Consider the following 108,450-nt stretch of genomic DNA (forward strand, 5'->3'; position numbering starts at 1 on the left):
AATGGGGCTGATTTCTCGATAGCCTAACCTCTGCAGCTTCCCTTTTAAATCCCTTTGGTAAATATTGTCTCCAGGTTGAAGAACCTCCAGATCTGAATAAATACGGGAAGGTAAATCCCACCGCTTTTTATTGAATTCCTCTGTCAGGAGTTCATCTAAATACCATTCGTACCAGAAAATTAAGAGAACCTCGGAAATAGCGATAACACCTAGGATACAGGACCCTACGAATAGGGGTCTACGCTGGTGAAAGAAGTAACCCATTCCTCAACCTTACCCTTTAGTTTTTGGTTCTCAGGAGGGATAAATTTTTTCAACCTGAAAGGTAACAAACCTCTACTGAGGGATTGGTTTAGGGAGTAGAGGATTCTTTATTTTTACCTCCCTGAACCTGAGAGCTTTACCCCTCGGCCGGACCCGCTGCAGGGGGACCCTGCCAGATCATCCCATCCTTTAAGGACCCTCTTCGTGGTAAATTAGTATTTCTTTGTACCTAATTTACAATCTTTGCACTTAAAATTCCAGAATATGTAGAAGATACAGTTAAAAATTTCAACCCCTGCAATCAGGTAAAGAGAAATGAAGTGACGGATACATGGGATGAGGAAACTGGAGGAACATCAACTCAGGGAGTGATGATTCCATTTTTAAATTGAGGTACTAAATCATAGAGATCTATTTGAGAACAGAATTTTAAATCCTCGCCTAAACCGATATCTATAAGGCCCTGACCTCCTCGGGTACGTCGAAATAATCCCAACAGGTCGGTTTGATAACTTCGGTAGAGAATCTCGGCAGCTTCAGCCGCCTCGCTTTTTTTTAGCTTTTCAGAAACCAGCCGATCTAATTTGTGGACCAACCCCCCTGCACAGACTAAATCTTCCAAAGAAAAATTTCCCTCTGTCCCGGCACAGGCAATAAGTACCTCTCCCGGTTGAAGTGCTCCCTTTTGTATTTGGGCAGCCAGTCGCCCGGCGACGGCAGTCAGGTTAATAAAGGCGCAAATCAACACTTCCCCGGCCATTTCTACCATCTTAAGCACCCGGGTTCCGTTGGTTGTCGTTAACAAAATCTTTTTTCCCCGGACCGTTTCAGAATTATATTCCCTTGGAGAGTTTCCAAGGTGAAATCCCGCTACTTTTCTGCCGCTCCGTTCTCCTCCGATAATCCAGGGAGAATCTGATTCCTGAAATTTCTGAAAAGCTTCTTCGGGAGTCAATACTGGAAGGATCAGTAACGATCCGTTTTGCAAGGCAGTGATGATGGTAGTGGTAGCCCGTAGTACATCTATTGCTACCGCCGTTTTACCTTCAAGCTTTTTGTGAGTCAGCTCTTCGGGAATTATCGCAATATCCAGATTCACTTTCATTGGTGAAGACGATTTCCATGGAATCCGTTCTACAGGTAAAGAAGTTATACCAACTGATTCTATTGATTTTTATATAATAACTAACCTCCCGACCTCCTTCCCCATGTAGGGGAAGGGGAAACCGGTCGTCGCCAGACCCCTGGGTTCTCCCCTTTTCCCTTCATTTGAAAAAATACCCTTAAAAGGGGACAAGGAGGCGTCTAAACCCCAGGTTTAATCCTTAACTTGATACCTACGGGACTGTTCCTACAGTTGAGGCGATGTTTCAATGTAGAATTTTAGGATTCTTATAAAGTCCTTCGGTAGGGGGAAGGTTTGAAACCTGCCCCTGTTTCATGAAACGCAAATTGACATGGCTTTACCTGATGGATACCGGTAAAGCTATTTCCTCTGTATAAGCCGGGTTGGCTTCGGTAGTTACCTCTTCTTTTTGGTTGAACACCTTAAGGAGTTGATAAGTGGTCGAACGCTCGGCCGGGATCCTTCCCAGGTCCCAGATCAATCGTCGCATCTCCTCTGGAGCCAGATACTCTCCGGTTGTTGCTCCGGCTGCTTTAGAAATATTCTCTTCCATTAAAGTGCCACTGAAATCGTTGGCGCCTGCATTTAAGCATAACTGGGCGAGTTTAATCCCCAGTTTAACCCAGGAAACCTGAATGTTTTTAATATATCCGTTCAGCATTATTCTGGAGACTGCATGCATTCTGAGTTCTTCGAGCCCGGTGGGTCCGGGTCTGGATCCATCTTTACGATACAGAAAAGTATTTTCGTGAACAAATCCCAGGGGTACGAACTCGGTAAAACCATGGGTTTCTTTTTGAATAGAACGGATCAAGGCCAGATGGTTCGCAATATGCCACGGCTTTTCCACATGTCCATACATAATGGTAGCCGTAGAAGGAATTCCCAACTTATGAGCGGTCGTAATAATTTTAACCCACATGGCGACTTTAAGTCGGTTCTGAGATAGGATCCTGCGAACCTCATCATCCAGGATCTCGGCGGCTGTACCCGGAATGGTTCCCAGTCCGGCTTCCTTGAGCATGAGTAAATACTCCTCCAGGCTAAGCCCGGTCCGTTCGACTCCATGAAGGATCTCCATGGGAGAATAGGCATGGATGTGGATCTGCGGGGCTTTCTTCTTAACCAGACGTAAAATGTCCCGATACAGATAACCATCCATATTTCGGGGTAATCCTCCCTGGATACAAACCTCCGTAGCACCCCGTCTTACGGCATCTTCTACCTTGGCTTCGATTTCTTCGGGAGTCCGCATGTAAGCGTCTTCTTGATCGGGTCTCCGCTTAAATCCACAAAATTTACACCCTACATAACAGATATTGGTGAAATTGATATTTCGGTTTACAACATAGGTGACAATATTTCCAACGGCCCGCCGCCGAAGCTCATCGGCCACCAGAACCAGCGCTGTTAATTCGAAATCTCGAACTTCCAACAGCTTGATGCATTCTTCAACGGAAATTTCTTTGTCCTCCAGGGCTTTATCCAAAATCCTGGCAATAGACGGATCCATCATGTTCAAGAAACGATCCAGAAGACCGGTTAAATGAGGTATATCCGTAGCTGTTATCATGGTCCCTATAAAACGTAAGTGATACCTTTTTCCGGTTAATAAGGAGGTTTTTTTACTCCTTCCCGCGGTCAGAATCTCAAGGTCATCTGAAGTTAAAGACTTAAACCTTGAGGTTCATCAGGAAATAAGCTAAACCAGAATATTTCCAGGTAAAAGGTATAACCCTTCACCACAAAGGTTATAACGAAAGAAGAGTGGTAAATTTTTACGTTTTATGTTTTACGTTTTTCAACAGATTATCCCTTGTAAGTAACCACTTAAGATTTAGGTCATCGAGGAGCTCCAGTCAAGAAAAAACTCTTCTCTGAACTCCCCTGAGAGCCTTGACAAACCTTAAATTTCATCCTAAGGTACTGGATATGAAGGATCGAACGGTAACATATTCTCCATCTATAACCATTACAGTTACCCATGATTGTCCCAAACACTGTCTGTATTGTGGATTTCGAACGGATCGGGAGGGATTGATTTCCTGGGAGAATATTCAAGCTACGCTGAACAATGCCCATCGGTTTGGTGCCACGGAAATCCTCATTATGTCCGGAGAAGAAGTGGAAAAGTTCCCTCACATTCGAGCCCAGTTAAAGGAGCGGGGGTATAAGACTTTTGTAGATTTTGTTTATTCTGTTTGTGAGACTGTTCTGGAAAATGGATTCCTTCCCCATACCAACATCGGTATTATGACCTATGAGGAGCTTGCCCGGTTACGGGAAGTTAACGCCTCTATGGGTCTTATGTTGGAGAACGTAGATCCCTGGGTAGCCCGGAAAGTACAACCTCAAAAAAACCTTCGGGACCGGATTCGAACCCTGGAAGATGCTGGCCGACTCAAGATTCCTTACACCAGTGGTATTCTCATCGGAATGGGAGAATCGGTAGAGAGCCGATTCGAATCTTTGCGAATCCTTGCCGACTTGCATAAACAATACGGCCATCTTCAAGAGATTATCATTCAGAATTATGTCCCTAACCGGGGTTCACGGCTTCGCCCGTATCCCCTCTCTTTAGGGGAATATAAGGAACTTATTGCCTATTCTAAGGAGATCATGCCAGAGGTAGCCGTACAGATCCCACCGAATTTAAATCCTTACTGGTTAGACTTAATCGAGGTCGGGGCGGAAGATCTGGGAGGGATTTCTCCAGAAGGGGATCACGTTAACATAGATAACCCTTGGGACCAGATAACCTTCTATGAGGAAGCCTTAACCCAGAGGGGATATCGCCTCTCCAAACGACTCCCGGTCTATGCGAAGTACTATCAGACGGTTTTGTCCTTCCCTGGAAAGATTGGAAAGTATTTGAAGGCTTTTATAAATAATGAAGTTCAGGCTGGTTGATTTAATTTTTACCGATACCGATTAAATGAGATGTTACAAGGAGGAGGGTTCCTGGTTCAAGGTTCAGGATGCTGAGTTCAGTGAACTTCGCCATTGTTCCCGTTAAGTGTTTATCCCATGCCAAGGAGCGATTAGCTTCTCTTCTTTCGCCTGCCGAAAGGCAATCTCTGGCCTTTGCCATGCTAAAAGATGTTTTAGCGGCTCTCACCCGTTCCGGAGAACTCCAGCACGTCGTGGTTGTCAGTAGCGATCTTACCGTGTGGGAAGTAGCCCGGAATTTCGGTGCTTTGATTATTAAAGAGCTATCCCAGGAAAATGAAAGTGCCTCGGTGGAGGCGGCAACGAAAATCTGTATAAGCTGGGGGGCTTCCACAGTATTGATTGTACCTTCCGATATTCCCCTTATAACCCCTGAAGATGTGGATTTTCTTATCAAGAAAAGCCGGCAAGGACTTCAACCCTGCTTACCGATTAAAGAGGATGAGCCTGGGGCGGATTCCCCCTTTGTAATTCTCGTACCTTCTTGGGATCACAAGGGAACCAACGCCTTCTTGCGAAGACCTCCGGATGTTATCCCTTCCAGCTTTGGTTATGACAGCCTTCGGATTCATATTGCCGAGGCCGAGAGACAGAAGATCCCCTATCAAATTTACGAATTACCCAGAATTGCCTTGGATATTGATTCTCCTGAGGATCTCAAGTTATTTCTCTCTGTCGAGAGTCTGACCCATACCTACCGACAGCTTGTGAAATCGGAAATACCCCATCGTCTTCGGCTTTAGTTCTGGCTGAAGGGTATGGAATTATTTTTGAATGGAAACCGCACAAAACTTGAATTCTGGAATTTTTCCATAGGGATCCAACACGTCATTGGTTAAAACATTGGCAGCCGCCTCTTTAAAATGAAAGGGAATGAAGACATTTCCTGGAGATACGCGTGTAGAAGCCCGGACCTTCAAGATAATAGTTCCCCGGCGAGAGGAAACTTTAACCTTCTCTCCGTCTTGAATCCCCAGCCTGTCCAAATCTATGGGATTCACATCCACATAGGGTTCTGGAGAGATTTCATCCAGAGCCTTGGAACGACGGGTCATGGTTCCTGTATGCCAGTGTTGGAGGACACGACCTGTATTCAGGACAAAGGGATAGTCGGCGTCGGGTAATTCTTTAGCTGGAGCAAATTCAACTGGAATGAATTTACCTCGGCCACTGGGGAAGGTTTCGGTAAACAAAACCGAGGTGCCCGGATCCTCCGGGGTCCTAGAAGGCCAGAGAATTCCACCTTTGGTCAGGCGCTCATAATTCAATCCAGCATAGCTGGGGGTCAGGGAGGCTATCTCCTGGAAGATTTCTTCGGCGGAAGTATAGTTCATGGGATAGCCCATACGAGTAGAAAGGTCCGCGATAATCTGCCAGTCTATACGAGCCTGTCCGGGAGAGTCTATAGCCTTTCGGGCCAGTTGAACGCGCCGATCCGTGTTGGTATAGGTCCCCTCCTTTTCGGCAAAACTGGATCCGGGTAGAATCACATCGGCAAATTCAGCGGTTTCAGTTAAGAAAATGTCTTGAACCACAAGGAACTCTAGAGAGGCCAGACACTTTTTAACTTTATTGATATTAGGATCGCTGAGGAAGGGATTTTCCCCCATCATATACATCCCTTTGATGGTTCCCTTCAAGATTTCGTTCATGATCTCCACCACGGTTAAACCCGGCTCAGGATCCAGAGGAACCCCCCAGGCCGATTCAAATTTTTTCTTTACGGCCGGATCATTCACTTTTTGATAATCGGTATAGACAAAGGGGATAAGGCCTACATCGGAGGCGCCCTGAACGTTGTTCTGGCCTCTCAGGGGATGAAGACCGGTCCCGGGCCTGCCAATATGTCCGGTTACCAGGGCTAAGTTGACTAAATTCCTTGCGTTATCGGTCCCTGTAGAATGTTGGGAAATTCCCATTCCCCAGAAAATCATGCTTCGTTCTGCAGTTGCATAGAGGCGAGCAATCTTTCTAACCAAATCTGCGGATACCCCGGTCAATTTCTCTACTAATTCAGGTGGGTAAGCGGTAACCGTTTCCCGAAGTTTTTCAAAGCCTTCTGTCCGTTCCTGAACGAATTTCTCGTTGACCAGACCTTCCTGGATAATTACATGTAAAAATCCATTGAGGAGGGCCACATCGGTTCCAGGTTTGAATTGAATAAAATAATCGGCATGTCGGGCTAAGTCCACATAACGTGGGTCGATTACGATAAGGGTGGTTCCCTTTTTGGCAGCCTGTTTGATAAAGGTAGCAGCAACCGGATGGTTTTCTACCGGATTGGCTCCGATCACGAGGGCAACCTGGGCCTGTAAAACATCAGCAAAAATGTTGGAAACGGCCCCACTTCCGATGGTTTCCATAAGGGCTGCTACAGAAGAAGCATGGCAAAGGCGGGTACAGTGATCCACATTATTTGTCCCAAATACAGCCCGAATAAGTTTCTGGAAGAGGTAATTATCTTCATTGGAACACTTGGCAGAACCGAATCCGGCCAGAGCCTTTGATCCATAGTGTTTTTTAATCCATAGAAATTTTGAAGCTGCCAGCTCCAAGGCTTCTTCCCAAGTAGCTTCCCGAAAAGCTTCCCGTGGGGAGTATTCGGAGCTGTTGGATTTATCCAAATTCAATTGTTTAGGATATTCCGGTCTACGGATAAGCGGCACGGTTAACCGCTCGGGATGATTAATATAATCAAAACCGTAGCGACCTTTCACACAAAGACGTCCCCGATTGGCCGGTCCATCGGGTCTCCCGGTAACTCGTACGATGGTATGATCGGCCACATGATAGGTAATACTACAACCGACTCCACAATAGGGGCACAGGGAGTGGACAGGTCGGGTATTTTTAAAATCGGTTAGGGAAGTCAAGGGCTTATCGGTCAAAGCACCGGTTGGACAATAGGCCATACACTCTCCGCAGGAAACGCAAGAAGATTTCCCCATGGGCTGATCCATATCAAAGGAGATTTTGGTATGAATTCCTTTATACGCCCTACCAATCACCTCATTAACCTGAAGATCGGAGCAAGCCCGAAGGCAACGATCACATAAAATACAGGCGTCGTGATCTACGGCAATAACCGGGGAGGATAAATCGAGAGAGGGGTAGGGCCGTAAGAAGGTATTCCTTTTACTCCCACCCTCCCCGACTCCCATACTCTCATCCTTCCCTACTCCTATTCCCCCATTCTTTCTCGCAAACCGGGATCCCTGAATCCCATAGGCTGTGGCCAGTCTTTCTAATTCACAATCTCCGGTCTGTTCTTGCTTTTTGCAGGGAGTTGGATGGTCTGTCAAAAGAAGTTCTGTCAGCATACGCCGGGATCGCTGAACGCGAGGAGAATGGGTTTGAATAACCATGTCCTTCTCTACCTGTCGAATACAGGCCGGAACCAGAACACGGGATCCTTTCACCTCTACCACACAAATCCGACAGACCGCAATCGGATTTAAGTTTGGATGATGGCAAAGAACCGGAATATCTATACCGATGGATTGAGCCGCCTCAAAAATAGTAGTACCCGGTTGAACCGAGAGGGGACGGTCGTCGATAGCTATTGGGATAAGATTCATTTATCGGGAATAAAAGAATAGGAGAAGTGGGGGTAGGAGAACAAAATGGGTCTCATCCATTCCCTTCTTCTCCCACTCGGAGTCTCCATCTTCTAAAAACATACCCTCGAGGGACATTGTTTTTTCAAAATATGGGCCTCTATCTCTTCTGGAAAGTGTTGGATAACCGAAGTAATGGGATAAGGCGCAGCCTGGCCCAGACCACAAATGGAAGTTCCTTGCATGGTCTCAGAAAGTTCCCTAATCCAATCCAGATCCTGTTGAGAGCCTTTCCCCCAACGAATATCATCCAGAATCTCAACCAATTTTTCAGAACCAATCCGGCAGGGAACACACTTCCCACAGGATTCATTACGGAAGAATTTAATTACGTTTCGGGCCAGGTCTACCATACAGGTTCCCTCGGCTATGGCAATGACGGCTCCGGATCCCAACATGGATCCAACCCTGGCGAGGGACTGGAAATCTAAGGGGATATCCACCATACGGGCCGGAAGGAACCCCGAAGAGGCCCCCCCTGGTGCGAAGGCTTTGAGTTTTTTACCGTTAGAAATTCCTCTACCATAATTAAAGATCAGTTCCGCTGCCGAAATTCCCAAGGAAACTTCATAAACCCCGGGCCTTTGAACTTCCCCACTTAAAGCCAGAAACTTCAAGCCTGCTGCACCGTTTTTTCCCTGGGTTTTAAACCACTCTGCACCTTTTAGGAGAATGGCCGGAATAAAGGCAAAAGTCTCTACATTATTAATCAGGGTCGGCTTACCATAAAGTCCATGGGTTCCCGGAAAAGGAGGTTTGTTGCGAGGTTCGGCCCGCTTCCCTTCCAAAGCCTCCAATAGGGCAGTTTCCTCTCCACAGATATATCCCCCGGCACTCTCAAAGATTTCGAGCTCAAAGGAGAAGTCTGAACCTAAAAGGTTGGGTCCTACTATACCTTTAGACCGACAGATTTGAAGAGCTTCCTCCAGAACCTCTTTTTCCCGATGATATTCATGGCGAATAAAAATAATGCCCTTCTGCGCACCCACCACCCGTGCCCCGATAAGCATACCTTCTATCACCAGATAAGGAAATTTTTGTAAAATTACCCGATCTTTAAAGGTTCCCGGCTCACTTTCATCGGCATTACAAATTACATACTTAGGTTCTCCTGGAGCATTACGGACAATCTCCCACTTGACTCCCGTGGGAAATCCTGCCCCTCCCATTCCCCGGAGCCCACTGTCCTTAAGCAGAGCAATATAATCCTCGAAAGCACGTTCCTGAACCACTTTTCTTAAGGCTTCAAAGGATTCCTGGTTTTTTTCAGATCTCGACTGGGTAGCGTAAGGATTTATCTGGAAAGTCTCCTGGGAATAGGCCGATGCAGGGTTTAAATCCACTTCTTTTAATTCTTCTTGTCCGGTAACCAGAGCTTCTATCCGGGCTTGTAACTCTCCTTTGGTAAGTCCTGAATAAATTCTCTCATTGACGGAAACGGCAATGGGGGCATCACATTGTCCCAGGCAAGAAACCTCCTGGATGGAAACCACTTTAAAATTTGTAGCATTAATTGCTTTTTCGATCTGATCTCGTAATCGGGAAGCGCCTCGAAGGTGGCAGGAGATATCTGTGCAGATTTTAATTTCATGGGAGGTTCGGGGTTTTAACCGAAAATGGGGATAAAAACTGGCAACTCCATAAATCTCATAGAGAGGTACCTTCCACTGAACTGCCAATCGACGCAATTCCTCTTCGGGAAGAAAACCATGGCGATCCTGAATCGCTTTGAGTTCCTTGAGGATCATATTTTTCCACCAACTTTCCTTTAAAATAAAATATACCCGGCTACGAATTTACTTGACAAGCTTTATTTAAGGTTCAGAATCAACGGTACCAATTTTTTCGGGACCAACCATTTATCCAGATTACTTTTTCAATTTTAAGAAAATAAGAAAGAAATTTCAGGCTAAACAGGTATAAAAATTTATCCGTATCCCTTAGGAAAAAAGGATACAAGGGTACGGAATACCTGTCTCCGTACCCTTTGAGAGGTTATAGATGAAGAGAAGATTCAGACTCCGTACCCACTCCTGGAGTTAAACCTAAGATTAGCTCGTTACTTCTATCCTGTCAAGGCGAAACTCCTATCGTAACGAGTTTAGTAAACGATAGATATTAAAATCTATGATCAGCGAATACGTTCCTAATTCATAGGAAAGTTTCTGTGTCAGTGGAAAGGGAATTGTGAACGTATTCGCTATCTATTTGGATATTTTTTCTTCTTAAAAGGTTTAAAATAAAAGGCGAAAATTTCTTTCCAATTGAAATTAAGTATTCCTTTTGGGTATTTTTAAAAACATGTTGGGGAAAGTTAATTTTAGGGAGGACTTTATTTAAATACCGTCTAAGGATACAAAATCGGTTTTCACGGATACTCCCGGACCGCTAAAGTCTACAAACCATAGCTTACCCTGGGGGTAGTCAATGCGGGTTCAACTCTTGCTGTAAGCTCTGCAGTCTTACTGCCTTAGTAATCTGAGCATCTGTAATTTCAATAGGTTTAAATCTCTCCCGTCTTTTCAATTGGACCTGCCACAGATCATTTAATCCTTTCCGTTATCCCTTAAGGCTGGGAACCATGACAAGGGAGTAGTAACTTGGGGGATATTCTCTCGCCAGACAAAAAAATAGCCTTATTCGGGTAACCACCCGAAATAAGGCTTGTTTTTTCTCTACCTGCCGGTAGGCACAGCAGCAGGCAGATTCTTAAGGGTTACACTCTGAGACGCTAATCGAATTGCGGGGGTCGGATTTGAACCGACGACCTCTGGGTTATGAGCCCAACGAGCTACCAGACTGCTCCACCCCGCGTTTATAAATTACATTCTGACTTATGAGATTGTCAAGCCCGTTTATGGAAATAGTTTAAACGGTAACTCCCATATCTTCTAATACTGCCTTAATTTTAGATCCTATTTCAGGTACCAGTTTCTCCGGCACTGCACTGATAGAAATCCGGACATAATTCTTCAGTTCTTCCTCGAACTGAAGGGCGAAATACACCCCTGGGATGTAATGTAAAGAATAACCACCAACCTCTGGATCCCACATTCTTTTGGCAAACTCGGTTTCAAAAGAGGTATCGATACCTTCCGGAAACTCCATCCAGGCATAAAAGGTATGATCCCTGTCCCATTTAACCCCATAGGCGTGTAAAGGTTGAAGGCTGTCCATTAAGAGCCGGTGTTTGGTCAGATAAAGTTGTGTACATTGTTCCATGAGTTTGGCTAGGGATCTTTTAGACAGATACAAACTGAAGATTCCGTGTCCGGCGTTTCTTGCACAGAGACCTCCGGCCTCAGATTTAATGAAATACTTCTTGATCTGATCTTCCGAAGCTAAGGCAAATCCTATTCCAAGTCCAGGGGCCGATACCGTCTTAGAGAAAGTTCCTGCATAAATGATTCGGTTCAAAAGATCTTTACCTGCTGCCTGAATAACCAAGAGTCTGAGTCCCTCTGGATTAAAGGGATAGGCATCATCTAAGAGTAAAGTGACATTTTTATGAGTATCCAGGGCATTCAAGATTTCATGAACTTTACCCTTAACCGGAATCGATACAGGATTCTCATTAACGACCAGCAGTATTTTTTGTTTTCCGGCCATCTCGGACATTTCTTTTATAATATCCTCTAAACCCTTGTTCTTTCCCAGAACCGATCTCACATTCCGTTTTATGTGTTTCTGATTGAGGATATGGGTCTGTCCGTAGTAATAGGGTTCAAAAATGCCGATGAGCCCATCCTCCTGCCAGGTAATGGCCATAGTTTCATCCAGGATCTGTTGAGAGCCCCTGTCGGAGACATAAAGCCGATAATTTTTAATTCCTTCCCTACCCAAAATAGAGGCCAGATACTCCAAAATCTGATCTTCTAAGCCGGTTCCCTGGTGATAATTCAGATTTACGGCTTTTAACCATTCCTCCGGTGTTACTTCTTGTTGGAGGGTTTGAAGCAAATCTAGAGAAAGTGTACGAACCAATTCCTGATCTGGGGTGCCGGCAGCACTGTTAATACACTTATCTCCGTACTTGATACTTAATTCCAAGCGCTTTTGTATAACCGTTCTAAAATCTTTCTGTGCCATTTTTTCAACCTCAGGTAAGAATTTGAATCAGATCTGGTATGGGTTTTAATTTAAATTTTTGAATTTAAATTTGCAACCGGGAAAAATAACCCCGGCATGAAAAGATATTGACGTAGAAACCCGGTTTAGATAAATTGGCTTTCAGGGAAGACCCGGAATCATTCTTATCTTATAATTTTTCCCTATAGAAACCCCTTGCAAGGGATTTTGGCCATTCGGGGCCAATCATAAAACTCAACATGTTTATTTCCGGCAACCCAGGAGGTAACCCATGCAGATTCCAATGATCCGGAGAGTCATAGGGATTTTTATCGTAATCTTATGGATTCCCCTAGTCTATGCCGGAGAGGTGGATGATCTCATAAGGGATCTCAAATCACCGGAGGTATCCACCCGCTTGAAAGCCATCGACAAATTGGGATCGTTAAAAAATCCTGTAGCTATTGAACCTCTTGTTGTAGCTTTAAAAGATCCCAATGCAGATGTTCGAGCCGATGCAGCTGCAACCCTGGGTCTTTTTAAAGATCCTCGGGTTGTAGAACCTCTTTTGGAAGCTTTAAAAGATGAAAGTGCCCAGGTTCGGGAGCATGCGATTTCTTCTCTGGCAACTCTACGGGATCCCAGGGCTGTAGAACCTCTCATAAGGACTTTACAAGATACCGATCCCAAGGTTCAGTGGCAAGCGGTAGAAGCTTTAGGCATGATGGGAGAAATAGCCATTCCACCGCTTATAAATATCTTAAAAAACAGACAGTCCAAAGTACGAGATCATGCCATTTCAGCTTTAGGAACCATCAAAACTCCAGCAGTGGAACCACTTCTGGCTCTTCTTCAAGATAAAGAGGCTTTTACGCGAAGCGGAGCGGCCGCAGCACTGGGACTTATTAAGGACCCTCGGGCGATAGAGCCCCTGGTTGCAGCGTTAAATGATAAAGATCCTGAAGTCAGAACCCAGGTCGCCTCTGCCCTGACGGCGATAGGGAGTCCCGCAGTGGAATCCCTTGTCAAGGGCTTGCAGGCTGCCGACCCGGGAGCAAGAGAAAGTGCTGCTTTAGTTCTAGGGATGATCCAGGATCGTCGGGCTACAGAGCCTCTTATTCTAACCCTGAAGGACCCCGAGCGGGAAGTCAGGGCCAGAGCAGCCTGGGCTTTAGGGAGGATGGGAGACAAACGGGGAATCAAACCCTTACAAGAACTCTTAGGAGGTGAAACCGACGAATATGTGAAAGCTATTGTACAGGAGGCCCTTAAACAACTTCAGTAAGCGGATAGGCAGGTATTTTCACACAGGCTAAGGTTTTAGTTTTGGGCTTAGGGTGAAAGAGAGTCGTCCAAAAACTAAGACTTGTGCCCTTGGGTAAGGTTTCTTATGAAATGGACCGTTTTTCTTCTAACGGCAGGATTACTTTTAATACCTCTGAATTCTTTACGAGCTCAGCAAACCGAGGGTAAAGGGGAACAGAAGGAGACAGAAAATACGGCTTCAAATGGTCCGGTTGTTCATGAAGTATCCATACTCCATATTTTTGTTCCCCAGGTTCTGGTTATCCATGTAGGAGACAGTGTCAGATGGGTCAATAAGCATGGAATTGAACATAGTGCAAAGAGCCTTGCTAAGAATAAGGAAGGTCTATCGGTATTTTTTACCGGTCAATTAATGCCTCCCAATTCCTATGTTTTTCAGTTCAACGAACCGGGGACTTACGACTATGTTTGCGGGTTACATCCTGCCATGACCGGAACAATTATCGTTAAACCCAAGCCATGAGAAGGCAAAGGGCCAGAGGTAGCGAGCAGAAATCGGTGGAGAGTGATCCCTGGTCTATCGTCTGCTGTTCGCTACCTATGGAGAGTTCATGGGGCCAGGCTTATGAGAATGGCGCCTAACCAGATAATCAAAGCACCCAGGAGCCTGGTTTTCCCATATTTTTCCTTCAAGATCAGGCTTCCCAACAAAACCCCAAAAACAATACTGATTTGTCGTAGCGCGATGACATAACTAACTTTCCCAATTCGCAGGGCAAAGAGGATGAGTAAATAGCTTAGGGTCATAAAAACCCCAACCAGGAGGATAGATTTTTTATTTTGCTGCCAGGTTTTGGAAAGGGAATTTCCCCGATGGAAGAAGAGGAGATAGAGTCCTAGCCCGAACCAGGTAACGGCAAATTCCAGATATATGTAAGGAAGGGGATGCATGTAGCTCACCCCTACTTTATCCACAACCGAGTAACCCGAAGAGGCCAGGGCGGTAAAAAGTGCCAAACCGATGGGTTGACTTTTTAACTCCGGAGAGAGCAGAGAGGTTCCCCACCTTAGAGAGACCACGAATACGCCCAAAATTACCGTTAAGATTCCTATTAAGCCTGTCCAGGAGATGTGTTCTTTTAGAAAAATAGTTGCCCAGATAGGAACAAAGATAGGGGCCGATCGAGCCAGGGGATAAACCAGAGAAAGGTCTCCCCTGGCATAGGCTTTACTCAAGCCGAGAAAGTAGGCCACCTCAAAGGTACCCCCAAAGAAAATGAACCTTCCAGCGGGTGAAAGGAGCTCCTTTTTAGAGAGGAAAGCCAGACTCAAAGGGGCATAAACAAGCAGTGAGACCCCAAAAGCCCACCATAAGAAAGGAACACCCTCTTCAACTTTTTTTGTAAGTAAATTCCAAAAGGCATGGATAAACGAAGAACCGACAACCAGTAGAATAGCCCAGAATTCCATCTGTACAGGGTGGGGTAATCCCCACCAATATCTCCACCCTTGTCTTTGTTTTGGGGGGCCAAACCTCACCCCACCAGCAATTTATAACTCTTGTCTTTTAGGGGTCAGAGGAGGCGGTGCAAGCGGATCCGGGGAACGCTTGACCGGTTCTAAGTCCAGATGTCTTAAATCCTTGTCGGAATATCTGGCAAATTTAGCTGCTGTTGGGCTGGAAAAATTTTTTGTATTAATTCCAGGAGCCGAAATCAGCCTTTGAACCGATCCCTGACACCGGGGGCATGTGGAAAGAGGTTCGTCTTTCATACTTTGGCGGACTTCAAAAAAATATCCACATTGATTACATTTATATTCATAGAACGGCATAATAAATTCCTCGATAAGGGGTAGTAACGATTTTAATCCGTTCCCCTTTGAGGAGGGGAGATTAAAATCGTTACTACGAATCTGCTTACTTCTCCTTCTGGATGATTAAGCTTCCCGCAGTTTAATCTCTTTCCTCTTTTCTTCGATATTAATGCCGAAGAGTTTAGCGTGGTTTTCACCTAAGATTTTCCGTTTAATCTCATCGGTCAGTTTGGGATAACCATAGCCTTCGGCCAGTTGATCTGGAATCTGGAATTTTCGGAAAGCTTCAATTTGCCACTGGGCTTTTCCCCAGAGTGGGCTGTCAGTACCCCACAAGACCCGGTCGGCTCCCAGATCTCGAATCAAAGTTCCCAGAATATGGGCACATTCAACAGGACGATTGGTAACGGTAGCCGCAAAGGTCGAGCCGAGTTCGCACCAGAGGTTATTTCTCTGGGGTTTAAAGGCTTTAAGGGCGGCTAATTCATGATGATAGGGCCAGCCAGAATGGAAGGCAACCCAGTTGATATCCAGGAAGTCATCGGCCACTCGATCCAGATCTTCGGCATGGGAATAGCGGGCCATAAACTGACCAAAGGGGATTCCTTTATGGCATCCTATAACCTTAATTCCTTCTTTTTGACACTTCTCCCAAAGGGGATAGGCCCTGTCGTCATCAAACCACCAGCCTTTTTTCGGGGTGCTATCAAAGGTATACAATTTTAGTCCGGATATCTTCAGATCCTTAATAAAGTGATCGAGTCTTTCCAGGGTTTCATTTATACCCTGATTAATGGTAAGTCCACCGCCTAAAAGGATGGTTCGATTTGGCCAACGATTCCGGGCTTCGGCCACCTCTTCAATGGGGTTCATGTCCATACCACCATAATCCTCTTTGAATCCAAACATATTAACGATGGCCATGGCGGTATCACTTTCCTTATAGATCAACCGCCCAAAACCGTCTACATCCATATCCCTCAACCCATTAGGTAGCCCCATAGATTTTCCCAGGTCATCCAACAATTTAACGAACCACATCCCTCTTTCTGTGGTATTTTCTTTGGTAAATCCGGCCTTCCGCCATCCCACGTGGGTGTGCATGTCTATAATGAATTCATTACCCGTGGAATATTCCATGGCAGCAGCTTCGTCGATAGCTTCGGCCTCGCTAACCTCAAAAAACTTCATCCCACTCACTTTATTAACCGCCAACATGGCCGCAGCAAAGCCACTTGCAGTTTTTAGAAAAGATCTTCGATCCAACCGTCGCTTTTTAGCATACTCATCAATAATCCCCTTAATCCGTTCTCCTAAACTCCCAAAAGTAAAAAAGGCAGCCCCTTGTTCGTGATGGGTTCTAAACTCAAACCCGGGATTTTCTTCGAGTTTTACATTACGAAAATGTTTTATAAAATCAAATTCCATAATGGATACCTCCTTGGATTAAAGGTCCTGAGGATGAAGCTAAACCACAACAAGGGCTTTTAGTTAGAAAGAGGTATAGCATCGAATTTATCGACAAAATATGTAAAAACCCCCTTTGGATATTGTTGGAAAAGAACATCCTTCAGGTAATTTGAGTTTCCCTAAAAATGTCAGGTATCACAGAATTTCTAAAACTTTGAGAAATTCTGATAGCCGAAATGCTAACTGGGAGTTTATTTTTTTGTCAATAAAAATCTAATTTTAAACGTTTAATTCCTGGGATGGGGCTCTAGAAAGATATTTGATCATAACCAATTGGTTATATTTAGACCCTCCTGTGGCAGGGATATACAAAACTTGATCCATCAGACTGGTTATGATGAAAATTCCAAATCCTATTTCAGATAAGGAGGCGGGCCGGAAGGTGTAATTCAAGAGAGCGCCACGGGCCTGTGAAAGTATCTTCATTTTTTCAAAGTCAAATCCTTTTCCGCAATCAAAGATCTGAACCTCAAATTTCTGAGCTTCTAAAGTTAACTGGATAATAATTTCCAATTCCGGGCGATTCAGATGGGCATGTTTTACAGCATTAGAAAATGCTTCAAAGGTGGCTATTTTAACCTGGTTTAAAGGAAAATTTTTTCCCCCAGAAATCTTATCATACTCCCCTTTTAGATAATCTAAAGCCTTCTCAATGGATTCCAGAGATTCTAACCTGCTTGGAATTTTAAGTTTAATAGTCTTCATAAGAATCGGAATTCTCAGATCCAGTAGTTTTATCTCCTTAGGATAAGCTCTAGAGAGATTACCAGCTTGGTTGATTCTTCACAATGACACGACTCGCTCTTCTGAATTGTAACTTGCTTGAATTAAATATGACGATGAATTAGAGCAATAGCCATGCCAACCAGCTTGTATCACTTCAGCACAGCATCTTCTAGACCGGAAGAAAGCTCCGGATTTATCCGGTAAAGGGACGGGATTGAAGAGGAAAAGGATTCTATAAAATCTCTCTGCCCTTCAGGCAGCTTCTTCAGGGTAGAGGATCTTATATCAGTAAGTGTAAAGGGTAGGGACCTACCTCCATCCTCCTTGCATGGGGGGAGGGAAGGGTTTTCAAAGGTATTTTTTGACCTCACCCCTCCAATTCCCATTCCCCACGAGGGAAGAGGAGATTGGGGATCCAAGCCATCCTCGAGTACCCCCTTCCCGATCTGGGAGGTCAGGAGGCATAGGCATCAGGATAAGGATAAAAGGTCTCATCAGAGGGTGAACAGTTGGTAACCCCCGCCGCAAGTCGGGGAATTCATAAATTTAGAATTTTTTCAAGTTCTCTGGTGGCGGTCTATTAAACAGGTTACCCCACCGGAGCTCACCTTCTTATCTTGATCTGTAGGGGGGAGCAGGGGATCAGGTGGGAAAAAACCTATCCTTGAAAGAGGGAGGGGTTATCTATTGTTGTCTATTAAGGCCCCACATGGGCACCTTTACCCAGTAGGCGGCCCTCCTCAGTGGGAATTGACAGGATACACCTCCTTCAATCCGAAGTGGCATTATTTTTGCGAGTTGTCAAGGCTTTAGGTTCATAAAGCAGAGGTATGATGAAGCTCTTCCATAAATCCAGGACAGGCCTATGGAAACAGGGGTTTATTTCCCTTCAACGCACTCAGGCAAACCAAGAGGAGGACGTAAAGTGGATGACCTATTTCAAAGAGGATTCGGTCCATAGGAATAGAGGAAGTGATCCTGGATGGCCCTGGAGAGGAGAAAAGGGAAATTTATAAAACCTATAAAGCCGTTGTAGGAGACCGGGGGAACAGGGTCTTAATGGCATTTACGGAGATTAACAATTTATGCAGAATTGGAGCTCCAGGCAGGGGTCCTAGAGAATCCTTTTTCCCTCAGGACTTTTCCCTTAACCCTCCTGTTTCGACATGGAACAAGAATCCAGCTCAAGTTTGACAGATAGGGAGTGTAAAGGAAATATGGGTCCCTTTTCCCGGAATGCTTTTAATCTCTGGTTTTGTATCGTGGAGGTCTAAAATATATTTAACGATGGTTAACCCTAAGCCGGTACCGGGGATATTTTCCGTTTCTTTGGTCTTAATGCGATAAAATTTATCAAAGATGTAGGGTAGATTGGCTTCATCGATTCCAATTCCGTTATCTATCACGCTGATTTTGGCTTTTTTATCCTCCTGTATATTTTCTACACGAATTAGGATATCTCCGCCCTTGAAGGAGTATTTAATCGCATTACTTAAAAGATTGGTAAGGACCAATCTTAATTGGAACTTATTTCCATAAACCCAGAGGTTGGGTTCAGAAATTTCTATTTTGATCCGATGGTTAGGCGTTTTCAATTCACTGGTACCGGAGATTCCCAGGTTTATGAGTTCCAGCAGGAAAATTTTCTCTTTTTCGAGTTTTTCTTTGCTCGTGGTGGTTTCCAGGTAGTTCAATTCTAGAAGGTCTTTGACGAGCTCCTTAAGTCCGATGGTTTGATTTTGAAGCATATGCAAGAACTGTTGTCGATCTGCTTCTGTCATGGATTCAGTCATGAGCATTTTACAAATACTTTCAATGGAGGCAATGGGGGTTTTAAGCTCGTGGGCTGTAATTCGTAGAAGGTTCTGCAAGTCTTCCAGTTTCTCTAAGATAGGGTCTTGAAATCCTTTTCTAAATTCTTCGGTCCTCTTGAGCCGCGCTCTAACCGCAATGATGAGATCTTCGAGCTTAAAGGGTTTCGTGATATATTCATCCACCCCAAGGGATTTTCCTTGACGGATCTCTTCCTCTCCAGTTTTGGCTGTTAAAAAGATAAAAGGGATAGGGATGAGGTTTTGATGATTATGGACTCTTTGATACAACTCGTAGCCATCCATTTCCGGCATGATGATATCCGAAATAATTAAATCCGGTTTGAGTCCATTTTTTAAAAGCTCTAAAGCCTCCACTCCTGTTCGAGCTGTAACCACATGAAATTGTTCTTTCATTAACAACTCCATGACCAAGGTCCTCAGAGTTTCATCATCTTCTACTACTAAAATCGTAGGATGCATAGTAGGTAATTTTTATTCAAGAAGACGGACACATGGTTTATTCTTCGGTTACAAGCTGATACTTTTCTAATTTTCTATAAAGGGTTGTTCGGCCAATACCCAACTCTTTAGCGGCTTGAGAAACATTTCCCTTTGTAAGCTTCAGGGCATGTTGGAGTACTCTTTTTTCAACCTCATCAAAGGGTAAAATTTTATCCGGTTCAAGGCCCGGTAAAGAGATTTCTGTAGAGGGAGGAGGCACCAGGATATCTTTATCTTCTTCCACCGAGGTTTTCTCCAAATCAGGTATTAAGTTTTGAATATCTCGGGGAAGGACTTCTAACTCAAGCCGCTCATTGTTACGGGATAAGATTAAGGCCCGTTGAATAACATTTTCCAGTTCCCGAATATTACCTTTCCAGGGGTGGGCCGAGAGCGCTTCCATAGCTTTAGGCGAAACACTGGAGATCTTCTTACCGAATTCCTGAGAGTACTTATTCAGGAAATGAAAGACCAGGAGAGGAATATCCTCTCGACGTTCTCGCAGAGGGGGCAGGTAAATGGGGAACACTGCGATTCGATAGTAAAGATCTTCTCGAAAATTTTTAGCTTTGACTTCTGCTTCTAGATCTTTATTGGTTGCGGCAATAATCCGCACATCAACCTGTACCTTTTTCTTACCCCCCACAGGATCAAAGGATTTCTCCTGAATAACACGCAGGATTTTGGCTTGAGTCACCAGGCTCATTTCGCCGATTTCATCGAGGAATAAAGTACCACCGTCCGCCTGCTCAAATTTTCCTTGCCTTCTCTCAATAGCTCCCGTAAAAGCTCCTTTCTCGTGCCCAAAGAGCTCACTTTCTAAAAGAGTTTCCGGGATAGCTGCACAATTAATATCAACAAAAGGTCCATCTCGACGATGACTATTATAATGGATGGCTCTAGCGATAAGCTCCTTACCGGTTCCACTTTCCCCATGGATAAGAATAGATACATCGGTGTTGAGAACACTTTCAAGCTGAGCGAAGATCTCTTTCATCTTGGCACTCGAGCCTATGATATTACTAAAAACATGCTTTTCCTGGAGTTGATGTTTTAATCGTCGAAGTTCTTGGGCTAGTGTGTACTTTTCCATGGCGTTCTGGATCAAAATTCTCAATTTATCTTCCGATATCGGTTTCAGCAGATAGTCATAAGCACCGAGTTTCATGGCTTCCACAGCCTTTTCCACCGTGTGATCCGCAGTAAGCATAATAATGGGAAGCTGGTCATCTCGTTTTTTGATTTCTTTTAAGGCATCTAATCCCTCCAGAACGGGCATCATCACATCCATTAAAACAACATCGGGTTTTTGACTCAGGAGCTCTAAGCACTCTTCTCCATTCTGGGCTTGTATAACCTGATATCCCCATTTCTCAATCCAATAACACAGGAGCTTTCGAAAATTGGGATCATCGTCGGCTATTAGGACTAACTTTTCCTTCATAATTCATCTCTTTAAATAAAAAGAAGACATAAGTAAAGAAAAATCTTATTAAGATTTATTTATTATTATGAAATTCTACCATAAAAAATTGTAGAATGAATTAAGAGTCCTGTCAAAGAAAAAGTAAAGCACCTTGTAATTTTGTGTTGAAAAAGCTCACTGAGTCCTTCTCCCTTAAGACATTCAGATCTTGGGAAGACTAAAACGGTAGGAGCGTTTTAACCCATAGCCGATGAAAGTTATATCCATAAAAAACTCCCCATTCATTCAAACAAAAAATATCCAGGAGCAGAGATAAATCTGCCCCTTTGTTTTTATCGGCCAAGGAATTTTATCAGCTAAAGAAGATGAGGAATGGTTAGAAGATAAAGAAGGCAGATAAAGAAGGCAGATGATGAGGACAGCATCAGAACCCTTACAGATCCTATGCCCTGCTGAGATATTTACCTTCTGTGGTATCGACTTTAATTACATCACCTTCTTGAATAAAAGGCGGCACTTGAACTACAAGTCCTGTTTCCAAAGTAGCCGGTTTACTTCCCCGATCAACCGTTGCTCCTTTTAACGTGGGTTCCGTAGAAACAACCTTTAATTCCGCCACCAAAGGTAATTCGATACCCACCGGCTTTCCTTCATAAAACTCTACCTGGATTTTGGTATTGGGAGTCAGATAAAAGACACTATCTCCTAATATCTCTGCCGGAATACTGATCTGTTCATAAGTTTCTGTATTCATAAAGTAATAATCCGTGGCATCATTATATAAATATTCCATTTCGGTTTCTTCCAAAACCACGCGTTCCACTCGATCTTCTGAACGGAACCGGTATTCAATCAGGGAGCCCGTTTTGAGATTCCTCAGCTTGGTTTGAACCATACCCCGCCAGTTCCCGGGGGTAACATGCTGGAAACTAACTACCTTATACAGATCCCCATTATGGATGATGGTCATACCCCGTCGCAACTGAGTCGCTGGTAACATCATAGGTGCCCTTGCCTCCTACTTTAAATCAAACAGGTTCTTATAAGAATTCTCCTTGTAATCTGTCATCTACACAACGTTTACAAGACCAGAGTGTTAGCTAAGTAATCGATCACAAACCCGTCCTTATATATCCACGGAGGAAACGACCATAGAAATCCTGTCATTTCTTATGACCGTTTACTTAAAAAATCGCGTTCACTAATCTAAGTTAATATACAAAACCGTCGAGTTAAAAGTCAATCTCTTTTCTTTTGAATTGTCACTGAAAACCATCAACCAGGATCCGAGATTGCCAACCTGGTTCTACCATCCTTGCGGCCACTCGGCCCCTGGCGGGATTTCTACGATGGCTACATTATTGATAACTTCCCGGACTCCACGAACAGAAAGCGCCTTTTCTTCTACTTTTCGTTTTTCCTCTTCACTGCGGACGATTCCTTCCAGAGTAACGACCCCATGGGCATTGACCTGTACCCTCATATAGGAAGAGCTTGAAGCTTCATCGGTAATGACGATCTCTACTTTTTTTGCCAGGGCCAATCTTTTAAGCATTTCCATGGATTCCGAACTGGCTGCCTGTAATTCTGGAGATTTTACAGCCTGTGCAATGAAATCGGCGGCGGTTGCAATACTTATATGTTCGGTGTTGATGACCAGATCGTAAAAGTTCGGATCGGCCTCATCGATATCAAATAAATATCTCATAAAACCGGTCCTCTCCCGATCATTCTGGCGAATTAGCTCTTCGGCAGTTTCCCGGCTGACCCCCTGATCTTCCATTACGCGTTTTATTCTGAGCTCATAGGGGCTGATCATCTTGACCCGTAATACACCCGGCACATCTTTTAAGATCATATGCCCACCACGACCCATGATAATGACATTTCCCATACAAGCAATCTCATAGATCAAGGACTGAAGGAGGTCCAGGTAAATTTCTTGACTTCGGAAAAATCTATCCAGGAATCCGGGTTTTTCTTCGTTAACGACCTTTTCCAACTCTGTCTTAAACCGTCCATAGTCTGAAACCATCTCATGAATTTTGGCCTTATCAATCAGACTATAGCCTAAAATCTTCGCCAGCCTATTGGCCGTGGCATTGCCCCCACTACCTAGCTGCCTGGAGATGGTAATAATGGCCATTTTTATCTGTTGCCCGTTGTCAGTTGTGCGTCGTTTTTCACCGTATAGGACTCCAGACAACGGACAACTGACAACGGGTTATCAAGTTTTTCTGAGTACTTGATAATTGCTCCCCTTAATTCTCTTGGCGGTTTTCTTAACTTCTGCGATCACCTGACCAATTTCACTGGGAGAGGCAAATTCCTTATAGTCGCTTAAAACAACCGCAATGGAGATGGTGGTAATAGGAAAGTCCCGTTCGATACCCTCCCGATCAACCCCTCGAAAGCTCCCTTTTTGAAGATGCTCTGGATGATAATAAGAAAGAATTTTTTCATCGAACTCTTTGATAACCCGCTGGCAGATGACTTCAAATTTCTCAGGCGTGGAAATCACGATAAAATCGTCCCCGCCGATGTGACCCACAAAGTCATCTTCATTCCCTTCTAACATAACCGTCCCTGCAATCACCCGGGCCGTCATTTGAATCACTTTATTGGCCATGTTAAACCCGTAATTGTCTGCATAAGCTTTAAAATTATCCAAATCCATGTAACATACCGCGTAGGTAGTTTTACTTTCAATTCGGGACTGGATCTCCCGCTCGACGGCCGCAGCCCCCGGTAAATTCGTAGAAGGATCCCGGTCCATCACCAATCGGGTTCTCCGAATCAGAGATCGAGCCCTCGCCAGAAGCTCCTTTAAATCGAAGGGTTTTCCTATATAATCATCGGCTCCCTCATCCAGTCCGTAGATGCGATCTTCAATGCTGTTTTTAGCCGTCAGTACAATGACAGGAATTTTGGATAGAAAAATATTTTTCTTAATCATGCGACAAACCTGAAACCCATCTATCTTTGGCATCATGATATCCAGTATGACGAGATCAGGAGTATACATCTTTAGCTTTTCCAGAGCATCTTCGCCATCCTCAGCCAGAATACACTCGTACCCCATATATTTAAATCCGGCGCTGAGGACCTCTCGGATCCCAGGGTTATCATCAACAATCAAAACCTTTTCCACTTTCCAAACCTCTTAAAGCAGTGTGGTAACAGAAAACTTTTTTCCCGGCCTGTCACTCCCACCTGCTTCCCTCCTGCTTAACTGGCCCACTCGTTATAAGTTAAGAAAGATCTTGACAGCTCTGTAGACAACGGATATTATATAGACGTTAAATAGGAAACAAGGTTTTAAATTTATGGATAATCTCTTATAAATTTCTGACCCTGGAGGTGTTACCCTATGGCGTCCCCTACAGCTCGTGTTACCAATATTAGAAAGCGTAAAAAAACCAAAATGGGAAAAGCCCGAAAGAAATGGATTCGAAAATACGGGACAACCCCCTCTCTAGATGCCATTCTGGATGGAGGTAAATTGCCTAAAACAGGTTCATAACCCTTTAACGTCTTCACAGGATCTGAGCCTGGATTTATTAAACCCGGAGGATCAAGGTATTACTTGATTTCATACCTTCATCTTCTCAGAAAGTCAACCCTTTTCTACAACACAAGTGCATCTTAACTTAAGTTTTTTGGCGAGGAGTAAAAATTCATGGGGCGATATGACTTTGTGCGTGTTTTGAAGGTTGTTCTTTTAGCCTCGGTTCTTTATTCAGCAGGTTGTAATAATGAGAATGGAGGTCCTTCAACCCCTCCGGGGCCTGGAAACGTAATGGGAAAAATTACCGGCACCATCAGTGGCGGGCCCATTGCAGGCTCTACAGTCCGAATTGGAGGGGCAGCAGCAACCACCACTAGTAATGGAGATTATATTATACCCGGAAGTTTTAGTGGAGTGGTAGGAATTAATGTCGATGGTCCTTCACAATATCCTAGACAGGTCACAAAGGATTTATCCCGTAGCCTTGTGGCCAATATCGATGTCATTGAAAAAACCGGTGCCTTTAGTTTACAGTTTTACAGGCAACTGGTTCGCGATGCGGAAGAAAGCCTTTTCTTACGCCCCACCAATCGATGGGAAGGTTCGGAGCCTACCTTCTTTATCGACACCAGCCCTGAAATCGGTACCGGAGCCCCCATCCCTTCAAGCACGGTGGATACTGTAAAAAGTGTCATCCGCCAAAGCATGCCGGTTTTTACCAAGGGATTTATCACAGGCTCTCGAATTACGGTAACCAGTAATCCCCCCGCCGAATTAACTTCAGGAACCATTATTATTAAATTTGACCATACTATTCTCCAAAGAGGTGCCTTTGGGGTTACCCGAACCCAAACCTTCGGAAATCGAATCGATGCAGCGGTAACACGGTTAGTATTAAATCCTAATTTTCCCTTTGACGAGTTAACCTCCCATGAATTAGGCCATGCCGTAGGATTTTTCCATGCATCGGACCGACCTTCTGTCATGGTTGCCGTAGGAAGTTGCGGATGTGGTCTATTTACCCAGGATGATCAGGTACATATGAAAATCAACTACAGCAGACCGGCCGGAAATACCGATATCGATAACGATCCCCCGGACGCCATTACCAAATCCCTGGCTAAACGGGAAGTTATTGAAATTGTGTGCAGGAAATGACTACGGACCCTTGTATTTTTTAATTCCTTAATTCAACACTTTGAATCACCGTGTACTCCGGCCCGGTTGGTTTTAAATCGCTTCGAATAAGATGGATGTGATTGACCTGGAGAACACCAAATTCTGTATTTACCACCGTTTCCACCGTCCTTAACAAATTGCTTTTGTTCTTTTCGGATTTAACCCGCCCGAGGGTAATATGGGGTTTAAACACACCTTCTTCAATGGCAAATCCTAAGCCATGAAGACCCTGCTCCAGTCGGTGTTGAATTTTCTGAAGGGCTTCCTGGACATCCTGAACCCCCACCCAGATGACTCGCGGATATCGAAGGTTTGGAAACGCTCCTACGCGGGCTATGGAAATCTGAAAAGGACCGGTTCCTTGGGTACTTTCCTGCATCACCCGAACGATATCCTCGATCTGGGATTCAGAGGTATCTCCGAGAAACTTAAGGGTCAAGTGAATATTTTCCGGTTCAACCCATTTGACGGATACTCCAGATTCTTTTAAGATATTTTGAACTTCTACGATCTTTTGAAGAACCTCCTCCGAAATTTTTATAGCAATGAAAGACCGGATCATAATTATAAACTGGTCAGGTGTCTACGAATCATATCCAGGCCCATTTGAGAAGCCCTTAATTTAATGGAATTTCGGTCTCCCGAAAAATAAAACCGCTCCGATTTAGTCTCTCTACCCTCGGCTGCCAGAGCAATATAAACCAACCCAACCGGTTTCTCCGGGGTTCCACCTGACGGCCCTGCGATTCCTGTGGTGGCTAATCCCAAAGAGGTCTGGGAGATCCATCGAACTCCTTCCGCCATTGCAATGGCCGCTTCGGCACTCACTGGGCCTTTTTCCCGAATAATCTCCGGAGAAACATCCAGTAAACTCATCTTGGCCTCATTGCTGTAAGAGATAATCCCCCGCTCAAAATAACGAGAGCTTCCTTCTACATTGGTCAATCTATGACAAATAAGACCTCCGGTACAGGATTCGGCCACAGCCAGGGTCTTTCGATTCAGGGCTAAAAGGGATCCGACGACTTCTTCCAAGGTCTGTTCACCGGTTCCATAGAGATAGCTTCCGAGCTTTCTTCTAAGTTTATACTCCAAATCACGCCGAAGGGCCTCTACCTCTTCCGGGGTCTCACCCTTCACTTCCATGGCGATCTCCACTTCCTCTCCATAGGGAATGAGACTGAAGGTGATATTACCCTGACTACGTACAACAGACCGGACCCATTCCTCTAAGGTAGATTCTGCAAGCCCGCAGGTCTTTAAAATCAGGGTGTCCGAGGGGACCTTTTTCAACCCTTGCAGGTCCAATCGGGGTAAAACTTCCTGGGTCCAGATGGCCTTGATTTCTACCGGATCCCCGGGCAAGGCAATCACCACCGCATCACCTTGGTGAAACAGAAATCCAGGAGACATACCGATGGGGTTTTCTAACAATTCGGTCTCAGACAAGATGAGCGCCTGCTTTTCTTCTGAACGTGGCATAACCTCCCCACGCTTTTCAAAGCGCTGTTTGATTTTATCTAAAACTTTATAATCTAAAACCAGCCGTTTATTAAGAACCCGGGATAAGATTTTTTTGGTAATATCATAATGATGGGAGCCTAAACCACCCAGGACAAAAATTAAACCGGAGCGAAGCAAAGCCTGACGCAGTATCTCCTCTAAGTAATCTTCTCGGTTTCCCACAAAAGTGGTATAATCGACCTCAACTCCGGCGTGCAAAAGTTCCCGGGTTACCACGGCGGCTCCTAAATTTTGGGTCTGTCCAGAAGCAAGATCCTGACCAACACTGATAATTTCAACCACTAACTACCGTTTCTTATCCATCGTCCTTTTATCCCTTGTTTGTAAGGTATCCTTTAGCGGGTCAGATAAATCCCTCTAATTATATTACTTACAAGCAATGGACAAAGGACAAAGGATAGTTTTTATTTTAGAAGCAAATGAACTACCTGTAAAACAAGATTTGAATAAATACCGGCTATGGCGTCATCTGCCATCGTTCCGAATCCAGCCAGATTCGGATTTTGATCTATTTTCCGGATACCGAAAGGTTTAAAGATATCAAATAATCTGAAAAGGAAGAACCCTCCCACAACAAACCCGATAGTTTTAGGAAGAAGAAATAAGGTAAGAAGGTAACCCACGATCTCATCTATCACCACGATACCCGGATCTGGCTGGCCTAGTACTTTTTGAATTTCGTTTGCAGCTTTAACCCCAACTAGAAAAAGAAGAAGGGTTATCCCCAGATAGAGAGTCCAGGGAAAGGGCCGGAGGATAAAATAGAGGGGAAGGGTAGCTACTGAAGCCACTGTACCCGGAGCTACAGGGGTATATCCTACATAAAATCCCGTACCGATCATATGGTAGATTTTATAAAACTTTGTAGCGGGTTTTGTGATCATTCTTTACACCAATAAAACCAGATTATCTCGATGAATGACTTCATCTTCACCACGTTCATAACCCAGCCGGGCTTTGATTTCCCCCGATTTGGCTCCTTTGATTTTCATGATTTCCTCTGAAGAATAACTCACCAATCCCCGGGCAATTTCATGACTTTCGAGATCTACGACACTTACCAAATCTCCGGGGACAAAGTTTCCTTCAACTTCTTTGATTCCAGAAGGAAGCAGACTGGCTCCTTGATGGCAAATGGCCGCTTTAGCACCTGAGTCTACCTTGATTCTCCCTTTGGGAAAAAGAGCATGGGCCAGCCAATTCTTCCGATTTCTCCGACGTTGAACCTGACGCTTACCGGGTAGAAAAAGCGTACCGACCTCTTCACCATGCAGAATACGTCGCACCACGTTTTTCTCATGACCATGGGCAATGACGGTATAAATGCCGAAATTCATGGCCATTTTGCAGGCCTGAAGTTTGGTATACATGCCACCCCGACTCCCTTTTGTCATCCTGGCATGCTGCGCTGCCTGTTCCATTTCCGGGGTGATATTCTCGATAACGGGAATAAACTCCAGAGAACCTTGCTGACGGGGATCTTTTGGATCCCCACTATAAACCCCAGGGATATTAGAGAGAAAAATCAACACATCGGCCTCGATCTTGTTTGCGATAAAAGCCGCCAGGGTATCGTTTTCCCCAAACTCAATTCCCTCGGTGGAGATGGTATCATTTTCGTTAACAATGGGAATTACCTGCGGGTTTTTTAACAGGTAATTAAAGGTGTTTAGGATGTTCAAGTACTTCTCCCAGATTCTAAAATCCGATCGTGTAACCATAACCTGGGCCACCCATAATCCGAATTTTTTCAAGATTTCTTGATACTTTTGCATGAGTATAACCTGTCCTACCGCTGCCGCAGCCTGCTTTATCTGGGTATTCTGTACCGAAACCAGAGGATCATAACCCAACTTGAAAACTCCCGTTCGAACAGCGCCAGAAGTTACCATTACGATCTCTTTACCTTCTTTCTTAAGACTACTTAAATCCTCGGCCAGGTTATTCAAAAAATCCTCGTACAATTCCCCCTGGTTATCTACCAGGATATTGGTACCCGCCTTGACAACAATTCTCTTTACATGCTCAAAATAGACTTTACGATTCATATCTTGTCCTATCTTGAGGGCAGGGGCGTACGGCCGTACGCCCGTACTTAGGGCCAGCTATCAGGTTCTCATCTCCGGCTTCCGGTCTTTACGCCTCTGACTACTGAGGACACAGTCCGGGTTTTGTCCATGGAATTGGAGGTCGGTCTCTCCCCTTCGACTTTTACTCTCGCAGCTGCCCACTTCCGTAGATGATATATTTTGTAGAAGTTAATTCCTTGAGTCCAACCGGTCCACGGGCGTGTAATTTCTGGGTGCTGATTCCGATTTCTGCTCCCAAGCCAAATTGATTTCCATCGGTAAATCGGGTGGAAGCATTCACATATACCGCAGCAGCATCTACTTCCCAGAGAAACCTTCTGGCTTTGGTGTAATTCTCTGTGACAATGGCCTCTGAAAGCATCGAGCCATGTTTTGTAATATGCTCGATGGCTTCATCGATGCCGGTAACTACTTTAATAGACAGGATGAGATCCAGGTATTCTGTATCCCAATCTGCTTCCGTAGCCGGTTTAATATCCGGGACTATGGCCCGGGTCTGCTCACATCCTCGAATTTCAACCCCTGCTTGTTTATATCTTTGGATCATGGCCGGGAGAAACTTTTCGGCGATATCTTGATGGACGAGTAAAGTTTCCATGGCATTACAAACTCCCGGTCGTTGAACCTTGGCATTATAAGCGATTTCTTCAGCCATTTTTAAGTCCGCGTCGTTGTCCACATATACATGGCACAATCCCTTATCATGCTTGATAACGGGAATGGTCGAGTTCTCGGTTACGGTCCGGATCAGTTCCTCCCCTCCGCGGGGAATAATCACATCAATGTATTTATCTAACTTGAGCATTTCGTAGACGGCCTGACGATCCGTAGTTTTAACCATTTGAATGGCATATTCTGGAACCCCTGCCCTTTGTGCAGATTCGGTCAAAATACCGGCGAGGTACATATTGGAGTGAATGGCTTCAGAGCCCCCTCGCAAAATAACGGCATTTCCGGCCTTGAGACAGAGTCCGGCCGTATCTACGGTGACATTGGGTCGTGACTCATAAATAATACCGATCACGCCCAGAGGGACTCGAACTTTACCGATTTCCAGACCGTTGGGTCGACGCCACATTTCGACTACCTCTCCTACAGGATCCGGCAACAGGGCGACTTCTCGAAGTCCATCGGCCATCGCTTTTATACGTCTGTCGTTGAGGAGGAGCCGGTCAATCATAGCCGACGAGAGCCCTTTACTCCGGGCATAGGCCAGATCTTTTTCATTTTCTTGTTTGATTCGCTGCTTTTGAGCTTCGATTTCATCGGCCATGGAGTGGAGGGCGTTGTTCTTGATTGTTGTGGATAAGTTGGCCAGTTTTTTAGCTGCTTGTCTGGCTTGCCGGGCAAGCCGAATCATCTCCTCTTTTATATCCATTTTAAAACTCATGGGGTTAGAAATAGCCTTCAGGTTCTAAGCCCTAGGGCTACTTTTTCAAAAGTAGAAATCCCAAATCTCGGTAGGAACATACTCCCAGGTTCGCCCGGGAGATGGATACCCATCGCTTGAAAGTACATAACAATAACCCGTCTTGTCAAGGAAAAACTATCCGGGGGACCAACCTGAGAGATTTAAAAATTTTCAGGCGCTTTTCCTCTTGCTCCCCGGGAAAAAAAGATGTATACTTGCTCCTCAAGGAAAAAAGATGTATAAATGTAAAAGCAATTTTGTGGAATATCGGTACTAACCGATCTGCTTGGTCAGCGACTATAATTATGGTTATTTGATACAACATGCTCATCTTAATTACAAATGATGACGGGATTTATGCCAAAGGCATTCTGGCCCTATACCAGGAATTACAGAACCTGGGAGAGGTGATCGTGGTAGCTCCGGAGCGAGAACGGAGCGCTGTCGGTCATGCTATAACTATTTCCGATCCTCTTCGGGTCTGGCAGGTGGAACGGGGTGGGAAATTTTTTGGATATGCGGTAAACGGGACTCCTGCGGATTGCGTTAAGCTGGCGGTTAATGCTTTATTGGAAGTAAAACCGGATATCCTCATCTCGGGAATTAATCATGGCCCTAACACGGGTACTAATGTCATCTACTCGGGAACGGTTTCTGCCGCTACGGAGGGAACTATTCTGGGAATCCCATCCATTGCCGTATCCCTAGATGCTTCCCATGCGGAAAACCCAGATTTCAGCTATGCAGCTAAATTTACCCATAAACTTGCTGTAAAAGTTATGGAGGAAGGGCTTCCCAAGGGGACAACCCTCAATGTAAACATTCCTTACCTCCCGGAAGATCAGATCAAAGGCGTTGCCATCACCCGTCAGGGAAGTTTGAAATTTACCGATACCTTTCAAATGCGGACCGATCCGCGTAATCGTCTCTACTATTGGTTAACCGGCGAGAAAATCGAGGTAGAACCCAACGGAGAAGAGGAGGAAATCGACCACCTGGTTCTAAGACAACATAAAATTTCCATTACTCCCCTTCAATATGACTTAACCGATTATAAATTGTTGGAAGAGCTCAAAAAGTGGGATTTTGATTTATAATTGCCTTTTATTTTTTGACTTAGACCGTAAAACTTATGGAAACCTTTGAGGTTTTTATCAAGCGGCTTACCACCAGGCTTCAAGGAGTAAAATTTTCCTCTTCGAATTTATCCGGAAAACCTGCAGCCGTCCTGATCCCCTTCTATGAGAAGGAAAGGGAGCCTCACTTACTCCTGACCAAGCGAACTCAGACGCTTCCCCATCATAAAGGACAGGTCTGTTTTCCAGGGGGTTCTCAAAAGGACGGGGAACCTCTTCAACTCACAGCCCTGCGGGAGACCTATGAAGAACTCCGGATCTCTCCTGAACAGGTCGAAATTCTAGGACAGTTAGAGTCGATTCAAACTCGAAATAGCGGTTTTCTGGTAACTCCCGTTGTAGGGGTCCTGTGGAGGTTTCCCGGTGTATATCCCAATCCCTTCGAAGTAGAGGAAGTTCTTTCGGTCCCCTGGTCCTTCCTGGCCAACCCTCTTCATCTCCGAGAACAAAGGGTGGAAGCTTCCGGCTCTACCCTATGGGTCCCTGCTTATACCTATCAAACCCATATCATCTGGGGCCTTACGGTCCAAATTATCAAACAGTTAATAAAGCTTTTAACCTGACCCATCAACCCGAGTGGTCGGTATCCGGCATACTGTGAAGATGGCTAAATTCAGGGAAAATACCAGGAAAATCCCTTGACATAACCCCATTTCACTGGTAGGTTTTTTTTCATCTTACGAGTTTAAATTCTTTAAAAAAGGAGGATAATATCATTATGACATTAACATTATCAGCTATTTTAAACGACCTGGGGACCAACCTCATCGAGTTTTTAAAAAGTGCCGACCCCAATATGATTCTGCTCCTGCTACTGATTAGCGGTGTTCTGTTTCTGGGTTTATTGATTCTGAGTTTTGTTTTGGCTTTTAAAATTGGAAGCCGGATAGGGAAAAAATCCAAGGAGCGGGAATTGGAAGCCAAATTGGAGGCCAGTTCCAAAGAGTTTGATTCCAAACTTCAAGAGACGATGAACGAGATCAGTATCTTCAAGAAAGCCCTCTCCGAATTTTTCGATAACAAGGCAGGGGATATTTATAAAGAGAATCAAGAACTCAAGCACAAAGTAGATATTCTGGAGAGAAATCTTAAAAGATTTCAAGAAAAAGTGGGGAGTAGTCTGGGTCTGATGGGATTTGGGAGTGGCAAGAAAGCCCAGTTATTGGCCGACCTCATGTTGGAAAATCAACTCCTTGAGGAGAGGCTTTATCAGCTTAATCAGCAAATCAAAGAGGAACGGGACAAAATGCTAGAACGGGATCTTCAGAACATCAGTTACAAGAAGGTTATGTTCTCGAAGTTCCTGGAAAGTGAAGAAGCTCGGGAGCAGTTTAAGCGCTTCCTACAAGACGAGAAAAACCTGGAGGCAGCTCGCCGACCGGTCCAAGAACTACCGGGTAAAACGGAGTAAAGCAGGGATAGTAGCCGATGGGCAAAAACCTTGGGATAAGTGGGCAGCAGGCGGTGGACAGCCGGTAGAAGATACCGGATAAAGGATCCACCACCCCCTGCCTACTCTCTTTTTACCATGCTAGTCTTTGCCACCTATTTTGACTACTTTAGTGGAGAAAAGCAAGGATTTGGGCAGTGGATTCTTCCGGCAAATTATCTGGGTCTGGGCAATCCAGAAAGGAATGCAAGACCGATACCCGGGGCGGAACCCTGGAAGCGTAATATCTGGGTGGGGACTCCAGGAGATTATCCTTTTATTGGGCCTTACAACAGCCTAGACCCTGAAGTCATGCGCTGGCATATCCGGTGTGCAAAGGCGGCAGGCATCGATGGATTTTTACTTTATGTTTTGGAATGGGAGGAACGAAAGCCCCAGGGGAACCCTCAAATCGGACAGTTATTGGATCTTGCAGCCCAGGAGGGAAATTTCCACATAGGATTCATCGATCACTACACCAGTTGGGGAACCGTTCTCTTCGAACCCACGAAATTCTTGAAAAAAACCCGGGTTGTAAAAAAACTCCCGTCAGGAATCGAAGAACCCATCCTATCCTTTAAAACAGAGGGTTCCCTCTTATTTCGAAAATCCCTTCAAAAAGACCCGGCTCGACGTTCTGATACCCGATCCTCTCAGGATAATCTTAATAAATCTATCGGTCTGGGAAAAGATCGGATTGCCGAAATGCTTAACCGATACAAAGCCCATCCCGCCTATCTGCGGATTAATGGAAAGCCGGTTATTGGTATTCCTTTCATCGATGAGAATATTACGGCTCCCCAGTTCGAGGATTTGATTCAAGGCATCAAAACCCGACTCCATCCCCCTGAAGATCTTTATGTCATAGCCATCGTCGTCCAAATTTATAATTTTGTCGATCTCAACCATTTCCCCAATACCTACCTGAGTCTTAAACCGAACCGACCCTGGGCCGAAATTGGAGTTGACTGTTATACAAGCTGGACCCCCAATGGGATGGTAGAAGCTTCCTATGCCACTAAACTGATTACTTATAAAAATTATGTGGCCGATGCTAAAAAATTTAGAAAAGATACCATGGCTCCTATGATGCCGGGTTTTAATGATGATGACTGGCGGCCTGGTTCGAATCCTGCCAAAACTTTGGATAGGGCCGGGGGTGAAAATTGGCGACAGCAGATCAAAGCGGCAATCCAGGCCAGGTCAGATTTTATCTTAATCCAGGCCTGGAATGAATGGCATGAGGGTTCTCAAATCGAACCCTCGGTCAGTTATTACGATATCTACCACAACCCCTATGCCTATTTATACCTGCGAATACTCGCCGAGGAGCTGGGTAGAACCTGGGAGACTCCTCCTACGCCACCTCTAGAGAGCGTAGATTCCTTGATGCGCCCCTTCCTTCAAGTTGTTCAACCTAAACCTCAACCTCCACCTTCGCCCCAACCTCCTTCTCCACCTTCACCGGGTCTCTTTGAATTTTCCGCTGTAAGCCTTCCCCATCAGATAGGTCGGGCAGAACTCGATGGCTGGTCTGCAATCGTTGGTCAGGATAATCCCAAGAAGTATCTCTGCTATGGACCCTATACTGCCGGAATACCGGCCGGTATCCACCGGGCCCTTTTCAGTTTAATGATCGATAATAACCGGGCCGGCAACAGCGTGGTGGTAACCCTGGATGTTCGGGATGCAACAACCCGGAAAATCCTTGGAAAAAAGGATGTTCGACGAAGAGATTTCCGTGCCCCTTTCCAATATCAAGACTTTGAGGTCCCGTTTCGAAACTCAGCAGGCCATCAACTCGAATTCCGAACTTTATGGCATGGAAGTGCCTGGATTAAGCAGAGTAAAGTTACCATACTCTGAAAATACTTGAGAGTAGCCGGATTTCGTAGGGTATCGAGAGGGTTTACCCAGGAAGAGACACGAAGAAAAGGGAAGGGGAAGTAGTGGAGAAATTATTTTATACCGGCACCTCCTTACTTCCATACCCTCTCCAGCCCTTCGTAAGTTACTATTTAAAAACCGTAAAAAATATGGCCAACTATCCGGAGAAATAATATTTTCAATGTTCCCCGGGATCCCTCAATTCACGAAGGACGTATCCCAATATGATAGGCCGAGTAAGGGTCCCCATTACGAATGCAGTGGGTTCGGATAACCTCGGTATCTAAAAGCTTCGATAAAAAACGAAAAACCATGTTACAGACATAGGGATACTTTATTGCAATTCGGTGGGAAGGACAGTTGTATTCCCGCAGGATGTAGCCGTCGGCATTTTTCTCGAGCTCCGGAAGGAATCCCTGCTCGTCCAGAATCTTGACCATCTCCCGAATACGCCCCTGCAAATCTTTCCCTTTCATTCGGTCCTGGTGATTTGCAATCCAGGTCTGGCCGATCTGTTCAAAAACCCGATCAATTCCTTCCTCCCCATACAGAGCTTTCACGGCGTCAATCAAGGAATCGGCAAGGATATGATAAGATTTTGGGAAAATATCATGGGCCTCTTCCGTCAAAGCATAAACGAACCGGGGCCGGCCGATCTCCTGTCTTAATTCTTTAAACTCAACCAATCCATCATTAAGAAGTCCGGCCATATGCTGACGGACGGCAGTCGGACCTATTCCCAATACCTTACAGAGCTCATCTACCGTCATCCCGCCTCGTTTTTGTAAGTGGGTTAGAATTTTATATCGTGTGGTGGTTTTCTTCATGAACGTTTCTCTTTCCTATAAAATAAAAAGCTGCTTTGACGACTCGTTTTTCCTCCAGAAAGAAAAATCTTCTCTTTCATTAACGATAGGAAATTCCCCCGAAATAGTCAAAGAATTTCTTGAAAAATTTAAAAAATCCCCATCTGTTGAAGGCTTCAATTACAACTTTCTAGATATTTAATCTATTTTTTCTGTTTAAACAAAAAAAATAGATTGACATTTTATGATCTCGACTATATGGTTAAAAGTAGGTTAAAACCTGCTCCCAAAAAGCTTTGGGAAGGTGTAAAAGTCCGGTCACTGAATCTAACTTTACCGATTTCCCAACAGGAGAAGATTAAAAGTCACTGCTTCTTTTCAGAAGCAGGTACTTTTAATCCAGAATTATTCTATGGAAGGGTATAAGAAATGGAGTTTTATAGCCACAGTTATCTTTTTAAGCATGATCATTATAAACAGCTCGGGGACGGCTGCAGAACAGTCCTCTGTTAAGATTGTCTCACCTAAAGAGGGGGAAACGGTTCAGGGACCCAAGGTTAAAGCAGTTATCAAGACGGAAAATTTCAAGTTATGTGAAGAGTGTATTGGAAAGACGAGCAAACCGGGTGAAGGACATGCTCACTTTTTCCTGGACGGTAAGCTGCAGGTTCACGGGGGGGATAGCTTTGAATTTGAGGGAGTTAAACCAGGACCCCATACTCTGCTGGTAGAAATCCGAAATAACGATCATTCAGAACTCGGGCGTAAACCCACCGATCCCCCTTACATAGACGTGGTACATTTTAATGTGAAATAGTCCATCGGGGAAGGCAGAAGAGTTCTCGAAAAGTGTTGCACAAAGGAAAGGAAGGTGTATTTTTATTCTAAAAGTGGTAGCCGGTTCAAATTTTATTTGCGAGAAGTTGTCAAGTTTTGCTGGATAGAAGGCGCCAGGCTGCAGGAAGCTATCCCGAACCCGGGGGTAGCCTGCAGCCCGGTTTTAGAATGAGGGAATGGTAAGATGGAAGTTCGGACGACCCGGGACATGTGGAACCGACAGTCCACCCAGCGACTCCTCTGGTTGGCAGTTCTCATCACGGTGTTGGGGGTCTTCCATCATCTGGATCATATAGTTCGGGGCAATCATATCGGCTGGCCGATCACCAGCCGGGTAACTTCCTTCACACTGAGTCTGCTAATCTATGCATGGCTTCTTCCGGGACTTTATTTCACGACGCGTGGAAAGGTAGGTTCGGGTTACTGGGTTGGTACGGCTATTCCCTTGTTACTGTTAGTGGTGTTTGTACATTTTAATCCCTCACCGAAGGGTGAGTCCTGGCGGGATATTTACTTACCTTACGCTAATCCGGCGGCTTATTGTGGGAAACAGTTATCGATAAACCCTCCCGTAGAAGGGGCAAGCTGGTTATGTAACTCCCAACCGGCACCATCCAGACCCTGGCTGGGTGTGCTTGCGGTGGCAAATACCCTGGGATTGGTGGTTGCGGTGGCCGGATTACTGGTAACCGCTGTCTTCAGTTAGGAGGAGCTGTTCAAGCTTTTCTTAAGAAAAGCCAGGTCTTCTTCTAATCGTTCATCGATATCCCGGTAAGACTCTTCCCTTTGAGAAAGATCTTCCCCTACATAACCCTGGGTTCGCAGGGGCACTTTATAGAAATTCTCAAGGGAGATATAGCCGTTATAGCCGATTTTTTTCAATACCTGCATGATCTTCGACCAGTTCACCTGTCCACGGTCCATGGCCGTAAATTTCCACTGCCAGGAGCCATTTTCGAAGACCCAGGAAGTATTTTTAGCATGGACATAATCCAGATAGGGTCCTATGAGTTCCAATCCCATCTGGGGAGCCTCCCAACCTTCGATGATAAGATTGGCCGGGTCGTAATTGATTCCGATATGGGAGGGATCAAAATTTTGTACCAGACGGTAAGCCAGGCTTGCACTGGGGGCAATGGTATTAAAGTGGGTTTCGATGAGAGGTTTTACCCGATACTGTGAGGTAACTTCGATGACTTTTCCTAACCTATCTACCGTACGTCGGTAAAGATCGTGATAATTTTGGGTCCCATCATACAGGACGGCACCCGGTCTGTAACGGGGGCATCCCATGATGGCGCAGGCCTGGGCAATTTGTTCCTGAGTCGAAATATCTTCTAAGGGGGCAAAACCCATCAGGCAAGAGACTTCCAATCCATGATCCTCCACCAATTTTTTTATGTCTCCGGCCTTTTTAAGGACCTCTGAAGGGTGGATGTGATATGCCTCGTGAAGTCGCCATTCAACCCCATCGTATCCATGCTGACTTAACTTCTTAACCACCTGTTCAACGGTCAATTCCGGTAAAACCGAGGTCTGAACACTAAATTTTATACTCATAGTCCGGTAAAGTGCAAACTAATATCCTTTTTCTGATATCGTTTATTAAGCCAAACCAGAAGAGCCGGTAATCGCTCGATGGTCCTACCTGTACGCAAAGGACCGCAGTCCAGGGCCCTGAATCCGATTAACTCGGCCAGTTGGATAACGGTTTCTTTGGCCTGGGAATGATCGCTAAAAACCAATACATCGCTATCCGGTTTCTGATCCAGTTTTTTTAAACTCGCCGAAGAAATGGTATGAAAAGCTCCTACAACCGGCGTTTTTGAACCCAGAAAGGCCTGGGTTTCTTCGGCCACAGATCCTATTTCCGGCATTTTTACCTGGGTTGGGTCATCGGGATCTAAAGGTACCGTAACTTCCACAACGATTTTTCCCTGGACACTTTCCCGAATAGCCGGTAGAATCAGTTCATGACCTTGATAGGGAATGGAAAGGAGTACCAAATCCCCTTCCCGGGCTGCCAGAGCGTTAGAGGTTCCCATAGCCAGGGCCTGACCTAACTGGGTGTTAATTTTCTCGGCTGCAGCCTGGGCTTTCTCCTCGCTTCGGGACCCTATCAGGATCGACTTACCTGCCTTTGCCCAACGAAGGGCTAATCCGAAACCTTCTCGTCCGGTCCCACCAATAACGGCAATTTTCTTTATTTCGTCCATAACCTCCTTAATTTCCACAGGGTTTAAGAAACCTCCTCTTTCCCCTGGCTTAATTCCGGGAGAATCTTCTGAAGGACCCCTCGAGCCTTGGGATTGGATTCTTTCTTAAATAAGTCTATCAGTTCTTTGATCCCTTCATCCATATCTGGAACCAACTGCAAGTAAATTCTTAAACTACGAAGGGCTTTATCGGAATTGTCTTGTCCTGCGTAGATATACCCCAGGTTTTTCCAGGCCTTAGCCTGATCGGGAGCCAATCCGATCAGCTTTATGGTATAGGTTTCGGCCTGCTGGTAATCTCCTTTGGCCAGATAAGCCTGAATAAGATTGGTGAGGAGGTCTGGGGATTTAGGATCCCATTGAACCGCTTGAGTTAACTCCTCGATAGCTTCAGGGACTCGGTTTTGCTTGAGTAAAGACACCCCCTTTTCGTTATGACGGGCGGCCTGAAGGGGGTTAATACCCTGATCCGGAATTTGTTGCAGGACAATTTGCTCGGCCTTACGAATCAGGTTTATTCGATCTTGAATCACATCGGTGGCCCCTTTTATATCTTCTGCATAACCGAGAATCTGGGAGATATAATAGGGAATCAATTCCTTCTCAAAATAGGCGGTATATTCTGCATTGGCGGTCTCATAACGGGTACCGTTCCACTTATAAATATCCGTCCATCCGGCCCACTCGGAATGAGGTCCTGCAGTTCCCCCCACAGAATCTACCAAAAGTTGAAAAATCCCATTGGAATCAAAATCCCGTAGCCGAATCCACTGGTTAAAGACCTGGGAATTTAAATTCTTTCCATCATGCCAGAAAACCTCTGAAGCGTCTCTATAGCTACTGGCCCCTGAAGAACTCTGGAGGATAAAATCTAAACGTCCGTCCCCATTAAGATCTCGAATATCCCTGACTTCATAGTAATCCCCTGTAATCTCGGCCACTTTCAGCGGCTTGTAATGGGAACCTACTTTTTTTAAAATCGTAGGACGATAGGAACTTCCAAAGGTCAGATTAGGTAAAATAAGGAGTTCGTCTGTATCTATCTTAAAAATTCGAACCGCCTCTTGGGGTTTTACTGGATGACCCTCTAAGTCCTTCATCTGGGTGATGGAAACAAAACCCCCCTGGGAAGGATCTTTGAAATTATCCTGCCAGATAACCAAAGTGTTGGTTTTTATAAGATGTCGCAGTTTTGCCGATGTCAGTTCGTATCCTTCCCCTTCGTTAAGGGGATAGTCGGTTAGATTTATGGGCTTATCGAAGGAGTTTTTAACAGGTAAGGGGGGATTATTCGGAGTAGTTTGTCGAAATAATGGACGCAGAAGTTCATTCTGTTCTTTTTGGATGTAAAAGGTCTTCCATCCGGTAGTGAAGAACAGGCATAGGAAAATAACTCCGGTCCACACTTTACGAAGGTTTTCAGGCGACATAACTGCCACCTTTTTTTTCTGAATCGGTGAGAATTCGAAAATTTTAGCCTTTTACTATTAAGATAGAGCGAAGGGGCCAAGATAGCAAGGAAAGAATTTACCTGTTGGGTGGAGGTGAGAAATAAGATCATGAAAAAATATCCTGGATTAGGGAGAGTTAGCTCTATAAAGCGTTAAGTGACCTATTTTTCCTTCCTCGTGGTAATTTTTCATCAGAAAAGTTTTTAATTCTGAAAATTCTTCCAACAAGGTTTTCGAATCCTCCGATCTTCCTGTGGTCCATAACATTCCATCTTTCTCTGCCACGAGGATATATCGAGGTCGAGAACGGGTTAAATCGTGTAAGAGTTCCTCTCGCCAGGAGGCCTTTCCCCAAGAGACGACCAGAGGAACATTAAAAGTATAACGAGTGGGGGTGGCCCGATCCGCCAGAAAATAAATCAAAGGCTCAGATCCCCAGATATAAATGGTATCTTCTGGATTTGTCCTTTGCTGCAAATAATCCACCACGGCCAATGTTGTCCTCAAAGAGGTGTCTCCCTGAAGAAAATCCAGGCGCGCATAATAATCCTCTAGGGATAAGGTTCCTTTGAAAAGATCTATAAAAGTTCTAGCCATCTGTTGATAGGAATTCAAAGTCGGAAGAATCAGGATGAAGAGCGCCGCAAGGGCAAAGATCCTTTGCTCATTTTTAAAGTAAAATCCCCGAAGACAAAAACCTTGAAAGATTTCGGTGAGTCCCAGGGCAGACAAAATCGAAAAAGGGGCCAACAGACCCATCCACTGGTAGTAATAAAATTTAGCCTGAATCACAACCCCCAGCAAGCTGGCGAAGAACCAGATCCTGACCAGGTGATTCTCTGAAGTCTTGTATTTGAAGCAATAAACCAGCCCGGCCGCTGCCAGGACACTAAAAAAGGCTTTGTAATACACGTACCGACTCAGTTGAACCAGGATGGTGGACAGGAAGGCTCTGAAACCTTCGTGAAGAGCGAGTCTGGTGTAACCGGTATTAAAAACCCATTGAGTTTCCACAAGAGGATAGAGAGCCCCTCTTTGAAAGAGATAAAGAGCGATCAAAAGAAGTCCCAGGATAAAACCCAACATCAGGAATCCGGCATTTAGCCAGGATTGAAATTTATCCCAATGATTTGAAGGGGAGGCAACCCTTGAAGGCTTTGATTTCAGTAAGTAGAGAGCAAACCCTAATACAACCAGCAAAGACGGGTATTTGATGATGAAGGCGAGACTGCAAAAGAACCCGGCGAGGAACAGGAGGGTCTTTTTTCTACGGCCCTGTCCCACGTAGCACAGATAAGCAGCGGCTATCAAAGGTAAATTTAAGAATCCATCCACATGAGCTATATTGAAATAATTGTTCTGAACAAAATACGATAGGCTATACAACCCACCGGCCCAAAAAGCGACGGACGTATGGTAGAGGGTTTTGACCAGTTCAAATAAGAGGAGCACGGCAACCAGGTGATAGAGTATATCCAGGGCTCGAACAGCTTCCATAGATTTCCCAAAGAGTAGAAAGGCGAGGGCATAAAGATATGCAACTCCTGGAGGTTTTTGATCCCAGCTATCCCGGTGAGGAACCTGTCCTTTGAGAATGATACTCCCGCTATAGGCCAGGTTACCCTGATCGCGTCCCAGGGGATAATAAAAGGTAGGTACTCCCAGGCAGAGTACCAGAAAGATCAAAATCATTATAGCGGGAAGGGATCGGCGTTTCATATCAGGTCAAGCGTAGCAATCTTTAAAAAGAGGGTCAACAAAAATTGAAGGAAGGTCAAGGGTCTTTTTCCTTGACAGGGTTTCGGGTTATCCCTAAATTGGTATTGTGGGGAAGTTTGGATTTAAAGACCTTAACTCAAAGGGGAGGTTAACGGGGATATGCCGCATTTTATAAATCAGGATTGTGTGGGTTGTACGGTATGTGAGAGGGTTTGTCCTGTAGATGCCATCTCTGGGGTACGAAAAGAGGTTTTCTATATTGATCCGGATATCTGTATCGACTGTCATGCCTGTGCCTGGTTTTGTCCTGTCTCGGCCATAGAAGGTGCGGATGGAGAGGTTATTTTAGGAATCAAGAAGAAGAAAGATATTCCCAAAGCCATTGTAATTCCTTCCGATTGTACGGGATGCGAATACTGTATTGATGTCTGTCCCTTCGATTGTATTGATCTGGTTCAATCTCCAGACAATAACTTTAACAAAATCGTTGCGGTGAATGAGAAGACCTGTGTAGGATGTAGCCTGTGCGAGGATATCTGTATCAAAGGGGCCATTTATGTACCGGATCCAGAAGAGATGAACATTGAACGAATAGCCGTAGGATCCAAGATGGTCGGTAAGGGTGAAGATTAGAAAGTTTTCGATCCCATCCCATAAGGAGATTCATCCGAGAGCCCATCTGGGTCTAGTTTATTTGCCTACTATCTGAATCGGTTGTTATGCCTGTATCCCATTTATTTATCGTTCCGGCAGTTGTAGCTGTAAGCCTTTTAATCGGTTTTTTTCTGGGATGGTCTCTACGAGGACGGGTAGAGCGCAGCGAAGAGGATTAAGGGAAAGGAAGTTCCAGGGATGTTAATTGCCAAGATCTTGCAGATTTTAGGAATGGTGGAATTGGGACACGCTCTTTACATTGGAGTTTCTCAGGATAATGCCATGAACAAGGAAATGCTTTTGTTGGGCATAGGTGTTATTCTTTTTATCCTGGGGCGATTCTTAGAAAAGAAGTTACCGGAGTGAGATCAAAGTATTATAGTCCGACTCGATGATCTTCACGTGAAATATTTTCTCGAATTGTTGAAGGATGAGATCTTCTACCTGTTCTAGATTTATCTCTTTTTGAAGTAACCGTGCGATGGAGGTAACCCCTTTATGGGGAATTCCACAAGGAATTATCTGATTAAAATAAGAAAGATCGGTATTCACATTTAAAGCAAAGCCGTGGCTGGTGATCCAACCGTTACTAATCCGAATGCCGATAGCTGCCACCTTTTCTTCTCCTACCCAGACTCCCGTTAGGCCCTTTATCCTTCCGGCTACAATTCCCAGGGTGGATAAGGTTTGTATCAAAACCTCTTCCAGCGAGCGTAAATATTTATGGGCGTCCCGCCCAAAATTCTTCAGATCCAAAATAGGATATCCTACAATTTGGCCAGGACCGTGATACGTAATATCCCCACCTCGCCGGGTACGATAAAATTCGATTCCCATTTCCCTTAACTTTTCTTCGCTTACCAACAAATTTGCCGGATTTCCGCCTTCTCCAAGGGTATAAACCGGAGGATGTTGGAGTAAAAGAAGAACCTCTGGAATATGCCCGGTTCGTCGTAATTGTACCAGGTTCTCTTGGATGGCCAGGGCCTCTTTATATTTTACCTGGCCCATTTTTAACGCATAACATTCCATGGTATTCTGACAGATAGTTTTTTCGTGCTAATGGGCTTTGCACCGAAAATTAGCCGATTAAATCTGTCATCGGCGCAGGTAAAAGCCTTTGGTAAACAAACTTTGCCTCCAACTGTTATTTTCCCCTTGAGTTAAGGGGCTAAAACAAGGATAGTTTCCTATCAGCCAATGTACTACCAAAGTTATTATAGCACAATATGTCCCTATGCTTTTACGTAAAGAACATTATCCGAATGTAGTTCGTTAGACCAAAGGTTAGTAGGTCGCCAAAGCCTTTCACAAGATTAGAAAGATTATCTAACCAATATAACCTTGAAGGATCTACAAAGTTAACCGGATCAGTGATCCCATACCCCTACAGATTCGTATCCCCTCCTGCACACCCAAAGGGCTGAAATCCAGGTTGGTTATCAAAGATCACCTGCCCAAACTCATCATAATTTATCCGCTGGATAATTGCCCCTGTCGCTACCTCCCCCACACCTCACCCTCCCCCTCTCCTGGAGCTTCAGGAGAGGGAGAAGGAGGGGGTGAGGTGGGACCAGGGATTATGATGGGGAAGTAGGGAGGTGGACGGCGAAGGATCCGACAAGGTTTGCCAATGGAAACACAAGTCTGTGTAGATCTGTGCTGAATAATTCGGTGAATGGAATAGATTCAAATGGGGGTTGTTTAAAATTCAGGAAACTAAATATCGGGCACGGATCATAACTTTTCGGGTGGAATCTTTATCTTCAATCTGTACCACAACCCTGATTTTCTTCTCAACCTTAAGAAATCGAGCTCCCTGTACCGTACCTGTGGACAGAATCTCTACCTGCCCGGCTGAATCTAAAGGCTTTAAGATGACAGAGAAAGTTCCATTTCCCAGTAAAGTTTCGGTTTCTCCTTGATAATTTGATTCAGATTTTGACAGTTCGTGCAAGGCCTTTTCAACTCCCGCCTCAGCTAAATTAAAGGCTACATCATTGAGGTAGCTTCGAGTGGTAAGGAAATATTCGGAACTTCCACGATTTAAGGAAACACCTATCAGGATAAACAGCGAGGAAAAAACCGCCGTAATTAAAATCAAGGCTACACCCCGTTCACTTTTTAAAACCCTCCACCCTTGCATGGTCATTGAACTCCGGCGCGATAAGCTGAATCGATATGTAAACTTCGTGTGATCCCATACAGTTTCTTTTCCAAATCTAACTCGATTTTTACAACTGTTTGGGAAGGATTTAAAGTAAACTTTAAACTTCTCACATCCTGAGAAATTAAATCGATACCACTCTGAGAAGGAGAAGCTATCCGACGAACTTTTCCCAGAATCCCAAGGTTTTTCTCATCAGGTGGATCATAGAGATAAAGGATAGAGGCTTCTTTTCCCGGATCTCCTTCGGGTGGGCCGGGTAAGTTTAAAACCAGGACCTCTTCGGAGTTTTGAAATCCACCGCGCTGGATCGAAATTTTATAGGCACTTCGAATATCTTTACCTAGTTGGCTTAAAAACATTTGGGCCTCATGTAAAAGATCCAGATCCAGGTCGGCCCGATTAATGTTTTCATATGTGTTGGAAAAGACCGTCAGAGCCACGATAATAAAGATCGATAAAATAAGTATGGCAACACTGACTTCAGGTAACGTAAATCCTTTTGGAGACCGATCGGATAACCCTCTGATTTTTGAATAAAAGAGTTCTATAAAATCCCTAAACCTCATCGATGGGCCCTCAGGGTCGAAAGGGATACACTTTGCATCGTACCTGCCGACCCACGCCAGGAGATAGTCACCACAATCTTTTTCAACTCCGAGGTATTAAAATCACTGACTTCGACCTCTCCCTGACCCTCCGGGAGATCTGGAATAGAAGACAGAGAATAACTCTTTAGCTGATTAAAGGGAATATCTTTAGATGTTTCCATGATCGTATTGGCTTTTGCATGGGCCTTGGTGAGATTTTTAGTATCCTGAATGAGGCGTTGTTCTTGAGAAATGGAGACGGTAAAGATAACCACCAGAATACCAAGAACGGCTAAGGCAACAAGGGATTCTAAGAGAATATAGCCCTGAATCGATTTTCGCATGTTAAATCCCCCTGTAAAAGTCAAAAAGGTCGGTAAATCATCTCTCTAAATCCTGCGCTATGGTTAACCTATTCTTCCTCCTTGTCAAGGAAAAAAGATTTCTTTCTTACACAAATTTGAGTCCCGAAACTCAGGAATCAGATTCTCAAAGCCTCTTTAAAGGGCAACCTCTTCCATATAAGCTACCTGGTTCAGATTAATGACAGTCTTAGTCAACGGCTGAGAAGTTGCGGCCTGAACCATGACAAAGGGTGAGGCCTGACCGGCTTCTAAAATTTGTTGAATACTCTCTTTGACACTGAGAGATATCAAACCGGACTTTTGCTCTACTCGACCTTCCATAGAACCTGAGGTAACCGTCTGAGGAATCACGAAATAAATTTTCGTCATCCTTCCCTCTCCCTCCTCAAAACGCCAATGGCGTCAGGGTGTACCAAAAATTCCTTCTTTCTAATTGACAAAACTGGAAAGTTATTATGAAATGTCATAATAATTTAGTGGATTAGCCTTGTCAAGTTGAAACCACTTCAATTGAAAATCGTCAATTATACCTTGACGATTTTCAATTGTTCACCCCAATGAACTGATGAAACATACGTGGGTTCTTTGTATTTTTCTTGCTCTGCTTTTCTTAGGAGGGGAAGTTTCAGCGAAAAATTTTGAACAGATTGCTTTAGAACAAAGACCCGGCATCGTGGCGGTTATTTCCCTAAACCAGGAAACTGCTTCCTTAGGAACCGGATTTGTGGTCAACCCCAGGGGGTATGTTTTGACCAATTATCACGTGATCCAACAAGGAGACCTGATTGGAGTTAAATTCTATAATGGAGAGGTCTATGACGCTCGACCCGTCGCTTTTGATGAAGATAAAGACATAGCGGTCTTAAAAATTGATGGGGTCGGCTTTCCTACGGTACTTCTTGGAAATTCCAGCGAATTGAAAAAAGGCGAAGCGGTCATTGCCATAGGAAATCCCCTGGGTTGGGAAGGCATTGTTACTCCGGGTCGGATTAAAAGGATCTGCTACGTCCGATCCTCCACGGTATTGTGTGGACGTAAACCCAAGGTCTATGATTACCAGCTCATTGAAACTTCAACGCCCCTCTTACCCGGTAATAGTGGTGGACCTCTGATTAATAGCCGTGGCGAGATTATCGGAATTAATACCCTCCGTTCTAATTATCCCAGTGTAAATTTTGCAGTTCCCATTAATTATGCCAAAAGCCTGCTAAGCAAGTTGGAAAGAGAAATAGAGGGATTAGAAAAACCCATGGCTAAATCGTATCGCCGAAATGACCTGGCATCTACTAAACCGAAAGGGAGTGCGGCCATCCAAAGCATCTGGCTGGAACCGAACATCCTTTTAGATGGGGAATGGGGCCTACGCTTCCACGTAAATTTTCTCATCCGGGGATATGTGGGAGAAGAATGCTCGGTAAAGATCTTTTTCTATTACACAGATGGGCGTAAAGTCCTTAACCAAACCGAAAACTACACAGCTCCAGATAGACAGGCCTTTGTTCAAAAGATCTTTATTCCAGAGTCTGCCGAGACCTCCCTCCAGAGTTTATCATTATTTATCCCTTACTACGCTTTACCCCCGGATCTACCCCTTCAAGGGGAAATTGTCATTCTGGATCCTATGGGAAAAAAGCTCACCAGTAAGATGTCCAGTCCTTTTTATCTTTCAACCTCTTACTTACAAGGATGGATACCCCCTCAGTAAGGGAAGAAGGACTGGGATATTGAGATATAAGGATAACCAGACTACGGAGTGATGGAACACACAAAGGTCTGATGAATAAAAATAGAAAATCTGGAGGAACTGAAATCAGATTCGATAAGAAAAAACTGTCAGGGGTATAAGAGGTGTGAAATTTTAAGAATTCCTACATAGACCTGTTTTAAAGCCGTTCACTACAATACTCATAGAATTTACAACTCTGGCAGCGGCTTCGGCTTGAATGATTCCTTCGGGCCGGGGTTTTTCGTAAAAGAATGGCCCGCATTTCTTCCAGTACGGTACCCAGAGCAGGAATTAAAGTCGGATCGTACGAAACTTCAGTTTGCCCATCCCTGAATCGCAAAATACCTTGATAAGGCCGGAGTCCAAATTCTCTTTCAACAAGTAGAAAGTAAGCGGCCAGTTGCATTCGATGGGAAAGGTACAGCTCTCCAGGTTTCGTTCCTCGCTTATCTTCAATAACAAGAGCCTGGGAACGGTTCCGATAAACCCAATCGGGTTTACCGCAGAGAATAACCCCCTTAATGAAAGCCTTAAGTAACCTCCCTTCGCCTTGAGCATCGGTATAAATCAGCTTCCAGCCTTTAGGAATACTTAATTCCCTGGAAAGTCTTCTTTTTTTCAAAAGGAGATAGGGAAGAAAGAGGAAAAAATTGAAGAAAATAAACAGACCTAACCCTAGATTGAGATTCATAGCCCCCTCCAGAGTAGAAAGGTCAGAAGGATAAATCCAACCCCTATAGAAATCCAGATCAGGTTTTCCAGATAGAAGAGGAATCTTGTTTTCCAGGAAATGCGGCTGTGATGTTGAAGTCCTTTGTTAAGAAGCTCATAGGCTTCCAGAAGGTCGAGTAAATATCGAAGCTCAACCTTTTCTTCTGGAGAAAGAAACTTTTTAGCGCGCAGTTCGTTGATCTTTCTCAGAGCCTCCGCCTGGGAGAGTATCTGACCCTGGCGTTCCCGGTACCAGGCCAAAGGGCAGAAACTGTACTGTCCTACTTCAGATACCGTAATAAAAACAGGATTTTTAAGAAGGGATTCCATATCGGAGAATGAACCATCCGCTTCGTTCTGCGGAATCCGGGTTCCAGATAAAATCGAAGGAAGCAGGCTATACTCCAAACCGACAGACTACTCCCCCATCAGGTGAAATCATATTTTGAATAAAGGCGAAGGAAGCTCTTTGGATTATATTCCGGTAGTTTTATAGAATTTATATCGGTCCTCGCTTCGGACTGTAATTTCGTAGGTGACCCCATTACGTAAGATGGTTAACTCTAGCTTGTCACCTACGGAAGTAGACCATAACTGCTGGAGAAAATCGGCATCACTGGAAATCTCTATACCGTTCAGATGGGTAATAATATCCCCCCGTTGAATTCCGGCTTTATCGCCAGGACCTCCAGCCACAACCCCTGCCACCGCCATTCCCTCGGCAACTAAAACATGGTAAACCCCCAGCCAGGAACGGGAAGGCCGACTGAGAACCCTGCCGAATTTTAGAAGCTCATCTTTAATGCCATGAAAGATATCAATGGGAATAGCCAGATTCATGGCTTGAGGCTCACTGAGTTGAAGAGAAATAATCCCAATACACTCTCCTTGAAAATTAAGGAGAGGACTACCTCCAAACGCAGGATTTGGCGGAACCACCAGAATAGCTTCATCCAACATGTACTCCCAATATCCGACAAAGGGTTGAATAGCAAAAATACGTCCATTGGTTATGACCCGGGTGTTTTCCTCCAGACTACCCATGGTAACAGTTAAGTCTCCGACGTTGGCTTCCTCGGAAGAGCCTAAAGAAATAGGCCATTGACCTACCGGTTCTAGAGCCCGAAGAACTCCAAATCCACTTTCAAGATCAACTCCTAAGAGCTTTGCCGGTACTTGCTGACCATCATCCAGAGTAATTTGAGCCGTATCTGCCTCCAAAATGAGATATCCTACCGTTAAAACATGAATCTCATCGATCAGAACCCCGGTTCCCTGACGAAAAGTCCCTAGAACCCGACTGGAAGGACTTGTCTCTGAAATACTGGCCTGCACACGTACTACAGAGGGTCGAACCTTATCTACAATCTGTAGGATCTGATCCTTAAGACCTACATGACCATTATGCTCATAAGAAAGTTGATAAACAATTTGCGCCATAGTTTCCTTAACTTCACCTACTTCCATTCGTCAGGAAGTTTTCTGCTTTACGAGATTACTATGTCACCAAACTTTAGAGATGTCAATCCTTAATGTAGTAAATAATACGGAAGTTTAGTCCAGGAGAAATATAACATTTTTATCTCTACCTTGTCTCCAGGCTCTATTCCCCTGTTGTTGATTTAAGGTTTAAACAGCCCCTGCAAAACCCCCTGCTTTAAATCCACAACATTAAAGCGCTGCTTCAAATTCCCCTTCCTTATGAGAAGACAGAACCTTTAGACCTGAATTCCCGGAGGAAACCTGAAAATAAGAAAAGGGAGTAAAAATCCGAAGCACCCTTGCTTATCTTAAAGGGTAGCAATATATTAAGTATTGCTTTCAAGGGATGGGAATTATGAGTTATTCTAATTATAGAAACCCCTCTCGTTAAACTTTAAATCTAAAGGCCTATGTTTCAACCTTCCTATCTTAAACTTTACGAATCCGGTGAACTTAAAGAAAGGGTCGAAAAACTAGAAGCCATGCTGGCCAGTTGTAATATTTGCCCTCGGGATTGCCGGGTAAATCGACTCAACGATGAAATTGCCGCCTGTTACTCAGGTTATAAACCCATCGTCTCTGCTTACGTACCCCATTTCGGAGAAGAACCTCAACTGGTAGGAACCCATGGAGTTGGGAATATCTTTTTCGGTAACTGTAATCTTCGATGCGTTTACTGTCAAAATTATCAGATCAGCCAGAACTGGAGGATAGAGAGAAAAAATGAAGTTACCTTTGAGAGATTGGCCGAGATGATGATAGAACTTCAAGGAAAAGGATGCCACAGTATTGGGCTTGTTTCTCCAACCCATTTTGTTCCCCAAATAGTCAAAGCTGTTTACCTGGCCATTCCGATGGGACTTCGTCTTCCTCTCGTTTATAATACCAACGCCTACGATTCGGTCGAGGTACTCAAATTGTTGGATGGGATCATCGACATCTATCTTCCCGATTTGAAGTATAGCGAAGATGAAATGGGCTGGCAGTATTCCAAGGTCAAGGAATACGTTCGTCACGCCCGGGCAGCCCTCAAAGAAATGTATCGTCAGATGGGAAGTGAGTTGATCCTGGGGGAAGATGGGCTGGTCAAACGGGGCCTGATTATTCGCCACCTGGTCTTACCTAATGATATTGCCGGAAGTAAAGAATCTCTTAAATTTATCCGAAACGAGCTCAGTAATCGGGTTACCCTGAGTATTATGTCCCAATATTATCCCACCCATAAAGCCAAAAATCTCCCTCTTTTAGACCGAAAAATTCGAGAAAGCGAATACAACAAAGTCTTACAGCTTCTAGAAAAACTGGGGTTTGAAGAGGGATGGATCCAGGATTTTGAAAGTACCGACTATTACCGTCCTGATTTTGATAATCGCGAACAACCCTTTACACGCTAATCTGCTTTCAACTATTTAATCCGCTCAAATTCTCCGGTGACCGAGTTGAAAATCACGAGATTGTAATTGGTTTGAACGGTTGCCGTCACATCCGATACGGCTACATCGGTTACTTTTTCACCGGCCAGGAGATTCTGAGAACTCCAACGCCCCAGGGATGCAGAAAAGCCCAGAATACGACGGAGGGTAGCCACAAGCCCTACACTATTCCCAATCCTGGAATTAATAAGTCCTTCTCCAGCCATAAAGGAGGTCGTTGCCCAATTCAGGGCAGCCGGACTCAGGGCATGAGCCCCCAAATTGGTAATCACCAAAACTATCTGATCTCCTGCCTCAACCCCCCTGAGCGCACCCTCACCGGGTTTCAAATTTCGAATAACCCAAATCCGGGTCCGCGCACTAAATCCCAAGATCCGACGATTCGTCAAGGCAAATCCCATGAGCCCTTCTGCTCCCGATTGAAGCACCCTCTCCCCCGGCATCAAGCGCTTAATAATGGCTCCCCCCTGACCGGAACTGATCGCAACAACTTTCTCCTCAAATACGGTTACCTGAACCTGATCGGGAATCTCCTGGGCATAGAGTCGGGAGGATAAACTAAGTAAACTGATCAGACTGAAAGTTAAAAGTTGTAAAAAGAAGGTCGAAACCATGAAATTCAGACCTGTGGGTCCCTAAAGTTTAAATTCCTTGACATAAAACCTGTTTATACAACATAATACCCGGAGGGTAAAGAAGGCTACCTAAAACTTTAAGCTTCAACTATCCCATAAGCCCTAGGCCTATACCATAGACTACCTCTCCCCAGGGCCATTTAAATCACTTACCATTAAGGCATTTTTGATAACCTTTAACATCATGGACTTAAAAAAATCTAAACGCTTTCTGGTCGGAGTAATCTTCTTCGTATTTTTGACCCTACTCATCGGATACGATATCTGGACCGATGTTTTAAATTATCACTTTCGTCTAAGCCCTAAAAAGGGGATTTCGAACACCATCGAACTGTATCGAGGAAAGGTAAACAGTTGGAACCCTTTTGGATTAAAGAAATATCAGCTAGAAACCGGATATCTACGAAACCAGATCGAAGAGGATAAGCTTTTTGCCGAAAAACCCTTGACAAATTTTGAGACCTGGAATCTGGAACTCCTGGAATATTTCCCTCTTCTAAAAAGGATCTCTGCTTACCGGGAAATCGGAGAAATAGGAAAGGCTCTGAAATTAGCAGATACGGCCATTTCCAAAGAGAATAGGGCTCAAACCCAAGAGATCCTCCATCTTCTGGGTAATTTTCATTCAGGTAAAGTAATCTCTGTTTTGAAAGCCCATTTAGAACCCTCCGAAGATTCAAGTATCCGAAGAGATATCATTCCAATCCTGGGTTCCATGAAAATTCCCGAAGCCATGGAGGTTTTAATGACCTTATTGAAGGATTCAGACAAATACGTAAAACTGGATGCAGCCCAAGAACTTGTGCCAGTGGGAAGGACGGAAGTGATTGAACCCCTACTCATCTTACTCAAGGATTCGGATAAACAGGTCCAACTCAGGGCTGCAAAAATGCTCGTACAGTTAGGACGCGTGGAGGTAATAGAACCCTTGGTGACTTTACTGAAAGATCCCAATTATCATATTCGGACCGATGCCGCCAGGTTATTACTCCAATCCAGACGGGTCGAGATGATCGAACCTCTGGTAGCCTTACTGAAAGATCCGAATTCAGAAGTACGGCGTAATGTAACGGAAATACTGCTGGGCCTGGGTCATATTGAGATGGTCGAGCCGCTGATAGCCTTGTTAAAGGATTCCGATACTTCTCTGCAGCTTAACGTGGCCGAGATGCTGGTAGAGTTGAAGCGGACCGAAGCGGTCGGGCCTTTGATAGCCTTGTTGAAAGATCCGGATCCGGAAGTACAAACCCGGGCGGCCTTTGCGTTGGCCCGGTTGAGTCAGGTCGAAGCGATAGAACCTTTGATAACTTTACTGAGACATCCGATTCCTTTCATGCGGTTTCGGGCCGCAGAAGCCCTTGTACAATTGAACCGTGCTGAAGTCGTTGAACCCCTGGTAGCCCTCCTCCAGGACCCAGATCCGGAGATACGAGCACGTGCAGCATCGGTACTGGGACGATTGGGACGGACCGAGGCAGTAGGTCCCTTATTATCCTTATTAAAGGATGAAGATCATTTTGTTCGACGCACGGCGACATCGGCCCTTGTAAAGTTGGGTCGTGCTGAGGCGATGGAACCTTTATTGACCATGGTTAAGGATAAAGATCCCCTCGTACGACGTACGGTGACTTCTCTATTAGGAGAACTAGGGCAGGCCGAAGCAGTAGAACCTTTGATCACCCTCTTAAAGGATCCAGATTCCGATGTACGAAACCGCGCCATATCCATGTTAGAAGAGCTGGATCGTACCGAAGCAGCCAAACCGCTGGTAGTCCTGTTAAAAGATCCGAATACCTTTGTACGAAGCCATGCAGCAGAGGCCCTAATCCAGTTAGGTCAGGTCGAGATTTTGGAGCCTCTGATCACCTTATTGAAGGATGAGGATTCGGATGTGCGTAACCGTGTCGCTTCAATACTTATAGAATCAGGTCAGGTTGAAGCGGTAGAACCTTTGAAGGTTTTGTTGAAAGATCCAGATTCCGGGGTGCGAAGCCGTGCAGCGGCTGTACTGGCGGAGTTAGGTCGTATGGAGGCCGTAGAACCGCTCCTGGCTCTGCTAAAGGACCCGGACCCGGAAGTACGAAATCGTGCGGTATTTGCGCTGGTAGAACTGGGCCGCACGGAAGCTGTTGAACCCCTGATAGCTCTGCTGAGGGGTCCGGATAAATACGTACAAAACCGGGCCATAGCTGCCCTGGTGAAATTGGGACGGGTTGAAGCTGTGGAACCACTCCTGATTTTACTAAAGGATCGGGATCCGGTGGTACGAAGGGGTGCAGCGCTTGCATTGGGAGAGTTCAATCATGCCGAGGCAATAGAACCTTTAATGGCCTTATTAGAAGATCAAGATCCGGAGATACGAAATCGAGCGGCCCTGCTGTTGGGTAAATTGAGGTATCCAGGAGCTCTGGAATCCTTGATAAACTTATTAAAAGATCCGGATAAATATGTACAAATGGGTGCGGCCTCTGCATTGGGAGAATTGGGACGAGAGGAGGCTGTAGAACCTTTAGAGGTCTTACTGAAGGATCCCGATAAATATCTGCGATTGAGTGCGACCTCTGCACTGATAAAACTGAGATATCCAGAACCTGTTGAACAATTGGGAGATCTTTTAAAGGATAAAGAACCCCTGGTGCGATATAGTACGGTCCAGGCGTTTGGAGAATCGGGTCTTACACAGGCTATAGAACCCCTGGCAGTTCTACTTAACGATCCCGATCCCTCCGTACGAAGTCGTACGGCATTGACCTTGGGTAAGTTATCTGCCGGGGAAAAGTTGGGGGCTCTTCAAGCTCTCTTCCAAGATGCCAGGGAAAAATATGAAGTTAAACTGGCTACAGCAATGGCTTTATGGGAATTAAACCAGAGGGAAGGCTTAGAATTTCTAATCGAGAAATCCAGAAGTCCAAGAGCCATCCAGCGAAGAAAAGTTGCAGAGATTTTGGGAGAAGTTTCCTCAGAACCAGGAACTTCTTTGCTGATATCCCTGCTCTCCGATAAGATACGAAGGGTTAGAATTCAAGCCATAGAATCTCTGGGACGTTCAAAGGGAAAAGCCTCTCTTTCCCATTTACATAGAATTCTCGAGGAATCTGATCCGAAAATTCGAGAGGTTACCGTAAAGGCCCTGACAGAAATAGCTTCGCCTGAAAGTGTTGAACCCTTGAAAAAAATAGCCCTGGATCCCCAAGAACGAATTCCTACCCGCCTATCTGCCATCACGGCCCTGGGAAATATTAAAACTGAACAGGCGGTACAGACTCTTTTAGAAATCCTCCAACAATCAGAAGAGATCTATCTCTTCAGCACCCTCCAGGCCTTAGGTAAAACGCACTCTCGTCAGGCAATCCCCTTTTTACAATCCCTCTTGAAACAACAGGAAGCACGCAGGCAGATCTGGCGAAAAGTTCGGGATGAGGATACAAAATTTTATACCGAACAACAATTTGAAGATTGGAAAAAACGATTGGAAGAGGTAAAACCCGAAAAACCGATAGAATTTGAACTGGCCTATGTCCTCAGCCAACTGGATCCTGAAATCGAGGGAATTAAACTCCTCTCCCACGATCTGGCCTCTGTAAGAGAAGGGGCTTGGATGGGATTGTCCGGAGCTGGTACAGTTCAATTAATTCGGCAACTGGATCAGGAGCGACAGAGACGAAAGGGGGGTTCTCATCTTCATTTCCAAGAAGCCAGCTATCGGGCTATAGACCATGCCCTTATTACTCTTCAGATGCAGGGAGGAAAAAAAGAACTAGAAGAGTTGAAAAAATTCCTGCTACAGGTTCAGGACGAAGAGGGAATTTCTACCCGAGTAGAATGGACGATCAAACGATGGAAAAATCTAAAGAATAATTCCTGAAAAGTTAAGAAAAAGGTCTTGACAACCCCGGTAAGATCAGCTTATTTTTTTGAAGTATCTTGTGACCCAGGATGAGGTTTTTCTCTCTGGAGTCTACCCCTTGCCGGGGTAGCTCAGTCGGTAGAGCGAAGGACTGAAAATCCTTGCGTCCGCGGTTCGATTCCGCGCCCCGGCATCCCAAATAAGGTCAAATACGCCGGCGTAGCTCAGTGGTAGAGCAGCTGATTCGTAATCAGCGGGTCGTAGGTTCAACTCCTATCGCCGGCTTTTTTAACTTAAGCAGGTCTAAAAGCAACTATCCGAAGTCTTCGGTAATCTGCAACCCAGATTCCATCCCGATATAATTTTGGCTTAAGCCAATCCTCCAGTTTTGTGATTACCTCGTTATGCTTCACAGGAGGAAGTTCTGTTAAAAGATGATTTCCAAACATCTCCATCCAATGGCGAAATCCCTTTTCCCCATCTTCAAATGGGGTTGGACGATCAAAGAGAGTTGCATAGGTTACCTCAAAACCCTGTTTTTCCAGGAGGGAAGTATATTCCCCGATACTGGGAAAATACCAGGGGATAAGTTCTGGCTTTACAGAATAACCTATCTCTTCAAAAACGTGATGGATCGCTGAAAGAATAGAGGCGATATTTCCTTTTCCGCCTAATTCCGCAACAAAACGCCCCCCAGGTTTTAAAGCCTGCCAGATGCAGGCTATGACCCGCTCGGGTTCCTTCATCCAGTGAAGTGCTGCATTGGAAAATACGGCATCAAAAGGCTCCGGGAAGTGAAAGTCCCTTCCATCGGCTACTTCAAATCGTAGATCCGGATAATTCCTTCTGGCCTGCTCGATCATGGTAACAGCATTATCGATTCCCACAACTTCCGCTCCGACGTTGGCAATTTGCCGGGTCAGATGTCCCGTTCCGCATCCGAGATCCAGGATGCGTTCCCCTTTCTGAGGCGATAGAAGTTCGACCAAGTCCGTGGCAAACCTGGAAACGAAAGAATATTTACTGTCGTAAAGGGCCGCATTCCATTGAGTTGTCATATCCTATAGAGCCGAGATGTCAATCTTAATCACAAAGCACACAAAGCCCTTTGGGTGCTTCGGATACATCGCGGTTTTATAAATTCCGTGACCTTTTAAAACCCGATCAAAAATTACCAAAGTATAGCCTATTACCTTTCCCTCCCTCGTTTCACAGGGGAGGGAACTTTGCTTCCAAGTCCCTTCCCCTGCAGAGCGGGGGAAGATCAGGAAGGGGGTCCCTCTTCCACGCTGGGGAGAGGGAAACTGGCAAATCTCCAGATTAACTCCCCAACTTCCTCTCCCGAAGCTTCGGGAGAGGAAGTTGGGGGTGAGGGTAGGGGTTATTCCAATCTAAACGCCTGAGCAATTCTCCTCAAATCCTCATCGACAACCTCCTTTTTCGAATCGGCTACTTCCAGAAACTTCATATGGACTTTTTCAAATACCTCATCGGTGAAGATATATCCCAATTCTCGCATTCGAAAACGGAGAGCATGCCGCCCTGAGCGGGCTGTCAGGATGATTTTGTGGGCAGGAGCTCCCACGACCTCCGGGGGGATAATCTCATAGGTTTTCCGATCCTTTAGAATCCCATCTTGATGGATACCGGAAGAGTGGGCGAAGGCATTGGCCCCGACAATCGCCTTGTTGGGTTGTACAGGAATATTCATCAATCGGCTTACAAGCTGACTGGTTGCGTAAATCTCCTGAGTACGGATGCGAGTTTCCGCATCAAAATAATCTTTTCGGGTATAAAGCGCCATGACAACTTCTTCCAGAGAGGTATTTCCCGCACGTTCCCCAATCCCATTGACGGTTACCTCAACCTGAGTGGCTCCATTCTCAATGGCGGTAAGAGTATTAATCGTGGCAAGACCCAAATCGTTATGGCAATGAACACTTAAAGTAACCCTATCGGTGACCGGTACACGCTCCCGGATTTGCCGAATCAATTCCCCAAACTGTGCAGGTACTGCATAGCCAACCGTATCGGGGATATTAACCACGGTTGCACCTGCTTTGATAACAGCTTCGATAACCCGGCAGAGATAGTCTGGATCACTTCGAGAGGCATCTTCGGTGGAGTATTCCACATCTTCGGTAAATTTCTTGGCGTATTTGACCGCCTCAACTCCCATCTCCAAACACTGTTCCCTATTTTTCCTGAGTTTTTTATCTACATGGATATCCGAAGTACCTAACACCATATGAATCCTGGGTCTTTCCGCAAAGCGTATGGCTTCCCATAAGGCATCTATATCTTTTTGAATCGTCCTGGCAAGTCCGGTAATCACGGGGCCCTTAATTTCCCGGGCGATACGCTTAACTGCTTCTAAATCGCCCGGAGAAGAAGCAGGAAAACCTGCTTCGATAACATCTACATTTAATCGAACTAATTGACGGGCTATCTCCAGTTTTTGTTCTGCGTTTAATTTGGCTCCAGGTACCTGTTCCCCATCCCGCAAAGTGGTGTCAAAAATCATGATAAATTTGCTCATCTCTGACTAATAAAAGTCAGAACCCAGAGGTCAGAAGTCAATATTTTTTTGGACTCCTGATTCCGGTCTTCCGACTCCTGAAAATAAAAAAGCCATGGACAACTTTGTTGAACCATGGCCAAAAAAAATGCCATGGGTTTTTAGCCCATGGCATGTAGGAGAGTTAAGGGTTACACCGATTACGCCCCTCTACATGCGATGGGCTTCTTAAGAAGGAGGAGCCCATCCAGAAGGCTAAGTAAAAGGGTTTGTAATCGGATTAAACCGGTCATCTTATTTAGATCTTGATAAAATAGATAAAAAATCCCCCTCCTGGTCTGATAAGGAAGGGATAAAAACCTTTAGAATTCATCTCTTTCAGCTCTGCTCTTAATCAAGAGTAGAATCTCTTCCTTTATTTTGTCAAGGATTTTTATTTAAAATTTTTGGAAAATGGCTTGACGGCTAAGGAAGAAGCAGTTTAAGTACTATCCATCCGCTCCCATGGGGCCTCAGTCATTAACTTAACGGCCTTGGGAGGGTACATGAGGTTTTAGCAGCGCGTTCTTTCAAGGCTTTATAGAAGGATAAACCGGGTAGGGCTTACGCATAAAGATCGGAGCAGATCTTAGGCTCTTAAAATCCATCAGTAACCTTAAAATCTTAGGAGTGTCGGGATTATGAATTCAAATTTTGAAGGAATTTTTCCGGTTCTGGCCATTCCCTTTGATGAGAAGGGTCGGTTTGATGAAGAAAGCCTGCGGCGACTCATTGAGTTTCAGATCCGATGTGGGGTTCATGGCGTGGTTATTTTCGGATTGGCCAGTGAGGTTTATAAACTCACCGATGAGGAACGAAAAATCATTTTACAGGTCGTGGTAGATCAGGTGAAGGGACGGATACCTATCCTTGCAGGGGCAGAGCATACCGGTACGGAAGCCGCCGTTCAACGGAGTAAGACCATGGAAGACCTGGGGACTCAGGGGCTTATGCTGACTCCTCCTTCTCTGATCAAACCGGATGCCGAGGGGATTTTCGACTATTATCAGGCAGTTTCAGATGCCGTTGGTATCCCTATTATGATTCAGGATGCTCCAACCTGGACCGGGATTACCTTACCCCCTTCCCTGCTGGTTCGCATGATGAAGGAGATTGAAAAGGTGAAGTATGTAAAAGTAGAAGCCCCTCCAACCGGTCTTAAAATGTCCAGGATTATTGAATTGGGCGGGGACGCTGTAAAAGTATTCGGAGGCTATGGAGGCCTGTACTTCTTGGAAGAACTCAAACGAGGGATGTGTGGAAGCCTTCCGGGATGTGCCTTTCCGGAGGTTTTCGTCCAGATTTACAACTTCTTTAAAAAAGGTCAGGAACGAGAAGCGGAAGCTCTTTTCCACAAATATCTACCCCTGTTAGTCTTCCAACTGGCTTCTTTGGATGTTCTCATCCAGGTTCAGAAAATCATTCTCCACAAGGGAGGAATTTTCCAATCCGATTATGTTCGAAGACCTGCCACTCCCATCGATGAAATAACCCGAGCGGAACTGGATAGATTCTTGGATACACTTCCGTTAGCGGTTTTTAACCAATCTTCTTGATAAAGTTTTCTCTTTAATTGACTAAAGGCTTTCTAGGTAATAGCAGGAAGGACCAGGGGTCTGCACCTTGGGATATGGCCGGAAAACCCAGCCTGGGTGATCGGGTTGTAACTACCTTTGTAAACCGGTAGTCGGGGAAGGGCTGAACGCGTTGAGTTCCACTCTAAAAGACCGGTTCTTATAGGCCGACTCAAAGGAATAACCTGGGCTAAATACGCGGATAAAGTCCTATTTTGTTCTTGACATCCCTTGACGAAAGATGAGATACTTTAAAATTAGGGATATTGATTTGATCGAGACCAGGTTATTGTAACACTTTATTCAAGTGGAGGTTACATGCTGCTAGAGATAACTCGGGATGTTTATCAGTTGACATTACCTCTTCCTTTTCGCCTTCGGGAAGTCCATGCTTACCTAATTAAAGGACGAGAAGGTTATGGTTTAATAGACTGCGGAATTAATACCCAGGAATGTTTTGAGGCTTTAGAGAAAAGTATCCTCGAAGCCGGTATCCAGTTAACCGATGTCCATTCGGTCTTCATGACCCACTATCATTCTGATCATTGCGGCTTAGCCGGACGAATTAAAGAGGTCTCTGGAGCTTCCCTTATCATGCAATCCGGAGAAGCCGAAGCCGTGGAGGCATTTCTGGAAATACCCCCGGAACAAGTGCATGATCCCTGTTTCTATATTGAACGCGGACTCCCTACGGAAAAATTCGAAGAAATGCAACAAATATTTCCCTATCTAAAATCTCTCATTTCGCCCCTTAAAATCGATGAGCGTATCGAAGATGGGATGGAGATATGGTTGGGGGATCTTCGATTCGAGGCTATTTGGACACCTGGGCACACGCCCGGACATGTCTGTCTTTACCAGCCTGAGCGGAAGTGGCTTTTTTGTGGAGATCATGTTTTGATAAAGATTACGCCCCACGTTGGTCTAAACTCGCGATCCACCCTGGCAAATCCCTTGGCGCACTATTTAGATTCTCTAAAGAAGGTCATGGGATTAGACGTTAAGCTGGCTTTTCCATCCCATGGACCTCTTATTCGACAATTTAAAGAGCGGGTTCAGGAGCTTATGGTACACCATAACCAGAGAAAGGAAGCCATTCTCCATATCCTGGGAAAAGAGCGAAAGTCTGCCTACGAAATTTCCACGGCTCTTTTTGGGGTTCGCTCCACACACTTTGAAAACTGGATGGCTTTCGCCGAAACCTTAGCGCACCTGGTGCTCCTGGCTTCTGAGGATAAGCTGGAAGAGATCCGGGAGAACGGACATGTTTTATACCAAATCCGATAGCTTCCAGTGGACGAAGGACCACCGGGTAAAACCCGGGAAACTAGATTTTTATTACCTGGCCGAAAGGGTCATGCATAAAACCTGAGAAATTACTTAAAAATATTTTCTAATGCCAATTTGCCTTTAATATCTCACGTAGAGGCAGGTTTGAAACCTGCCTGTAGAGAAGGATTGTATCCCTGTCCCATGAAAGGCAAATGGGTATAAAACCCCAAGATCTTAAGGTTTCCGGGGTTGATGAGATAATTGAAATAATTTCTGAAAGTTTTAGGTGGTTTCTGGTAAGTAGGTTAAACGTCTCGTTTGATGAGTGATAGAATTCTTTTAGCCATGAAAGTAGCTACAGCCGAAGAAATCCGGGATATTGATCGGAGGGCCATTTACGAGTATGGGATTCCGGGAGTAGTTCTTATGGAAAATGCGGGCGCCGGTACGGCCCGTATCCTGTTGGAGAAGTATGGACCCCTGTTGGGGAAGCGGGTAGGAGTGGTGTGTGGAAAAGGAAAAAATGGAGGAGACGGCTTTGTTGTGGCTCGACATCTGGTTAATCAAGGGGTTATCACAGAAGTTGCTCTTTTGACCGAGAAATCCAAGGTTCAGGGGGATGCCCGGATCAATCTAGACATCGCAGACCGCATGGGAATTCCTATTCTGGAGGCACCTGACCCGGAGAGTTTTTCCAGAGTTAAGGAAATTCTCCTGAGATCGGATCTTATTGTGGATGCAATTTTAGGAACAGGTTTAACGGCAGGAGTTGCCGGGTTTTATAGGGATGTTATAGAATTGATCAATAGCCTGCAAAAACCCGTTGTAGCCGTGGATATCCCCTCGGGACTGAGCTCAGATACGGGAGAGATACCGGGAAGCTGTATCCGGGCGGATCTGACAGTAACCTTCGGATTGCCAAAGCGAGGTCTCATCCTCTACCCTGCGGCAGAGTTCGTCGGAGAACTCAAGGTAATTCCCATCGGAATTCCTGAGAAGGTGATTTCAGAGGCCGGTATCAAAGTTAATCTCCTAGAAGCCCAGGATATACAGGCTGCTTTAGCGGGTAGTCAGGTAATTAATCGTCCGGCCAACTCCCATAAAGGAACCTATGGGCATGTACTGGTCATAGCAGGTTCCAGGGGGAAGACGGGAGCGGCCTTGATGAGCTCGCGGAGTGCTCTTCGGGTGGGAGCCGGTTTGGTCACTTTAGGTTTACCTGAAAGCCTGAACGATTTCTTGGAAGCAGCGTCCTTCGAAGTGATGACCGTACCTTTGCCGGAGACCTCTGAAGGAACCTTTAGCCATAAAGCTGCTGATTGGATCTTGATGGGCGCAGAGGGTCGAGCCCCTCTATCGGCAGGAAAAAATGTCATCGCCTTGGGCCCCGGGCTTTCAACCCATCCTGAGACCCTGGAGTTGGTTTACGATCTCGTTCAGAACTCCCATCAACCTCTGGTAATTGACGCCGATGGAATCAATGCCTTAGCCCGAAAACCTGAGATTTTACTCCAGGCCCAGGCTCCGGTGGTTATCACCCCTCATCCTGGAGAGATGGCCCGATTTCTGGGAGAGAAAAACATTCAATCCCGACGAATTGAAGTGGCCCAAGAAACAGCTAAGAAATATGGAATCTATGTAGTTTTGAAGGGAGCCCGGACGATTATCTGCGATCCAAATGGAGAAGTTTTTATTAATTTAACCGGTAACCCGGGAATGGCGACAGGAGGAACCGGAGATGTGCTCACCGGAATTTTGGCCGGGTTAATCGCCCAGGGGCTACCCATTTTAGACGCCCTAAAAGTAGGGGTTTATCTTCACGGCCTGGCGGGGGATCTGGCCGCACAAGATAAAGGAGAACCCGGTCTAATTGCCGGGGATGTGATGGAACAAATTCCCTATGCTATTAAAAAATTGTCCTCTGTGGGTTATCCGTTGTCCGTTGTTAGAAATTCGTTGGGAGAAGTCCTGGCTAAAAACTAACTAAAATAACAAGGGACAACAGGTAATCAACAGGAGACAAAAGAGTCTATGTTAAAATGGTTTGAAAACAAATACCTTTCAATCCTCCTGCTACTCTTTGCGGTAGCTTTACTGACGGGTTGTGGGGCCGTCCTTGGTCCGAATTCACGAACGGTTTTTTTGGAAACAGGAGAAGATTACCTGGTTTCTGGAGATTATGACCAGGCCATAAAAACTTTCGATTCGATTCTAACCGATAATCCCAAAGATGTTAAAGCCCTGGTGGGTTCCGGAATTGCATATTACCAGCAAGGGAAGTATGAAAAAGCCTTAGAGAAGCTTACTCGGGCCAAAGAATTAGACCCGGATGATGAACAAGCCCGTCTCTATCTGGGTTTAACTTACCTTAAAAAAGGAGAAGATCAGAAAGCCTTAGCAGAGTGGAAAGAATACACCGAGCTCATTTCAACCGGCAAGTTCACCGATCTCGTCCGACGGGCCATAGCTATTTTGAGTAAAGAAAATGTCACTCTGGAAGAACGCGACTTTGTAGTATCCAGTATCGAGTATGCAACCCAGCAAGAACGAAAAGTCCTTGTTCAGGATCTGGGAGTCGGTGGGGGAAGTTCCTATTCTATAGGGTCCTCAACCTTAGGCTATCCTCCTTTTGGGATCTTTAATTACAATTACGGATACGGATCAGCTCTTCAACCGGTACCTTCGAATACTTATATCATCATCAGGACTACCCCATCTCCGACCAGGACTAATATCCGGGGTGGGATAGAGACGAGAATTCGAACTTTACAGGGTAAGTAAACATCGCCCCGTGTTTGTTGTCTGTAGTTCGTTAGGATCTGTTAGGGACCGCGAACAACGGATAGCGGACCATAGACCGTGGATAAAAATTGGATTCTTTTTGTTGTCCTGTTGTTAAGTATCACCTTTTTTGCTTTACCGGCCTTGGCAGAAATTAAAGCAGGGACTTCAGAACTGGGGTTAAGTTTAGGCGTCCTTCGAGGAGATGATCTTGGCTCGGTTTTAGTATCTTTTCCAGATGATCCGACCACACCTCAGGATGAAAGTCAAGTTTTACCCTTTGAGACTCAAGTAAAAGACGGCTTCTTCCTGGGGTTTGAATATACCTTTCATTTTACAACCTGGTTGGGTACAGAACTGGATCTGGCCCTTATCCCCAATGTATCCGTGGAAGCTTCGGATTTAGGTAAGCTCTTCGACATGGACATTCGTTTCTTCAATGCCAACGCCGTTGTACATCTACTGAATGGTCGCTTTGTTCCCTTTGTAACGGCTGGAATTGGAATTGCCGACTTCAGTAGCGAAACCATCGATTCGACCCAGTTCATCAATGAATCCGACTTTGCACTCAACTTTGGAGGTGGTTTCAAAGTATTTTTGACCGATACTTTTCTTCTTCGGGCAGATATCCGAGATTATCGAACGACACCTGAAGATTTAAATACCCTGAACCTGATTCGGATTAGTGGAGGGGTTGCGTTTACCTTTTGATTTTTATTCAAGGTGGGAAGTGTGGGGGGGGGGAGTAGAGTGAAGTATCGGCCCTCCCTTCTATCTCCCCATCCGAGACGAAGGACAGAGTTGGTCTACGACAAGCTAAAACTAGATGGAAAAGTTGCCCTGGTCACAGGAGGTGGGCGGGGTTTGGGAAGGGCTATGGCTCAAGCGCTGGCAGAGGCAGGGGCCGACGTAGTTGTTGTAAGTCGAACGGTTCAAGAAATTGAAGAAACTGCTGATTCCATTCGGAAAATGGGAAGGAAGGCCCTGGCAATCCCAACCGATATCCTCCAGATTCAGCAGGTAGAAAAGGCCGTCCAGATAACCCTGAAAGAATTTGGGAAGATCGATATTCTGGTCAATAATTCGGGAGTTGCGGTGGTTAAACCTCTGTTAGATCTTACCCTGGAGGAATGGAATCAGGTTATTCAGACCAATTTAACCGGGGTTTTCATTGTATCTAAAACGGTCGGAAAGCACATGGCCGAGCGAAGGCAGGGAAAAGTTATCAATATGGCTTCCGTTGCCGGGGTTCGAGGTGTTACGACCCTATCGGCTTATGCAGCCAGTAAAGCCGCTGTGATTAACCTCACCCGATGCATGGCCGCAGAATGGGTTAAATATAACATTCGAGTCAATGCCATTGCCCCGGGTTATTTCTATACTTCTATGTCTGCACCTGGTTTAGATAATGAAAAAATTCGGGAAGCCATTCTCTCTAAAATTCCCCTTCGCCGGGTGGGACAACCTGAAGAACTTGGACCCCTGGTGGTATACCTGGCTTCCGAAGCATCCGATTTTATGACCGGAGAAACTATCTTTATTGATGGAGGTCAATCTATCTGATGGAAGAGGTGTGGGAGAACGGAGGAATGGGGGAAAGGAGATTCTAAAAATCGATCTTTCTGACTCTCCGATCTCTTTATTCTTCCCTTCTTTAATCCCCTGACGTGGGCGATAAAATTCAACAGAACGGAGACATCTATCAAACTAAGGAACTTCTCCGCGTCCTTTCATACCTTCAATACCCTGTAGCCCTTTTGAACCTGAGCGGAACGATAAAATGGGCCAATCCGGCCCTGGAGAGACTTTGGGGTTACAACCAGGAGGAATTGAAAAGAAAAAAAATAACTTTCCTTTACTCCAAGGAATCTCGAAAGAACTTGCCAAAAATTCAAGAGATCTTAACTAAAGATAGCTGGCAGGGTGACCTTGTGGTTCTTAGAAAAGATAAAACAGAATCTCCTGTCTCTGTAGCCCTCCAGGTCATACGGGATGACGAGGGAAAACCGCTATCCCTCCTCAAACTTATTCAGGAATTAACTTCCCAAAAAGCCATGGAAAAACAGTTGATCCAATCTGAAAAGCTGATTGTGATCGGAACTTTAGCGGCAGGAGTTGCCCACGAGCTGAATCAACCCCTTATGGTCATCCGGGGCTACACCCAGATTCTTCTCTCTAACCATCAGAATGATCCCGAATTAAAAGACTCCCTTAAAAGAATTGAAGGGCAAACCACTCGAATGATGAAGATCATCCAACATCTGAGGGATTTTTCCAGAGGATCCACCGGAATGAAGGAACCCCTCTCCATCAATCAAATCATTGAAAATGCCTTTACTTTACTTAATCAACAACTGAAAGCTCACAATATTGAGGTTATCAAGGAGCTGGCTCAAGACCTCCCTCAAATTAAGGCCGATGCCAATCAATTGGAGCAGGTCATTATCAACTTAATTGTAAATGCCCGGGATGCCCTGGATCAAAAGGGAGGTGGAGAAATCAAAGTGGTCAGTCGCTTTAAAAAGCCCGATAAGGTAGAGGTTTTAGTCTCGGATACAGGGATTGGCATGCCACCCCATATAAAAAATCACATTTTTGAACCCTTCTTTACCACTAAGGAAGCTGGAAAAGGAACCGGCCTGGGATTGAATATCAGTCAGAGAATTATTAAAGATCATGGAGGAGACATCTCTGTGACCAGTACGGAAGGGAAAGGAACAACCTTTGTTCTGACCTTCCCGATCTATAAGTAGCAACTTGTTTGATGTTCGTTGTTCTCAACAATCGTTGGCCCCTATAGATAGATGGTTAATTAGCCGTCCGTTATCTGTTGTCCATATGGATAGGGATACACTATGGACAATGGACAACGGAGAAAACTCATGAAACCTAAAGTGTTTGTCTCTAGAATGCTTCCGCAGAGTGCCCTGGATATCATCAAACAGAACTGTGACATGGAGCTTAATACCGCCGATGTTCGATTGAGTAAACAGGAGTTAATCGATAAAATCCGCGATAAAGAGGGCCTTCTTTGCCTTTTAACAGATACCATCGATGCCGAGGTTTTAAACTCCAGTCCCACGCTTAAAATTGTAGCCAATGTTGCCGTTGGATATAACAATATTGATGTTAAGGCCGCCACTCAAAGAAAAATTATGGTTACCAATACACCCGGGGTTTTGGATAATACAACCGGTGATTTTACGTGGGCTTTACTTCTGGCCGTTGCCCGTCGGGTCGTCGAAGCAGATAAGTTTACCCGGGCAGGTCTTTATAAAGAATGGGGGCTTCAATTATTCCTGGGTGCAGATGTTTATGGAAAAACCTTAGGTATTATCGGATTAGGAAGAATCGGACAGGTGGTTGCCAAACGGGCCCAGGGATTCGATATGCGGATCCTTTACTATGATGTTGTAAGAGCCAAACCGGAAATCGAAGAACGTTACAAAGCCACCTTTGTGGATAAGGATACCCTTCTGAGGGAATCTGATTTTGTGACATTACATGTCCCTTTATTCCCTGAGACTACCCACTTCATATCCACCCGAGAATTTAACCTTATGAAACCCACAGCTTTCCTGATCAACGCCTCACGAGGACCTGTGGTGGATGAAGCAGCCCTGGTAGAGGCTTTAAGAACCAGGCGAATTGCCGGTGCGGCTTTAGATGTTTATGAGAAGGAACCTGAGATTCATCCGGGTTTAATTCCTCTGGATAATGTGGTTCTGGCTCCTCACATTGCCAGCGCTTCTGTAGAAACCAGGACAAAAATGGCCGTCATGGCCGCAGAAAACCTGGTTGCAGGCGTTACAGGGAAAAGACCTCCCAATCTCGTAAATCCAGAAGTTTTACAGTAACCCGTCCACCTGACAGGCAGGAAGGGAAGGAATTAATTTAGAATTATAAGGCGAAACCCTGTTTCGCCTCTCCTAAACTCAAGACCCCCCGCTCTCTGACTTCCCACTCAGAGTAATAAGCTGCTCAGAGAGATCCTGTTTCCATACTGATTTGGCAAAATGATGACTTATGAACCCTGTCATGTTAAGGAAAATCATTGCCCGGCAATATCAATGGCATGAAGCCCGATTTCAAACCCAAAACGTTTCTATTTCGGGCTCTGATCCGATTCCGGTCGTTGAGCCGAAAATCTGTACGGTTCAAGATATTTACAAATGCCTTCATCAAGGAGAGTTTGGAATGGGTCATCTTATTGGGGATGTAGATCAGGCCCGAGCCTGGTTTAAAAAGGAATTTGAGGAAGCTATCCCCGAGGAAGAAGAACCTCTGAGAGAAATAGTCTCTATAGATGGCCAGACCCTCCGAATCAATTTCCGTCCTTATAAGGCCCGGATCGGTAAGGATCCGGTTGCCAGAGAGAAACTTTTTCAGATTTGTGTGGAATCAGCCCGTAGTTCTCAAGGATCTCCAGAACACTTTTTTACTCTCTTAGAGACCTTTCTTCAGCTTAATCAGAACCACACTATTCAAATCAAAGGGATTATTTACGCCTTTCCGTTTAAGGTTCTGGAGGGTTTTCTTGAAGGAATTCAACAAACCTGGCGAGATACCGGACAGGTTCCCGTTTATCATCATTCGGAGGTCTATCGGATCCATAACAGGCCTGCCTATCGGGTAGTAAACAGGAAGTTTTTAGCCGAGCTCCTACCGGGCTCGGTGGGATAGAGAACTTTTATACCCATGTAAATTTCAGAAAAGTTTTAAAATAACTCTGTTCTCGTGGATTTCTTGTAATACCAACTTCCCATTGAAATTCGATCTGAGCATAGAGGCATGTTGCAACGTACCCTTGCCCTCTGGGGATAATTTCAAAATGAATTTGGTCTAAGAAATTCTTCAAAAATGAAAAAGCCTGAACAGAGTTCATTTGAGCTTTGTTCAGGCTTTTTGGTGCCAGGCCAGATTCAGCTTACTTATTAAGCCAGGGCCATTTAACAGCTTCTGCAGAGAAAGTCGTAGTTCCTACCATCTTACCCTCGATGGTTACATTCTTCTTTTCCTCGGCTGAAAGTCTCGGAATATCTTTTAGAAGAGGAGATTCCTGTAGAAGAACCAACTTACCATCCTGGGTTTTAACCACGTGGGGATGATCCCCACCCGGGCAAACTCCTGGCTCGAGTTTTACTCCATCGGCCGTCGGCAATACACAATAAATATGCCCTGTAATAGCCTGTTTTTCCTCTGCAGCCAGAACTAAGGTCGCCGTGAAAATCCAGAGAACCACCATGACCCCGGATATGACTTGTTTTAGATTCAATCTCATAATTTACCTTTAATTTTTACAGGGATAAGGTGGAAAAGATCTTAGAGACCTTTTCTCCTTATTCCTGTCATATCTGACGGTTTATATTAAGAATGTCAGACCATCCACTGGCTTTGAAGTCTTCAGGAGAAGATTTTGAGATCCTCAACTTTAAGTAGATAATCTTAGCAGGCAGGAGGCCTGCACTCTCAAAAGGATTCCGATCCTCGACTTTAAGTAAATAACTCTCCTTTATAAATTAGTCGTTTGAATGAAAAAGTTATTACAACGACGGGTGCTGTCATCTATCTATTTAGTCTCTTATACCCAGCAGTTCCAACATTTTATTTACGTCCGTTGTGGGAAGCTCGCAATGGTAATTTAGACAAACATAGGCCGTTGCTTTTCCGTTCAGGCCAGACTGATTTTGGGTAAACTCGGCCAGACGGGTGATTTCCGGGGTTTCCGGTTCACTGGGACGGAAGAGAACGACTTTATTGGGGATAAATTGCCTTCTCAGGGCCTGAAGCATAACTTTTGTGTCTTCAGCCTGGGAATTGCCGACCATGACGACCTCATAGGAAGGTCCTATTGCAAAATCCAAAGCCACCAGGAGTTGCGTATGGGCTATGGGAGATTCTTTGACATTGGCAGAGAAGACACGCCCGATTTTTGCAGCCTTCGCTTCAAGATCCGGATTCGCTGTGATACGCCCCAGACGGAGCAGGTTTAACATGGCTACCGAGTTACCCGAAGGGACCGCGCCATCATAAATTTCTTTGGGGCGGATCAGTAGATTTTCACCATCATGGGCCGTAAAGTAAAATCCTCCATTCCTTTCATCCCAAAAGTATTTAATCAAATCGGCATTCAGATCCAGAGCAGCCTGTAAATAAGGGACCTGGAAAGTTGCTTCATAAAGCTCGAGCAATCCCCAGATCAAGAATGCGTAATCATCCACATTGGCCGGTAATCCGGCTTGACCATGGCGATAACGATGGAGAAGACGTCCTTCCGGGTTGCGGAGATGCCCAAAGATAAAATCTACGGCCCGCCGGGCAGCTTCGGCATACGCCGGTTCATCAAGGACCTGGGCTCCTTTTGCCAGGGCTGCAATCATGAGTCCGTTCCAGTCGGTCAGGATCTTGTCGTCTTTATGGGGATGAATCCGTTTCTCCCGAACTGCAAAAAGTTTTTGCCGGGCAGCTTCCAGGCGTCTGTGAAGGTCTTGCTCAGGTATCTTTAAGTCGTGGGCTAACTCGGCAAGGGGTTTCTTGAGGTATAGGATATTCGTTCCTGTGGTATGGCCTGTGGCCTGCTCGATAAAATTACCCTCCCTTTCAAAATTATAAATCTTCAAAATGAGATCCGCCTCTCCGGGATCGAACAACCGTCGAATTTCCTCCACCGACCAGAGGTAAAACTTTCCTTCTTCACCTTCACTGTCGGCATCTTCAGCCGAATAAAATCCCCCCTCGGGCGAAGTCATATCCCTCAGAACATAGGTAAACACTTCCCGAGCGGTTCTGGCATAGTCTTCTTTCCCTGTCGCCTGATAAGCTTCTATATAGGCCATAGCCAGTAAGGCTTGATCGTAAAGCATCTTTTCAAAGTGGGGCAGAAGCCATCTAGCATCGGTGGAATAGCGATGGAACCCAAATCCGATATGGTCATACATGCCTCCCAATCGCATTCCTTGAAGTGTTTTTTCTACCATCTTCAACGCTGTAGCATTCCCTGTGCGTTTCCAATAACGCAGCAAGAAAAAAATCTTGTGGGGAGTCGGAAACTTGGGCGCCCCCCCGAAGCCTCCATGTTGTTCATCAAAATACCTGGCCAGTTGATCGTAAGCCGATTTTAAGATTGACCCGGTCAAATCTTCACCCGGTACGGTATGGGAGATCTCCTGAAGCGCCAAGGTGAGTTTGTTGGCTGCATCTAGAGCCTCATCGCGGCGAGTCAACCAGATCTCATGAATGCGGGGTATCAAATCCAACATGCCAATTCGACCGTACCGACTCTCTTTAGGAAAATAAGTCCCGGCGAAAAAGGGCTTTTTATCCGGGGTCATAATGATGGTCAAAGGCCACCCTCCACTCTGGGTCATCAGCTGACAGACGGTCATGTAAATATTGTCTATATCCGGTCTCTCCTCCCGATCTACTTTGATGGAAACAAATACTTCATTCATTAATCGGGCTACTTCCGGGTCTTCAAAAGACTCACGTTCCATGACATGACACCAGTGACAGGTGGAATAACCGATAGAGAGAAAAATTGGCTTATCTTCCCTCCGTGCCTTCTCAAAAGCCTCTTCCCCCCAGGGATACCAGTCCACCGGGTTATGGGCATGCTGCAATAAATAAGGACTCTTCTCGTGTATTAATCGATTCGTGTGTTTTTCTTCTTTTTGTTCCATGTTTTTTACCTCCTGACTTAGAGTTCCAGAATTTCCCAAGAACTCTGTTAATAAGATCACCTCCATGATTAAGATGAACCATGACCCTCTTCGATGGTCCTCTTTTCCTTCCACCCTAAATCCCTCCTCCTAACAGATAAAAATTACCCTTGCGAATTTAGTGTAACTTCAATTAATTTGAAAGGCAATATTTTTAAAAACTTTAATGATCTGTTTAAATTTAAATAGGTTGTATATCATCATGGGAAAAAAGAATGTTCATGGAACACGAGAAAACCTGGGATTTTTATTGGCGAGAGCTTCCCAGCGATGGAATGAGTTGTTATACGAAGGTTTTTGTCGGGCTAACTATCCCGATGTACGCCCCGCTTATGGTTCTATTTTGATTCTACTTTTTGAAGAAAATGGCTTACAGATGGGGGAACTTGCAAGGCGAGCCCGACTTAGTAAACAAACCATGACGACCCTCATAAAGGCCATGGAACAAAAAGGACTTGTCATACGTAGGCGAGACCCGGAAGATGCCCGAGCCTTTCGTATTTACCTGACGGCTCGTAGCCGCCGTTTTAAGGCTGTAGCCGAAGAGGTTTTAAACGAGCTGGATGAGCAGGTAAAAGCTCGACTGACTCCGGAACAGGTATCCATATTAAGGAATTCTCTCAAAGCACTCCTGAACCTCTCCCGCTAACCTGCCCAACTTAGAAACTGTTCAGGTTGACTTGTTGAATTCTCCAAAGGTTGTAACACCTGATTTATCCCTTAAAATCATTCCCATAATCCTCAACAAATTAGTCTTATATAGAACCATCTCACAGGGAATGGCTCTATTAGGAATCCTGAAAATCCAGGGTCTTAAAGCGTGAAGGTTCGTTTTTATTTCTTCTGGTAGGAAGGCTTTCAGGTTCAACTCAATGGGATGGCTTCCACTGTCGGGCATCCAGAGACTGGCCGGTAACTTCTTTAGCTTCTGGGGAAGCCAGATAAACAAAAACCTCCGTAATATCTTCAGGCTTTGGTAAGGTAGTCGGATCTTCTTCTGGATAAGCCAGGGCGCGCATTCGGGTAGCGGCTTTTCCGGGATTTACAGAATTCACCCGGATTCCATAGGCTCTGACCTCTTCGGCCAGAACCTTTGTTAAATACTCAACGGCGACTTTGGAGATCGCATAAGGACCCCAGTGGGTAGCGACCCGATGAACCACACCGGAAGAGAGATTGATGATACTCCCGGTACGCTGTTTCATCATAATGGGGAGAACTTCCCGACAGCAGAGAAAGGTTCCTTTGAGGTTTACATCCAATGTGAGATTCCAGTCCTGGGTTGAGACTTCTACCAGAGGAACTCGCGGAGTCAAGACCCCTGCATTATTGATCAACGTATCGATCCGTCCAAAGGTTTCCATCGATTTTTGCATCATCTCCCGAACTTCCTCTTCCCGAGAAACATCGACTTTAAGAGGAAGGGCCTTCCGACCCTGTTGTTGAACTTCCGAGGCGGTTGCCAGGATTTCAGATTCGGTTCGGGCTACCAAAATTACATGACTTCCTTCTCTGGCAAAGGCTAAAGCCAGGGCTTTTCCAATCCCCCGGCCTCCCCCGGTTATAAGGGTAATCTGATCTTTTAACCTCATATTTGACCCCCCTCCGGACCCTCCAGGCTTTTCCATAAATAAAGCGTGGCCACAGTTCGATAAGGCCTCCAGGGTTCGGCCAGGTTCCGAATAACATGAGCCCGTGGAAGTTCCTCGAGTTGATAGGCCTTCTGAATGGCTTTCCGCAATCCCAAATCATCCACAGGAAGTACATCCAGTCGACCCAGACTGAAAATAAGAAACATCTCAGCAGTCCATCGACCAATTCCTTTGACCTGAATTAAATTTTGGATGATCTCTTCATCGGACATTTGACGCCACTTCTCCAGGGAAAGAGTTCCATCCTTAAATTTAAGGGCCAGATCTTTCAGGTAGACAGTTTTCTGTCTGGATAAACCTGCAGAGCGGAGTTGTTCATCTGGGGTATTGAGGATATCTTCAGGTGCCAGACCACGACCATCATAAAGTTCTAACAGGCGATTAAAGATGGCCCTGGCGGCTTTGCCACTGATCTGTTGCCAGATAATGGCTTTTGCCAAAGATAAAAAATAAGGACCTTGAAGTGAGAAAGTAAATCTCCCTACCTGTTCGATAATCCGGCTGAGAATCGGATCATTTTTCTTTAAGGCCGCCACAGCACCTCTTAGAGAAATTCTTCGGACCATAGCTACTTTACCCTTCACATAAAAAAAATACTTTTCTTTATCTTTAGACAAGATATTTTATTTATTAACATCGCAAAAAATTCAAATTCAGTAAAACCCAATCCAGAAGAACAGATAAGAGAGAGGAGGAAATAACATGAAAAAAATGCCCCTATTATCCCTAATCATCCTATTTTCTATGGTGTTTGTTCCATCAAAAGCCGAAGCTTTAAAACTTGTGACTTACTCCTTTGAGGGAGAAATGCGGATAGGAGCTCTTCTGGATGATAATAAAGTGGTGGATCTTAACCGGGCTTATCAAGCGCTTTTGCAACAGCGGGGAGATCCCAGGCCTGAAGCTATGGCGGTGGCTGTTGTTCCATCGACTATGCTGGAATTTCTCCAGGGGGGCGAGAGATCCCTGGAGGCTGCCAGGGAAGCGCTGGCATTTGTCCAAAAGGAATCTACTTCAAAGCTAAAAGCAGAAGGCATTCTTCGGGATCTGGCGTCGGTAAAACTAGAGGCCCCCATTCCCAGACCATCCAAAATTACCAATTTGGGTCTTAACTATCGGGACCATGCCGCCGAGACAGGACAAGAAGTTCCTAAGGTTCCTTTACTCTTCGGAGTATATCCCAGTGCGGTCATCGGACCTGGGGATGCCATCGTTATTCCCATGGGGAGTGAAGAACCTGATTATGAAGCCGAGCTTGGAGTAGTAATCGGTAAACGGGGTAAACATATTCCTCCCGAAAAAGCTATGGATTACATTGCCGGTTACCTCATTGTCAACGATGTCTCAGCTCGAGATTGGCAGCGACGGACCAGCCAGTTCCTGATCGGTAAAACTCCCGATACCTTTAAACCCATGGGACCTTATCTGGTAACTAAAGATGAAATCCCCAATCCCCATAATTTAACCATTAAGCTATGGGTTAACGACGAGCTACGTCAGAATTCCAATACCGGGCAACAGGTTTTTAAGATCTGGGATGTAATCGCTTACATTTCAAATATCTGGACCTTAGAACCTGGGGACATAATTTCCACCGGTACTCCGGCAGGAGTTGGACAGGCCCGTAAGCCCCCTGTTTTCTTGAAACCTGGAGATCGCGTGCGAATAGAAATCTCCGGTCTGGGTCTATTGGAAAATCCGGTAGTGGCGGAAAAACAAGTTGTAGAAGAAGGAGGCTAAACACCGTAAAATGGCTCATCCCCAAATAGCACCTTATGGTTCCTGGAAATCGCCCATCACTGCAGATCTGGTTGCCTCTGGAGCCCTGCGACTAGAGCAGATCGTTCTGGATGGGGAAGATATTTACTGGATTGAAACACGTCCGACCGAAGGGGGACGGAATGCTATTGTGAAATATACCCCGGAGGGGCAGATGAGGGAAGTAATTCCTCCCCCATTCAATGCTCGCACGCGGGTCCATGAATATGGGGGCGGTTCTTTTGGGGTCAGAGGGGGAACCCTTTATTTTTCAAACTTCACAGATCAACGGGTTTATCACCAAACTCCCGGTTCAACGCCGCAGCCGCTCACCCCTGACACAAATTTTTACTATGCCGATGGGGTTATCGACCCTTACCGGAAACGGATGATCTGTGTACGAGAAGATCATACGGTAGCCGGCGGTGAACCCATAACCACTCTGGTAAGTCTGGATCTGGAGAAAGGGGGGCCCGGTGAAGTACTGATTTCCGGAAATGATTTTTATGCCTCCCCTCGCCTCAGTCCCGATGGATCTCGTCTGGCCTGGCTCACCTGGAATCATCCGAATATGCCATGGGATGGAACTGAATTATGGGTCGGTGAGATGAGAGAGGAGGGTTCGCTGGGCCGGACCCAGTGGGTAGCCGGAGGTATTGAAGAATCCATTTTTCAACCCGAATGGTCTCCAGATGGCCTCTTATACTTTGTCTCTGACCGAACCGGTTGGTGGAACCTCTACCGCTGGCGGGATGGAAATATCGAACCCCTGTATGAAAAGGAAACTGAGTTTGGAAGACCCCAATGGGTTTTTGGACTATCCACTTATGCCTTTGAGTCCTCCCACCGCATAATCTGTACCTATACGCAACACGGGATCTGGTACCTGGCAACCCTGGACCTGGAAACCTGTCGACTGAATCCTTTAGAAATTCCTTATACAGAAATAGCCAGTCTACGAGCAGTACCGGGTAAGGCAATATTTATCGCCGGGTCCCCCACCGAACCGGCATCAATAGTCCAGCTTGAGATAGCTACTAAACAGATCCAGGTGTTACGCCGTTCCAGTAATATTGAAATAGATTCCGATTATTTATCCATTCCTCAACCCATAGAGTTCCCAACGGAGCAGGGGCAGACGGCCCATGCCTTCTTCTATGCACCTAAAAATCGAGATTTCAGAGCTCCAGCCGATGAACGACCTCCCCTGCTCGTTAAGAGCCACGGAGGCCCAACCGCGGCTACCTCCACGACCCTCAATCTGGGTATTCAATACTGGACCAGTCGAGGAATTGCCGTCCTGGATGTGAACTATGGAGGCAGTACCGGATATGGACGGGCTTATCGGCAACGGCTCAACGGCCAATGGGGTATTGTGGATGTGGATGATTGCGTGAATGGAGCCCGTTATTTGGTGGAACGCGGTGAAGTCGATGGAAATCGTCTGGCCATCGACGGGGGAAGTGCAGGAGGGTACACCACGCTGTGCGCGTTGACCTTCCGGAACCTTTTCAAAGCCGGTGCTAGCTATTATGGCGTTAGTGATTTAGAGGCTTTGGCGAAGGAGACTCACAAGTTCGAAGCCCATTATCTGGACAGCTTGATAGGCCCTTACCCGGAGCAACGAAATCTCTATCGGGAGCGCTCCCCCATTCACTTTACCGACCGTCTTTCCTGCCCCATTATTTTCTTCCAGGGGCTCGAGGACAAAGTAGTTCCTCCCAACCAGACCGAGAGGATGTTCGAAGCTATACGCACAAAAGGATTACCGGTAGCTTATCTCCCCTTCCCGGGTGAACAACATGGCTTCCGTCGTGGGGAGAATATTAAACGGGCTTTGGAGGCCGAGCTTTACTTTTATTCCAAGATTTTTGGGTTTACCCTCGCGGATCCTATTGAACCGGTGTTAATTGAAAATCTTTAAAAAGGGGCCTATCCTTACTCCCTCCCGTATAAAATCCGCCCTTTTCTAAATCCACCGAAAAAGGTATTATTCCAACTTACCAAAACGACGTCGATATTCCTCAAGTAATTGTTCTGCTCGTTCAGCCCGTTGCTTTTCCTGTTCAGCTCGCTGCCTTTCTTGTTCAGCTCGCTGCTTTTCCTGTTCAGCTCGCTGCCTTTCTTGTTCAGCTCGCTGCCTTTCCTGTTCAGCCCGTTGCTTTTCCTGTTGAGCCAGTTCCCAAGGGGTTGGTACCACACTCCCATCTTCCTTTATCCAACGCAACCATCCCCCTCGTATACCCAAATAGAGTCCCGTTGTCGGGGAATAGATTTTTCCTTCCTCATCCGGTTCCACTTTTTCATATCGTGTACCGTGCAAATGATACCCATAAAACTCTTGAGAGAACGGATCGTAAAGATAATACTCTCCTGTCCGAAACACTCGCTCGTACAAGGTTTTCTTCTCCCCTTTATCCTCCTGCCTCGTAGTATCAGACAGTAGTTCTATGATTACATCGGGAAAGCGCATTCCCTCCTGCCACACTACCCAGCTCTTCCGCTCTCGGTCTTCTACATCCAGTACTAAGAAAAAATCGGGTCCTCTAAACTTCCTTTTACTTTGTGGGTCATAATGTAAAAACATATTCCCCCCCACATAGTAATTTTTTCGATCTGACCAATGTACCTTGAGGGATTCAATCAAAATGTTCATCTGATCTCGATGCCGTGCGGTTTCCATGGGTTCTCCATCATCATAGGGCAAGTCATCCTCTGTGGGAAGGGATTTAATACTTTCGAGGATTTCTGGCTCAGTGATGGGTTCCGTAAGGGAAGATAGATCTGGAAAGCTCATACCATTCTCCTGGAAGTTAAAGGTTCAAAAAGGACTAACTCTTTCAACCAAATTTTAATTTTATTTTAATTTTAACCTGGATTAAGATTGGATTCAAGAAAAAATTACTCCTCAACAAGGGGTCCTCTTTTTACCTTCCCGGGGGACTACTCATGGCTGCCAACAATTAAATTTGCCAGATCGACGGGAATGGCTTACCCTTATAAGGGAGGTGATACCAGCGTGTCGGATCACAAAATACTTCGCTGCACCCGGGACTTTATAGAACTTCTTAAAAAAGAAAACCAACTATGGATTCTGGAAGATGAGGTGGACCCCCATCTGGAGTTGGCCCAGATCCAGCGTGAGGTTTGTCGAAGAAAAGGACCTGCGGTGCTCTATACCCGGGTTAAAGGAACCCCTTTTCCCGTTGTAACCAATCTATATGGTTCTGCTCAACGATTGGAATTGGCCTTTGGGGAACGGCCCTTTCGATTTATTCAAAGGCTGGCCGAGATGATTCACCAATTGATGCCACCTACGGCCAAGAAACTATGGGCTACACGAAATGTGTGGGGGCAGGTTTTGAGAATCGGTCTGAAAAACCGCCGACGAGGAGCCGTTTTTGAGAATTCTATCCAACCGGTGGATTTGATGCAACTCCCTCAGATTAAAAGCTGGCCCGAGGATGGAGGGGCTTTTATTACTCTGCCGCTGGTTTATACCGAAAGTCCTTCCACTGGAAAAAGTAATCTGGGGATGTATCGGATGCAAATGTTTGACGCGACCCATGCAGGTATGCATATTCAAATCCATCGTGGGGGTGGATTTCACTATCATGAAGCGGAAACCTCCGGTAATCCCCTGCCGGTTAATGTCTTCATAGGGGGACCCCCTGCCATGACCCTTGCGGCCATAGCCCCCTTACCGGAAGATATTCCCGAATTGCTCTTTGCTTCTTTATTAATGGGACAGAAATTGGAAGTAGGCAGACCGGATAAAGCCTTCGGGCGTATTGTCTGGGACAGTGACTTTTGCCTGCAAGGATGGATCCCCCCTGGGAAAAGACGACCTGAAGGACCTTTCGGCGATCACTATGGTTACTATTCCCTTTGCCATGAGTATCCTTACATGGAAATTAAATCGATCCATTATCGAAAGGGAGCCATTTATCCCGCTACCGTAGTCGGCAGACCTCCCCAGGAAGATCACTACATTGCAGAGTTTTTACAAGAACTTTTAGCTCCACTTTTTCCCTTAGTAATGCCCGGTGTGATGAAGGTTTGGGCTTATGAAGAGTCCGGGGTTCATTCTCTGGCCGGAGCAGTAGTCAAGAACCGCTACTATAAAGAGGCCTTTACCAGTGCCTTGCGAATCCTGGGGGAAGGTCAATTGTCCCTGACCAAATTTTTGCTGGTTACCGATCAAAATGTGGATCCCAAGAACTTTAAAGAATTCTTCACCCGGATCCTCGAAAGGGCCGATTTTCGACAAGATCTTTTTATTCTTTCCAACATATCTCAGGATACTTTGGATTATACAGGACCCAGGATTAATGAAGGAAGTAAAGCTATTTTATTGGGGCTTGGAGAAAAAAAACGGACTCTGCCAACCCAGTGGCGAGGGACCTTTAAAAGTCCACAATTCACCCATGCCGAATATTTCTGCCCCGGAGTCCTTTGTGTAACCGGAACCTCATTTAAACACCGCCCCGATCTGGCTCTTGATTTGGTTCAAGAGCCTGCCATTCAAGACTTTGCGATGGTTTTTCTATTAGACGATGCCCGGGCAGCCGTCCGATCTCCAGAAGACTTCATCTGGCATGTATTCACACGCTTTGAGCCAGCCGCAGATATTTACGGACGGAAAGTGGAAGTACGATTTCATCTGGGTATAGAAGGACCTGTGGTCGTTGATTGTCGACTCAAACCCTGGTATCCTAAAGTCTTAGAAGAAGACCCTGAAGTAGCCAGGCGGGTTCAACAAAAGTGGGGAGCCACTCTGGATACCCTATGCAAACAAGGGTAACTCAGGAGTTTTAAGAACTCTACCAGGGGTCATTCCCTATTCCCCATTCGACTGAAGCCTGTCGGGGGATAAATTCCTTGAAACCCAGGACCCGGGCCATCCTCCGACAAACTCCAGACGGGCCGGGTAAAGAAACCCATTTTCCCGATTAATTTAAAAGGGTTACTTTCGGAAATATCCCCTATGACCTCGGCTCATTTTATCGTACACCCCCCGTGGAGGCACCACCCGTTGGGCTCTCACTTCCAGACGTACTGCCGGTTGCACCACTTATACCGGGTCCGGTTCTGTTCAACAGGCTACCCGATGTAGAGGTATTCCCCGGGGTAATCCCACCGGTTGTGGTTCCACTCTTTGGACTTGTCGTACCACTCTGTGTAACTGGACCGGTTGCAGTACCCGCCGTCGGAAAATGGCTTGTTCCACCTGATGCAGGATTACCTGGAGTTGTACTCTCCGGGGTCATAGAAGGAGTACCTCCGGTTATCCCGGTTCCTGTACCGGTTGGATTACCGGAACTGGCATTACCCGGGCCGGTTACCTTCCCGCCCGGATTATCGGTTGGGGTTGTAGCGATACCAGAACCTGGCGTACTATCCGGGGTATTACCTGCCCCTCCGACAATAGTCCCCCCAATAATGCCCGGTCGATTACCCCGTGTAACTACCCCGACGCTTTCCGTGTCTCTTTTATTTTCATGTACACATCCTGTAATTACCAGGAAGACCAGACTGACTATCCCTAATTCCCTCGTAAACATACTCCATTCCTTCCTTAAAGGGTTAAACAAATTTAAACTTACCTTAAACTAAATATAACTTATTTAAGTCTTGTTTTACAGTTTTAAATTATTTACTACCTTTTATTCATCGAAAGCCGGATTCATGAAAATCTGTTTATCCTTTTGGATGCTTTTCGATATTACTACCTTGTAAAGTTAAATTTGAATAACCGTTCTGCCCTCACCCCCGGCCCCTCTCCCGAAGCTTGGGGAGAGGGGAGTTGGAGATGAAAGCCACATTATAAGGTCAAAATTAAGGTAATCGGGTATGAAATGGAAGGAACTTGCGGCTTCCTTTCGTTTGTTCCTGAACCGGAAAAATTCTCTTTTTAAAAAAAGGATTTGACGAAGCGAGAAGAATCGGTTTTTATAAGATAACTCCGGAGGGAGGAACTTTCACCTTTAAAGGCCCTAGAAGGGAGTTAAGTTTGCTTTAAATCTCCGGATCGGCGAACTTATCCCATGGTGTGGGAATTAAAGGAGGGCAAAATGAATCGGGTTCATCAAATCCTTTTTTTAAATAGAAAGACCTTAGGGTTTTCCATAGGCCTGATAGCTATTGTTTTTGGGGCTTTGGGAATGACGGCTCCTAAAAGCGATATGCCCAGGCATGAAGACATGGTAACGGCTGCCCAAAAATTCTTGGAAGCATTAGGTCCTGGACTGGGAGCCAGGGCTGTTTTCCCCTTTGAGAGCGAAGAGAGGTTCAAGTGGCATTTTGTTCCCAATGAAATGTTTAAAAGAAGTGGTGTAAGTATCAAGGAAATGACCTATGATCAGCGAAAGGCCGCCCATGCCTTACTTCGGAGTGCTCTTAGTTCCCAGGGATACCTTAAAGCCACCAGTATTATGCAATTGGAAGCCGTTCTCCGAGAGATTGAAGATAGAGCGGGAACTCGAAGATTCGATCGGGATCCCGAGCTTTACTGGTTTAGGATCTTCGGAACCCCTTCCAATGATTCACCCTGGGGATGGAGCGTGAGCGGGCATCACCTTTCCCTTAATTTTTCTTCGGTTACCAACGAACTGACGGCGACCACCCCCCTGTTTACAGGTTCAAATCCGGCCCATGTTCTGGAGGGTCCCTATACAGGATTACGTATCCTGGCAGCAGAAGAAGATCTTGCCCGTGCACTTCTTGCCAGTTTAGATGAAAGTCAGCGTGCCAAAGCCATTCTTTCTCCAACTGCCCCCAAAGATATTCTTACAGAAAATGCCCGAAGACTCAATCTGGAAGCACCAACAGGACTCCCCGTCTCTGAGATGAATGAAAATCAGCGGAGTCTGCTCATGCGCCTGATCGCGGAATATATTCAAAACCTGCGGCGGGACCTGGCCCATGCTAAGCTTGAGAAGATCAAAAAGGCAGGAATTGAGAAAATTTATTTTGCCTGGGCCGGGAGTACGGAACCGGGTAAAGAACATTATTATCGTGTCCAGGGGCCGAACTTACTGATCGAATACGATAATACCCAAAATAATGCCAACCACATCCATGCCGTTTTAAGGGACCCTGAAGATGACTTCGGAGAGGATCTACTTCGCAAGCACTATGCAGAAAGCGAACATCATAAGAAAAATCAATAACCATACTAGTTTGGGGACACGGGGACTTCGGGACGCGGAGACTGGGAGACACGGGGACCTTGGAAGATAGAGATATTTCCCCGTGTCCCGAAGTCCCCGTGTCTCAAACCGGGTCCAGTTCGTGGATAAATAAAATCCTTACTCCAGGTAAATCCGATAAGGCCACCATGCAAAGAAATGCTCGTTTTCCAGGGCGGCCAGTTCTTCAAGCTCCTGTTGAAGTTCCAAAATACTATCGGGCAGTTTTGTATTTATACGGGTTTCCCTCAATCTCTTAAGTAAAATCTGGAACGGATTTTCTATTTTAGGATAGGCTACCAGCGTAATATCCTTTTCCTTAGGAATACCTATTTTCTCCTTTAAAATTTCAATGGCCGTCTCTATACCGCCTAATCGGTCTATCAGTCCCAACTCTACCGCACGCTTTCCCGTCCAGATCCGACCCTGTGCCACAGCATCCACTACTTCCAACGGCATCCTTCTTCCCTGGGAGACTTTGCTGATAAACTCATCATAACCGGCCTGAACATTGTGCCGAAATCTTTCCCGTTCTTCCTCTGTAAAGGTACGAACCGAGGTAAACATGCCTGCGTTTTTACCTCGCTGGAGGGTCTCGATATTCAACCCGATCAGATCGTATAGCCCTTTCGTGCTGAACTTTCCACCAAAAATTCCAATAGAACCGGTAATGGTTAAAGGATAAGCTACAATACAATCGGCGGGAACCGAAATATAGTAGGCACCGGAAGCTGCTACATCCGCCATAGAGACAACGACCGGCTTTTTTTGTCGGGCTTCTTGAATACTGTTCCAGATAATATCCGAGGCCTGAGAACTTCCACCGCTGCTATCCACCCGGAGAAGAATACCCTTGATCTTTTTATCTTCAACAAGGTTTTTAATTAGTTTAACCAGGGTGTCTGAACCGATCTGATTAGAGCCTCCCAGAGCATTTACACTTCTTCCAGATACAATAATTCCCTGGGCATAAATAATGGCTACTTTTTCCCCTTCTTCATGCAATCCCGGAGCTTTAACAGAAACACGGGCATATTGGGTATTGTTCAGTTTATTTAAAGGGGTTTTCTTTTCGGTGATGCGCCATCGGGTCAGCCATTTCTCCCAAACAGTTTCTTCCTTCTCAACTTGAGAATCGGCTTCTTCGGGAAGCCCCAGTTCCCTTCTCAACTTTTCATCGAGTTGGCTCTCATAAACCAACTCGTTAACTATCCCTGCAAGCAGGGATTCATAGGCTGTGTAAAGGCCATTATCGATCCATTCCTTTACCCGACTGATAGGAACCCCACGGGCCGCTGCTATTTGTTCAACATACCCATTGTAAAAATCGTCTAAAAGATCATTCATGACTTCCCGATGATCTTCAGACATGCTATCCCTTATAAAACTTTGGGGAGCCGTTTTGTATTTGCCGATGTAGACAAACTCAGGGGTAATACCTATTTTATCCAACATTTTTCTGTAAAAGGGAATCTCTACCCGTATACCACCTAAAAAGGTCTCTCCAGAAGGGGACAGATAAATTTTATCTGCGGGACTGACCAGGAAATACGACCGCATCCCGATATCCTCTAAGTAAGCAAATACCTTTTTCCCGGATTCCTTGAACTTTATAAGGGCCTCTCGTATTTCCTGGGTGGTTGTAAACTTTGCATGAAAGCGTTTGATATTCAAAAGAATCCCAATGATTCTTTTATCTATGGTTGCTTTTTTAAGGTTGTTTAAAATCCCTTGAAGAGTTTGAATATCTTCACCGGCCAGCCTGGTAGTAAAGGGATCCATGGGAGGCATATCCAGAATACTCCCTTCCATATTTATAACCAATACCGTATCAGGTTTTACTTTGGGTTCGCGAAAGAATTCCCAGTATAAAACCCCGATAAAGACAAGGAACAGAATAAAAAAAAGAATTCTTAAGCCCATTAAAAAATTTTTAAGCAGATTCCATAGGATCCTTATATAACCCATAACCTTGCTCCTCTTTGAAAGAAACAGTTTAAGGACTGTTAAATATTTCCCTGGTAACCTTTCAAATATGAGGTTATGTTAACTTTTTGTACAAGAAGTTTACAAGTATAAATGGAATCCGAGAGCAAAAGGAGGACAAAAGATCTTGACTCTTTGGCCAATTTATTACATAAAATGAGAAATAACGGCTTTAACCGTCCTGAAATGTCAGGCTACCCAGGTTCGCAGGAAACGCCTTATAATCCTGGGAAGAGATAGGAACATCCCAAGATAGCTTGGAAAGGAGATTTCTATGGGAAATTTAAAAGTTCCAGAAGGAATGCAGATAACGGGTAAGATTACCCCAGAATTTGAACAAATATTAACTTCCGAAGCCCTAAACTTTATAACCAGCTTGGAACGGGAGTTTGGAGAACGTCGCCGGGCCCTTCTACAAAAGCGAGTTGAAAGGCAGGCCGAGATCGATGCCGGTCAGATGCCTGATTTTTTAGCTGCCACCGAAAATATTCGGAAGGGTTCCTGGAAGGTGGCCCCTATTCCAGCGGATTTACAGAAACGGTGGGTTGAAATTACGGGACCTACCGATCGAAAAATGATGATCAATGCCTTTAACTGTGGTGCCGATATATTTATGGCAGACCTGGAGGACGCCAATTCACCGACCTGGCAAAACATGGTAGAGGGACAAATCAACCTGCGGGATGCTGTTGAGAGGAAGCTGGAATTTACCAGCCCGGAAGGAAAAAGTTATAAACTCAACGAACAGATCGCAACCCTGTTGGTACGTCCAAGGGGCTGGCATCTCCATGAAAAGCATGTTTTGATCGATGGTAAACCCATGTCCGGTTCACTCTTCGATTTTGGCCTCTACTTCTTCCATAATGCTCGAAAACTGGTAGAAAAAGGAACCGGACCTTACTTTTATCTCCCCAAGTTGGAAAGCCATCTGGAGGCCCGACTCTGGAATGATGTCTTTGAAATGGCTCAGGACACACTGGGTATTCCCCGGGGTACCATTAAAGCCACGGTACTTATTGAAACGATTCTGGCGGCTTTTGAAATGGATGAGATTCTCTATGAACTCCGGGATCACATCGCAGGACTCAATGCGGGACGTTGGGATTACCTGTTCAGCATCATTAAAAAGTTCCGGAACCGATCAGACCTTAATTTGCCGGATCGGGCTCAGATAACGATGACCGTACCATTTATGCGGGCCTATACAGAACTCCTTGTCAAAACCTGCCACCATCGCGGAGCCCACGCAATTGGAGGTATGGCTGCCTTCATTCCCAGCCGTAAAGATCCCAAGGTTAATGAAGTTGCTCTGGCCAAAGTTCGTGAGGATAAAGAGCGTGAATCCAGAGACGGTTTCGACGGTACCTGGATCGCACATCCCGATTTGGTTCCTGTGGCCCGGGAAGTGTTTGAAAAAGCTTTACAGGGTAAACCCCACCAGAAAGAGCGGCTAAGGGAAGAGGTCCAGGTCTCGGCAAAGGACCTGCGGACCTTTGTGGTACCTGGGGGTCAAATCACGGAAGGAGGGGTTCGTAATAATATTAGCGTTGCCTTACAGTATATTGAATCCTGGCTCCGAGGTATCGGTGCGGTGGCTATCTTTAATTTGATGGAAGATGCAGCGACTGCAGAAATTTCCAGATCTCAATTATGGCAGTGGGTCCATAATCCCCATGCTGTCCTCGATGATGGACGAAAGGTAACCGTTGACCTCTATCGCGCCTGGCTACCCGAGGAATTGGAGAAGATTAAATCCCTGTTCGGCGAAGCACGCTATCGTACAGGAAAATTCGACCTGGCTCGACAAATTCTGGATAAGCTGGTGCTGGAGAGAGATTTCATCCAGTTTTTAACTTTGCTTGCCTACGATTACCTGGATTAGAAAAAGAAGGGGGAATCTATCCCCCCCTCTTTTCTTCTTTCTACTCCTGCTTTTCGATTTAAAGGTTAAGCAACTTTAAAAGTACTTGAGTCTCCCATCTACAAGTGCCATGAAGACTTCACCTTGATACGATAAAGAAAGGAATCAGCAAGGAGAAACTTAACTTTAGCCGGCTTGAAGAAGGGCCTCGTGCATAGCTTCTGCCACGATTTCTTCTGGATGGGCATAGTGGTAATCGCGGAGCTGGTAGTAGTAAGAACGGACACGGGATAACTGGGGAATAAGGCTTTTACTGAGCTCTTGAACCCGATCTCTCAGAATGGCTATCTGCTCCATTTCCAATCTTATACCCATAAAATGAACGATATGCAACAGGGTCTTGACCTGCTCGGTTTCCAGAAACTTGTTCTCAAGGATCCTTAACTTGGCTTCTATAAGAAGCATCTGGTAAAGAAGGGCATTCTTCTCCTTGGAGGCTTTCATAGCTCCCAACTGGCCTAAAAGGGCCTGATACTCGAAAGCCCATTCGGGTAGGGTAGATTTCGTGATAACATTAACCTTGGAAAGCGTTCGACCGAAGAAGTCCAGGAGTTGACTGAATTTCGAATAGGCATTGTTTTTAAACCATATTTTAATGGTTACAGGACAGTTTTTCATTCTGCCGATCAGGGAATTAACTTTGTCTTGCTCTTCTCTTAACTCCTCGATGAGAGTTCCTAAATTCTCACTTTTACGCTTGAAAACTTTTTCAAGTTCCCGCGTGCCAGGGGAGTATGGTAGCATGAGCTCCAGATCTATAAGCCTCAAGTCAAGTAAATCTTGAGCCGTTTTTTCCAACTTTTTGAGCTTTTCATTTGCCTCCCGGTCTAAAATCAAGGCTCGGGTTTTAGAAAGTAAATTCTCCAACTTCTTTTCCTGTTCTTTTATTTCAATGGCAATCTTCCAACCCATTTGCTTGAGTTTTTCCCTGTCTGCTTCCAGGTCATCCGGGCCATTATTACCTTTATCTACCGGTTTTTCTTCAAAGGCCGGCTTTTCTTCTTTTCCCTCTTCTACTTTATACCTCGCCACCCATCTTTTAGAACTCCCAGGAGTGGTAACCCGGTCAATCATGCGTTCTAACTCTTCCGGATTTTCGCTGAACCCACTGAAAATAATGGTCTGAGCCTTTTCCTTCAGTTCAGAAATCGTCTCTGCCAGCTCTTTATCCTCCAGGGTTAATAATTCTAAAATTTCGGCATCTATCCCTTCTAAAGTTGCCTCTTCAAGGGTCAAGGTACTGTCTAAGTGAGCTATTCTCCAAAGTATTTTATGATACTCTAGAAGGATCCGGTAAGCTTCAAATAAATAGTTCAGTTTCGGGTCATTGTATTTTTTGAAACTCATAAGTTCCGGCTTAAGAGCACGGAAGAGGGTAATGTCCCTCAAGTTATAGGCCGACATCGCAAAAACAATCCCGCTGATTAGAACGGTGATCGCATAGGAAAAATCTTTGGAATAGGCCAGATCGGAATTGGAAATTAACAGCTTAGAAAAAGGGCTAATGAGGGCAAAGGTCTCGTCTAAAATAGCTTTGGATTGTGGCTCAACGATTTTATCTCGAATAAAAGTTGCCTTAGCAAATAAATCCAAAAACCTCTCCCGATCATCTAATTCAGTCTTAACAGGTTTTACTGCAGGAGTTGGTAATTGGGTTTTTTGTAAAATACCGAGAAACAAAATAAAATCCTGGGCTGTAAAACCATCGCTTATAAAATGATGGGTTAAAACCTCCAGAATTTCTTCTAAAACTGCCTTCCGAATTTTTGAAGAACCGGGATCTAAAAAGGTTTCCAGTTTTTTATTCAAAATTTCTCTATATGCTGGCGGGCAACCCCTGTTCAGGAGAGCCATAAGGGATTTTTTAGCTTTGATTTTTTCAGAAGGTTCAGAAGAATTAGCCAGTTCACCGAGTCTGGTTTTAAGTGCCGTTTTGTACTCTTCGCTTTTACTGTATACACAAATTTCATGAAACAGAAGTTCAAATTGCTCTTCTTCCAGCCGGGTCGGAATAACGGCCATGGCTCCCTTTAAAAACTCCTGTTTAATTTCTCCATCTACATCCATGGGAGACTCAGGCTCTGGAAAATCTTCAGGATGATAAACTTTCCGCACTGTCTGTTCATCTGGAACGATCGGTATAAGATCTTCTGATCTGGCCGCAGAGCAGAGGGTTTCAATCAGTAAACCCTCCCGACAGGTTTTGGGTTGAATCGTTTCTCCCTGCTGATGAGTTTCAGGAAACCCGTACCCGGTAATTGGAGAAGGAAGAGCGGTCAAAACCGGGAGTTTCTTCCCATCAGGCCCATTTGACAGGATGTTAACTTCCGCAAAGTCTTTTTCCCCCATCCGGGTTGTCTCCTGGGTTAATTCAGGAAAAGTTTTATTCAAAGATAATCCGATACCGGAGGGGATCAAAATCTCTACTCTGGGAGCAAGATTTTTTAACCAGGTCGCATCGACTTCTGGACAATTCAGGCAGATAAAACCATTGGCCGGAAATCCTCCTGGATCGGAAGATCTTAAGTGAGAAGATCGGGCTTGAAGACTTCGTAAAGCCAGAAAGCCTATGATCACACCCAGGTCGTAACAGATGAAGACCTTTCGTCCCTTCGGGATGAGTTTGTAGAGGAGACGTAAATTTTCCAATTTTAATAGAAGAACTTCCAGCCATTGAGAATATCCTTCGGTAGGAAACGCTCCAAAGGGGTATGCCGTCGTCTTAAGGGGCAGGGTTCTCCAACCGGGTACCTGGTACAAAGGAACAGATTGAAAACCCAAACCGGGTATTACAATAAGTAGATCTTCAACACCCTCTCGGGCTAATTGATAAATCCGCTGTTGAGTCAGTAGGGCATCGGTAACCTGGCGCATAACGGAACCAATACCGGGTTTTCTGCCCATATATAAACTGTCTTGATCGTTTTCCTCCTCAGGTTTCAGGTCTGCTCTGACGAAATATCGATCATGACCCTTTTCAACCTCTACCAGATTCCAGACTTGCTGAGAGGCTGTTTTATTACCCAAATCGGGAATGAGAAATTGCCTGATCTCATGGAGATTCTGACTCGTAGAGAGGATATGAACTTCCAGGGGAACTAAATTTTGGTTGATCAATTCCTGGGCTGAAGAGAAGTTTTGGGTAATGGTAACAGGACCTAAATATCGAACAATTGTCTCTTCACCCAGCCGAAGCTCCAGATATCTTATATTTTCTGTTAAGTTTTTTGCAGAAATGGCGAATCGCTCAATCTCTCGATAATAATTCGCTACCATTTTATCTATCCCGTTCAGTCTTTTATAGAAGTGGATAAGCTCCTTAACGGTTATAAAAGGCACATCGAACTTATGCACGGGAACTAACTTCAAGAGGTCATAGTTTAAGCTTTCCCTGATGGCTTGTTCTAAATGAAGGGGATAGCGGGAATGTTGAGTATTGGACCTTTTACCTTTCAAACCCTGCCGGTGAACAAATTTGCTTCCCAATAATTCCTCGAGCTCCTGATCGTTGAAAACCCAATCTAATTCTATATGGAATATCTCTCTCAAGCCTTTACAAACCTGTCGGGGAGTAACCATCAAGTCGGTTCTTTCTGCTGCCTGGATAACGGTTTGATAAAGCAGTTCATCCTCCACCAATTCGATAAGTCGAGGCCTGATCTCTGCAAGAATTGCCAGTAATGCCGTCCGACCTCTGATAATTTCTTCGCTGACACCATTCGCAGTAGCATGGGCATACCGGTAATACCATCTTTTAAACCCTTGATTATGTTTGTGTTTCCTGCCGTTTGAACCAGAATGATGAAGAATTTCATTTAGCAGCCAAAGCTCCCGATTGGACAGGCGTTCTAAATCTCCTTCTCTCAGTTTTTCTAATAGAATCTCCAGTTCTGGCCGTTCTTCCTCTTCTTCGCCCAAGAACAGTAAAAACAGGTCTCCTATTTTTCCCTTGAGCATCTTTACAGTGTCCCTTGCCAGAAGGATTCGATCTTCTACAATTTCCGGATCAAACAAATCCTCATAGACGATCATAAATTTATCTGCAAAGTTAAGGGAGGATCTGGGATCCTTTTTCGTTTCTGTTCCGTATATTTTTATAAAATCCCCACAGGCTTCGTGAAAAGTTACAGAAAATCTACCTTTTTGGCTCTCCTTGATCTTTTTATATCTTTGAAGGCGCTCCAGGGTGGGTGCAAGGTTTAGGTCGGCAGAAAGTTTTAAGTTATGCTGGTAAAAGAAATTTAAATAATCCAGTATTTCTCCCAACTGCTCACCGGATACTATCAGATCAGACATCCGATGGACCACATCCATTAAATTTTGATCTATGGCCGAAGATGGATCCAACTCGTAAAAAACCGTGATATCATCTGTATCCCAATGGTTTTTCTTGATTTGAACCAGGAAATGGGTCAGCAGGGATAATTTGAGTTCCCACAAACCCTGGTTGAGGGTCTGCAGAATATGGGTTTTGGAGTGTTGGGTGCCGGTCTGGAATTTAAGTTGAAGGGCAGGGTCTTTTAAAATTCGTTCCAATATTTGATATTCTTCACCTAAGATCTCCTTACCCTCTGAATTTTTGCGCTTTAGAATCTTGCCGTAAGCCTCTAAAATTTTAACGGGATCTGCGAAAATGCAGAGATACTCCGCCAGATAGTCTAACAAAATTCGTGCTACACCCTCATCATAGCGCTCCGTGATGGGTCTACCCAGTTGATGACGCAGGAGTGCCACATAATCCTGGATTGCCAAGATGATTTCTAGAGGAAATCGTGCATTAAAAAGAACTTTACCCTCCTTTTTGATATCTTCCAGCATCGAGATGATTTGACATTGGGCATGGTCTAACCTTTCCAGGATACGATTCAGCACTCCTCTCCATTTAAAGTACTCTTGCCAGGCTTTAGAATCTTTTTTGATGTGCACCACCAATTTAGTGGTATCATAATTCCATACTTCACAGGCCTGAACATTTTGCTCGACCATTGCCTGAAGCGAGGACAATCCTTTTATAAAAAAATCAGGAGAGTCTAAAGGATACTCCCTCTGGATAAAACACTTTTCCCTGGGCAATTGTAAAAAATCACTTGAATCCATAAACCTATTTTATAAGGTCGAGAAAGGCATTTAAGGGGTGTCCTGGAGATATCTTTCGGCAAGGTTAATTTAACCAGAAATACGACCCTAAAAGAACAACTTACAGGGAAAGTAATATTCCCTCTTTATTCCTGAGTCCCTTATATACCTTATGAGTATTAATGTAAAACGGTTATTAAAAAAAATCAAAGAAAGTGATATTTTTCTTATATTCTAGACAAATATTATAAGATAAATACGAGAGTTTTCTTTTTTATCCTTTGACAGGGTTTAAAGGGATTCATTATTATTTTTTGGTTTAATTTTTTATAACTGTAATTATCGTGTTAAAAATGAGTAATGAAATCGGTTATAAAGTCTAGAGAACAACGTATCGCATATTTTATCTCTCCCCACGGTTTTGGCCATGCAGCCAGGTCGGCTGCGGTCATGCAAGCCTTACAGGAGCAAAATCCAGGGATTCAATTTGAGATTTTTACCCGGGTACCGGCCTGGTTTTTCCGAGAATCCTGGATAGAAAATTTTAATTACCACCCTTTGTTAACAGATATTGGACTCGTACAGAAAACCCCCTTGATAGAAGATCTTGGGGAAACAGTCCGGCAATTAAATCACCTCCTGCCGTTTGATTTTTCTCAAATTCAGAACCTGGCAGAATGGATTAACAGGCTAAACTGCCAGCTTGTGGTCTGTGATATTGCCCCCATGGGGATTGCCGTAGCCAAAGAAGCCGGAATTCCTTCCGTATTGATCGAAAACTTTACCTGGGATTGGATCTATGAAGGATACCTGGCTCAGGAGCCCGGATTAAGTTCTCAGATAAACTACCTGCAGGGGTTATTTAACCAGGTAAATTACCGTATTCAAACGGAACCTGTCTGCGCCTATCGCTCAGCCGATCTTATAACCCCACCGGTGAGTCGGAAAGTCAGAACCCCTCCCCTCCAAATTCGGGAGAAATTAGGGATATCTCCCCAGGACAGGATGGTTATGATCACCATGGGGGGAATCCCCGATCAATACAGATTTCTAGAGGAATTGGAGCGCCAGCACGATGTTTATTTTGTGATTCCTGGAGCCGGGGAATCCTTGGAGATTCGAGGCACCCTCATCCTTTTACCCCACCATTCTAATTTTTACCACCCGGATCTGATCCATGCCTGCGATGCCGTTGTCGGTAAATTGGGATATAGCACCCTTGCAGAGGTTTATTATGCCGGGGTTCCTTTTGGTTATGTTATACGATCCAAATTTCGGGAGTCTCAGGTACTGGCCGCCTATGTACACCGCAAAATGAGGGGTTTAGCCTTTGCAGAAACGGAATTTCAAAACGGAAACTGGTTGTCAGGCTTATCAGAGCTGTTGGCTTTACCTCGAATTTATCCGGACCATCCCAACGGAGCCACCCAGATCGCGAATTTTATTCGCCCATTACTCGATCTTATCGGTTCCTCCACTTCCTAGATAAGACCCTTTCACCCTTTTTCCCTTGAGGATTTTTTCTAAGGAAGCTTTTAAGGATATTTTTTGGGCCTACCTGCCGGTCCTCCCTTCCTTCCCAGGGAAGAGAGGATAGAGACCCAGGCCATCCCCCCGAGTTCCCCCTTCCTGCGTCGGGAAGGGGGTTAGGGAGAAGTCACTTCTATATCTTACACTGGGTTTCAACGCGGAAATGGAATGGCAGTTGTAGCTTAAACGTTCTCGTTTGAAGTTAAGCATCAATACAAGTCTTACTTCAGACTGGTACTGAGTTTAACCTTGTGGAGGGATTTTCTAGATTCGATAGACTTCTTTTGATAGTAATTGAAAGCTGCATCTAGCAGGGCTCTGGTTGCATTAAATCGGGCTTTACTGGTGGGAGAACCCAGAGTGACCGCAATAAGGCGCAAATCATTCCGTTTAGCGGTTGCCGCAAGATTAAAGCCTGCCTTACGGTAGTAGCCCGTCTTAAGTCCGTCGAGTCCTCGAAAAGATTTGAGGAGTTTATTGGTACTGGTAATTCGATAGCGTCCATTCCGAATTTTAACCGCCGGTTTAGAACTCCACTGGAGAACTTTAGGATATTTGATAAGTTCCCTGGCTAAAATAGCCATATCATAAGCACTGGAAACATTGTCATATCCGTTTTCAGAAGGAAGGCCATGAACATTTACAAAAAGGGTATCCTTCATGCCCAACTTTTGGGCATAAGCATTCATAAGTCTGACGAAATTTTCCTGATTTCCGGCGATATATTCGGCTACTGCTACCGCGGCATCATTGGCAGACCTGATTAAAACAGCCTCTAATAGCTCTTCTAAAGTTAACACCTCTCCGGGTCTTAAATTAATTCGGCTTCCCTCTACCCAACTGGCATCTTTAGATATGGAGACCTTATCCGTGAGATGGATCGTGCCCTGTCTTACTTTATCCATAGCCACCAGGGTCACCATCATTTTGGTCAAAGAGGCAGGAAGAAGCCTTTCACGAGGATTATCCTTGAACAGCACCTCGCCTGTGTTGGCATTCATGACAATAGCAGCTTTATAGGCTTTGCCTGAAGCTCTTTTAGAAGAGCGCTTCTGGGCATATAGTCTTTTCTTATAGGAAGTTCGTTTATAATTTCTGGCGATCTTTTTAGAATAGGTTTTTTTATGAAGCGTTACATCCTTCTGTCTCTCCCGTGCGGATGAGGACAAAGGTTTGCTCTTACGGGAAGTTTTAGATAAGGTAGATCCCTCTACCGATCGGAATGCCGAAGCTGGGGAAGGATCAAAAAGTAGAAGAGAAAAAATGGCTATGAAAATTAAAGAAAACCTTAAACTCTGCTGTTTCATGCTTTACTACCTCCGCTTCTTTGCTTCTTTACAAAGTCTTTAACTGTTTCCATAGTCCCACTTCAATTCTGGCCGGCTACTAAAGCATTTCTTGTTTCAAAAGTCAAGAGGAATGTGTATTTTCTTAATAAACTATTTGACATTTATCCGGCTTCAAATTCTAATAGGGGGAAGTAGGAGGATTTACCTTAAAGGCACAAAGGGTTTGAAGAAAAAGAGTATGGACCCAGGAAATTCTCCCACAGGCCCATACTTCCCTTGTGATGACCCCTTAGAAGGAGGATTAAAACATGAAGGAACCAGGAAGGGATATAGACGTAAATCCAGAGAAGAAATTGCTTACCCCGGAGGCTTTCAGACAAATTCTGGGATTTGCCGGTCTTGAACTTAACGATCAGGATCTAGAAGCCTTGGCTCCAAGGGCAGCTCACCTACTTCAAACCATTGCTCCATTAGGGGATATGGATTTGGCAGATGTCGAGCCTGTTCTCTGGTTTGATATTCTTAAAGGAGGATAAAACGGATGAACCTACAAGAAATCTCTTCCTTCAATATTCGCCAGCTTTCCACTGCTTTTGCCAGGAAAGAACTTTCTCCGGTAGAAGTCGTCCAGGCCATTTTCTCTCACATCAGTGAAACGAATCCCCGGTTTCATGCTTTTATTACCATTTTGCAGGAATCAGCCCTCCAAGAAGCTAAAGAAGCAGAAGCCAGGTTCCGTTCTGGTAACATTTTCGGTCCCTTACAGGGGATCCCCATAGCCCATAAGGACATTATTTATACCCGAGGTATTCCTACTACCGCAGCGTCCAAGGCTTATGCCGATTTTATTCCCTCGTACGATGCAACCGTGGTAACACGCTTAAAAGCTGCCGGAACGATTCTTATAGGTAAAACCAATTTACATGAGATTGCCTTTGGACCGACCAGCGCCGTATCCCATTACGGACCGGTGAGGAATCCCTGGAATTTAGAACACATTGCCGGGGGTTCCAGCGGGGGATCTGCCGTAGGAGTTCTCGTTAAATTATGCTGGGGGGCTACCGGAACCGATACCGGGGGATCTATTCGAGTCCCTGCTTCGGCGTGCGGAGTTGTGGGAATAAAACCGACTTACGGCAGAGTAAGTCGCCATGGAGTAATTCCTCTGGCCTGGACCCTGGATCATATAGGTCCGATAACGGGATGTGTGGAAGATGCCGCTTTGTTACTGGAAGCCATGGCCGGATATGACCCCAATGATTTAACCACCAGCCAGCAACCGGTTCCCAACTACATCCGGTCCCTTACCGGGGATATTCGAGGTCTCAGAATTGGGGTCCCCAAAGAGTATTTCTTTGAACGGGCCGAGGACGAAGTAATACAGGCAGTTCGCGAAGCCATCCGGGTATTGGAAAATCTGGGGGCCTATCCTGAGGAAATTTCGCTCCCACATATGAAATATGCCCCTTTGGTCCGCGGGGCTATTATCTTTGCAGAGGCTAGTGCTTACCATGAAAAAGCCTTGCGAACAAGATGGAAAGACTTCTCTTCCGATATTCAGGGTAAACTCACCCTGGGAGCAACCATTCCAGCCAGGCGCTATATTCAAGCCCAACAAGCAAGACGCCTGTTAGAAAGGGACTTTCTTAACGCTTTCCAACGTGTGGATGTGATCATCACCCCCACACTTCCGGTTGTTCCTCCCAAAATCGGTGAGGAGGTCGTTAAGATCAAAGGGACAGAAACCGATATAGCCGGAGCTCTTATCCCGTTCACTTTTCCCTATAATGCAACGGGTTTACCTGCTATCTCCGTTCCTTGTGGATTTTCAGCTTCGGGATTACCTATCGGGTTGCAGATTGGAGGAAAACCCTTTGACGAGGAAACCGTCCTTCGAGTTGCCTACGCCTATGAGCAGCAAACACCCTGGCGGAATAAGAAAATACCCGGTCGGTGAGGAAAGAATCCAGAGTATAGGGCAAGTAGAGGTTTGATGCGAGTGCTTTTCCCCCATTTATTCTGAACCCTCCCCTCGGTTCAGGATAAACTTATGGAAGGGCAATCCCTACCGGCACTGGGATCGCCCTTCGATTTTGCTCAGATGCTTGGGGTGCAGCAGCTTGTCCACCTTGCCAAAATGAACATAACAAAATAATCGGTACACCTAATATTAACCTAACCTTGAAAAGTTAAATAAAGATAGAGGATTCCCATACCGACATAGGCAAGAGTACATAAACCCATTAAAATCTGGGTGATGGGATGGGGTTTGATCCAGTTGGGAAAAACTTTAGGAAGCAGGACATAATTCAGATAGATAAGACCCGGACAGAAAAAACCCATAGCTAAAAATGAAACAACCCCACGAAGGACAATCAATTGACCGGGTTGGGCCATCGCCATGGTAATAACGGTTAATACGGTAAATATCGCTACAAAGATATAATACCAAGTTCGGTAATGGAGTTTTTGAGCTCCCGGAATGTTGGAGTAAAAGAAATCGGCCTGGACGCGGGAATAGCCGTCGGTAAGTTGTAACCAGGCATCACAGAGGAAAGCGGCAGCCACAATGAGAAACAGGGCTTTACCTATAGGACCCCAGGCCACTTCAAAGAAGGCAGATTGCACCACGGCGATTTCCCATCCCTTGGGGATTTTACCTTCCGGTAACAGAAGAGCAAAGGCGAGCCAGCACATAATCATGGTGGTAAGGAAATTTAAAAAAACTCCGATAAAGTTCTCGAAACTAAAATAATGGACCCAGCCTTTATAATTTCGCTTATTTTCCTCGGTATCCGTGAAAAAAAAGCCCGTAGCAGGGATTGCTTCCGCTTCCCCTGTGATCGGTGAAGTAACCCGTCCGATAATTTTCCCCATTCCGATTCCTTTATCGCGCATCCAGTAACCGATGAATAACTGACCAAAACCCCCTGCTCCGGCAAATGCAATGCTGGTAACCAGGGTATTTAAATCCTTAGGATCCCAATTTTCTACCTGGCTCGGTAAGGTCAAACGAGGAATTAAAGCAGCAAAGAAATCCCCACTTACTGCAAGAACTTTTTCCTGGAATAAAGCAAAAATAATCCCGGTCATGGTAATAAACACAACCACCATGGAAAATTTTTCAATAATATTGTAGACCACTCGACCGAAGATCAGGGCGATCAGATAGATCCCAATGGTCAGGTAACCCCAGAACAAAGACTGACCCCTCGGAGTCCAGCCTGATGGGAATCCCGTCAGGGCAGCCAGGGCAGTACCTCCGGCAGAAGCATAGGCACCAAACCAGGCATTCTCGATAAAGATTCCAATCCACATGATCCAGGCATATACCCGGCTGACTCTACTAAAGCCGGTCATAGGTGTCTCACCCGTTGCAACGGTATAGCGACAGATTTCTAGATTCACCCAATATTGAAGCATAGAGGCCGGAATTAATAAACCCAAGAACGCAGCGCCATACTTGGCCGTCAAATAGGGCCACCAGATAAGTTCTCCAGAACCCTGAGCCAAGGCAGCCCACAAGATACCGGGTCCTATATAAGCAAAAATTCCCATAAAGGTTGGAAGTGTTGCTAATTTAAGAGGAGCTAAATTTCCCAAGAAAGCCTCCTCAGCAGTTCTAGAAGCTATATTTTTCGCCATTTTGTACCTCCTTGAAAAGAACTTTCTCCTGTGCTTATTGGAGAAAATCTTGGTTATTTGGCCTAATCATCCCACCATCTTATCCTCACCCTCATCCTCACCATACCGGGAAGGATAAATCAAGCAAAAAATACGGAAATGGTATTAAAAAATAAAGGATTGACTTTTTTCCAAGGACCGACTATACCTGACCGAATATATCCTTGAGGTTAAAACTTCTTGGAAGGAGAGAAAATTCTTAAAAAAATCCATCCAGGAGCCAAGATATGAGGATAATCCCACAGGCTTTAGGCCTAATGGATCTTTTGGAGCAAGATATTCCATTTTGTATCCAAACATTTCGGGTTTAAAGTAAGATAATAAAAAGTAAGATAATAATTGATTCCGTAAGGGCACGACGCGCCGTGCCCTTACTAAAGGAGGAAGATTTTATGAACCAAGAAGACCTCTGTTTTATGCCGGCAACCGACCTGGTAGCAGCTTTTCTGGCGAAGAAATTATCTCCTGTAGAGGTTATGGATGCCGTTATTGCACGGATTGAACGAATCAATCCCATAGTAAATGCTTTCTGTACCTTAACCCTGGAAGAGGCCCGTCAAAAAGCAAAGGAGGCTGAGGTAGCCATCATGCGAGGAGATCGCTTAGGGCCTCTGCATGGAGTTCCTGTCTCCATTAAAGACTTAGTTATTACCAAAGGGGTAAGGACCATGCGGGGATCTAAAATTTATGAGAATTATATACCCGATGAAGATGCCCCGGTGGTAGAGCGCTTGCGGGATGCCGGAGCCATTATGCTGGGTAAGACGACCACCCCAGAGTTTGGATGGAAGGGCGTGACCGATAGTCCGGTTACCGGCATCACACGTAACCCCTGGAATCTGGAACGGACCTGTGGAGGATCCAGTGGGGGAGCTGGGGTTGCCGTTGCGGCAGGTCTGGGGCCGATTGCCCAGGGTTCTGATGGTGGAGGATCGATTCGTATCCCCAGCAGTTTTTGTGGCATTTATGGTCTAAAACCTACGTATGGCCGGATAGCCGCTTATCCCCCCAGCGCTATGGAGACCTTTTCCCATCTGGGTCCGATGACCCGAACGGTCAAAGACGCAGCTCTTATGATGCAAGTCATGGCTGGTCCTGACGAGCGGGATCGCCTCTCTCTCCCCGCCCAAAATATAGATTATCTGGCCGCCACCGAGGGAGATATTCGCGGGCTCCGCGTGGCCTGGAGTGTCGATTTGGGTTATGCCGCTGTCGATCCGGAAGTGGCACGAATCACCGAAGCGGCTGCGAAGGTATTCATCGATTTAGGATGTCAGGTAGAAGCGGTCGATCCGGGATTTGGGAATCCAGAGCCCTTTTTTGCAATCTTTTGGATCGGAGGAATCGGTACCTTTATCAGTGATTACCTTCCCAAATGGGAATCCCAAATGGACCCGGGACTGCTTACGTTTGCCGAGCAACTCAAGAGTCTGACTGCAAAGGACTATGTCCAGGCTACTTTTAAACGGGTAGAATTCTGGCAAAAGGTCCGAAAATTCTTTGAGAAATACGATTTGCTTCTGACCCCTTCCGTTGCAGTACCTCCCTTCCAGATCGGGATCAACTCACCTCCGGAAATCGCAGGTGAAAAAATTTCCTGGATCAACTGGACGCCTTTTACCTATCCTTTTAATCTCACCGGACAGCCTGCTGCTACGGTCCCTTGTGGTTGGACCCAGGATGGGTTACCGGTTGGTCTACAAATTGTAGGTCGACGCTACGATGAAGCCACCGTACTCAGAGCCTCGGCGGCCTTTGAGAGGGCAAAACCCTGGGCAAATAAACGACCGAAGCTATAAATAGAAAAAGAGGATGGGGAAAGGAAAAAATCAGGGCTTTCTCCCATCCTCTTGACAATAAGTAGTAGGGGCGTAAGGCCTTACGCCCCTACTTTGGTCAATAGTTGATAAGCCAGGGTAGAGGGTATCTATTTCAAACGGGATTCACATCGGGCATGGTCCGTTAAAACCTGGATTCGATGAACCAGGACCTCAAAAATACCCTGGGAAACGGCCGGATAATCTTCCAGGATTTCCCAAAAACTCTCCCGGTCCAGTTTTAAACAGAGGCAATGTTCCAGGGCGCGAGCAGAGAAAAGACGGGGTTGACGCGTGAGCACCTCCAGGGTACCGAAACTTTCACCGGGTTTAACCAATTCTACGTGCCCGGAAGTTCGGTGTAATTCCACATTTCCACTCACCAGGCTAAAAATCTCTTGAGCCACCTCTCCTTCGGTAAATATAACCTGACCGGGTTGAAACTCTACTTCCTCACTTTCATTGCTAAGCAAAAGTAATTCATGGGGACCCAATCGGGAAAAAATATCGGTCTTACCCAAACTTTCTAGTTTCTGAATCGTGGTAAGGGAAAGATTTTTTTCTTGTGGATGATCGGACGTTTCCATTTGTGCGCACCTCCAATTTAAAGTTTCCTCAACCAGGGATAAATCGGGAAGGGCCTCAAGAGCCTGCTTAATGGCATCTTTCCATAAGACCAATTCAGCAGGGGTAAGATCGGCTATTGCCGCTGCAGCCGGCAGTGGATCCCGATCTAACAGATAATGGAATAGCAGGTCTCTACGTTCGGTGGGGTTAGGCGACCTTTCCTCTCTTTGTTGATGGGGTTCTAATAAAGGGAGAATACCATTTCGATGCCTGGGGCTGAGAATTTCATCTAAAAATTCCAAAGACGCCTCTACATAGGATCTGTTTCCCCTGAGTAAAGCCAGATAAGCATTGTAAATCCGAGTCGGTTCATAGAGTAGACCTAACAGGCGAAAAATGCGCTCACGGGTCCAAATCTGTCTTTGATATAGAACGGCCTCCATGAGCCCCTTGGGCCTTGGTGAAAAAGATCGAGCAAATTCGATTTCTCTTTTAAGGATATCCATTTCCCATTCTAATAAGGACTCCAAAGAGGAGCGGAAAGGTTCAAGGGATTGATGTTTTTGAAGCCGGTTTAAGGCTTTAATCGCCAAAAACCGGAGAACTAAATCTGATTTCCTGGCCGTTGCCAGGAGCAGCCAGGGAACCCGGGGTCCACCAATATCTGCCAGAATCTTGAGAGCCAACTTCTTTTGCTCAAGAGATCTTCGATCGTCTTCCAATACCCGTCTGAGATGGGGAAATAGCGATTCCCCGTAACCGGTAAGTGCCGTACGAACTTCAGATCGTAACCCCGGATTTCGTAAGGCTTTTATCAAAGTTGGGGCAACACTGGAAGGGTGAGTTCGGGCAATACCGTGTAAAGCGGCCTTCCTGACTTCAGGGGAAGGATCTGATAACAATTGTTGATAAAGCTGATCCGAGAAGGCCGAAGGTCTTGCATATTCCAGAACATGGGCTATTTCTATACGGACTTCAGGATGAGACTGATCTAATGACCGGGATATCAACTCTTCCAGCTTCTTATATCCCATCTGTTGCATAGCATCTGACTCTCCATTTAATAGGGAAGCACAGGCAGCAGCTTGTAGAGCCAGGTCAGGATGCCTTAGAAAACGTTGAAATTTTCTAGTTCGACGCGAGGAACGGCAGCCCAGGTAATGAACCGCTTCAATTTGAACCCTCCGATCAGGATCCTTCAGCAAGGGTTTAACTTGATCCGAGAGATTTTCATCCTGTGAAAAGAGTACTTGCAGGGCTTTGAGTCGGATCTCTTTATCCCTATGTTTAAGGAGAACTCCTAAATAGGATCCCAAATCATGATGGTTACTGGTTTCCAGGAGTTCTAATAAATCCAATAACGTCTGTTTTCCGGAACTCCGAAGTACCTCGGGAAGAAGGCGATAAAAATCAGGTGTAAAGAGGGTCTCTTTGACAGCTGCCAGGTCAATTTCTTCGTATTGGAGGGTGGCTTCTAACATCTGGGGATATTCACGGCGTAAAAAAACGGTGGAACCGATCCAGATCCCCAAAAGGGGTAAACTGATCCCAGCAAGGACAGAAACAGGAAGATGAGCTACCGAGAACAATAAGACCAATAACAGAGCTGCTATCCCTTCCGCCACCCGCACACCGATGATCTCAATAAGGGATTTAAGCCGGATTTTAGTAGGATCTGGAAGAATCGTATAAAGAACTTCCAGGGAAGAACGATCAACCGAATGTTTAAAAAGCTGCTCACTTCCTTTGAGAAAGACCACCGACCATAAGGAGTTCGTGGCCAGGGTCAGGCTGTTACCAATCGCCAAAGCCAGGGGAAGGAAAGAGAGAGCGGTAGCTGCTCCCAGGCGCCTCATAATCCAAGAGGTGGCAAATATCTGGAAAATTAAGGCAGCACCTCCTAAATAGGCGTAGAAAGAACCAAAGAAAGTTGCTAATTGTTGATCTGTCGCCAATTCTCTTTGAGCAATAACCTTAAATTGGAAATCGGCAAAAGCAGAAACCAGAGTACTGATTGCTACCACCATCAGCACCAGGATAACAAACCGCCGTCGGATCTGTATGGGTTCCTTGGAGGAACTGGAATTTTCCTTACCCTCATTTTTGGGGGTAGATAGAGTCCAACTCATTACTAAGGTAAGAAACATCAAGACTGCTGCGGTTGGAAGTAAAGCCGGAACATCCCAGCCTTTGGCAATCCATTTGGAGAATAATCCTCCCATGCTTCCCCCTACAATCCCACCCGCTCCGATGATCCCTAGGGTCCGTTTAGCCTGTCGGGTCAGAAGTCGTTGATTAATCAGCGACCAAGCCTGAACAGGTGCTAACGTTCCAAAAATATCGGCCCATACAAAGAGCAAGGGAATTGCCAATCCCCATTTTTCATGGATTCCCATCCAGAGTAAGAGAGTTCCACCTATAAAAACAATCAGACAGGCGCTTATGGCCCAACCTAGGGAAAAAACCCTATACAAACGCAGATAGGTAACGGTAACTAAGGAAGTGGTAAGGGTGGTAAGAACCTCAAAATAAGGTAATACCCACGTTGAATAGTGGCTAAGAAAGAGGGCATCCCGAGCCGATTTAAGAACAATGAAAGCAGCAATCACGGTGAAGAGCAAAAACGCAAAGAGAAAACTCAGCCCTCGCTCCTCTGTTTTCAACGGAGAAAGGATATTCAACTGGATTCTCATTTCTTTTTAGAAAAAAATTCTCTTAAAAAGACCTAAAGTTTCAGATACTCAAATTAAATACTCTAAGATCTCAAGGAACCTCTCTTTTCTCTAAATATCCATCTAAATTTCTCAGCCAGCAAGAATTATGCCCATCAGGCTTGAAGAGGACATAAGAGAATTATCTATACTCTCAACCGGCTAAGAGGTCTTGCCCAGATGAGATCTAGAATAAGGACCGGGTCACCCACAAGAAATTTCCCTTGAATTTGAATTCCAGGCTATGAAAAACACTTGATCCTGAAGGTCAGATCATTTATACTCTATAATGACCTAAATCCATAAAAGGAATTGACTGAATACCTCCCCTGTAAACTGCGTGGAAGAGTCCATCTGCAGAGGACAAAATTCTTCCTGCCGAAACGATTAGAGCTTTAAAGCCCCTTAAACAATTTTCTCAGGTCTTTAAATGGTCTGAGAATGAACGGTACATAGGATGAAAGTCTTATAAAATTTACCAGGCTTGACGAAGCCGAATCCAGGATAGTGTATATTATAAAGGTATCAACCTTGCATCTGGTTTTGATTCCATAGTTCTGCAAAGGTTGAAGGAACCAACTTTATAGTGAACGGCCCTACCTTCTGTAAAACCAGGGGTATCGGATAACCGATGAAGTCATGATAGGTCAGATGATTTCACATTATAGAATCCTTCAAAAACTCGGTCAAGGGGGTATGGCAGAAGTCTATCTGGCCGAAGATACGAGACTTCACCGTCAGGTTGCCCTAAAATTTCTTTCCTCTTCCCTGAGGGGGGATGAAGAAATCCGAACCCGTTTTGAGCGAGAAGCCCAAGCGACAGCCACTCTCCACCATCCTAATATTGTTGTTATCCATGAATTGGGCGAGTTCGAAGGGCGATTCTATATCGTCATGGAATATGTAGAAGGAGAATTATTGCGAGAACTCATCGATAAAAGGACCCTCTCGCTTCAGGAAGCCCTGGGCATTACCATACAAATTTGTGATGGGTTAAGTAAAGCCCACCAGGCAGGGATTATACATCGAGATATCAAACCGGAGAATATCGTTCTGAGTCAGGATGGTTGGGTGAAGATCCTGGATTTTGGTCTGGCCAAGTTGCAAGGAGCCAGCAAACTTACCGAGGAGGCCTTCACCCTGGGTACTGTTGATTATATGTCTCCGGAACAAGCCCAGGGAGAGTCTATCGACCATCGAACGGATATCTGGTCTTTAGGCGTGGTACTTTATGAAATGGTCACCGGTAAACTTCCTTTTTACTCAGAGTCTAAAATGGCCGTTCTTTACCAGATTGTTAATGAAGAGCCCCACCTGCTACCTTTGGTCGATGCCGGAATGCCCAGGGAGTTAGAAATCATCTTGAAAAAGGCCCTGCAGAAAAATCGTGAAAAGCGCTATCAATCGGTAGATGAATTCAAAGCAGATTTGAGATCCCTCCAGAAAGGAAGGAGTTTAGAAGCTCCCATTAAATTGATCGCTAAAACAGAGCCTCGCCGGAGAAAGCAGTTTTATTTTTATTTTATTTTGATGGGCACCCTGGCTTTACTTATCGGGGGAGGAGGCTATATTTTCAAGTCTGAACTCATCAATTTGGGATTGCAAATTTTAAATACCCGTCTACAATCCCCGGGACCGATTTACCTGGATAAATATCGGATTGCCGTATTGCCCTTCGCCAGTATCAGCCCTGATCCAAAGGATGAATATTTTGCCGACGGGATAACAGAAGAGCTTATTTCAACCCTTTCAAAAATCGACGATCTCAGTGTCATCGCCCGTACTTCTGTTATGCCTTATAAAGGTACCACCAAAAGTATTGCCGAAATCGGACAGGAGTTAAGGGTTGGAACCATCCTTGAGGGTAGTGTTCGCAAAGCAGAAAATAAGTTACGGATCACCGTGCAACTCATAGATGTACAAAGCCAGGCCCATCTGTGGTCCCAGGAATATGATCGAGAGTTTAAGGAGGTATTTGTCATCCAAAGCAATATTGCCCAGAGGGTTGCAGAGGCATTAAAAGTACAACTCATGGTAGGAGAAAAGCGACAGATCGAAAGGCAGGCAACAGAGAATGTGGAAGCCTATACCTGGTACTTGAGGGGAAGATATTTTCAGGGCAAAAGGACTGAGGAAGGATTAAAGACGAGTATTGAATACTTTGAGCGGGCGATCGAAAAAGATCCGTTTTATGCCTTGGCCTATTCGGGACTGGCCGATTCGTATAACTTACTGGCCATTTATGGTTATCTTTCTCCCAAGGAAGCTTACCCCAAGGTAAAAATGGCAGCAGGAATGGCCTTAGAAATGGACGACTCCCTGGCTGAAGCCCATACCTCCCTGGCTTTTACCAAACATCGTTTCGATTGGGACTGGTTGGGAGCCGAGAGGGAGTTCAAGCGTGCCATTCGGTCCAATCCCAGCTATGCTTCAGCGCATCACTGGTATTCACTCCTTTTGAGCCAGATGGGACGGACCGAAGAGAGCTTCGCAGCAATTAAACGGGCTCAGGAGTTGGATCCCCTCTCCTTGGTCATAAATACCGATTTAGGAACTTACTTCTATTATACCCGACAATACGACCAGGCGATTGCATACTATCAGAAAACCCTTGAAATGAGCCCGGACTTTGCCCGGGTGTATCTGGATCTGGGTACAACTTATGAGCAAAAGGGAATGTATAAAGAAGCCATTGCGACCTTCCAAAAAGGCGTTATGCTTTCCGGAGGTAATTCACTGATGATGGCATCGCTGGGACACGCCTATGCCGTATCGGGTAGACGAGAGGAAGCACGAAAAATCCTCCATGAGCTACAACATCAAACCAATCAGGAGTATATCGTACCCTATGCCGTTGCACTCATTTATATCGGTCTTAATGAAAAGGACCAGGCTTTCCAGTGGTTAGAAAAAGCTTATGAAGAACGCTCCGGTTGGTTGGTGTTCCTCAAGGTAAATCCCCTACTCGATCCCCTGCAAAGCGACCCGAGATTCGGCGAATTACTCAAAAAGATAGGTCTGGAAAAGTGAAGAGCGGGATTGTAAAAGTCCTCTCAGGGATTAATAACCTGATAAGCCGTTTTCTGGTATGGCGAAAAATAGAAAATGGATTATCTTCTTAACAGGGAAAAGATATTTTGAAATGGGTCTTTAAAAAAGAAGCGAGGGTTCTACTTTATGGTTTTTGTGGTTCTTCTGGCGCTTTTACTGGCATTGGTCTTTGATTACATCAATGGATTTCACGATGCTGCCAACTCTATAGCTACTGTAGTTTCAACGCGTGTCCTATCCCCCAAACAGGCCGTTGTTTGGGCGGCATTTTTTAATTTTGTGGCCGCTTTTGGCTTTGGGGTTCATGTAGCTAACACCATTGGAAAAGGGATTATTACCCCCGGGATTGTAACAGAGTACGTTATTTTAGCCGGGCTTATAGGAGCCATTACGTGGAATTTACTAACCTGGTATTATGGAATACCCAGCAGTTCTTCCCACGCTTTAATCGGAGGATTTATAGGAGCAGCCATAATCAAAGGCGGACCAGGAGTCCTTATCTGGAGCGGGTTATCTAAAATCCTCCTTTTTATTGTGCTATCCCCCCTTATCGGTATGATCTTAGGGTTTAGTTTCATGGTTGCTACTTACTGGATTTTTCGAAACTTTTCACCCTGGATGGTTGATACCTATTTTCGTAAATTGCAACTGGTTTCGGCGGGGTTGTATAGTTTAGGTCATGGAACCAATGATGCCCAGAAGACCATGGGGATTATTTCCATTCTGCTATTCAGCGCCGGATGGTTGGGGGATACTTTCTATGTACCTTTCTGGGTGGTTCTTCTCAGCCATGCAGCCATTGCTTTGGGGACCTTAGCCGGTGGATGGCGAATTGTTCGAACCATGGGAACCAAAATAACCAAATTAAGACCGGTGGGGGGATTTTGTGCAGAAACTGCAGGGGCCATAACCCTCATAGGAGCCGCTACGGCAGGTATTCCCATCAGCACGACCCATACTATAACTGGTGCCATTATCGGTGTAGGAGCCACCACCCGTTTGTCGGCCGTTCGATGGGGAGTAGCCCGGGAAATCGTCTGGGCCTGGATATTAACCATCCCTTTGTCCGCTCTCATCGCGGGTATCTCGTATTTTTTAATTGAACAGATCCGCTCGATTTTTTAAAAGGAGGCTTGGATGCTAAATCATTTTATTAAGTTATTGTTACCCCCCAGTGATCAATTTTTACCTTTATTAGAAGAGGCAGCTCAAAACCTGTGGGCGGGGGCCCAGGTCCTAAAAAAACTCAGTTTTGCCCAATCAGAAGAGGAAATTTTTAAAATTGTTCGGGAACTCAAGGATGTGGAACATCGGGGAGATGAAATTACACGAACCATCCTTGAAGATCTTAACCAGACCTTCGTAACCCCGCTGGATCGAGAAGATATCCACGCTTTAACAACCTCTCTGGATGATGTCCTCGACTACCTCTACGCCTGCGGGGAGCACATCCAGTTATTTAAGCTAAAAGCCCTGACGGAAGATATGAAGAACCTCGTCAGTATCATTGGGGAGTGCACCGAGGAACTTCGCAAAGCTGTCCCTCTTTTAAAAAATTTGCGAAACTCCGACCAGATTAAAACACGTTGTATCCGATTAAGCAAGTTAGAAACCGAAGGAGACGATGCCTTTCGGCAGGCTATGTCCAGGCTTTTTGAGAAAATTGAAGATCCTGTAGAAATTATAAAACAGAAAGATATTTTGGAAGCTATGGAAAATGCCATAGATAAATGTCGTGATGCAGCAGATGTTCTTTGGGGGGTTGTTATCAGTAACGCCTAGGTAGCTTCCTGAAACTCATAATACGAAACCCTCAAGAACCGATTAAGAATCTCTTCAAGTTTTTGTCTAGAAATGAAACCCTGGATCCTCACCAAAGGAATTTCTCCATCCAGGAGAAGCAAAGTCGGTAAAGAAAATACCTCATAGTCAACTAAAAGTTGATTTGTTGGGTATTCTTCAACATTGATCTGCCTGAACTCCAGTTCTCCTTTATAAGAATTCCTGAGCTCTGAGAGAACAAGAGCTAAAGATCGAGAAACCCGGCAAGCAGGAGCATGAAAATGGAGTAAAAGAAGAGGGGCTGTCAGGGTAGCAGCCTTCTTGGAAATCTTTTTACAATCGGTTAATACATTCATACAAAAATTCCTCCTTTCGGCTTTCGAAAAGTTAAGCTAATTCCTTATCTTACATCTTAAGTATAAAGTGTAATTATTAACCCTTTATGATGGAGGGATTATGTTTTAGTAACCCTTTTCAGAAAGATTAAGGGGTTGACAGGGTTAGGAGACAGACATCTATTAATAGATGGATGGAAAAATACTGGTTCAAACCTACTGATCTTTGCATAAATTGCTAATAATCTCTAGCTATAAGTTAGACAGGGAAGTAAAATAAATTTTATGAAACTGACCCTGTCAAACCAAACTAAGGATTGGCGCGAAGGCCGCCGTCTTCGCGCCTTGGAACTC

At 45.2% G+C, this 108,450-nt stretch carries 87 protein-coding genes and 3 tRNA genes; 41 read left to right on the forward strand and 49 right to left on the reverse strand.

Going from position 1 to position 108,450, the window contains the following annotated elements:
• The 3 genes from VNM22_00085 to cofH all read right to left on the reverse strand — a co-directional run.
• A partial coding sequence (locus VNM22_00085) for a hypothetical protein (GenBank protein ID HWP45532.1) occupies positions 1–264 on the reverse strand: 264 nt, incomplete at its 3' end.
• Between the two features lie 361 nt (positions 265–625).
• Positions 626–1,369, reverse strand: coding sequence for a 2-phosphosulfolactate phosphatase (locus tag VNM22_00090; GenBank protein HWP45533.1), 744 nt, complete (start codon positions 1,367–1,369; stop codon positions 626–628).
• Positions 1,370–1,727: 358 nt separating this feature from the next.
• Entirely contained in the window at positions 1,728–2,963 is a 1,236-nt protein-coding gene (cofH, locus tag VNM22_00095; protein HWP45534.1) for a 5-amino-6-(D-ribitylamino)uracil--L-tyrosine 4-hydroxyphenyl transferase CofH, read from the reverse strand.
• Between the two features lie 359 nt (positions 2,964–3,322).
• Here cofH and cofG point away from each other — a divergent pair, with 359 nt between their 5' ends.
• A complete protein-coding gene (cofG, locus tag VNM22_00100) occupies positions 3,323–4,300 on the forward strand; it encodes a 7,8-didemethyl-8-hydroxy-5-deazariboflavin synthase subunit CofG (protein HWP45535.1) in 978 nt (325 codons plus the stop codon).
• Between the two features lie 80 nt (positions 4,301–4,380).
• Entirely contained in the window at positions 4,381–5,082 is a 702-nt protein-coding gene (locus VNM22_00105) for an NTP transferase domain-containing protein (GenBank protein ID HWP45536.1), read from the forward strand.
• A gap of 21 nt (positions 5,083–5,103) precedes the next feature.
• Here the strand turns inward: VNM22_00105 and fdhF are convergent, their stop codons facing one another.
• The 4 genes from fdhF to VNM22_00125 form a co-directional block, all read right to left on the reverse strand.
• On the reverse strand, positions 5,104–7,917 hold the full coding sequence (fdhF, locus tag VNM22_00110) for a formate dehydrogenase subunit alpha (GenBank protein HWP45537.1): 2,814 nt from the start codon (positions 7,915–7,917) through the stop codon (positions 5,104–5,106).
• A 92-nt stretch (positions 7,918–8,009) separates the two neighbouring features.
• Positions 8,010–9,704: an NADH-quinone oxidoreductase subunit NuoF gene (gene nuoF, locus VNM22_00115; GenBank protein ID HWP45538.1), complete on the reverse strand. Its 1,695-nt coding sequence runs from the start codon at positions 9,702–9,704 to the stop codon at positions 8,010–8,012.
• A gap of 992 nt (positions 9,705–10,696) precedes the next feature.
• A tRNA-Met gene (locus VNM22_00120) sits at positions 10,697–10,770 on the reverse strand.
• A gap of 54 nt (positions 10,771–10,824) precedes the next feature.
• Entirely contained in the window at positions 10,825–12,045 is a 1,221-nt protein-coding gene (locus tag VNM22_00125; protein ID HWP45539.1) for a pyridoxal phosphate-dependent aminotransferase, read from the reverse strand.
• 271 nt (positions 12,046–12,316) lie between these two features.
• Here VNM22_00125 and VNM22_00130 point away from each other — a divergent pair, with 271 nt between their 5' ends.
• Positions 12,317–13,309: a HEAT repeat domain-containing protein gene (locus VNM22_00130; protein HWP45540.1), complete on the forward strand. Its 993-nt coding sequence runs from the start codon at positions 12,317–12,319 to the stop codon at positions 13,307–13,309.
• Between the two features lie 105 nt (positions 13,310–13,414).
• Entirely contained in the window at positions 13,415–13,813 is a 399-nt protein-coding gene (locus VNM22_00135) for a plastocyanin/azurin family copper-binding protein (GenBank protein HWP45541.1), read from the forward strand.
• An 86-nt stretch (positions 13,814–13,899) separates the two neighbouring features.
• Here the strand turns inward: VNM22_00135 and VNM22_00140 are convergent, their stop codons facing one another.
• The 8 genes from VNM22_00140 to VNM22_00175 all read right to left on the reverse strand — a co-directional run bounded on the left by VNM22_00140 (position 13,900) and on the right by VNM22_00175 (position 24,193).
• Complete coding sequence (locus VNM22_00140) at positions 13,900–14,760, reverse strand: DMT family transporter (GenBank protein HWP45542.1); 861 nt, start codon at positions 14,758–14,760, stop codon at positions 13,900–13,902.
• Between the two features lie 468 nt (positions 14,761–15,228).
• Positions 15,229–16,533, reverse strand: coding sequence for an amidohydrolase family protein (locus VNM22_00145; protein HWP45543.1), 1,305 nt, complete (start codon positions 16,531–16,533; stop codon positions 15,229–15,231).
• A gap of 261 nt (positions 16,534–16,794) precedes the next feature.
• A complete protein-coding gene (locus tag VNM22_00150; GenBank protein ID HWP45544.1) occupies positions 16,795–17,280 on the reverse strand; it encodes an ATP-binding protein in 486 nt (161 codons plus the stop codon).
• A gap of 1,205 nt (positions 17,281–18,485) precedes the next feature.
• A complete protein-coding gene (locus tag VNM22_00155; GenBank protein HWP45545.1) occupies positions 18,486–19,595 on the reverse strand; it encodes an ATP-binding protein in 1,110 nt (369 codons plus the stop codon).
• Between the two features lie 37 nt (positions 19,596–19,632).
• Positions 19,633–21,060 (reverse strand): sigma-54 dependent transcriptional regulator, encoded by a 1,428-nt coding sequence (locus VNM22_00160; GenBank protein HWP45546.1) that lies wholly within the window; start codon positions 21,058–21,060, stop codon positions 19,633–19,635.
• A 424-nt stretch (positions 21,061–21,484) separates the two neighbouring features.
• On the reverse strand, positions 21,485–22,045 hold the full coding sequence (gene efp, locus VNM22_00165; protein HWP45547.1) for an elongation factor P: 561 nt from the start codon (positions 22,043–22,045) through the stop codon (positions 21,485–21,487).
• Positions 22,046–22,348: 303 nt separating this feature from the next.
• A complete protein-coding gene (locus VNM22_00170; GenBank protein HWP45548.1) occupies positions 22,349–23,188 on the reverse strand; it encodes a cytidylate kinase family protein in 840 nt (279 codons plus the stop codon).
• A gap of 81 nt (positions 23,189–23,269) precedes the next feature.
• Positions 23,270–24,193: a response regulator gene (locus VNM22_00175; GenBank protein HWP45549.1), complete on the reverse strand. Its 924-nt coding sequence runs from the start codon at positions 24,191–24,193 to the stop codon at positions 23,270–23,272.
• A gap of 219 nt (positions 24,194–24,412) precedes the next feature.
• Between VNM22_00175 and VNM22_00180 the strand changes: the two genes are divergently transcribed.
• Both VNM22_00180 and VNM22_00185 read left to right on the forward strand, forming a co-directional pair.
• Entirely contained in the window at positions 24,413–24,565 is a 153-nt protein-coding gene (locus tag VNM22_00180; protein HWP45550.1) for a hypothetical protein, read from the forward strand.
• A 156-nt stretch (positions 24,566–24,721) separates the two neighbouring features.
• A complete protein-coding gene (locus VNM22_00185) occupies positions 24,722–25,708 on the forward strand; it encodes a hypothetical protein (GenBank protein HWP45551.1) in 987 nt (328 codons plus the stop codon).
• 19 nt (positions 25,709–25,727) lie between these two features.
• Here VNM22_00185 and thpR read toward each other — a convergent pair whose 3' ends face one another.
• The 5 genes from thpR to VNM22_00210 all read right to left on the reverse strand — a co-directional run bounded on the left by thpR (position 25,728) and on the right by VNM22_00210 (position 30,721).
• Complete coding sequence (thpR, locus tag VNM22_00190; protein ID HWP45552.1) at positions 25,728–26,291, reverse strand: RNA 2',3'-cyclic phosphodiesterase; 564 nt, start codon at positions 26,289–26,291, stop codon at positions 25,728–25,730.
• Positions 26,292–26,293: 2 nt separating this feature from the next.
• Positions 26,294–27,535 carry a competence/damage-inducible protein A gene (locus tag VNM22_00195; GenBank protein HWP45553.1) on the reverse strand — a complete coding sequence of 414 codons (1,242 nt, stop codon included), beginning with the start codon at positions 27,533–27,535 and terminating at the stop codon, positions 26,294–26,296.
• Positions 27,536–27,657: 122 nt separating this feature from the next.
• Positions 27,658–28,137, reverse strand: a complete 480-nt coding sequence (locus VNM22_00200) for a phosphatidylglycerophosphatase A (GenBank protein HWP45554.1) — start codon at positions 28,135–28,137, stop codon at positions 27,658–27,660.
• Between the two features lie 3 nt (positions 28,138–28,140).
• On the reverse strand, positions 28,141–29,301 hold the full coding sequence (proB, locus tag VNM22_00205) for a glutamate 5-kinase (GenBank protein ID HWP45555.1): 1,161 nt from the start codon (positions 29,299–29,301) through the stop codon (positions 28,141–28,143).
• A gap of 163 nt (positions 29,302–29,464) precedes the next feature.
• Positions 29,465–30,721 carry a glutamate-5-semialdehyde dehydrogenase gene (locus VNM22_00210; protein HWP45556.1) on the reverse strand — a complete coding sequence of 419 codons (1,257 nt, stop codon included), beginning with the start codon at positions 30,719–30,721 and terminating at the stop codon, positions 29,465–29,467.
• Between the two features lie 356 nt (positions 30,722–31,077).
• Here VNM22_00210 and surE point away from each other — a divergent pair, with 356 nt between their 5' ends.
• From surE to VNM22_00230, 4 genes are all read left to right on the forward strand, one after another.
• Positions 31,078–31,851, forward strand: coding sequence for a 5'/3'-nucleotidase SurE (surE, locus tag VNM22_00215; GenBank protein HWP45557.1), 774 nt, complete (start codon positions 31,078–31,080; stop codon positions 31,849–31,851).
• Between the two features lie 35 nt (positions 31,852–31,886).
• On the forward strand, positions 31,887–32,453 hold the full coding sequence (locus tag VNM22_00220; GenBank protein HWP45558.1) for a CoA pyrophosphatase: 567 nt from the start codon (positions 31,887–31,889) through the stop codon (positions 32,451–32,453).
• 155 nt (positions 32,454–32,608) lie between these two features.
• Positions 32,609–33,301: a hypothetical protein gene (locus VNM22_00225; GenBank protein ID HWP45559.1), complete on the forward strand. Its 693-nt coding sequence runs from the start codon at positions 32,609–32,611 to the stop codon at positions 33,299–33,301.
• A gap of 39 nt (positions 33,302–33,340) precedes the next feature.
• Complete coding sequence (locus VNM22_00230) at positions 33,341–35,185, forward strand: glycoside hydrolase family 99-like domain-containing protein (protein ID HWP45560.1); 1,845 nt, start codon at positions 33,341–33,343, stop codon at positions 35,183–35,185.
• 224 nt (positions 35,186–35,409) lie between these two features.
• Here VNM22_00230 and VNM22_00235 read toward each other — a convergent pair whose 3' ends face one another.
• A complete protein-coding gene (locus VNM22_00235) occupies positions 35,410–36,033 on the reverse strand; it encodes a winged helix-turn-helix transcriptional regulator (GenBank protein HWP45561.1) in 624 nt (207 codons plus the stop codon).
• 391 nt (positions 36,034–36,424) lie between these two features.
• On the opposite strand from VNM22_00235, the gene VNM22_00240 reads away from it, so the two are divergent.
• Both VNM22_00240 and VNM22_00245 read left to right on the forward strand, forming a co-directional pair.
• The gene (locus VNM22_00240; GenBank protein HWP45562.1) at positions 36,425–36,829 is read left to right on the forward strand and encodes a hypothetical protein; all 405 of its coding nucleotides are present in this window, start codon (positions 36,425–36,427) and stop codon (positions 36,827–36,829) included.
• Positions 36,830–37,033: 204 nt separating this feature from the next.
• Positions 37,034–37,555, forward strand: a complete 522-nt coding sequence (locus VNM22_00245; protein ID HWP45563.1) for a hypothetical protein — start codon at positions 37,034–37,036, stop codon at positions 37,553–37,555.
• Here the strand turns inward: VNM22_00245 and VNM22_00250 are convergent.
• The 4 genes from VNM22_00250 to VNM22_00265 form a co-directional block, all read right to left on the reverse strand.
• Complete coding sequence (locus VNM22_00250) at positions 37,552–38,409, reverse strand: sugar phosphate isomerase/epimerase family protein (GenBank protein HWP45564.1); 858 nt, start codon at positions 38,407–38,409, stop codon at positions 37,552–37,554. The genes VNM22_00245 and VNM22_00250 overlap by 4 nt on opposite strands.
• Entirely contained in the window at positions 38,406–39,065 is a 660-nt protein-coding gene (npdG, locus tag VNM22_00255) for an NADPH-dependent F420 reductase (GenBank protein ID HWP45565.1), read from the reverse strand. Before npdG ends, VNM22_00250 begins: the two co-directional genes overlap by 4 nt.
• 23 nt (positions 39,066–39,088) lie before the next feature.
• Entirely contained in the window at positions 39,089–40,495 is a 1,407-nt protein-coding gene (locus VNM22_00260; protein ID HWP45566.1) for a tetratricopeptide repeat protein, read from the reverse strand.
• 147 nt (positions 40,496–40,642) lie between these two features.
• Entirely contained in the window at positions 40,643–42,235 is a 1,593-nt protein-coding gene (locus tag VNM22_00265) for a glycosyltransferase family 39 protein (GenBank protein HWP45567.1), read from the reverse strand.
• A 159-nt stretch (positions 42,236–42,394) separates the two neighbouring features.
• Here VNM22_00265 and VNM22_00270 point away from each other — a divergent pair, with 159 nt between their 5' ends.
• Together VNM22_00270 and VNM22_00275 are read left to right on the forward strand one after the other, a co-directional pair.
• A complete protein-coding gene (locus VNM22_00270; protein ID HWP45568.1) occupies positions 42,395–42,868 on the forward strand; it encodes a 4Fe-4S binding protein in 474 nt (157 codons plus the stop codon).
• Positions 42,869–43,087: 219 nt separating this feature from the next.
• On the forward strand, positions 43,088–43,255 hold the full coding sequence (locus VNM22_00275; GenBank protein HWP45569.1) for a hypothetical protein: 168 nt from the start codon (positions 43,088–43,090) through the stop codon (positions 43,253–43,255).
• On the opposite strand, the gene lipB is transcribed toward VNM22_00275, so the two are convergent.
• The 6 genes from lipB to VNM22_00305 form a co-directional block, all read right to left on the reverse strand.
• Entirely contained in the window at positions 43,244–43,936 is a 693-nt protein-coding gene (gene lipB, locus VNM22_00280; protein ID HWP45570.1) for a lipoyl(octanoyl) transferase LipB, read from the reverse strand. The two genes, VNM22_00275 and lipB, sit on opposite strands and share 12 nt — an antisense overlap.
• 340 nt (positions 43,937–44,276) lie before the next feature.
• Entirely contained in the window at positions 44,277–44,402 is a 126-nt protein-coding gene (locus VNM22_00285; protein HWP45571.1) for a hypothetical protein, read from the reverse strand.
• 198 nt (positions 44,403–44,600) lie between these two features.
• Positions 44,601–45,035, reverse strand: coding sequence for a hypothetical protein (locus tag VNM22_00290; protein HWP45572.1), 435 nt, complete (start codon positions 45,033–45,035; stop codon positions 44,601–44,603).
• Positions 45,036–45,037: 2 nt separating this feature from the next.
• A complete protein-coding gene (locus VNM22_00295) occupies positions 45,038–45,625 on the reverse strand; it encodes a prepilin-type N-terminal cleavage/methylation domain-containing protein (GenBank protein HWP45573.1) in 588 nt (195 codons plus the stop codon).
• Positions 45,622–45,990, reverse strand: coding sequence for a type II secretion system protein (locus VNM22_00300; protein ID HWP45574.1), 369 nt, complete (start codon positions 45,988–45,990; stop codon positions 45,622–45,624). Before VNM22_00300 ends, VNM22_00295 begins: the two co-directional genes overlap by 4 nt.
• Before the next feature lie 156 nt (positions 45,991–46,146).
• Positions 46,147–46,380 carry a hypothetical protein gene (locus tag VNM22_00305; GenBank protein HWP45575.1) on the reverse strand — a complete coding sequence of 78 codons (234 nt, stop codon included), beginning with the start codon at positions 46,378–46,380 and terminating at the stop codon, positions 46,147–46,149.
• Between the two features lie 196 nt (positions 46,381–46,576).
• On the opposite strand from VNM22_00305, the gene VNM22_00310 reads away from it, so the two are divergent.
• On the forward strand, positions 46,577–47,716 hold the full coding sequence (locus tag VNM22_00310) for a trypsin-like peptidase domain-containing protein (protein HWP45576.1): 1,140 nt from the start codon (positions 46,577–46,579) through the stop codon (positions 47,714–47,716).
• 178 nt (positions 47,717–47,894) lie between these two features.
• On the opposite strand, the gene VNM22_00315 is transcribed toward VNM22_00310, so the two are convergent.
• From VNM22_00315 to VNM22_00325, 3 genes are all read right to left on the reverse strand, one after another.
• Positions 47,895–48,428 (reverse strand): Dna2/Cas4 domain-containing protein, encoded by a 534-nt coding sequence (locus VNM22_00315; GenBank protein ID HWP45577.1) that lies wholly within the window; start codon positions 48,426–48,428, stop codon positions 47,895–47,897.
• A complete protein-coding gene (locus VNM22_00320; GenBank protein HWP45578.1) occupies positions 48,425–48,856 on the reverse strand; it encodes a hypothetical protein in 432 nt (143 codons plus the stop codon). Before VNM22_00320 ends, VNM22_00315 begins: the two co-directional genes overlap by 4 nt.
• 66 nt (positions 48,857–48,922) lie before the next feature.
• Entirely contained in the window at positions 48,923–49,915 is a 993-nt protein-coding gene (locus VNM22_00325; GenBank protein ID HWP45579.1) for a S1C family serine protease, read from the reverse strand.
• Between the two features lie 425 nt (positions 49,916–50,340).
• On the opposite strand from VNM22_00325, the gene VNM22_00330 reads away from it, so the two are divergent.
• Complete coding sequence (locus VNM22_00330) at positions 50,341–51,324, forward strand: radical SAM protein (protein HWP45580.1); 984 nt, start codon at positions 50,341–50,343, stop codon at positions 51,322–51,324.
• An 11-nt stretch (positions 51,325–51,335) separates the two neighbouring features.
• On the opposite strand, the gene VNM22_00335 is transcribed toward VNM22_00330, so the two are convergent.
• On the reverse strand, positions 51,336–51,977 hold the full coding sequence (locus VNM22_00335; GenBank protein ID HWP45581.1) for a hypothetical protein: 642 nt from the start codon (positions 51,975–51,977) through the stop codon (positions 51,336–51,338).
• Between the two features lie 205 nt (positions 51,978–52,182).
• On the opposite strand from VNM22_00335, the gene VNM22_00340 reads away from it, so the two are divergent.
• The 3 genes from VNM22_00340 to VNM22_00350 all read left to right on the forward strand — a co-directional run bounded on the left by VNM22_00340 (position 52,183) and on the right by VNM22_00350 (position 56,130).
• Positions 52,183–55,863, forward strand: coding sequence for a HEAT repeat domain-containing protein (locus VNM22_00340; GenBank protein HWP45582.1), 3,681 nt, complete (start codon positions 52,183–52,185; stop codon positions 55,861–55,863).
• Between the two features lie 102 nt (positions 55,864–55,965).
• Positions 55,966–56,038 (forward strand) — tRNA-Phe (locus VNM22_00345).
• A gap of 20 nt (positions 56,039–56,058) precedes the next feature.
• Positions 56,059–56,130, forward strand: a tRNA-Thr gene (locus VNM22_00350).
• An 8-nt stretch (positions 56,131–56,138) separates the two neighbouring features.
• On the opposite strand, the gene VNM22_00355 is transcribed toward VNM22_00350, so the two are convergent.
• Together VNM22_00355 and VNM22_00360 are read right to left on the reverse strand one after the other, a co-directional pair.
• On the reverse strand, positions 56,139–56,903 hold the full coding sequence (locus VNM22_00355; protein ID HWP45583.1) for a methyltransferase domain-containing protein: 765 nt from the start codon (positions 56,901–56,903) through the stop codon (positions 56,139–56,141).
• Positions 56,904–57,226: 323 nt separating this feature from the next.
• Positions 57,227–58,384, reverse strand: a complete 1,158-nt coding sequence (locus VNM22_00360) for a 2-isopropylmalate synthase (protein HWP45584.1) — start codon at positions 58,382–58,384, stop codon at positions 57,227–57,229.
• Positions 58,385–59,043: 659 nt separating this feature from the next.
• On the opposite strand from VNM22_00360, the gene VNM22_00365 reads away from it, so the two are divergent.
• The 9 genes from VNM22_00365 to VNM22_00405 all read left to right on the forward strand — a co-directional run bounded on the left by VNM22_00365 (position 59,044) and on the right by VNM22_00405 (position 68,712).
• A complete protein-coding gene (locus VNM22_00365) occupies positions 59,044–59,958 on the forward strand; it encodes a dihydrodipicolinate synthase family protein (GenBank protein ID HWP45585.1) in 915 nt (304 codons plus the stop codon).
• Between the two features lie 336 nt (positions 59,959–60,294).
• Positions 60,295–61,263 (forward strand): MBL fold metallo-hydrolase, encoded by a 969-nt coding sequence (locus tag VNM22_00370; protein HWP45586.1) that lies wholly within the window; start codon positions 60,295–60,297, stop codon positions 61,261–61,263.
• 306 nt (positions 61,264–61,569) lie between these two features.
• The gene (locus VNM22_00375; protein HWP45587.1) at positions 61,570–63,231 is read left to right on the forward strand and encodes an NAD(P)H-hydrate dehydratase; all 1,662 of its coding nucleotides are present in this window, start codon (positions 61,570–61,572) and stop codon (positions 63,229–63,231) included.
• Positions 63,232–63,279: 48 nt separating this feature from the next.
• On the forward strand, positions 63,280–64,029 hold the full coding sequence (locus VNM22_00380) for a tetratricopeptide repeat protein (protein ID HWP45588.1): 750 nt from the start codon (positions 63,280–63,282) through the stop codon (positions 64,027–64,029).
• A gap of 78 nt (positions 64,030–64,107) precedes the next feature.
• A complete protein-coding gene (locus VNM22_00385) occupies positions 64,108–64,740 on the forward strand; it encodes an outer membrane beta-barrel protein (GenBank protein ID HWP45589.1) in 633 nt (210 codons plus the stop codon).
• 39 nt (positions 64,741–64,779) lie between these two features.
• Positions 64,780–65,592 carry a glucose 1-dehydrogenase gene (locus tag VNM22_00390; protein HWP45590.1) on the forward strand — a complete coding sequence of 271 codons (813 nt, stop codon included), beginning with the start codon at positions 64,780–64,782 and terminating at the stop codon, positions 65,590–65,592.
• A 104-nt stretch (positions 65,593–65,696) separates the two neighbouring features.
• Positions 65,697–66,782: an ATP-binding protein gene (locus VNM22_00395; GenBank protein ID HWP45591.1), complete on the forward strand. Its 1,086-nt coding sequence runs from the start codon at positions 65,697–65,699 to the stop codon at positions 66,780–66,782.
• 129 nt (positions 66,783–66,911) lie between these two features.
• Complete coding sequence (locus VNM22_00400) at positions 66,912–67,886, forward strand: D-glycerate dehydrogenase (protein ID HWP45592.1); 975 nt, start codon at positions 66,912–66,914, stop codon at positions 67,884–67,886.
• Between the two features lie 169 nt (positions 67,887–68,055).
• A complete protein-coding gene (locus VNM22_00405; GenBank protein HWP45593.1) occupies positions 68,056–68,712 on the forward strand; it encodes a hypothetical protein in 657 nt (218 codons plus the stop codon).
• Between the two features lie 244 nt (positions 68,713–68,956).
• On the opposite strand, the gene VNM22_00410 is transcribed toward VNM22_00405, so the two are convergent.
• Positions 68,957–69,310, reverse strand: a complete 354-nt coding sequence (locus VNM22_00410) for a hypothetical protein (GenBank protein ID HWP45594.1) — start codon at positions 69,308–69,310, stop codon at positions 68,957–68,959.
• A 292-nt stretch (positions 69,311–69,602) separates the two neighbouring features.
• Positions 69,603–71,708 (reverse strand): thioredoxin domain-containing protein, encoded by a 2,106-nt coding sequence (locus VNM22_00415; GenBank protein HWP45595.1) that lies wholly within the window; start codon positions 71,706–71,708, stop codon positions 69,603–69,605.
• Positions 71,709–71,949: 241 nt separating this feature from the next.
• On the opposite strand from VNM22_00415, the gene VNM22_00420 reads away from it, so the two are divergent.
• Positions 71,950–72,396, forward strand: a complete 447-nt coding sequence (locus VNM22_00420) for a MarR family transcriptional regulator (GenBank protein ID HWP45596.1) — start codon at positions 71,950–71,952, stop codon at positions 72,394–72,396.
• 220 nt (positions 72,397–72,616) lie between these two features.
• Here VNM22_00420 and VNM22_00425 read toward each other — a convergent pair whose 3' ends face one another.
• Together VNM22_00425 and VNM22_00430 are read right to left on the reverse strand one after the other, a co-directional pair.
• Positions 72,617–73,339, reverse strand: coding sequence for an SDR family oxidoreductase (locus VNM22_00425; protein ID HWP45597.1), 723 nt, complete (start codon positions 73,337–73,339; stop codon positions 72,617–72,619).
• Positions 73,336–74,016, reverse strand: a complete 681-nt coding sequence (locus VNM22_00430; protein HWP45598.1) for a DNA-3-methyladenine glycosylase — start codon at positions 74,014–74,016, stop codon at positions 73,336–73,338. Before VNM22_00430 ends, VNM22_00425 begins: the two co-directional genes overlap by 4 nt.
• Positions 74,017–74,101: 85 nt before the next feature.
• Here VNM22_00430 and VNM22_00435 point away from each other — a divergent pair, with 85 nt between their 5' ends.
• Together VNM22_00435 and VNM22_00440 are read left to right on the forward strand one after the other, a co-directional pair.
• Positions 74,102–75,139 carry a fumarylacetoacetate hydrolase family protein gene (locus tag VNM22_00435; GenBank protein ID HWP45599.1) on the forward strand — a complete coding sequence of 346 codons (1,038 nt, stop codon included), beginning with the start codon at positions 74,102–74,104 and terminating at the stop codon, positions 75,137–75,139.
• 10 nt (positions 75,140–75,149) lie between these two features.
• Positions 75,150–77,081 (forward strand): S9 family peptidase, encoded by a 1,932-nt coding sequence (locus VNM22_00440; protein ID HWP45600.1) that lies wholly within the window; start codon positions 75,150–75,152, stop codon positions 77,079–77,081.
• 66 nt (positions 77,082–77,147) lie between these two features.
• Here VNM22_00440 and VNM22_00445 read toward each other — a convergent pair whose 3' ends face one another.
• A complete protein-coding gene (locus VNM22_00445) occupies positions 77,148–77,954 on the reverse strand; it encodes a Uma2 family endonuclease (protein HWP45601.1) in 807 nt (268 codons plus the stop codon).
• A gap of 222 nt (positions 77,955–78,176) precedes the next feature.
• Between VNM22_00445 and VNM22_00450 the strand changes: the two genes are divergently transcribed.
• The gene (locus tag VNM22_00450; GenBank protein ID HWP45602.1) at positions 78,177–79,961 is read left to right on the forward strand and encodes a UbiD family decarboxylase; all 1,785 of its coding nucleotides are present in this window, start codon (positions 78,177–78,179) and stop codon (positions 79,959–79,961) included.
• 199 nt (positions 79,962–80,160) lie between these two features.
• Here the strand turns inward: VNM22_00450 and VNM22_00455 are convergent, their stop codons facing one another.
• Positions 80,161–80,721, reverse strand: coding sequence for a hypothetical protein (locus tag VNM22_00455; GenBank protein HWP45603.1), 561 nt, complete (start codon positions 80,719–80,721; stop codon positions 80,161–80,163).
• 510 nt (positions 80,722–81,231) lie between these two features.
• Here VNM22_00455 and VNM22_00460 point away from each other — a divergent pair.
• Positions 81,232–82,329, forward strand: coding sequence for a DUF3500 domain-containing protein (locus VNM22_00460; protein HWP45604.1), 1,098 nt, complete (start codon positions 81,232–81,234; stop codon positions 82,327–82,329).
• A 138-nt stretch (positions 82,330–82,467) separates the two neighbouring features.
• Here the strand turns inward: VNM22_00460 and sppA are convergent, their stop codons facing one another.
• Positions 82,468–84,315, reverse strand: a complete 1,848-nt coding sequence (gene sppA / locus VNM22_00465; GenBank protein HWP45605.1) for a signal peptide peptidase SppA — start codon at positions 84,313–84,315, stop codon at positions 82,468–82,470.
• Between the two features lie 292 nt (positions 84,316–84,607).
• Between sppA and aceB the strand changes: the two genes are divergently transcribed.
• The gene (gene aceB / locus VNM22_00470) at positions 84,608–86,215 is read left to right on the forward strand and encodes a malate synthase A (GenBank protein HWP45606.1); all 1,608 of its coding nucleotides are present in this window, start codon (positions 84,608–84,610) and stop codon (positions 86,213–86,215) included.
• 165 nt (positions 86,216–86,380) lie between these two features.
• Here aceB and VNM22_00475 read toward each other — a convergent pair whose 3' ends face one another.
• Positions 86,381–91,351: a hypothetical protein gene (locus VNM22_00475; protein HWP45607.1), complete on the reverse strand. Its 4,971-nt coding sequence runs from the start codon at positions 91,349–91,351 to the stop codon at positions 86,381–86,383.
• A 339-nt stretch (positions 91,352–91,690) separates the two neighbouring features.
• Between VNM22_00475 and VNM22_00480 the strand changes: the two genes are divergently transcribed.
• Positions 91,691–92,815 (forward strand): glycosyltransferase family protein, encoded by a 1,125-nt coding sequence (locus tag VNM22_00480; GenBank protein HWP45608.1) that lies wholly within the window; start codon positions 91,691–91,693, stop codon positions 92,813–92,815.
• 266 nt (positions 92,816–93,081) lie between these two features.
• Here the strand turns inward: VNM22_00480 and VNM22_00485 are convergent, their stop codons facing one another.
• Complete coding sequence (locus VNM22_00485; GenBank protein HWP45609.1) at positions 93,082–94,167, reverse strand: D-alanyl-D-alanine carboxypeptidase family protein; 1,086 nt, start codon at positions 94,165–94,167, stop codon at positions 93,082–93,084.
• Positions 94,168–94,457: 290 nt separating this feature from the next.
• On the opposite strand from VNM22_00485, the gene VNM22_00490 reads away from it, so the two are divergent.
• Both VNM22_00490 and VNM22_00495 read left to right on the forward strand, forming a co-directional pair.
• Entirely contained in the window at positions 94,458–94,685 is a 228-nt protein-coding gene (locus tag VNM22_00490; GenBank protein ID HWP45610.1) for a hypothetical protein, read from the forward strand.
• A 5-nt stretch (positions 94,686–94,690) separates the two neighbouring features.
• Positions 94,691–96,106, forward strand: coding sequence for an amidase (locus VNM22_00495; GenBank protein ID HWP45611.1), 1,416 nt, complete (start codon positions 94,691–94,693; stop codon positions 96,104–96,106).
• Between the two features lie 218 nt (positions 96,107–96,324).
• Here VNM22_00495 and VNM22_00500 read toward each other — a convergent pair whose 3' ends face one another.
• Positions 96,325–97,794, reverse strand: coding sequence for an Nramp family divalent metal transporter (locus tag VNM22_00500; protein ID HWP45612.1), 1,470 nt, complete (start codon positions 97,792–97,794; stop codon positions 96,325–96,327).
• A 431-nt stretch (positions 97,795–98,225) separates the two neighbouring features.
• On the opposite strand from VNM22_00500, the gene VNM22_00505 reads away from it, so the two are divergent.
• Positions 98,226–99,632, forward strand: coding sequence for an amidase (locus tag VNM22_00505; GenBank protein ID HWP45613.1), 1,407 nt, complete (start codon positions 98,226–98,228; stop codon positions 99,630–99,632).
• A gap of 128 nt (positions 99,633–99,760) precedes the next feature.
• Here the strand turns inward: VNM22_00505 and VNM22_00510 are convergent, their stop codons facing one another.
• On the reverse strand, positions 99,761–102,910 hold the full coding sequence (locus tag VNM22_00510; protein ID HWP45614.1) for a HEAT repeat domain-containing protein: 3,150 nt from the start codon (positions 102,908–102,910) through the stop codon (positions 99,761–99,763).
• Positions 102,911–103,579: 669 nt separating this feature from the next.
• On the opposite strand from VNM22_00510, the gene VNM22_00515 reads away from it, so the two are divergent.
• From VNM22_00515 to VNM22_00525, 3 genes are all read left to right on the forward strand, one after another.
• The gene (locus VNM22_00515; protein HWP45615.1) at positions 103,580–105,958 is read left to right on the forward strand and encodes a protein kinase; all 2,379 of its coding nucleotides are present in this window, start codon (positions 103,580–103,582) and stop codon (positions 105,956–105,958) included.
• Between the two features lie 147 nt (positions 105,959–106,105).
• Positions 106,106–107,104, forward strand: coding sequence for an inorganic phosphate transporter (locus VNM22_00520; protein HWP45616.1), 999 nt, complete (start codon positions 106,106–106,108; stop codon positions 107,102–107,104).
• A gap of 12 nt (positions 107,105–107,116) precedes the next feature.
• Positions 107,117–107,761 (forward strand): DUF47 family protein, encoded by a 645-nt coding sequence (locus tag VNM22_00525; protein ID HWP45617.1) that lies wholly within the window; start codon positions 107,117–107,119, stop codon positions 107,759–107,761.
• Here VNM22_00525 and VNM22_00530 read toward each other — a convergent pair.
• Positions 107,758–108,117 carry a thioredoxin family protein gene (locus tag VNM22_00530; GenBank protein ID HWP45618.1) on the reverse strand — a complete coding sequence of 120 codons (360 nt, stop codon included), beginning with the start codon at positions 108,115–108,117 and terminating at the stop codon, positions 107,758–107,760. The genes VNM22_00525 and VNM22_00530 overlap by 4 nt on opposite strands.
• Positions 108,118–108,450 lie beyond the last annotated feature (333 nt).

Source organism: Candidatus Limnocylindrales bacterium, from assembly GCA_035559535.1.
GTDB lineage: Bacteria > Moduliflexota > Moduliflexia > Moduliflexales > JAUQPW01 > JAUQPW01.

What these genes read in the sequence shown, in the direction of transcription:
- VNM22_00090 (HWP45533.1), bottom strand. Translation starts at nt 1,369, where the DNA reads ATGAAAGTGAATCTGGATATTGCGATAATTCCCGAAGAGCTGACTCAC.
- cofH (HWP45534.1), bottom strand. Translation starts at nt 2,963, where the DNA reads ATGATAACAGCTACGGATATACCTCATTTAACCGGTCTTCTGGATCGT.
- cofG (HWP45535.1), top strand. Translation starts at nt 3,323, where the DNA reads ATGAAGGATCGAACGGTAACATATTCTCCATCTATAACCATTACAGTT.
- fdhF (HWP45537.1), bottom strand. Translation starts at nt 7,917, where the DNA reads ATGAATCTTATCCCAATAGCTATCGACGACCGTCCCCTCTCGGTTCAA.
- nuoF (HWP45538.1), bottom strand. Translation starts at nt 9,704, where the DNA reads ATGATCCTCAAGGAACTCAAAGCGATTCAGGATCGCCATGGTTTTCTT.
- VNM22_00125 (HWP45539.1), bottom strand. Translation starts at nt 12,045, where the DNA reads ATGGCACAGAAAGATTTTAGAACGGTTATACAAAAGCGCTTGGAATTA.
- VNM22_00130 (HWP45540.1), top strand. Translation starts at nt 12,317, where the DNA reads ATGCAGATTCCAATGATCCGGAGAGTCATAGGGATTTTTATCGTAATC.
- VNM22_00135 (HWP45541.1), top strand. Translation starts at nt 13,415, where the DNA reads ATGAAATGGACCGTTTTTCTTCTAACGGCAGGATTACTTTTAATACCT.
- VNM22_00140 (HWP45542.1), bottom strand. Translation starts at nt 14,760, where the DNA reads ATGGAATTCTGGGCTATTCTACTGGTTGTCGGTTCTTCGTTTATCCAT.
- VNM22_00145 (HWP45543.1), bottom strand. Translation starts at nt 16,533, where the DNA reads ATGGAATTTGATTTTATAAAACATTTTCGTAATGTAAAACTCGAAGAA.
- VNM22_00150 (HWP45544.1), bottom strand. Translation starts at nt 17,280, where the DNA reads ATGAAGACTATTAAACTTAAAATTCCAAGCAGGTTAGAATCTCTGGAA.
- VNM22_00155 (HWP45545.1), bottom strand. Translation starts at nt 19,595, where the DNA reads ATGCATCCTACGATTTTAGTAGTAGAAGATGATGAAACTCTGAGGACC.
- VNM22_00160 (HWP45546.1), bottom strand. Translation starts at nt 21,060, where the DNA reads ATGAAGGAAAAGTTAGTCCTAATAGCCGACGATGATCCCAATTTTCGA.
- efp (HWP45547.1), bottom strand. Translation starts at nt 22,045, where the DNA reads ATGATGTTACCAGCGACTCAGTTGCGACGGGGTATGACCATCATCCAT.
- VNM22_00170 (HWP45548.1), bottom strand. Translation starts at nt 23,188, where the DNA reads ATGGCCATTATTACCATCTCCAGGCAGCTAGGTAGTGGGGGCAATGCC.
- VNM22_00180 (HWP45550.1), top strand. Translation starts at nt 24,413, where the DNA reads ATGGCGTCCCCTACAGCTCGTGTTACCAATATTAGAAAGCGTAAAAAA.
- VNM22_00185 (HWP45551.1), top strand. Translation starts at nt 24,722, where the DNA reads ATGGGGCGATATGACTTTGTGCGTGTTTTGAAGGTTGTTCTTTTAGCC.
- thpR (HWP45552.1), bottom strand. Translation starts at nt 26,291, where the DNA reads ATGATCCGGTCTTTCATTGCTATAAAAATTTCGGAGGAGGTTCTTCAA.
- VNM22_00200 (HWP45554.1), bottom strand. Translation starts at nt 28,137, where the DNA reads ATGATCACAAAACCCGCTACAAAGTTTTATAAAATCTACCATATGATC.
- proB (HWP45555.1), bottom strand. Translation starts at nt 29,301, where the DNA reads ATGAATCGTAAAGTCTATTTTGAGCATGTAAAGAGAATTGTTGTCAAG.
- VNM22_00210 (HWP45556.1), bottom strand. Translation starts at nt 30,721, where the DNA reads ATGGATATAAAAGAGGAGATGATTCGGCTTGCCCGGCAAGCCAGACAA.
- surE (HWP45557.1), top strand. Translation starts at nt 31,078, where the DNA reads ATGCTCATCTTAATTACAAATGATGACGGGATTTATGCCAAAGGCATT.
- VNM22_00220 (HWP45558.1), top strand. Translation starts at nt 31,887, where the DNA reads ATGGAAACCTTTGAGGTTTTTATCAAGCGGCTTACCACCAGGCTTCAA.
- VNM22_00225 (HWP45559.1), top strand. Translation starts at nt 32,609, where the DNA reads ATGACATTAACATTATCAGCTATTTTAAACGACCTGGGGACCAACCTC.
- VNM22_00235 (HWP45561.1), bottom strand. Translation starts at nt 36,033, where the DNA reads ATGAAGAAAACCACCACACGATATAAAATTCTAACCCACTTACAAAAA.
- VNM22_00240 (HWP45562.1), top strand. Translation starts at nt 36,425, where the DNA reads ATGGAAGGGTATAAGAAATGGAGTTTTATAGCCACAGTTATCTTTTTA.
- VNM22_00245 (HWP45563.1), top strand. Translation starts at nt 37,034, where the DNA reads ATGGAAGTTCGGACGACCCGGGACATGTGGAACCGACAGTCCACCCAG.
- VNM22_00250 (HWP45564.1), bottom strand. Translation starts at nt 38,409, where the DNA reads ATGAGTATAAAATTTAGTGTTCAGACCTCGGTTTTACCGGAATTGACC.
- npdG (HWP45565.1), bottom strand. Translation starts at nt 39,065, where the DNA reads ATGGACGAAATAAAGAAAATTGCCGTTATTGGTGGGACCGGACGAGAA.
- VNM22_00260 (HWP45566.1), bottom strand. Translation starts at nt 40,495, where the DNA reads ATGTCGCCTGAAAACCTTCGTAAAGTGTGGACCGGAGTTATTTTCCTA.
- VNM22_00265 (HWP45567.1), bottom strand. Translation starts at nt 42,235, where the DNA reads ATGAAACGCCGATCCCTTCCCGCTATAATGATTTTGATCTTTCTGGTA.
- VNM22_00270 (HWP45568.1), top strand. Translation starts at nt 42,395, where the DNA reads ATGCCGCATTTTATAAATCAGGATTGTGTGGGTTGTACGGTATGTGAG.
- VNM22_00275 (HWP45569.1), top strand. Translation starts at nt 43,088, where the DNA reads ATGTTAATTGCCAAGATCTTGCAGATTTTAGGAATGGTGGAATTGGGA.
- VNM22_00290 (HWP45572.1), bottom strand. Translation starts at nt 45,035, where the DNA reads ATGCAAGGGTGGAGGGTTTTAAAAAGTGAACGGGGTGTAGCCTTGATT.
- VNM22_00295 (HWP45573.1), bottom strand. Translation starts at nt 45,625, where the DNA reads ATGAGGTTTAGGGATTTTATAGAACTCTTTTATTCAAAAATCAGAGGG.
- VNM22_00300 (HWP45574.1), bottom strand. Translation starts at nt 45,990, where the DNA reads ATGCGAAAATCGATTCAGGGCTATATTCTCTTAGAATCCCTTGTTGCC.
- VNM22_00305 (HWP45575.1), bottom strand. Translation starts at nt 46,380, where the DNA reads ATGACGAAAATTTATTTCGTGATTCCTCAGACGGTTACCTCAGGTTCT.
- VNM22_00310 (HWP45576.1), top strand. Translation starts at nt 46,577, where the DNA reads ATGAAACATACGTGGGTTCTTTGTATTTTTCTTGCTCTGCTTTTCTTA.
- VNM22_00315 (HWP45577.1), bottom strand. Translation starts at nt 48,428, where the DNA reads ATGAATCTCAATCTAGGGTTAGGTCTGTTTATTTTCTTCAATTTTTTC.
- VNM22_00325 (HWP45579.1), bottom strand. Translation starts at nt 49,915, where the DNA reads ATGGAAGTAGGTGAAGTTAAGGAAACTATGGCGCAAATTGTTTATCAA.
- VNM22_00330 (HWP45580.1), top strand. Translation starts at nt 50,341, where the DNA reads ATGTTTCAACCTTCCTATCTTAAACTTTACGAATCCGGTGAACTTAAA.
- VNM22_00335 (HWP45581.1), bottom strand. Translation starts at nt 51,977, where the DNA reads ATGGTTTCGACCTTCTTTTTACAACTTTTAACTTTCAGTCTGATCAGT.
- VNM22_00340 (HWP45582.1), top strand. Translation starts at nt 52,183, where the DNA reads ATGGACTTAAAAAAATCTAAACGCTTTCTGGTCGGAGTAATCTTCTTC.
- VNM22_00355 (HWP45583.1), bottom strand. Translation starts at nt 56,903, where the DNA reads ATGACAACTCAATGGAATGCGGCCCTTTACGACAGTAAATATTCTTTC.
- VNM22_00360 (HWP45584.1), bottom strand. Translation starts at nt 58,384, where the DNA reads ATGAGCAAATTTATCATGATTTTTGACACCACTTTGCGGGATGGGGAA.
- VNM22_00365 (HWP45585.1), top strand. Translation starts at nt 59,044, where the DNA reads ATGAATTCAAATTTTGAAGGAATTTTTCCGGTTCTGGCCATTCCCTTT.
- VNM22_00370 (HWP45586.1), top strand. Translation starts at nt 60,295, where the DNA reads ATGCTGCTAGAGATAACTCGGGATGTTTATCAGTTGACATTACCTCTT.
- VNM22_00375 (HWP45587.1), top strand. Translation starts at nt 61,570, where the DNA reads ATGAGTGATAGAATTCTTTTAGCCATGAAAGTAGCTACAGCCGAAGAA.
- VNM22_00380 (HWP45588.1), top strand. Translation starts at nt 63,280, where the DNA reads ATGTTAAAATGGTTTGAAAACAAATACCTTTCAATCCTCCTGCTACTC.
- VNM22_00400 (HWP45592.1), top strand. Translation starts at nt 66,912, where the DNA reads ATGAAACCTAAAGTGTTTGTCTCTAGAATGCTTCCGCAGAGTGCCCTG.
- VNM22_00405 (HWP45593.1), top strand. Translation starts at nt 68,056, where the DNA reads ATGAACCCTGTCATGTTAAGGAAAATCATTGCCCGGCAATATCAATGG.
- VNM22_00410 (HWP45594.1), bottom strand. Translation starts at nt 69,310, where the DNA reads ATGAGATTGAATCTAAAACAAGTCATATCCGGGGTCATGGTGGTTCTC.
- VNM22_00415 (HWP45595.1), bottom strand. Translation starts at nt 71,708, where the DNA reads ATGGAACAAAAAGAAGAAAAACACACGAATCGATTAATACACGAGAAG.
- VNM22_00420 (HWP45596.1), top strand. Translation starts at nt 71,950, where the DNA reads ATGGGAAAAAAGAATGTTCATGGAACACGAGAAAACCTGGGATTTTTA.
- VNM22_00425 (HWP45597.1), bottom strand. Translation starts at nt 73,339, where the DNA reads ATGAGGTTAAAAGATCAGATTACCCTTATAACCGGGGGAGGCCGGGGG.
- VNM22_00435 (HWP45599.1), top strand. Translation starts at nt 74,102, where the DNA reads ATGAAAAAAATGCCCCTATTATCCCTAATCATCCTATTTTCTATGGTG.
- VNM22_00440 (HWP45600.1), top strand. Translation starts at nt 75,150, where the DNA reads ATGGCTCATCCCCAAATAGCACCTTATGGTTCCTGGAAATCGCCCATC.
- VNM22_00445 (HWP45601.1), bottom strand. Translation starts at nt 77,954, where the DNA reads ATGAGCTTTCCAGATCTATCTTCCCTTACGGAACCCATCACTGAGCCA.
- VNM22_00455 (HWP45603.1), bottom strand. Translation starts at nt 80,721, where the DNA reads ATGTTTACGAGGGAATTAGGGATAGTCAGTCTGGTCTTCCTGGTAATT.
- VNM22_00460 (HWP45604.1), top strand. Translation starts at nt 81,232, where the DNA reads ATGAATCGGGTTCATCAAATCCTTTTTTTAAATAGAAAGACCTTAGGG.
- sppA (HWP45605.1), bottom strand. Translation starts at nt 84,315, where the DNA reads ATGGGTTATATAAGGATCCTATGGAATCTGCTTAAAAATTTTTTAATG.
- aceB (HWP45606.1), top strand. Translation starts at nt 84,608, where the DNA reads ATGGGAAATTTAAAAGTTCCAGAAGGAATGCAGATAACGGGTAAGATT.
- VNM22_00475 (HWP45607.1), bottom strand. Translation starts at nt 91,351, where the DNA reads ATGGATTCAAGTGATTTTTTACAATTGCCCAGGGAAAAGTGTTTTATC.
- VNM22_00480 (HWP45608.1), top strand. Translation starts at nt 91,691, where the DNA reads ATGAAATCGGTTATAAAGTCTAGAGAACAACGTATCGCATATTTTATC.
- VNM22_00485 (HWP45609.1), bottom strand. Translation starts at nt 94,167, where the DNA reads ATGAAACAGCAGAGTTTAAGGTTTTCTTTAATTTTCATAGCCATTTTT.
- VNM22_00490 (HWP45610.1), top strand. Translation starts at nt 94,458, where the DNA reads ATGAAGGAACCAGGAAGGGATATAGACGTAAATCCAGAGAAGAAATTG.
- VNM22_00495 (HWP45611.1), top strand. Translation starts at nt 94,691, where the DNA reads ATGAACCTACAAGAAATCTCTTCCTTCAATATTCGCCAGCTTTCCACT.
- VNM22_00500 (HWP45612.1), bottom strand. Translation starts at nt 97,794, where the DNA reads ATGGCGAAAAATATAGCTTCTAGAACTGCTGAGGAGGCTTTCTTGGGA.
- VNM22_00505 (HWP45613.1), top strand. Translation starts at nt 98,226, where the DNA reads ATGAACCAAGAAGACCTCTGTTTTATGCCGGCAACCGACCTGGTAGCA.
- VNM22_00510 (HWP45614.1), bottom strand. Translation starts at nt 102,910, where the DNA reads ATGAGAATCCAGTTGAATATCCTTTCTCCGTTGAAAACAGAGGAGCGA.
- VNM22_00515 (HWP45615.1), top strand. Translation starts at nt 103,580, where the DNA reads ATGATTTCACATTATAGAATCCTTCAAAAACTCGGTCAAGGGGGTATG.
- VNM22_00520 (HWP45616.1), top strand. Translation starts at nt 106,106, where the DNA reads ATGGTTTTTGTGGTTCTTCTGGCGCTTTTACTGGCATTGGTCTTTGAT.
- VNM22_00525 (HWP45617.1), top strand. Translation starts at nt 107,117, where the DNA reads ATGCTAAATCATTTTATTAAGTTATTGTTACCCCCCAGTGATCAATTT.
- VNM22_00530 (HWP45618.1), bottom strand. Translation starts at nt 108,117, where the DNA reads ATGAATGTATTAACCGATTGTAAAAAGATTTCCAAGAAGGCTGCTACC.